Below are 114,603 nucleotides of genomic sequence, written 5' to 3'. Positions count from 1 at the left end.
TCACCTCCGGCGCCACCAAGCCGGCCGAGACGATCAGCCTGGCGCCGTCCTCGATCGTCATGTCGAGCAGCACGATGTCGGATTTAAGCACATACATCAGGAAGCCGGTGGTCGGGTTCGGCGTGCACGGCATGAACACGGCGACCAGCGGATCGCCTTCCTGGTCGAGCTTCTGGTTGATCTCTGTTTCCTTCTCGCTGGCGACGAAAACCAGCGACCAGACGCCCTTGCGCGGATATTCGACCAGCCCGACCTGCCGGAACATGTCGCCCTTGTTCGACAGCACGGTCTGGAAGATCTGCTTCAGCGAACCGTAGATGCCGCGCACCAACGGCATGCGGCCAAGCAGGCGCTCGCCGAAATTGACGATGGCGCGGCCAACGATGTTGGCGGTCATGAAACCGATCAGCGTGATCAGGATCAGAGCGACGATCAGCCCGAAACCCGGAACCGGGAACGGCAGGTAGGTGTCCGGGCTGTAGCGCGCGGGAATATAGGGCTTTACCCAGGAATCGACCCAGCCGATGAAGGACCAGGCGATGTAGGCGGTGATCGCCAGCGGCGCGCAGACGATGAAGCCGGTCAGGAAATAATTCCGCAGCCGGGTCATGCCTGAAGTTCTGGGAGCATCGGACATGATTCACACCGCGGCGCAGATTTGCAGCGCGACATTAATGAACCGGAAGGCGCTTTGGAATTGCGAAGTTTTTAAACGACGCCCTATTCCACCGTCACCGATTTTGCCAGATTGCGCGGCTGGTCGACGTCGGTGCCCATGAACACGGCGGTGAAATAGGCGAGCATCTGGATCGGCAGCGCATAGATGATCGGCGAGATGATTTCCGGCACGTCGGGCAGGATGATCGTCTCCATCGTCTTGACGCTGGATTGTGCCGCGCCCTTGCTGTCGGTGATCAGGATGATCTTGCCGCCGCGCGCCGCCACTTCCTGCATGTTCGACACGGTCTTTTCGAAGATGCGGTCATGCGGGGCGATGACGATCACCGGCATGTTCTCGTCGATCAGCGCGATCGGCCCGTGCTTCAGCTCGCCCGCGGCATAGCCCTCGGCGTGAATATAGGAAATCTCCTTGAGCTTCAGCGCGCCTTCCATGGCCAGCGGAAAATTGGTGTCGCGGCCGAGATAGAGCACATCGGTGTAGCGTGACAGTTCGCGCGCGATCTGCTCGATCTGCGCGTCGAGCTTGAGCACCTGGTTGGCATAGCGCGGCGCCTCGGACAGCTCACGCACCAGCTTCTTTTCCTGCTCCCGTGAAATCGTTCCACGCGCGGCACCAGCCCGCACGGCAAGCGAGGCCAGCACCGACAGCTGGCAGGTGAAGGCCTTGGTCGAGGCGACGCCGATCTCCGGCCCGGCCAGTGTCGGCAGGATGACATCGGATTCGCGCGCCATCGTCGATTCGCGCACATTGACGACCGCGCCGATCTTCATGCCGGCCTTGCGGCAATAGCGCAGCGAGGCCAGCGTGTCGGCGGTCTCGCCCGATTGCGAGATGAAGAAGGCGGCGTCGTTCTTCGACAGCGGCATTTCGCGGTAGCGGAATTCCGAGGCGACATCGATGTCGACCGGCAACCGCGCATAGCGTTCGAACCAGTATTTGCTGATCAGGCCGGCCAGATAGGCGGTGCCGCAGGCCGAAATCGCCAGCCGGTCGATCTTGGCAAAGTCAAAAGGCAGGTCGAGCGGCTTCGAGACACCGCCGACGAAATCCACATAATGCGCCAGCGTGTGCGAGATCACTTCGGGCTGCTCATGGATTTCCTTTTCCATGAAATGACGCCGGTTGCCCTTGTCGACCATGAAGGACGTGCTGAGCGACTGCTGGCGCTTGCGGTCGACCTTGTTGCCCTCCATGTCGAAGATGGCGATCTCGTTGCGGCGCACCACCGCCCAGTCGCCGTCCTCCAGATAGGTGATCGTATTGGTGAACGGGGCAAGGGCGATGGCGTCGGAGCCCAGAAACATCTCGCCATCGCCATGGCCGACGGCCAGTGGCGGACCGTTGCGCGCGCCGACAATCAGGTCCTCATCGCCTTTGAACATGATGGCCAGCGCAAAGGCACCTTCCAGCCGCTTCAGCGCCTGGTGCGCGGCCTCGACCGGCTTCAGGCCCTTGGCCAACTCGCGCGCCACCAGATGGGCGACGACCTCGGTGTCGGTCTGCGACGAGAACGTATAGCCGTCGCGCATCAGTTCATCGCGCAATTCGGCGAAATTCTCGATAATGCCGTTGTGGACGATGGCGACGCCGTCGGAAAAATGCGGATGCGCATTGGTTTCGTTCGGCACGCCATGCGTTGCCCAGCGCGTGTGGCCGATGCCGATCGTGCCGGCGAGCGGTTCGTCCTTCAGCCGGCGCTCGAGATTGATCAGCTTGCCTTCGGCGCGGCGGCGTCCGAGCTGGCCATGCTCGACGGTGGCGACACCGGCCGAATCGTAGCCGCGATATTCCAGCCGTTTCAACGCGTCGACGATGAGCGGCGCCACCGGCGAGTGACCTACAATTCCAACGATACCGCACATTGCCGTTTGCCCCCCATTGGCCGCGGAAACCCGGCGCTATTTAGGGACGGCCGGGCTGCCGCGAAAGTCACATTGCGTTTCGTCGCGTATCAGCCGCAACGGTTCTTGCACAGATGCACCATGACACGGCGCTCTTGCAATCCGGTTACCGCGATCGCTCGGTTTCTTCGGGCCTATCCTATCTGCCTCGGTGGTTCCTGAAATCCGTCAAAGACATGACGCGGTCATGGACGAACAAATGGCATGGCTGCGCCTTCAACAATGCCGTTGCCGTCGAAGCCGAGTTGTCACGACTATCCCTGGGCTAGCCTTCCTGGGCTAGGCTTTTTTCCGGGCGGCCGCGGCCGAGGCAAATCGCTCGCGGAGCTCCTTGCCCTTGCCGGCCAGCGTCCTCTGGCGGGCGCGGCCGAAGGCCAGCGCGTCTTCGGGCACGCTTTCGGTGATGACGCTGCCCGAGGCGATGTAGCCGCCCTTGCCGACGGTGACCGGCGCCACCAGCGAGGAGTTCGAACCGATGAAGGCCCCTTCGCCGATATCGGTGAAGAACTTCGAATAGCCGTCATAATTGCAGGTGATGGTGCCGGCGCCGATATTGGCCCCGGCGCCGATGCGGGCATCGCCGATATAGGTCAGGTGATTGACCTTGGCGCCCTCCTCGATAACAGCCTGTTTGACCTCGCAGAAATTGCCGACCTTGGCCTTTTGCTTCAGGTCGGCGCCGGGCCGCAGCCGGGCGAACGGACCGACATCGCAATTCGAGGCGATGGTGGCACCTTCGATATGGCTGAAGGCATGGATCTTCGCGCCCTCGGCGATCTTCACTCCCGGCCCGAACCAGACATTGGGTTCGACGATCGTATCGGCGCCGATTTCGGTGTCATGCGAGAAGAACACGGTTTCCGGAGCGATCAATGTGACGCCCGACAGCATCGCCTCGCGCCGCCGGCGCGTCTGCCAGATGCCTTCGGCCCTGGCGAGTTCAGCACGGTTGTTGATGCCGAGTGCGTTTTCGAAGCTGGCTTCCGTGGCACTGACATCGAGGCCTTGCCCGATGGCGATCTCGACAACGTCGGTAAGATAATACTCGCCCTTGGCGTTCTTATGGCCGACTTGGTCGAGCAGCTTCAGCGCGTGCTTGCCGGCGATCGCCATCAACCCGCTATTGCAGAAGGTGATTTTCTTCTCTTCGTCCGTACAGTCCTTTTCCTCGCGGATGGCTGCGAGCTTGCCGGCCTTTTCGATCAAGCGGCCATAGCCTGATGGATTTGACGTACGGAAGCCGACCACGACCACGGCAGCACCCTTGGCCAGGTTTAGCCGCGCGGCGATCAGCGCCTCCGGATCGATCAGCGACGTGTCACCGAACATCACGAGAATATCGTCGTAACCCCTTGATATCGCATCGCGAGCGGCCAGCACGGCATGCGCGGTACCGAGACGTTTCTCCTGCACGAAGCTCTCCGCCTTCGGCGCGAATTTCTGCGCCGCCTTGCGCATTTCCTCCGCCCCGTGGCCGATCACCAGCGCCTGATCGCCCGCCCCGGCAGCCTCGGCCGCCTTCACGACATGGGCAACCATCGGCAGGCCAGCGATTTTATGCAAGACCTTCGGCAACGCACTCTTCATACGCGTCCCTTCACCGGCGGCAAGGATGACGGACAGGCAGGATCTCTGGCTCATGGAAGGACAACCGTATGAAAGGGATCAGGAATTGGGACTATCTAGCATTGGCGCCATGCTGCGCCAATGCGGTTAAATTCCGGTGAGACGGTAGAGCAACTGACTTTTAATCAGTAGGTCTAAAGGCCAATCCAACGCGCTGGCAAGGACCTGCTGGGCGACCTAGCCCAACTGCCCCAGCACCGGGAAATTCTCCAGCAGCCAATAAGATGCAGCCTGGACGCCGCCGGTGAGGAAAAACACGCCCGCGACGACCAGCAGCGCGCCGATGGCCTTTTCGACGCGGCCGAGATGGACGCGGAACTTGCCGAGGAAGCGCATGAAGGCGCCGGAAAACAGCGCTGCGATCAGGAACGGGATGCCGAGGCCGAGCGAATAGGCGGCGAGCAGAGCCGCGCCCTCGCCCACCGTCTCGCGGCCGCCGGCCAGCGTCAGGATCGGCCCCAGCACCGGGCCGATACAAGGCGTCCAGCCGAAGGCGAAGGCCAGTCCCATGACATAGGCGGCGATCATGCTGGCCGGTTTTCCCTGTGACTGGAAGCGCGCCTCGCGCGACAAAAGCGGGATGCGCAATATGCCGAGGAAATTCAATCCCATCAGGATGATGAGCACGCCGGCGGCCATCGCCAGCGGTTCCTGCCAGACACGCAGCCAATAGCCGATGGTCGAGGCGCCCGCGCCAAGCGAGACGAAGACGGTGGAAAAGCCGAGCACGAAGGCGATCGAGGAGAAAAGCAGCGCGCCTCGCGTGCCTTCGCGCGCCGTGAGGCCGGTCTCGCCACGGAAATCGTCGACCGAGACGCCGGCCATATAGCAGAGATAGGGCGGCACCAGCGGCAATACGCAAGGCGACAGGAACGAGATCGCTCCCGCGCCGATCGCGCTGACATAGCCGATGTCCAGTGCCACTTCAGTCTCCCTGTGTTTGCGCCGCCTGTATTTCCGCCGCTTGTGTTTGCGCTGCCATATAGCCGCGACCGCGTCGGTCCGCCAGTCACCATCGCGTGGCAAGTCGTCGCCGTGCCCTGAAGACCTGGCCAACAGAATTGCGGGAAGAATGCACCGGCATGTTGCGTTGACTGGCGAGAGGCGCGCGATTCCCCACGCGCTTCTGTGAACCACCCGAGGAGATTCCCATGAGAACGATCGCAGTCGGGCTGGCGGTGCTTTTGCTCGCCACCGCCGCGTCCCATGCCGCCGAAGCCTGGAAGGAAGCCGACGTCGGCGGCGCCAAGATCTATACCGACGCCAACGGCATGACGCTTTACACCTACGACAAGGACGAGAAGGGCAAGTCGAACTGCTACGACAAATGCGCCACCAATTGGCCACCGCTCAAGGCGGAAGCCGACGCCAAGGCCGAGGGCGAATGGACAGTCGTCGAGCGCACCGACGGCAGCAAGATGTGGGCCTATGACGGCAAGCCGGTCTATACGTTCATCAAGGACGAAAAGGCCGGCGATGTGGCCGGCGACGGCGTCGGCGGCGTCTGGCACGTCGTCAAGGCCGACTAGAGGCCTCAATGCGGCTTCCCGCCCGCCGGCGGGACATGCCGGTCGCCGGGCATCACCATGCAGCCGGCGGCCGGCTTCTGTTTGTGGACCGTGTCGCCCGTTCCCCGGCGCGGCATTCCGGCCGGTTCTCCCTCGACTCGCTGGAAATTCCGGGCCGTTTCGGCGACCGGGGCGGCGCCATCGCCACCAGCCGGAATTCTGTGATTTCCATCATACACTCTAAGAGTGTATTACCGCGGGCATCCCCGCATTTTGAGCGCTTGCCCTTGACCGGATGCAAAAGCGCGGCCATGTGAGCGACAAATTATGCGAGATTTCGTCGCGCGCAGCGGAATTCTTCTGCCGCATCACAACTGATATGAGACCTCATGGACGTCGTCGTCGTCGAATCGCCGGCCAAGGCGAAGACAATCAACAAGTACCTCGGCAAGAACTACAAGGTTCTGGCCTCGTTCGGCCATGTCCGCGATCTTCCGGCCAAGGATGGCTCGGTGCGCCCGGATGAGGACTTCGCCATGTCCTGGGCCGTCGACACCGCCTCGGGCAAGCGCCTGGCCGACATCGCCAAGGCGGTCAAGGACGCCGACGGCCTGATTCTGGCCACCGACCCGGACCGCGAGGGCGAGGCCATCTCCTGGCATGTTCTGGAGGTGCTGAAGCAAAAACGCGCGCTCAAGGACAAGACGGTCAGCCGTGTCGTCTTCAACGCCATCACCAAATCGTCGGTGCTGGAGGCGATGGCCAATCCGCGCCAGATCGACGCGCCGCTGGTCGATGCCTATCTGGCCCGCCGCGCGCTCGACTATCTCGTCGGCTTCACCCTGTCGCCCGTTCTGTGGCGCAAGCTGCCGGGCGCCCGCTCGGCCGGGCGCGTCCAGTCCGTGGCGCTGCGTCTGGTCAGCGATCGCGAATCGGAGATCGAGCGCTTCATCCGCGAGGAATACTGGCAGATATCAGCCATTCTCGGCACGCCGCGCAAGGAAAGCTTTGAGGCGCGGCTGACCGCCTTCGAGCGCAAGAAACTGCAAAAGCTCGACATTTCGAGCAAGGCGCAGGCCGACGACATCAAGGCGATGCTCGAGGGCGCTGTTTTCAAGGCGCTATCGGTCGAAGCCAAGCCGACCAAGCGCAATCCGGGCCCGCCCTTCACCACCTCGACGCTGCAGCAGGCCGCCTCCTCGCGCCTCGGCTTTTCGGCCACCCGCACAATGCAGGTGGCACAACGGCTCTATGAAGGCATGGACATCGGCGGCGAGACTGCAGGCCTGATCACCTATATGCGAACCGACGGCGTGCAGATGGCGCCGGAGGCGATTGACGCCGCACGCGATGCGATCGCCAAGGAATTCGGCCCCAAATACCTGCCCGAAAAGCCGCGTCTTTACACGACCAAGGCCAAGAACGCCCAGGAAGCGCACGAAGCCATCCGCCCGACCGATTTCATGCGCACGCCGGCTTCGGTCCGGCAATATCTCGATGCCGACCAGGCGCGGCTCTACGAGATGATCTGGAAACGCGCCATCGCCAGCCAGATGCAACCGGCCGAGATCGAGCGCACCACGGTCGAAATCGAGGCGGTCAACGGCGCCCGCACCGCCGAACTCCGTGCCGTCGGCTCCGTCGTTCGCTTCGACGGCTTCATTGCCGCCTATACCGAGCAGAAGGACGAGGATTCCGAAGACGAGGAAAACCGCCGCCTGCCCGAGATCCGCGCCGGCGAACAACTCGACCGCGAGGCGATCAACGCTACCCAGCACACGACCGAGCCGCCGCCGCGCTATTCCGAGGCGTCGCTGATCAAGAAGCTGGAAGAGCTCGGCATCGGCCGTCCCTCGACCTATACGGCGATCCTGAAGACGCTCGAGGATCGCGACTACGTCACCATTGACAAGCGCAGGCTGGTGCCGCAGGCCAAGGGCCGGCTGCTGTCGGCCTTCCTCGAAAGCTTCTTCGAGCGCTATGTCGAGTATGACTTCACAGCGTCGCTCGAGGAAAAGCTCGACGAGATTTCCGACGGCAAGCTCGCCTGGAAGGACGTGCTGCGCGATTTCTGGAAGGATTTTTCCGGCGCTGTCGCCGACATCAAGGAGCTGCGCGTCACCGACGTCCTCGATGCCTTGAACGAGGAACTGGCGCCGCTGGTGTTTCCCGCGCGGGAGGATGGCTCCAACCCCCGCATCTGCCCGAAATGCGGCACCGGCAACCTCTCACTGAAGCTCGGCAAGTTCGGCGCGTTCGTTGGCTGCTCGAACTATCCCGAATGCTCGTTTACCCGTCAGCTTGGCGATGCCGCCAATCCCAATGGCGAGAATGGCAATGGCGAGGACGGCACCAAGGTGCTCGGCAAGGATCCGTATACGGCCGAGGAAATCACGCTGCGCAGCGGCCGTTTCGGCCCTTATATCCAGCGCGGCGACGGCAAGGAAGCCAAGCGCTCCAGCCTACCCAAGGGTTGGACGGTCGATTCGATCGATCACGAAAAGGCGCTTGCCCTGCTAGCGCTGCCGCGCGACGTCGGCAAGCATCCGGAATCCGGCAAGATGATCTCCGCTGGTCTGGGGCGCTACGGCCCCTTCGTGCTGCATGACGGCACCTATGCCAATCTCGAAGGCATCGAGGAGGTGTTCTCGATCGGTCTGAACCGCGCTGTGTCGGTGATCGCCGAGAAGCAGTTGAAAGGCCCGGGCGGCCGTAACGGTGGCACTCCCGCCGCCTTGAAAGACCTTGGCGACCATCCTGACGGCGGCGGCAAGATCGTTGTGCGCGACGGCAAATACGGGCCCTACGTGAACTTCGGCAAGGTCAATGCCACGTTGCCGAAGGGCAAGGATCCGCAGTCGGTGACCATCGAGGATGCGCTGGCGCTGATTGCCGAGAAGGAAGCCAAGGGCGGCGGCAAGAAGCCATTCCGCCGCGCGGCCGCATCGGCTGGCAAGCCAGCAGCGGCCAAGAAGACGGCCGCCAAGAAACCGGCCGCCAGGAAAAAAGGATAGGACGGCGTGGCGCGCGGGATCTCTGGACGAAGCCACGGCGACCCGCGCACCGCCGACACACGGGCCAAGGTCAAGGACGACTACCGGCCGTCGCGCGATGAGATCCTGCGCTACATCGCCGAAAATCCGGATCGTTCAGGTAAACGCGACATCGCCAAGGCCTTTGCGCTGCGCGGCGAGGACCGCATCTGGCTGAAGGACATGCTTCGCGACCTGCAGGACGAGGGCCTGCTGACCAGGGAGCGCAAGCGGCTCGCCCGCGTCGGCGCCCTGCCCCATGTCGCCGTACTCGACATCTTTGGCCGCGACGGCGACGGCGCGCTGTTGGCGCGTCCGACCGAAGCCGTGGGTAGCGGCGAGCCTCCCGTCGTTGCCATCCGCTTGTCGCGCGGCGGTCCGGCCCCAGGCATCGGCGACCGTATATTGGCCAAGACCTTCCCGAGCGACGATGCGAGTGCCGTACCGGGTGGCCCTGCCTATACCGGGCGGGTGATGAAGATCTTCGAAAAGCGCACCGAGGCCGTTCTCGGCGTCTTTCGCGTGCTGAAGGACGGTACTTTCCGCATCGAGCCGGTGGAACGGCGCCAGCCCGAACTGGTCGTCGACAAGGAATTCCAGAACGGCGCCAAGAATGGCGACCTGGTCGAAGTCGAGCCGGCGCGAGCCTCCCGCTATGGCCTGCCCCGCGCCAAGGTGCTGACGGTGCTGGGTTCGCTGACCAGTGAGAAGGCGGTCTCGATGATCGCCATCCATGCGCACGACATTCCGCACATCTTTCCGGCCGATGTCATCGCCGAGGCCGAAGCGGTGAAGCCGGCAACGCTCGCCGGGCGCGAAGACTGGCGCGACCTGCCGCTGGTCACCATCGATCCGGCCGACGCCAAGGACCATGACGACGCGGTGTTCGCCATATCGGACCCCGACGAGAAGAACCCCGGCGGCGTGGTCGCCACCGTGGCGATTGCCGATGTCGCCGCCTATATCCGCTATGGCACGGCGCTCGACCGCGAGGCGCTCAGGCGCGGCAATTCGGTCTATTTCCCGGATCGAGTCGTGCCGATGCTGCCCGAGCGCATCTCTAACGATCTGTGTTCGCTGCGCGAAGGCCAGGACCGCCCGGCACTGGCCGTGCGCATGACTTTTTCCGCCGATGGCCACAAGCTCAGGCATTCCTTCCACCGCGTCATGATGAAATCGGTGGCCAAGCTCGCCTATCCGCAGGCGCAGGCCGCGATCGACGGCGCGCCGGACGACAAGACCGGCCCGATCCTCGACACCGTGCTGAAGCCGCTATGGGATGCCTACGCCATTCTCAAGCGTGGCCGCGATACACGCCAACCGCTGGAACTTGACCTGCCGGAGCGCAAGATCCTGCTGAAGGAGGACGGCACTGTCGACCGCGTCGTCGTGCCGGAGCGGCTCGACGCCCACAGGCTGATCGAAGAATTCATGATCCAGGCCAATGTCGCGGCCGCCGAAACGCTGGAGGCGAAGCGGCAGGCGCTGGTCTACCGCATCCACGACGCGCCCTCGCTCGCCAAACAGGAATCGCTGCGCGAGTTCCTGCAGACTCTCGGTCTGTCGCTGGCGCGCGGCGCGCAGATGCGGCCAGCCCAGTTCAACGGCATTCTGGAGCGCGTCAGCGGCGCCGACAATGAAGGGCTGGTCAACGAAGTGGTGCTGCGCTCGCAAAGCCAGGCCGAATACTCGCCCAAGAATATCGGCCATTTCGGCCTCAACCTGAAACGCTATGCGCATTTCACCTCGCCGATCCGCCGCTATGCCGACCTGATCGTGCATCGCGGGCTGGTTGCCGCGCTCGGCTTCGGTCAGGGCGGGCTGACGCAGAATGAGGCAGAACGGCTGGAAGAGGTTTCGGTGCTGATTTCCGGTACCGAGCGCCGCGCCATGGCTGCCGAGCGCGACACGGTCGACCGGCTGATCGCCGCCTACCTCGCCGAGCGCGTCGGCGACCGTTTCGACGCGCGCATCTCAGGCGTCACCAAATCGGGACTATTTGTCCAATTGCCGCAGTTTGGCGCGGATGGTTTCATCCCGGTGTCAAGTCTGGACGGCGATTACTATATATACGATGAAACTGCCCGATCGCTTTTCGGAGAACGTACCGGCAAGGGCTATCAGCTTGCCGACCGCGTCGAGGTTCGCCTGATCGAGGTGGCGCCCATGGCAGGCGCGATGCGTTTCGAGATGCTGACCGACCCAAAGCCGCTGCCCGGCTCCAAAAGGTCGTTTCACAAGGCCAAGGGCCGCGCCCGGGCGTCGCAATCGCGTCCAGGTCCGCGCGGCAGGAGACGATAATGGCAAATGAACTGGGAATGGAACCGCAGGTTTTCGGCGGCGAACATCACTCGGGCCGGGCCGCCCGGCCGCTGTGGACGGCGATGAAGCGGGGCCTGCTCGGCCGCTGCCCGCATTGCGGCGAGGGCAAGCTGTTTCGCGCCTTCACCAAGACCGTCGACAAATGCGACGTCTGTGGCGAAGAGCTGCATCACCACCGCGCTGACGACCTGCCCGCCTATCTGGTGATCGTCATCGTTGGCCACATCGTGCTCGGCGCCTTCATGGGTGTCGAGGCGACCTCTACCCTCTCCACCTGGCAACATATCGCCATCTGGGTGCCGCTGACCATTCTTCTGGCGGTCGCGCTGCTGCAGCCGGTCAAGGGCGCTGTCATCGGCCTGCAATGGGCGCTCTATATGCACGGCTTCGGTGGCGAAGAGGACAGGATCGAATCTCATCCCGAGGCTTGAAACAAAGACTGGCGCAATCGGCGATGGCTGAACGCCACTTTCGCATGGCAGTAGATTCCGCTAGGTCGTGCGCATGGATGGTATGACCAAGGCGCACATCGACAAGGTTGAGCGGAGTGCGGCTGTACTTGGCACAAGGCCAATTCGTCCGCGTGATGCCGCGACGCTGATCCTGCTCGACCGCAAAGGCGACGATCTCGTGGTGCTGATGGGCCGGCGTCACGCCCGTCACGCCTTCATGCCGGGGAAGTTCGTCTTTCCTGGTGGCCGTACCGATCCGGCCGACAGCCATATTCCCGTCGCCACCGCCCTTCACCCCAAGGACGAAGCTGGCCTCATTGCCGGCCTCGGCCGCACGAGCTCGGCTCGCGCCCGCGCCATCGCGCTTTCGGCGATCCGCGAGACCTATGAGGAGGCTGGCCTGCTTATCGGCCAGAAAGGCGCCTTGGTGACGACGAGGCGCGACTGGCAGGGCTTTGTCGAGCACGGCGTTAGACCGTCGCTGGACGCACTGCGCTTCATTGCACGCGCCATCACGCCGCCGAACCGGGTGCGCCGCTTCGACACGCGCTTTTTCAGCGCCTGGCGCAGCGATGTCGCCGTGGAGCTGCCTGATGGCGGCCCGACCAACGAGCTGGAGGAACTGGTCTGGCTGCCGCTTGCCAAAGCCAGGGAGGCCGATGTTCCAGACATCACGCGGACGGTGCTGGAGGAACTGGAGCGTCGGCTCGCCGATGACCCGCTCCTGCTTCCTGGCGGTTCCGTGCCGTTCTACCGGTCTGTCCGCAATCGCTTTGTCCGCGAAATTCTGTAGCATAGAGCATCCACATCCCATGACGGTCGATACCCAGCAAAAGGGCGAGGAACGCGTACACTGGTTGCCGATGGTCGCGGCGATCTCGTCGATCAGCGTCGTCGGCATCGCCATCGGCCTCGGCATGCCGCTGCTCAGCGTGATCCTGGAATCGCGTGGCCATTCGGCGTCGATGATCGGCCTCAACACCGCGGTCGCCGGCCTGGCCTCGATCGCCGGCGCGCCGCTTGCCACCCCGCTTGCCATGCGGTTCGGCGTCGCCTGGACCATGATTGCCATGATTGCCGCCGGTGCGCTGGCTTTCATCGGCTTTCATTTCGCGCCGGATTTCTGGATGTGGTTTCCGTTGCGCATCGTGCTGCATATCGCCTTGACGGTGCTGTTCATCCTCTCGGAATTCTGGATCAGCACATCGGCGCCGCCGCACCGGCGTGGTCTTGTGCTCGGCATTTACGCCACCGTCCTGTCGCTCGGCTTTGCCGCCGGACCATGGCTGTTCGCCCATCTCGGCAGCTCCGGTTTCAGGCCCTTCGGCGTCATCATCGGCCTGGTGACGCTGGCCGCCATACCGGTACTCGCCGCACGCAACGAGAGCCCGACGATCGTCTCCGACGGCGAAACCAGCAATTTCCTGCGCTACATCTGGCTGGTGCCGACGGCGACTGCGGCCGTGCTGGTGTTCGGCGCCGTCGAAACCGGCGGCTTTGCGCTGTTCCCGATCTACGGCAGCCGCATCGGCTATTCCGAAGCCGATGCCGCGCTTCTCCTGACCATGATCGGTCTCGGCAATGTGTTGCTGCAGATTCCCATCGGCATGATCAGCGACCGCGTCAGCGACCGGCGCTATCTGCTGCTCTGCTGCGCCACCGTCGGGCTCGCCGGCACCATCTTCATGCCGTTCTTCGCTCAGAACTGGCATCTGATGGCCGCACTTCTGTTCGTCTGGGGCGGCGTGGTCGCGGCCATGTACACAATCGGCCTTGCCCATCTCGGCTCGCAGCTTTCCGGCCACGAACTGGCGTCAGCCAATGCCGCCTTCGTGCTCTGCTACGGCGTCGGCATGGTGCTTGGTCCGCAAGCGATCGGCATCGGCATGGATGCGTTCGGCCCGTCCGGCTTCGGCTGGTCGCTCGGCCTGTTCTTCGCCGCCTATATCGCTCTGGTCGCCTTCAGGCTCATCCGGAAGATCCTGTAGCGCGACCCCGTCGCCAATCCCTTCTTCGCGGCATCCTGCGACAGGCTGCTGACATCACCGTGTCAGTAGCACCCCTGCTATATCAACGCTCCAAACCACCCTCAGCAGGGAGACATCAGATGATCGACAGTGGTTTTGAAACGAAATCGGTGCGGATGGAATTGCTGCTGCTTGTCAGCTTTCAGGCGCCTGCCGCCGACGTCGAGCGCCTCATGGAAGCGGTGACCGCGATCACCCCGCTCGGCATGGGCAATTATGACAGCAACGCCTTCCAGTCGGCGGGCGGCATCGAGCGCTACCGGCCACTCGAAGGTGCGGCCGCCGGCGCCGAGACGGTCTTGCGGGAGCGGCCGGGCACCGTCGAAGTATCGTTCGAACTGCCCGACGACCAGCGGCTGGCCGAGCGCGTCGTCGAGGCGATCTATCAGGCGCACTCCTATCAGGAACCGGGTGATCCGCATCCAGCCATTGCTCGCCAGCCGGTCCAAGGGCCTCGACGACCGTTCCAACCCGAACCGCTGGTGGAACACGACAGGAGACTGGAAGAAAGCAGCGGTTTCGATCAGGGAAGACGCCTGAACCGCATAACATATGCGCTTCGGATGTGGCTGAGACCCGGACACAGGCTTGACTTTCCGGGCATGTTCTTTACATGTCGCGCCAAGTTTCCCGCGTCCGGGGCGTTTCCCCGTGCTTCAGCGGCCAACCCCACGAACATTAATGGACTGATATCATGGCAAAAGCCGCAAACATCAAGATCAAGCTTCTGTCGACCGCCGACACCGGTTTCTTCTACGTGACCAGCAAGAACAGCCGCACCAAGACGGACAAGCTGTCGTTCCGCAAATACGATCCGGTCGCCAAGAAGCACGTCGAGTTCAAGGAAACCAAGATCAAGTAATCGGGTTTTCTTCCGCACACCGAAGCGCCGCCTCATGGGCGGCGTTTTCGTTTGTGGGCCGGGAAAATTGCGCCACAGCCTATCCGATGCGGTTTCCGCTTGCTGGATCGAAGAGGTGCAGTGCCGCAGGCCCGGCGGACAGCCGCACCCTGTCGCCCGGCCTGACAGTGCTGCGCCCCATGACGAAGACGCAGACCTGCTGGCCGGCCATCTGGACATAGAACTGGGTCGACAGACCGAGCGGCTCGACCACCTCGACCTCGGCCTCGAGCGCTCCGCCTTCGGCTAGCTGGATATGCTCCGGCCGCAGCCCGACGGTGATTGCGTCACCGTCCTGCAACGGCAGGCCATCCGGCAATCTGAGCTTCTGACCGTCGGCCAGCATCGCGTCGGCCTTGCCGCCCTTGGCAACCGTCGCCGGCAGGAAATTCATCCCGGGTGAACCGATGAAGCCGGCGACGAAGATGTTGGACGGCCGGTCGTAGAGTTCCAAGGGATGGCCGACCTGCTGCACGAAGCCGTCATGCATGACGACGATGCGGTCGGCCATGGTCATCGCCTCGATCTGGTCGTGGGTGACATAGACCGAGGTTGTCTTGAGCTGCTGGTGCAGCGCCTTGATCTCGGCGCGCATATGGACGCGCAATTTGGCGTCGAGGTTCGACAGCGGCTCGTCGAAGAGAAAGACCTTGGGATCACGCACGATGGCGCGGCCCATGGCGACACGCTGGCGCTGGCCGCCCGACAGCTGGCGCGGCAGGCGTTGCAGGAAGCTGTCGAGACCGAGGCGCTTGGCGGCCGCACCGACCCTGGTGTCGATCGTCGTCTTCTCAGCCTTCTTCAGGAGCAGGCTGAAGCCCATGTTCGACGAAACGTCCATGTGCGGGTAGAGCGCGTAGGACTGGAACACCATGGCGATGTCGCGGTCCTTCGGCGCGACATCGTTGACCAGCCGCTCGCCAATGCGGATCTCGCCGCCGGAGACATCTTCCAGCCCGGCGATCATCCGCAAAAGGGTCGACTTGCCGCAACCGGACGGGCCGACCAGCACGACGAACTCGCCATCGGCGATCTCGAGGTCGACGCCGTGCAGGATGCGCAGCGAACCATAGTCCTTCTCGACATGTTGCAGCGTGACGGAAGCCATCGATTATCCTTTGACCGCGCCGGCGGTAAGACCGGTGACGAGATAGCGTTGCAGGAAGGCAAAGAAGACGCAGACCGGGATCAGCGCCAGGATAGAGGCCGCCATCATCTGCCCCCAGTCGACGGCAAACTTGCCGATGAAGGTGAGCAGGCCGACGGCGAAGGTCTTTTGAGCGTCGCTGGAGATCAGCATCAGCGCGAACAAAAGCTCGCTCCAGGCAGCGGTGAAGACGAAGCCCAGCGTCGCGCCCATACCGGGTAGCGTCAGCGGCACGATCACCTTGCGCATCGCCTGCGCGCGCGTGCAGCCGTCGATCATCGCCGCCTCCTCAAGGTCCCTTGGGATGCCGTCGAAGAAGGACTGCATCAGGAAGGTGGCGAAAGCGGTGTTGAAGGCGGTGTAGATGATGATCAGCCCGACCAGGCTGTTGGTCAGGCCGAGATCTCCCATGATGCGGTAGATCGGCGGAATGACCATGACCAGAGGAAAGGTCTGGGTGAGCAGAAGCAGGATCGCCAGCGTCGCCTTGCCGCGGAAGGTGAAGCGCGACATGGCATAGCCGGCGAGCGTGGCAATGATTGTGACAAAGGCTGCCGTCGACACCGAGACGATGACGCTGTTCAGGAAATAGCGTGGGAAATCCGAGGCTTCGAGCACGGTGGCGAAATTCTGGAACGTCGTCCGCGACGGCCACAAGGTGATTCCCTCAGAATAGAGCAGCCGCTCCGGCGTCACCGAGATTTTCAGCGTCCAGAAGATCGGGAACAGCGCAAAGATCATGTAGGCGGCGATGGCGCTATAGAGGCCGATGCCGCCGACGATGCGCGAGGAAGTGGAGCGTCCGGCGATCATCAGACGTGCCTCACCAGCGTGCGGCGGATGGCGATCAGCGCCACCGCATAGGCAATAAGCAGGACCAGCAGCAGCACTGCCACGGCAGAAGCGTACCCCTTGTCCAACGACTTGAAGGCGCTGACATAGATGTAGACCGGCACCGTGCTGGTCGAGCCGGCCGGTCCGCCTTCGGTCATGACGAAGATCAGGTCTGCGAACGTGGCGATCCAGATCGTGCGCAGCATGACGGTGATGACGATGGTGGGCGCCAGGAAGGGGAGCGTCACCTTGGTGAAGCGCTGCCACGGCGAGGCGCCGTCGATGGCCGCCGCCTCATGCAATTCAGACGGAATCGACTTCAGCGCCGCCAGCAGCGTGATGGCGAAGAATGGAATGCCGAACCAGATGTTGGCGACGATCGGCCCCCACATGGCGGTGGCCGGATCGGACAGGATATTGGTCGGCTCGGCCTTGAGGCCCAGTGCATAGAGCCAGTGCGGCAGCGGTCCGATGATCGGGTTGAACAGCCAGGCCCAGGTGAGGCCTGACAGGAACGACGGCACCGCCCAGGGCAGGAACACCACTGCCTGCACGATCTTGCGGCCGATGAACGGCTTGTCGAGAAGCAGTGCCAGGCCAAGGCCGAGGAAGAACTGGAAGAACAGGCTGGCGACCGTCCACCACAACGTATTGACCAGCGCCTGACCCAGCACCTGGTCGGAGAGCATAGTCTCGTACTGGCCGAGGCCGACATATTCCGACTTGAAGGCGGAGAATTTGCGGAAGGAATAGCTGATGCCGATTATCAGCGGCACCAGCAGCACCACGACCAGAAGCACGATCGCCGGGCTGAGATAAAGCCAGGGTTCGATCGCGGCATGGGATAGCCGCTTCTTTCGCGGCCTGCCGGCGGATCGTATTTCGGACACGGCGTAAGTCATGCGGTGCTCGCGGTGGAGGGTGGGCGCCGGCGTCGGCGACAGCGTCCTTCTCCCCATTCACGGGGAGAAGATGGCGGTCCACCCTCCGCAGCTGCAGCGGAGGACGGCCAGATGAGGGGCGGCGCGAACTTGCCAAAGTATGGCGCCGCCCCTCATCGGGTCCTTCGGACCACCTTCTCCCCGTGAACGGGAGAAGGAAAAAGGCGACCTACTTCTTATTCTTGGCCATCCAGTCCTGCTGTTCCTTGGTCAGGAACGCGGCCCATTGATCGGCGACCTCCTTGGCCGTCTTCTGGCCGAGCAGCACTTCCTGGAAGTTCTTGATCGCCACCTGGTCGACGAAATTGCCGAGGTTCTCCAGATGCGTCGGCGGCGTGACCATTTCATATTTGGAGCCGTCGCTCAGCTCCGTGAACCAGCCCTTGAACTGCTCGGTCTTGAAATGGGCATCCTGGTCGGCGCCGTTGTGGATCGGGACGACACCGACTTCCTTGGCCCATTCCAGATTGTTCTTCGGCGACAAAAGCGTCGCCATCAGCTTCCAGGCATCGTCCTTGTGCTGGGAATTGGCGAACATCGCCCAGCCGGCATAACCCAGCGTCGGATAGGACTTGCCGCTCGGCCCGACCGGCAATGGCGCCACGGCGAAATCGTCGGCGCTCATCTTGTCGGCGATGCCGAGCAGCGCGTCCGGATCCTGGTTCAGCATGGCGCAAGTGCCGGAATAGAAGCCGGTGACGGTTTCGTTGAAGCCCCAGCTCACTGCATCCTTCGGCGCCAGGCCGTTCTTGTACATGTCGGCCAGCATCTGCAGGCCCTTGACCGAGCCCTCGTCATTGATGGTCGAGGTGCCGTCTTCGTTGAAGTAGCCGCCCTTGCCGGCGGCGATGTTCATGAACATGTGCATGCCATTGAAGGCGCCGGGGCCACCGCGCAGGCAATAGCCATATTTGCCCGGAAGCGCCGAAATCTTCTTGGAATCCTCGACGAATTCATCGAGCGTCGCCGGAGGACCGTCGAGGCCGGCCTCCTTGAACAATTTCTTGTTCCAGAACAGCGCGTTCACATAATAGCCGTAAGGGATCATGAACTGGGTGTTGTTGACGGTGGAGCCGAACTGCTTGGCGCGGTCGCCCAGCGTCTTGGCGTCGTCCCACTTGGCCATGTACGGCCCGAGATCCTCGAGCTGCGCATTGGTGGCGTAAAGGCCCATCCAGCGTTCCGGCATCTCGACGATGTCCGGCGTGTCACCGGCCTGCACCATGGTCAGGAACTTCTCGAACGCCTGCCCCCAGGGCAGCGAGACCAGCTCGACCTTGACGCCCGGATTGGCCGCCTCGAACTCGGCGATCTGCTTCTTCAAGAATTCGGTGCGCGGCGGGCTGGTGATGACCTCGACCATCTTGAGGGTGGTGTCGGCCAGGGCGCCGCTTGCGGAAATCGCCAGTCCGGTGACGGCGGCAAGCATGAATGTCAGTCTTTTCATGTTCGGTACTCCCATTTTGAACGGCTCCGTTTATTTTTTTGCTCTGTCGAAGGCCTGGACGATGTCGGCCCAGAGGTCCTCGACGCTTTCCAATCCGACGTTGAAGCGGATGGTTCGGGGGCTGACGCCGAAGCGCGCCATCGAATTCAGGCCCGGTGTCTGCTCGAGCGAGGCTTTGGCCGGCACGACCAGGCTCTCATGACCGCCCCAGCTGACACCGATGCGGAAGAACTTCAGCGCATCGACAAAAGCCGGGATATCGACATCCTCCGTCACCTCGAAGGAGAACAGCCCGGCATAACCGGCAAGCGTCGCCTTGCCCGGGTGGTTGGAATAGGCAGGGTGGTTGACGCGCTCGACCTGCCCATGCGCCTTCAGCCGCTCGGCCAGCGTCAGTCCGCTCTTCATGTGATGCGGCAGCCTGAGCGGCAGCGTGCGCAGACCGCGCAGCAAGAGCCACGCCTCGAAAGGCGAAAGCTTGCCGCCGAGCGAAGAATAGGTCTGTTCGTTGATGCGGCCGATATGCGCCGCGGAACCCGCCACCACGCCGGCGACGGTGTCGCTGTGGCCGCCAAGATATTTCGAGGCCGAATGCAGGACGAGGTCGACGCCGTGCAGGATCGGCTTCTGGAACACGGGTGTCGCCCAGGAATTGTCGATGGTGGTGACGATGCCCTGCTCCCTGGCCAGCCGCGCCAGATGCGCGATATCCTGCAGCTCGAACATCATCGAGGTCGGGCTTTCCAGATAGAGCAGCCTGGCGCCGGGAAGAGCCGCCGCGACAGCATCCGGATCGGAACCGTCGACATAGTCGACCTTGATGTTGAGGCGCGGGAACAGCCGTTCGAACAGCCGATAGGCGTCGCCATAGCAGTTGCGCACGGCAACGATGCGCTCGCCGGCGCCGACGAAGGCGAGCACGGTGGCGCTGATCGCCGCCATGCCGCTGGAAAAACCGCGCGCGGCTTCGGCGCCTTCAAGGGCCGCGACGCGCGCCTCGAATTCCATGACCGTCGGATTGTCGCCGCGCGAATAGATCGGCTGCTTCCTTCGGCCGGCGAACGTGTCGGCCATCTCGGCATAGTTGGCGAAAGTGAACAGCGAGGTCTGGTAGATCGGCGGCACTACCGCGCCGCCGGGGAATGGTTCGTCATGCGCCAGAAGCGTTGCCGCCTCGGCGAGGTAGTCCCGGTCGACTATACCCGGGTCGAAACTGGTGGGGTGCTCGTTCATTTCAGGTCCGAAAGTTTGAGATTGGCCGCGCCGCGCTTCAGATCGTCCTCGACGGTGGCGATCAGCTTCAGCGCCTCGGCCCGGGCGCCGTCCGGGTCGTGCGCGGCAATGCGTTCGTAGATGGTGCGATGGTAGGGAAAGCTGGCATGGCCGAAGTTACGTACGCCGAGCGGGTGCTCCCAGAAGCGGTGGAAGAGTTCGTGCATGGCGGCGATGATCTGCTCGAACAGCGGGTTGCCGGAGGCGCGGTAGACGGCCTGGTGGAATTCCCAGTCTTCCTCCGCCGACATGCCGGCGCGGCTATGAAAAGCCTCTTCCATGATGTCGAGCTTGCGTTCGATCTCGGCGATCTCGGCCTTGCCGGCGCGGATGGCGCAAAGGGCTGCGGCCTCGGCCTCCAGTGCGCGGCGGATTTCGAGCGTGCGCATCAGGCCGGTGAAATCATTGCCGCCGGCGAGTGTCAGCGGCATGTGCAACATGTCGGGTGAAACAGCCGCTTTGAGATAGGTGCCGCTCCCCTGCCGCCGCTCGACGAGACCGAGCCCCTCCCAGCGCGTCAGCGCCTCGCGCACGGTGTTGCGGCTGACCTTGAGGCGCTCGGCGAGAATCCGTTCGGTCGGCAGTCTCTGACCTGGACACAGCGCTTCCTGCATGACGAAGCCGGCGAGCGCCTTCAGCACGGCATCGTCGCGAGCAGTCGTCTGTATCGGCGGAAGGCTGAACTCGGTCACGTCAAGGATTGCCCGAAGTGGTCCAATGGTCCAACCAATTTCTGCATGGAAGGACAGCCATGTCAATCGGCGTCAGACGACGCCGAGGCCTACGTCAAATCCGGAGCAACGCCGGGATTCACGCCAGAGCGGCTTATTCTCAAAGCTGGCTTTTGCCATGCTCACGACAAAAAACCCATGGTGTTCCGGGGTTTGGCACAGAATCCTGATGTCATTAGGAAAGGGGGCCGGTCGGCGTTTGGCAGCGGTACGAGGAGGCCACTATGTGCCAGCGCCGGCCGGCCGACCCCACGGACCCAGGAGATGCGGCGGACCTGAGAATCATGGGGTATTCTTCGGATCGATCCGGCGAACTACCCTCGCGCCGGCTCCTTCATTGGCCTGCACATTTGCGCAACACCTCAGGAAAATCAACCATTTCTTAACCAAGCAACGGGAATGCTTGCGTTAAGGTAAATGCGTAACCCTGCCGCACCGACTGGATAATCGAACGTCGGCGCTATGCTGCCTTGGCGACGACGCGGTTGCGGCCGCCGCTCTTGGCTTCGTAGAGCGCCAGATCGGCGCGCTTCATCAATCCCGCCACTGTGTCCACGCCCTTCAGCACCGACGATACGCCGACGCTGACGGTGACCTCGATCGTCTCGCCCTCAGAACCGACGGCAAACGGCATCTGCGCGATTTCGGCGCGAATCCGCTCCGCAACCCTTTCGGCGACCACGCCATCCGTATCCGGCATCACCACCACGAACTCCTCGCCGCCGAAACGGCAGGCGAGATCGATGCCGCGCACATTCTTGCGCAGCCGCCGCGCGAATTCGCGCAGCACGTCGTCGCCGCCGTCATGGCCGTGCGCGTCGTTGATGGCCTTGAAGCGATCGAGATCGGTGATCATCACCGACAACGGCCGCCGCCGCGCCACGGCGCGGTCGAACAGCGTCTGCAGATGGCTGTCGAGGTAACGGCGGTTGTGCAGCCCGGTCAACCCGTCGGTCACCGCCATCTCGATGGTCTGGGTGACGCTGGCGCGGAGCTGGTCGTTGTAGCGCTTGCGGCGGATCTGCGTGCGCAGCCGCGCGGTCAGTTCCTGCTGGTCTATCGGCCGCATCAGATAGTCGTTAATGCCGAGTTCGAGGCCGCGCACGAGGCGTCCCTCCTCACCCTGCTCCGCCAGAAGGATGATCGGCAGGAAGCGGGTGCGATCGAGCGAGCGCAATTGCGAACACAGTCTCAGCGGATCGAAATCGGAGAAGGCCGTCGAGATCATCACACATTCGTAAGGCGTCTCGGCGGCCTGGAAGAAGCCGGCATGCGGATCGGTGGCAATGTCGAGATCGGCGCTGGCGCGCAGCATTCTCTGAATGCGCTCGAAGGAAGATTGACGCTCATCGATCAAGAGAACCTTCGGCATCGTGTCTTCGGTGGCGAAATTGCGGCTCAGAAGCTCCTCGATGCCGATGTTGCGGGTGGTCGAGGCGCGCAGGCGCAATTCGTCGGTCAGCGTCTTCAGCCTGACCAGGCTCTTGACGCGCGTCATCAGTTGCAGATCGTTGACCGGCTTGGTCAGAAAATCGTCGGCGCCGGCGTCGAGCCCGCGCACCCGGTCCGAAACCTGGTCGAGCGCGGTAATCATGACGATCGGGATATGCGATGTCGCCGGATCGCTCTTCAGCCGCCGGCAGACCTCGAACCCGTCCATGTCGGGCATCATCACGTCGAGCAGCACGACATCGACCTTGCCGTTTTCGCAGGTTTCGATCGCGTCCGGCCCATTGGTGGCGGTCAGCACCTCGAAATATTCGGCGAGCAGCCGGACCTCGAGCAGCCTCACATTGGCAGGGATGTCGTCGACGACGAGGATCCGTGCAGTCATCTCATAAGGCTCCGGCTCGGCTGAAAGGGCGCATCAGGCATCGCCCAGGTAGGATTTGATGGTTTCTATGAAACGCGGCACCGAAATCGGCTTCGAAATATAAGCCTCGCAGCCGCCCTGACGAATACGCTCCTCGTCGCCCTTCATCGCGAAGGCGGTGACCGCTATGACCGGGATGACATGGAGGTCGTCGTCCTCCTTCAGCCATTTGGTCACTTCCAGCCCCGACACTTCTGGCAGCTGAATGTCCATCAGGATCAGGTCCGGCCGGTGCTTTCGCGCCAGGTCCAGCGCCTCCAGACCGTTGCGCGTGCGCACCGTTTCGTAGCCGCTCGCTTCAATGAGGTCCCGAAAGAGCTTCATATTGAGCTCATTGTCCTCGACGATCATGACCTTCTTTGGCATCAGTTTCCCGTTCCGGCTCGGCCTTCCGCTCGAAGGCTGCCGTCATGCGCCCCTGCCGGCACGCACCAAACCCTGCGTCACAATACGGCAATAAGATTGACGAAACGCAAACCGGCAGCCGCAAAAGCCGTTCGGATTCCACTTCGAACACCACATTGAAGAGCTTGCCGCAGGCGACACTTGCGATTACTGCGAAAAGAGACTCATTCCACCCTAGAGAAGGTAGCGATGGCAAACGCAGCGTCAATGCGTGAGGAGGCCGAAACCATAGCCGTGAAGGCATTGGGCTTCGTCGCCGCGGACCCGGAGCTTCTGCCGCGCTTCCTAGCAATAACCGGCATCGGGGCGCATTCGATCCGCCAGGCAGCAGGCGAGCCGGGATTCCTGGCTGGCGTGTTGCAATTCATTCTCGCCCACGAGCCGACGCTGATGCGATTTGCCGAGGAAACCGGCACGCCACCGGCCGCCGTCGGCAAGGCGCTGCGGGCTTTGCCGCTGGGCGACGATAATCACGAGCATTCCATATGAGCGACGATCCCGAAACCGCGCGGCAGATCGAGGAACTTGCCGCCGATGACCGGCCGCTGCTGGTGCTCGATGTCGACGACGTCGTGCTCGAATTCATCCGGCCTTTTCCGCATTTTCTCAAATCACGCGGCTTCGGCCTGACGCTCGCTTCGTTCCGCCTCACCGGCAACATCGCCGAAACGGCGAGCGGCCGTCTGATCGAACAGCCCGAGGTGACGACACTTCTGGGCGAGTTCTTCGACGCGCAGGCCGATTGGCAAAGCATCACCGACGGTGCCGAGGATGCTCTTGCAGCGCTTGGCGATAGCGCCGAGATCGTCCTGCTGACCGCCATGCCGCACAAGCACCGCGCGGTGCGCCGCGCCCATCTTGACGCGCTTGGGCTGCCCTATCCGCTTCTGACCACCGAGATGGCCAAAGGACCGGCGGTGGCCAAATTGCGCGGCAAGAAGGATCGACCGGTCGCCTTCGTCGATGACCAGCCGTCCAACCTTGTGTCGGTGCGGAGCTCGGTCGCCGACGCGCATCTCTTCCATCTGATGGCCGACAATTCGCTGCGCGCCTTCCTGCCGCCGGTGCCGGATGGCATCACAGTCGTCGAGGACTGGCACGACGCCACGCCGAAGATCGCAATGGCGCTTGGATTTTGATCAAGCGCCTAAGGCTGGAGCTTCGCTCCGCCGTTGTCGCCCTTGGTAGCATCACTTGGGTCAGTAAGGGGATCGTCTAGGACGGCATCGGCCGGCTTCAGCATAGCGCCGTTCACCGTGACCGAGCCGTCGGCCTTGGCGTTGATGACCCATTCCATACGGCCATTCGGCAGCGTCTTCCCAAATCCTTTGACCGCGAGCGCGAAGGGGAAAACTTGTGCCGCTTGCTGGTCGCTTTTGGCCGCCGTCTGCAGGGTCTGCACGATTTTGTCGTAGCCCGCGATATCGACGATCATGCGCGCTTGCGGTTTCTTGCCGGGGAACGTCATCTCGCCTTCCATCGCAACCTCGATGTTGCCGTTCTTCACCGTGCTGTGCGCGAGGACGACTTTCGGATTGTTGGCCATGAAATCGGCGATCAAGGCCTCGCCAAATTCATCTGAAAGCGGAGGATTCTTATTGAGATCAAAGGCTTCAATCGCCTTTCTTAGCATGCTGTCCAAGTCGAGATTGGCGCCGCCAAAGCTCAATTCGATGTCGGCAGGCAACAGCGCGGCGCTCCAGCTGGGCAGAAGGTGCTGAGGGACGGTCAAGCCGGTCGCCTCAATCCGACAATCGATCTTCCCGTTGTCAGAGATTCCGTCGAGGCCGGTGGTCGCGCTCAAATCCGCAAGCTCGAAATTGCCCGCAGGACTCTCCACGCTGATGCCATCAAAGCGATAGGAATATTCCAATCGCTCCCACAAGGGCAATGCGCTCGTCAGCAGCGACTTCAGCTCAGCCTGATTTGTCCTTAGTGAAGATTCGTCCTGATTGACGACGGCAAAACCGAGAAGATCGAGGAAAGCCTTCGTACGCACGCCACTCCCGGTAATCTCGGTCGACATCCTCGGTGACTTCATTGTGACTGGTACTTTCAGCCCCGTCTCGCCTTCGTCGGCGATGGCCGTTTCGACGAAATCAGCAATCGTTTGCGTCATGGCAATATCGACGCCGCCGTCCTCGGATTTGCTAGCGTTCAAGGTCGACGTACCGGCGCCAATTCTTAGGTCCATAGGCTCCTTGGGATCCCTGGATGTCACCTGCATTCCGGCCATCGAGCCGGCTCCGCTAGTGAACGCCGCCAGTCCCGGATCGTAGATGCCACTGAACGCGGAGCCGGAAACGGAGAAACGCACCCCGCGTGGTCCCTCGACATCGACGAAGGCGTTGGGTGCTAAATCTGACGACACGCTCCAGCTTCCGTCACTGCGCGGTTTGACCAGCATCGCAAAGGGGACGAGATTGAATGTCAGAGGATCCTTGCTGGGATTTGCCCTAAGGACTGCGTCGAAGTCGAAGGCTATCCGATAGGCATCGCCGTCGGCCGAGATCTTCAGAATGCCGCTGTCGAGCACCTTCTTGCCAATGTAACGCGACAGATCATTCGACAGCTGCTTCGCACCCCTGCCGTCGACGGTCTGGCCCCAGGCTGGCCCGCAAAATGCAAGAACTAAGACAAATGGCAAAACACGCTTCATTTGAACCCTCATCCAAAAAGCAAAAGTCATTTCGTTCATCGGTAGAAAGACACCCTCACAGCTGCAAGACAACGACCTAAAGCACCAGCCGCATCAGCGGCCTGCCCGCCTTGCGTTCCACAAGCCGTTCGAAGCCGGCCTTCTCGAAAACCCGCGATGAGCCGACGAACAGGCCGATCGAGCGCGAGTCTTTCGACAGGTCCATCGGGCAGGCTTCGACCAGCCGCGCGCCGTTCCGGCGGGCAAACGCGATGCCACCTTCGACAAGGCGGTGACTGAGACCCCTGCCCCGCGCCTTGGTCCGGATGAAGAAACAGGAGATCGCCCAGACACCCGGATCGGAAGCGTCGGCGGGATCGACAGGTGCTGAACCCCTGCCCTTGTTGTTCCATTCAGGCACGTCGGCGCGCGGACCGATCTGCATCCAGCCGACCGCCTCGCCATCCTCGAATGCCAGCACGCCAGGAGGCGGTCCGGCCTCGATCCGCGCCTTGATGTGGTCCTTGTTGCGCTCCTTGTCGCTCGCGCGGCGCACTGCCGGCGCCAGCCGGAAATGCGTGCACCAGCAGCCGTAACAGGCGCCCTGCTTGCCGAAAAGATCCTCGAAATCCGCCCAAAGCTCGGGCGCCAGGGGCGCGATGGTCGTATTCATGAACTCTCTCCCGGCCAGCCGCCTTGTCGCGGCCTCCGTCCTGACGTACCATTGCGTTTGTTCTCTTTATGTTCGCATCGATGGCGGCCCCTGTCAACAATCCCGATCACGGTTTTTGCCGCGACTGCCTGACCTTCCAGCGCGGCGAGGCACGACGCTGCGAACGCTGCGGCAGCCCGCGGCTTGCCCGCCATCCCGAGCTCTACAAGCTGCATCTTGCCCATATCGACTGTGACGCGTTTTACGCGGCCATCGAAAAGCGCGACAACCCGGCGCTGAAGGACCGACCGTTGATCATCGGCGGCGGCAAGCGCGGCGTCGTCTCCACCGCCTGCTATATCGCCCGCATTCACGGCGTGCGCTCGGCCATGCCGATGTTCAAGGCGCTCGAAGCCTGTCCGGAAGCGGTGGTCATGCCGCCGGACATGGAGAAATATGCCCGTGTCGGCCGCGAAGTGCGCGCCCTGATGCAGGCGCTGACGCCGCTGGTCGAGCCGATCTCCATTGATGAGGCATTTTTGGACCTTGCCGGCACCGAGCGTTTGCATGGGCTGCCGCCGGCGGTGGTGCTGGCGCGCTTTGCTCTTGGCGTCGAGAAGGAAATCGGCATCACCGTGTCATCGGGCCTTTCCTACTGCAAGTTCCTGGCCAAGGTGGCGTCGGATTTTCGCAAGCCGCGCGGCTTCTCGGTGATCGGCGAGGCCGAGGCGCCAGGCTTTCTGGCCGGGCAGCCGGTAACGCTGATCTGGGGCGTGGGAAAGGCCTTCGAGGCCGCGCTCGAGCGGGACGGCATCCGCACCATCGGCCAGTTGCAGCGCATGGAGCGTGGCGACCTGATGCGTCGTTATGGCGTGATGGGCGACCGGCTCTACCGGCTTTCGCGCGGCGAGGACGACCGCCGCGTCCACCCCGACCAGGATGCGAAAAGCGTATCGGCGGAAACCACTTTCGATACCGATATCGCTTCGCTGGACGAATTGGTCTCGGTGCTGAGGGCGCTGTCGGAAAAGGTCGCGGCGCGGCTGCGGAAATCCGGCATTGCCGGGCGCACCGTCGTGCTGAAGCTGAAGACCCAGGATTTCAAGACCCGCACGCGCAACCGCCAGCTCGGCGACCCAACCCGGCTGGCCGACCGGATCTTCTCGACCGGTCTCGATCTGTTACGCCGCGAAGCGGACGGGACGAAATACCGGCTGCTCGGCATCGGCGTCAGCGACCTCTCCGACGACGAAAAGGCCGATCCGCCCGACCTGGTCGACGTCCAGTCGCGCAAACGCGCCATGGCCGAAGGCGCCATCGACACGCTGCGCGACAAGTTCGGCAAGAAGGCCGTGGAAACAGGCTATACCTTCGGCAAAGGCCGCAATGCCCATCCGCCCGAGCCGATCGAGGACTGACACCGGCCGGCAGCGACTCCATCCGCGATCAAGTGCGTCTGAGATCGATCCGGCTGGTCACCACGGTCTTGCCGGTTTTCGGGTCGACGTCGGTAACGGTGAGCCGCATCCCGTCCTCGCCGTTCTTCTCGACAGTGAGCCGGGCCTTGCGATCGCCGTTGACCTCCTTCGCCCAGCTTATGCCGAGATTGATGGCGTCGCCGGATCGGCTGCCGTTGAGCTGCGCCGGCCCGGTGCGGGACCCGACATAGACACCGGTGTATTTCGCCCCGCTCGACTTCAGATCCGCGCTGATGGCGCGGGTCACCACGACAAGCCCGCGGCATTTGCCGTCCAGCGACAGCGAGGTCGATGTCGCGTCGGAATTGAAGGTGCAGGAAACATTCACCGTCGGTGCTTCGGTCGTGACCTTGACAATACCTTTGCCGGCAAAATTCCCCTGGAACGAACGGAGGAAATCCGCGTCTTCGCCATGAGCTGCACCCGCCGCGGCCGTCAGGCAACCGGCAAGTAAAAATCGCGCGAACAAATTCATCAAAGCTCTCCCCGTGCTGGTCAGAGACAAGGAACTCCAAGGAAGTCAGGAATACCGGGAATCAACGCTTGCCGCCGTGGCAGGTTCCACTTTCAACATGACTGTTTTGCAACGCACCGCTTCTGGCCCAGTCGAATGCATCGCCTAGCGGTTGCAGGGAAAGCCCGGGATTGCGACATAGCGCGCATGGCACCCTCACCCTCGATCCCCAAGGCCGCGTTCTGGATGGCGCTGTCGGTCGCCTCGTTCCTGGCGATGTCGGTCGCCGGCCGCGCCACAACCGCCGAGCTCAACGTCTTCCAGGTGCTGGAGCTGCGCTCGGTGATCGGCCTTCTCATCCTGCTGCCGCTGGTGATGGCATCAGGCGGTTTTGCAGCGATGCGCACCAAGCGACCCGTCGCCCATATCGCACGCAACGTCATCCACTATACAGGCCAGGCAGCATGGCTTTACGCGCTGACGCTGATTCCGCTGGGTGTGCTGATCTCCATCGAATTCACGACGCCGATCTGGACGGCCATTCTGGCGGTCGGTTTCCTCGGCGAAAGGCTCTCCCGGCCAAGACTTGCGGCGATCGTCCTCGGGCTGATCGGCGTGGTGATCATCGTGCGTCCAGGCATCGGCGCCGTTAATCCGGGATATGTTGTCGTGCTGGGCGCCGCTGTCTGCTTCGGCATCTCGGTGGTCCTGGTCAAATCGCTGACGAAGACTGACAGCGTCGTGCGCATCATCTTCTGGATGCTGGTCATCCAGTCGGTCATCGGCCTCGTCCCGGCACTCTACCAGTGGCGCAACCCGCCGCTCGAACTTTGGCCGTGGATCGTGATGATCGCCTTCACCGGCATGTCGTCGCACTTCTGCATGGCCCGGGCGCTCGGCTATGCCGACGCCACGGTCATCTCGCCGATGGATTTCCTACGCGTGCCGCTGTCGGCGCTGATCGGCTGGCTGCTCTATCACGAGCAGATCGACGCCTTCACCGCCGGTGGCGCCTTGCTGATCCTGATGGGCAATCTGCTCAACCTGCAACGCAGAGCCACGAAACCCGCGGAGATCGCGGTATCATAGTGCCTTGGGCCTTAATCGCCGTCGTCGGGTATCTTGAGAAGATGCCCGCAGGCTTTGCAGTGCACCGCGTCGGGCTCATGTCGCTGCAGCCCGCATTGCGGACAAGGAAAAAAGACCTTGGCGGGACGGAAAAGCGCCTGCGCCAGCCTGACGAACAGCGATATGCCGATGATCATGGTGGCGATCGCGGTGAGCTTGCCTGCTATTCCCGGCAGGACGATGTCGCCGAACCCGGTCGTGGTCACCGTGGCAACGGTGAAATAGAGCGCGTCGATATAACCTTCGAGACCAGCCTGGGTGCGGAAGAAGAAGGTGTAGACGAAGCCGGTGATGACAAGCAGGAAGGTCAGGAGATTGATGACTGCGTGGCTCGCCTCGCGCCATCGCCTGAGGCCGCGCATCTCCAAATGCCGCCACAACCTGCCGCTGCGAGACAGCGACCACAGTCTGAGGATACGCAGGAAACCGAGATTGGCCAGTGCCGTGGGCATCAGCAGCGTCAGCAGGATGAAGACATCGATCCACGACGCCGGCTGCCTGATCAGGCGCAGCATGTCGTTGGAGGCCAACAGCCGGGCAGCCATGTCGGCGGCGACAAGCGCCGCCACTGTATAATCGAGCCAGAGGAAAGAGGACGACTGCTGAATGACCGGCGTGGCGATGAAGAAGCCGATGATGGCCACGTCGATGATGATGGCCCCAAGCTGAAACCGAAAAGCCGCGGGCGTGCGCCCGTGATAGAGCTTGCGCAATATGTCGCGCAGCCGTGCCAAGGCCGAACGATCCTGCAATTCGTCCTTCTCTGCCGCTCTCATGGTGACTGCGATAGCGTTCGCGGCGGCGATCGTCCAGTATTGCCTGCGCGGCCAGCCCCGGTCAGCTACACAAGCTCCACTTCCACCACGCCCTGCACCGCGCGCATGGCGGATGCGATTTGCGGCGAAACGCGATACCCGCCTGGCAAGGCGATCTCGACCTCGCCCTCTGCCTCGCCTTTAAGGACAATAATGCTGACCTGACTGTCGCCACGTTGTTTGAGCTGCGACTGAATGATTGGCGCTGGCCCGTCATCCCTGACAAAGATGCGCAGGGCCTTCTGGACGCGGCTTGCCTCGTCTTCCAGCGACTGCACGGTCTGGATGCGAAGGTTGACGCCTTCCGGCCGGTCCTCGGCCGAAACGGTGATCACCACCGAACGGCCAGGCTCCAGCAGATCGCGGTATTGCGCCAGGCCCTCGGAGAACAGCACCGCCTCATACTGGCCCGAATTGTCTGAGAACTGCACGACGCCCATCTTGTTGCCGGTGCGCGTCTTGCGTTCCTGCTTGGTGGTGACGGTGCCGGCAAGCCGGCCGGCCGCAGCCCCCCGTTTGACGGCGGCGGAGAACTCGCCCCAGTTCTGCACCCGCATCTTCTGCAATGCCGCCTTGTACTCGTCGAGTGGGTGCGCCGAGAGATAGAAGCCGACCACCTGGAATTCGCGGTGCAGGCGGTCGGCGGCAAGCCATGGCTCGGTCGGGGGCAGATTGAGGGCTTGCGACTGCGCGCCGAGCGAGGCGCCAAAAATGTCGGCCTGACCCGAAACCGCGTTCTGCTGCGCCAGCGAAGCCAGCCCCATCATCCGCTCGACGCCGGCCATCATCGCGGCGCGGTCGTGACCGAAGCAATCCAGCGCACCGGCCATGATCAGGCTTTCGAAGACGCGCTTGCCGACGATCTTGGGATCGACCCTTTCGCAGAAATCGGCGAGGCTCTTGAACGGCCTTTCGCCGCGCACGGCGACGATGTGTTCGACCGCCGCATCGCCGACGCCCTTGAGTGCCGCCAGCGAATAGAAGATCTTGTTCTCGCCGACCTCGAAGGCGCGAAAGCTCGTCATCACCGACGGCGCCACCACCTCGATGCCGAGACGCAGCGCATCCTGGCGGAAATCGGCAAGCTTGTCGGTGTTGCCCATGTCGAGCGTCATCGACGCGGCCAGGAACTCGACCGGATAATGCGCCTTGAGATAGGCCGTCTGGTAGGAGACCACCGCATAGGCGGCGGCATGCGACTTGTTGAAGCCGTAGTCGGCGAATTTGGCCAGAAGGTCGAAGATGAAGTCGGCCTGCGGCTTGCCGACGCCGCGCTCGACCGCGCCCGAGACGAACCGCTCGCGCTGCTTGTCCATCTCGGCGCGGATCTTCTTGCCCATGGCGCGGCGTAGAAGATCGGCTTCGCCGAGCGAATAGCCGGCAAGCTCCTGCGCGATCTGCATGACCTGTTCCTGGTAGACGATGACGCCTTGCGTCTCCTTCACCAGATGGTCGATCTTCGGGTGGATCGAGGCCATCTCCTCCTCGCCATGCTTTCTGGCGTTATAGGTCGGGATGTTCTCCATCGGGCCTGGACGATAGAGAGCGACCAGCGCGATGATGTCCTCGATGCAGTCGGGCCGCATGCCGATCAGCGCCTTGCGCATGCCGGCACTTTCCACCTGGAACACGCCGACCACCTCGCCGCGCGACAGCATGGCATAGGTGTCGGGGTCGTCGAGCGGAATGCGGGCAAGGTCGATTTCGATGCCGCGGCGGCGGATCAGCTTGACCGCGGTCTCCAGCACCGTCAGCGTCTTCAGGCCGAGGAAGTCGAACTTCACCAGCCCGGCCTGCTCGACATATTTCATGTTGAACTGGGTGACCGGCATGTCCGAGCGCGGATCGCGGTACATCGGCACCAGTTCCGACAAAGGTCTATCGCCGATGACGATGCCGGCGGCGTGGGTCGAGGCGTGGCGGTAGAGGCCTTCCAGCTTCTGCGCCATGTCGAGCAGCGTCTGGACGATCGGCTCCTTCTCTGCCTCTTCGGCGAAGCGCGGCTCGTTGGCGATGGCGTCGGCGAGCTTGACCGGATTGGCCGGGTTCGACGGCACCATCTTGGAGAGCTTGTCGACCTGGCCGTAAGGCATCTGCAGCACGCGGCCGACGTCGCGCAGCACCGCGCGGGCTTGCAGCGTACCGAAAGTGATGATCTGGCCGACCTGGTCGCGGCCGTATTTCTGCTGGACGTAGCGGATGACCTCCTCGCGCCGGTCCTGGCAGAAATCGATGTCGAAGTCGGGCATCGACACGCGGTCGGGATTGAGGAAACGCTCGAACAGCAGGGAGAAGCGCAGCGGGTCGATGTCGGTGATGGTCGTGGAATAGGCGACCAGCGAGCCGGCGCCCGAACCGCGGCCGGGCCCGACCGGAATGCCTTGCGCCTTGGCCCACTTGATGAAATCGGCAACGATCAGGAAATAGCCGGGGAACTTCATCTTCGTGATAATGCCGAGCTCGAAATCGAGCCGTTCGCGATATTGCTCCACCGTATAGCCCGGCGTGGGGCCGTGCGCGGCGAGCCGCGCTTCCAGCCCCTCATGCGCCTGGCGGGCCAGTTCCTCGGCTTCCGCCTTTACCGCGGCGTCATTGTCGGCAACATCGCCGCCGGTGAAACGCGGCAGGATCGGATTGCGGGTTTTCGGATAATAGGAACAACGCAGCGCAATCTCGACAGTGTTGTCGATGGCTTCCGGCAGATCGGCAAACAGCCGTGCCATCTCGGCCTGGCTTCTCAGGAAATTGTCGGGCGAGAGGCGACGGCGGTTGTCGACGGCGACGACCGAGCCCTCCGCAATGGCAATCAGCGCATCGTGCGCCTCATAGTCTTCCCGCGAGGAAAAAAACGCCTCGTTGGTGGCGACGAGCGGCAGGTGGTGGCTGTAGGCCAGATCGACCGTCGACTTCTCGATTGTGCGATCGTAGCCGGAAACCCGATCCAGCTCGACATAGAGCCGGTCGCCGAACAGCGCCTTGAGCGTGAGCAGCCGCTGCTCTGCAAGATCGCGGCGGTCTTCCTTCAAGGCAGTGCCGATCGGGCCGCGCGGCCCGCCGCTGAGGCAGATCAACCCGTCGGAGTGGCCTTGCATCATCCCGGTCGTCAGGTGCACAGCCTCGCCGGGCGGCGTTTCGAGATAGACCCGGCTGACCAGTCTGACCAGATTGCTGTAGCCGGCCTCGGTCGCCGCGATCAAAACCACCGGCCGCATGTCCGGGCCTTGCCGCCTGCGGTCGCGCTGGCTGTCGTTCGCTTCGCCGGAAAAGGCGAGAGCGGTCTGGCAGCCGATGATCGGCTGGATGCCCTCCTTCACCGCCTTCTGGGCGAATTCCAGCGCCCCGAACAAATTGTTGGTGTCGGTCACGGCGATCGCCGGGCACTCGTCCTTGACCGCGTGAGCGACAACCGTGCCGAGCTGCAGGGCGCCTTCGAGCAGCGAATAGGCAGAATGCACGCGCAGATGGATGAACGGCCGCGCCGCCACCTCCGGCCTCGATGCCTTTACGGCTGCTTCACGCAACAGCGGGTCGCGTGGAAGTCTGTCATCCGCCATGGTTTTCCGTGCTGTCCGAGGGACTCAATCGGTAAAGATGTATTGTCCGGGACCGGACGATGCCAGTCCAGTACAAACGACCGCTGACCACAGGCTTCCGGCGGCCTGTGCGGCTCCCCTCACGCGAACTCCATGATTACCGCATCGACGGCAAGGCTGTCGCCCGGCCTGGCGTTGAGTTTCGACACGGTGAGGTCGCGCTCGGCGTGCAGCACGTTTTCCATCTTCATCGCCTCGACCACGGCCAGCGTCTCGCCGGCCTTGACCTCCTGACCCTCGGCGACGGCGATCGACACGACGAGGCCGGGCATCGGGCAGAGCAGCATCCTGGAGGTGTCCGGCGGCACTTTTGCCGGCATCAGCCTTTCGAGTTCAGCCGTGCGCGGCAGCATGGCGTGCGCCGTCACCGACATGCCTTTCCAGGCAATACGCAACCCGTTTGGCACCGGCCTGATCTGCGCCGCTATCCTGCGGTCGCCGACCGTGCCGCGCCAGATGAGGTCGCCGGGCCGCCAGTCGGACACCACCGTCAGTGCCCTGCCACCGTCGATCGCCAGATCGATTTCCACCGGGATGGAGATCATGCCTTCCAGAATCGAAGCCGAAAGATAGTCGTCGCCGATCTTCACCACCCAGTCCCGCTTGAGAATGCCGGAATGCGGCGCCAGCCGTCCGCCCAGCCGGTCGAGCCGGTCGCGGCGCAGCAGCTCGATCGCGGTGGCGATCGACGCCAGCACCGCCTTCTCCTCGCTATCGGGTACGATCGGCGCGAAGCCGTCAGGATATTCCTCAGCGATAAAAGCGGTCGATATCCGGCCTTCGCGCCAGCGCGGATGCTGCATCAAAGCGGCCAGAAACGGTATGTTGTGCTCGATACCGTCAACGACAAAGCTGTCGAGTGCCTCCGACATGGCGTCTATTGCCGCGATCCTCGTCGGCGCCCAGGTGCACAGCTTGGCGACCATCGGATCGTAGAACATCGAAATCTCGGAGCCTTCGGTGACGCCGGTGTCATTGCGGATAACGACATCGCCGAACTTTCCCTCGTCCGGCGGCCGGTATCTGGTCAGCCGGCCGATCGAGGGCAGGAAATTGCGATAGGGATCCTCGGCATAGAGACGGCTTTCCACCGCCCAGCCGTTCAGCTTCACGTCGCTCTGCTTGAGGGCAAGCTTTTCGCCTGCCGCCACGCGGATCATCTGCTCGACCAGATCGATGCCGGTGACGAGCTCCGTCACCGGATGCTCGACCTGCAATCGCGTATTCATTTCAAGGAAATAGAAGTTCTTTTCGCTATCGACGATGAACTCCACGGTGCCGGCGCTCTGGTAGTCGACCGCCTTGGCCAGCGCCACCGATTGTTCGCCCATGGCTTTCCGGGTTTTGGCGTCGAGAAAAGGCGACGGCGCTTCCTCGGCGACCTTCTGGTTGCGGCGCTGGATCGAGCATTCGCGCTCGCCAAGGTAAAGCGCATTGCCATGCGCGTCGGCCAGCACCTGGATTTCGATGTGGCGCGGATCGACCACGAACTTTTCGATGAACACACGATCGTCGCCGAACGAACTCTTGGCTTCCGACCGCGCGCGATCGAACCCGTCGCGCACCTCTGCCTTGCTCCAGGCGATGCGCATGCCCTTGCCGCCGCCGCCGGCCGAGGCCTTGATCATCACGGGATAACCGATCTCGCCGGCGATCTTTTCCGCATGGTCGGCATTTTCGATAACGCCGAGCCAGCCGGGCACGGTCGAGACCTCCGCGGCATTGGCGAATTTCTTCGATTCGATCTTGTCGCCCATCGCCTTGATCGCCTTGGGCTTCGGACCGATGAAGACGATGCCTTCAGCCTCCAGCGCCTCGCAAAAGGAGGCGCGCTCCGAAAGAAACCCGTAGCCGGGATGCACGGCCTGCGCGCCCGTCGCCTTGCAGGCGTCGATGATCTTCTCCGGCACCAGATAGCTCTGCGCCGCGGGCGATGGTCCGATATGCACCGCTTCGTCGGCCATCTCGACATGCACGGCGTCGCGATCGGCATCCGAATAGACCGCCACGGTGGCGATCCCCATCTTGCGCGCCGTCTTGATAACGCGGCAGGCAATCTCGCCACGGTTGGCGATCAGGATTTTCGTGAACATGCGGGCGTTATTCCCCTCCGGTCGGCTGTTCCTTTTATGGGCTCTGCTTGTGCGGTCAAGCCGGCCATGCAATTCACCGCCTTTCAATCGATTTGCGAATCCAATTCGTTGCCGTGGCCCGGTCCGCCATCAGCTTCCCATTGATCGCATCACCAAAACCTGAAAGCTTGAACGCAAAATCGCCTTGGAGGATTTGCCTGATGAAAACCCGCGCCGCTGTCGCTGTCGCCGCCGGAAAGCCGCTGGAGATCATGGAGGTCGACCTCGACGGTCCTCGCGACGGCGAGGTGCTGGTCGAGATCAAGGCGACCGGCATCTGCCACACCGACGAGTTCACGCTCTCAGGCGCCGATCCAGAGGGCCTGTTTCCGGCCATCCTCGGCCATGAGGGCGCCGGCGTCGTCGTCGATGTCGGCAAGGGCGTCACGTCGGTCAAGAAGGGCGACCACGTCATCCCGCTCTATACACCTGAGTGCCGGCAGTGCCCGTCCTGCCTGTCGAGAAAGACTAATCTGTGCACGGCCATTCGTGCCACACAGGGGCAAGGGTTGATGCCCGACGGCTCCTCGCGCTTCTCGATCGGCAAGGACAAGCTGTTCCACTATATGGGCTGCTCGACCTTCTCCAACTTCACCGTGCTGCCCGAGATCGCGCTGGCCAAGGTCAATCCCGACGCGCCCTTCGACAAGATCTGCTACATCGGCTGCGGGGTGACCACCGGCATCGGCGCCGTCATCAACACGGCCAAGGTCGAGATCGGCGCGACCGCCGTCGTCTTCGGCCTCGGCGGCATCGGACTCAACGTCATTCAAGGGCTGAAGCTCGCTGGCGCCGATATGATCATCGGCGTCGACTTGAACAACGACAAGAAAGCCTGGGGCGAGAAATTCGGCATGACGCATTTCGTCAATCCGAAAGAGATCGAGGGCGATATCGTGCCCCACCTCGTCAACATGACCAAGCGCGGCGCCGACCAGATCGGTGGCGCCGACTACACCTTCGACTGCACGGGCAACACGAAAGTCATGCGCCAAGCCCTTGAATCGTCTCACCGTGGCTGGGGCAAGTCGGTCGTCATCGGTGTCGCCGGCGCCGGTCAGGAAATCTCGACACGCCCCTTCCAGCTGGTCACCGGGCGCACCTGGATGGGCACCGCCTTCGGCGGCGCGCGCGGCCGCACCGACGTGCCGAAAATCGTCGACTGGTACATGGACGGCAAGATCCAGATCGATCCGATGATCACCCATACGCTGAAGCTCGAGGACATCAACAAGGGTTTTGACCTCATGCACGAGGGCAAGTCGATCAGGAGCGTCGTGGTTTACTAGGGTAAAGCCACACGCCGTCGGCCAAACGGCCTGCGACCTCTGTGGTTCATGACAAGGGAGGAGAAAACATGCCGGAGAAATTGCATCCGAAAATCGACAATGGTCTGCCCAGGGAAAGCGCAAGCTTTGCCGGCGGCACGCTGGTCTGCGCCTGCACGAGCAATCCGGTCAAGGTCAAGGTGAAGGGTCAAATCGCCCATAACCATGCCTGCGGCTGCACCAAATGCTGGAAACCCGATGGCGCGATATTCTCGGTCGTTGCCGTGGCGGGCACGGGCGACGTGACCGTGACCGAGAATGGCGACAAGCTGAAGGTGGTTGATCCGAGCGCCCTGATCCAACGCCATGCCTGCACCGGTTGCGGCGTTCACATGCACGGACCGGTCGAGCGCGACCATCCTTTCAAGGGGCTCTCCTTCATTCATCCCGAGCGTTTCGAGGAGGATGGCTGGTCGCCGCCGGGCTTCACCGCCTTCGTCTCGTCGATCATCGAATCCGGTGTCGATCCTAGCCGCATGGATGGCATCCGTTCGCAATTGAAGACGATCGGGCTCGAACCCTATGATTGCCTCAATCCTGGCCTGATGGATTATATCGCCACCTGGACGGCGAAGAAATCCGGGGCACTACCGGCCTAGAATGGACTACGAGAAGGGCCGATCGCTTGAATCGACCCTTCTCACCATCGCATGCATATCAGGCACTCTTTATGGATGCTGAAACTACCAAGAATTGGAAATTGAACCTCCGCTACGGGAGAGCGAAAACCGCGTTCCGTCACTTCACCGTTCTAGCCGAGGGCGAAGTCGTATCTCCCAACGAGGACTTTGAAACGGAATTAGGGCCGTCTTTCTTCGGAATGAAAGTCTGGGCTTCAGGCTCAGATCAAGCGATAGATATGGCACGGGCTATCGGCCAACATGTTGGTTTCGCATCTATAGGAACAATTTACGTCTATGACACAGACCCCACCGAGCCGCCTGGCACCGAGCCGCGCGGCTATGATTTGAAATTCACACCGTATGAACGCGACTAGTCCTGACCAGGGACGAAGCCCCCAGATTCTGGTCGACGCCGATGCCTGCCCGGTCAAGGCGGAGGTCGAAAAGGTCGCCGAGCGCCATGGCGTCATCGTAACCTTCGTCTCCAATGGCGGCCTGCGCCCGTCGCGCGATCCGATGATCCGCAATGTCGTAGTGTCGAAAGGCGCTGACGCCGCCGACGACTGGATCGTCGACAACGCCAGGCCCAACGACATCGTGGTGACGGCCGACATCCCGCTCGCCGCCCGCACGGTGGCGCTTGGCGCCCATGTGCTCGGCCCGACCGGACGCCCGTTCACGCCGGAGACGATCGGCATGGCGGTGGCGATGCGCGACCTCAAGCAGCATCTGCGCGAGACCGGCGAAAGCAAGGGCTATAACGCGAGCTTCGCGCCGCAGGACCGTTCGCGCTTTCTCGGCGAACTCGATCGCATCTTGCGACGGGCGTTGAAATCCGTCACACCGGACTAAGAAACCATCTGCACGCTAGGCCATGGCCGCCGAAACGCCCTTCAACAAACCCATGCACCGGCATATGCAGTTCGCGGTGTCGGCCTGCATCGGGGTGGTGGCGCTGGCCATCGCGTTGGCGTTGCGCGCGCCCCTCGCCTATTCGATCGGCGCCAATGCGTTCTTTGCCGCCTACATCATCCTCGTCGTCGCCCAGATGCCGCTGCTCACCGGCCGCTATCTGAGCAAGAATGCGCGTGCCACCGACCAGCCGGTGCTGGTCATCTTCGCCGTCACGCTTGTCGTCGTCGGTGTCGCCACCATCTCCCTGTTTCAATTGATCAATCGAAAGGACAGCGCGGCTGCCTTCGAACTGACCTTCGCCCTGCTGTCGATCCCGCTCGGATGGTTCACCATCCATGCGATGGCGGCGCTTCATTATGCGCATGTCTACTGGATGGACGGCGACACGATCGATACCCAAACCAAGCAGAAAAACCCGGTCGGAGGCTTCGACTTCCCTGGCGGCAAGCGGCCGGAAGGCTGGGACTTTTTATACTTCTCGTCGATCATCGGCATGACCGCGCAGACCGCAGACGTAAACATAACGACCTCGCACATGCGCCGCGTCGTGCTTGTCCATTCGATCTTGTCCTTCTTCTTCAACACGATCATCGTCGCGGCCGCCGTCAACCTCGCCGTGAGCCTCGGCGGTCCGTAATAATTCCGTGCCTGTAATAATTCCGTGATCGGGTGAAACATCGCTTTAGTTGGTAGCGTATTGGGAGGAGAACGAAGAGCAAGGCCACACCAAGATCGCAGGGCGAAAAAAGATGGAATCTGTTGCCAGAAGCCAACCCACCGCCGAGGCGGACACTGTCCCGTCGAAGGACGCGACGCTGATCTACCGGCAGTCGCGCTGGACGCGGCTAACGCATTGGCTCTGGGCGATCTCGCTGTTCTTCATGCTGCTTTCCGGGCTGCAGATCTTCAACGCCCGCCCGCAGCTCTATATCGGCAAGGAGTCGGGATTCGGCTACAACAACACCGTCTTCGCCATCGGCGCCGAGAACACCGCCACCGGCCCGCGCGGCTACACCGAAATCCTGGGCAAGCGTTTCAACACGACCGGCGTTCTCGGCTGGTCGGGGCCGGCCGGGCAGGAAACGTCCCGCGCCTTTCCGTCATGGGCGACAATCCCGTCCTATTACGACCTCGGCACCGCCCGCGTCGTGCATTTCTTCTTCGCCTGGATACTGTCGACGACGCTGATCGTGTGGCTGATCGCCAGCGTGATCAACGGCCACCTGCGCCGCGATCTCGCCCCGCGCATCGACGATCTCAAGCGCCTGCCGCGAGACATCATCGATCATGCGAAGCTCAAATTCCACCACACCCGCGAATACAACACGTTGCAGAAGATGGCCTATGGCGGCGTGCTGTTCGTGCTTTTGCCGCTGATGATCATCACCGGTCTCGCCATGTCGCCGAGCATGAATTCGGTGCTGCCGTTCCTCAACGAGGTCCTGGGCGGGCGGCAGACGGCGCGCACCATCCATTTCATCGTGATGGTGCTGCTCGTCGCCTTCTTCATCATCCATATGCTGATGATCCTCGCCGCCGGCCCGATCAACGAACTGCGCTCCATCATCACCGGCTGGTACCGAACCGATCCGCCGGCGGATGACGGAAAACCATCCGAGAGGAGTGCCTGACATGCCAAAATTCCAGATCAGCCCCAAACTGCAGATGAGCAGAAGAAGATTCCTGACCTCGGCCAGCCTCGGCCTGTCCGGCATCATGCTGTCGGGCTGCGACGCCTTCGACAGCCACCTCGGCGTCGGCGACGGCCTGCGCAGCTTCCTCGAAGGCGCCAACGACCTGACGTACCGCGCACAGCGGTTGCTTGCCGGTCGCGACGCGCTGGCGCCGGAATTCACCGAAGCCGATATCCGCCAGCCGCAGCGCCCAAATGGCATCACTGCACCCGACGACGATGTCTACAAGGGCCTGCTCGCCAATGATTTCGCCGATTGGCGGCTTGAAGTTTCAGGCCTTGTCGAAAAGCCGCTGTCGCTCAGCCGCGAACAGCTTCAGAACATGCCGAGCCGCACGCAGATCACCCGCCATGACTGCGTCGAAGGCTGGAGTTGTATCGCCAAATGGACCGGCACGCCGCTGTCGCTGGTTCTCGACCAGGCGGTGGTCAAGCCGCAGGCGCGCTATGTCATGTTCCACTGCCTCGACACGATCGACCGCAGCCTGTCGGGCGACATCAAATATTATGGCACGATCGACCTGATCGACGCCCGCCATCCGCAAACGATCCTGGCCTATGGCCTGAACGGCAAACCGTTGCCCGTCGAGAACGGTGCGCCGCTGCGCGTCCGCGTCGAACGCCAACTCGGCTACAAGATGCCGAAATATCTTACCAAGATCGAATTGGTCGACGGCTTCGCCAATGTCGGCGGCGGTCGCGGTGGCTATTGGGAAGACAATGGCTACGACTGGTACGGCGGCATTTGATGGCTGCTCGGGCAGGACACGTCAGGCGTTCAGCATACAATTCCTGGCGACGCCATCATTCGTCCGAATCCTCGAAAGTGGTTTGACCGGGCTCAGGTGGCCCGGCCCGCGTGTCGTCCGGATTATCCACCATGCAGCCGACGCCGTGGCATCCCTGATAGTTGCCGTGAGTATCGAAATTGGGATTACCGTCCCTGTCGAACTGCGGCGTCGGATCGATCCACTGATCGTTACGGCGCGGCTTCGGCCTCGGATAGTAGTTATCCGAACGGTGGCCGTGCTTGTCGTTGTTGTCAAGGATCGCGCCGACGATGCCTCCGACAATGATCGCAGCTGCCGCATCGCCTGGAGATGGCTTGCGACCGGAGCCTGCAACCGCGAATTCGGCCGAGCATCCATTGTCGACCCAGACGCCGCCGCGGTCATAACCCCAGCTCTTGCCATACTGGCAACGTGCCTTCGAAAGCCGTGACGTCAACTGCACACCGCGACGCGTATCGACGCCACAGTAGGAATAACGGTAGTTCGCGCTGGAGCAGACGATGCGGTTTGCCCCTGCCGCCCGCGCCGCGTCCGGTAACAAGGAGAGCTTCGCCGGATTGCCCAGGGCACAGGCCAGGAACACCATCGAACCGGTAATCGCTATCCGTACCGACATCGCAAGTCTCCATCAGGGTTCGCTATCGACAGAATGGCACCTTTGTGTAAATCTGACAACCGGACGGACTACAGCGAGGTTATATTCATGCGCGCTAAGATGATCGCCGCAACTATACTTGCCATTTCCGCCTGGTTGACGCTGGCGGCGCCATCTGCCTGGGCGGACGACAGCCTCAAGCGCGTTATCGACCAGAAGACACTGACTGTCGGTGTGGCGCTCAATCCGCCATGGATCCTCAAGAAAGCCGACGGAAAATTCGCTGGCTACGATGTGGATCTGACCAACGCGCTCGCTTCCGACCTTGGCGTCGACCTGAAACTGGTCGAAGTGCCCTGGAATGACCTCAAGACACGGCTGCTCAAGGGCGATTTCGACATGATTGCGGCAGGCTATGCCAGCACGCCGGAACGCGCCCGCGACGTGGTATTCTCCGACAAGACCGGCACCGCCGACATCCGCATGGTGGCGACGATCGCCAGTCTTGGCAAAAAGCCGGGAAAGGCATTGCGGGCGCCGGGATACAAGATTGCGGTACTCTCCAACTCCACGGATGAAGCCGCTGCGAAGGAAGCCTTCCCCAAGGCGACCATCCTCACCTTCGACAATACGGCCGATGTCTTTGCCGCGATCATCGGCGGCGAGGCGCAGGCCATGGTCGCCACCTCGCCGACGCCGCAGATGGCCGCCAGGCTTTACGATGCGAAACTGAAGATGGTCGGCGGGCCGCTGTTGCGGACGCCGGAGGCTTTTGCCTTGCGGCCGGACGATGTCCGTCTCATCCAGTACGTCAACAACTGGATCGGCGCGCGCACCGCCGACGGCACCATAGGCAGCGTGCGCCGCTACTGGTTCGACAGCTTCAAATGGATGTCGCGCTTGGACACCGGCAAGCCGGAGCCGGCCAAACAATAGAGCGCGATGTCAGCGCTTCAGGCGACCTTGTCGATCAGCGGCTTCAGCGCCGGATGGATTTCCGGCGAGGCGTGCTTGATCAGCGTCAGCAACGCCCGCTCGTTCTCCTGCAGCGGCCGGTCGCCGATGTGTTCGGCCAGCCACTTCGCCTCGCCGGCGTCGATCGTCTCAGCGCGGCGAGCCAGTGCCTCGGCTGCCTTGTTCTTCGATTCCCAATCGGCCTCGATATCGCCCGGCGCGCGGTAGGCTTCCAGAATACCGGCAAGCCCGCCTGACACCATGCGGTTGAAGAAACCGCCAATGTCCGGGTCTGCCTGCTCGAAAAAAGCGTCCCGGCGCAGCGCCACATCGCGCATCGGCGCTTCGTAACCGGCCGAGCACATGACGAAATTGGTGATCGCCTTGACGAACAGATCGTTCCAGGATGGATCGTTGCTGGTCGCGGCCGTCCGCTGGTTGATCCTGAATAGCACCTCCGCCTCGGCGCGGGTCATGGCAATGTTGCCGTCGCCGCCATAGGCGTAGAGGATGCGGCGCAGAAGCTCGACTTCCGCCTTGGCAATCCTGCCGGGCACCAGTTGGCCGCCGTGCATGAGCGGCCCCTTGCCGTCGACGACGGCATGGGCGACCTGCTCCAGCGCATAGGCGCAAAGCCTGTTTGGCGAGGACTTCGCCTTCTCCAGCACACGCACCAGCAGTTCGAGCTCGGTGCGGCTGTCGACCATGCCATCGCGCGAAATCGTCCGGACCAGCCAATCGGCGTTGTCTTGCGAGACATAGCCCGCCGGTTTTTCCTGATGGACGATGTAATCGGTGACGGCCTCGACGAAGAAGTCAGGCCATTCCGCGCATTTGTCCCTGGCCGTCGCATCGAGCGCAAACAGCGCCTCGGCCTCGCCGCGGCTCACCACGCCATCGCCGAACACCTCGCGGCGCAGCATCACCACATCTTCCGCCGTGATGCGATTTTTCGACGTCAGCCCGGCCACTGGCGTGCTCATGATCAGTTCGCCCATCTTTTTCGCCCCCGTCTGCTGCCGGCAATGCCGGTTCCAAGCACCATGGCGACCCCTATATCAGCAGTGTCTTGAGAAACCGCCAAACGGCGTGGTTAGCGAAGACTTGTCGGCCAATGCCCGTCGGCCCAAGACTGTGCAGCGGTTTTGGTAAACGACATGGATCAAACAATGGTCCAAAGCGCAGCGCCTGAATTCGTTCAGTGCGACGCGCATTAGATGTCGCTGGCAGGTGACAAGGTGTCGTTGACGGGCTATGGATGACGAGTCGAGGGCTCATGGTTTTGAGTCCTACCTGTTTGCGGGAGAGAGCAGCGAGAGCTGCCGCCGAAGGGGAAATCGCCCGAAATCTCTCAGGCAAAAGAACCGTAGACGGGAAAGACACTCTGGAAAGTCGGGGCTTGCCCCCGCGCCGAAGGTGTAAGCGCTGCCGACAGAGTTACGGGGCGCGAGTCTCTCAGGCTTCAGACAGAGGGGCACGGACTGGTCGCCATCAGCGGCCGATTGCGTGCGACTCTGGAGATGACATGACGGGCGACGACACCAAACACCTTCCCCTCGAAGATTTGCATGCCGCCGCCGGCGCGCGCTTTGGCGCGTTCGCCGGCTGGTCGATGCCGCTGACCTATCCGGCCGGCGTGATGAAGGAACACCTTCATACCCGCGAGCAGGCCGGCCTGTTCGACATCTCGCACATGAAGCTGTTCGAGGTCAGCGGTCCGGGCGCCGCCGCACTCCTCAACCGCGCCTGCCCGCTGGATGCCGGCGCGCTCGATATCTCCCAGTCCAAATATACCTTCTTCCTCAATGAGGCCGCCGGCGTCATCGACGACCTTATCGTCACCCGGCTTGGCGGCGAGCGCTTCATGGTCGTGGCCAATGCCGGCAACGCCGCCGTCGACGAGAAGCACTTGCGCGGGCTGGCTGAGGATTTCGAGGCAAAGGTCGACGCACTCGACCGCGTCTTCCTGGCCATCCAGGGCCCCGAAGCATGGGCGGCCCTTGCCCGCGCCGGCATCGAGACCGGATCGCTGCTGTTCATGCATGGCATCGAACCCAGGCAAAACTGGTTCATGAGCCGCTCCGGCTATACCGGCGAAGACGGTTTCGAGATCGGCCTGCCGGAGGCGGATGCACGCGATCTCGTCGCCAGACTGCTCGAAGACGAGCGCGTGCTGTGGATCGGCCTTGCCGCCCGCGACAGCTTGCGGCTGGAAGCCGGGCTATGCCTGCACGGCCAGGACATCACGCCGGAGATCGACCCGGCCAGCGCCGGGCTGATGTGGGCGATCCCCAAGGACATCCGCGCCGCCGGGCCGTTCATCGGCGCCGATGCCTTGCGCGCAATCATTGAGCGCGGCCCGGCGCAAAAACGCGTCGGCCTGAAGCCGGAAGGCCGCCAGCCGGTGCGAGCGGGTGCGACCCTGTTCGACGCCGACGGCAATCCCGCCGGCCATGTCACCTCGGGCGGCTTCGGCCCCTCGGCCGGCCACCCGGTCGCCATGGGCTATGTCCAGACGGCGCTGGCCAAGCCCGGCGCCAGGCTTTTCGCCGATGTACGCGGGACGAAAATCCCGATCGATATCAATCCCCTGCCCTTCACATCTCATCGCTACCGCAAAGGATAAGTCCTATGGCAAAGACCTATTTCACCGAAGACCACGAATGGCTCCGCGTCGAAGGCGGCATCGCCACTGTCGGCATCACCGATTACGCGCAGGAGCAACTCGGCGATCTCGTTTTCGTCGAATTGCCGGAGGCGGGAAGAAAGCTGACCAAGGGCGAGACGGCCGTCGTGGTCGAATCGGTCAAAGCCGCATCCGACGTCTATGCGCCGGTCGATGGCGAGATCACTGAGGCCAACGGCGCGCTGTCGTCGGACCCGTCCCTGGTCAACTCGGCGGCAACAGGCGACGGCTGGCTGTGGAAGATGAAGCTCGCCAATGAAAGCCAACTCGAGAGCCTCCTCGATGAGGCCGGCTACCAGGCTCACATCGGTTGATATCAGGACATTGAACATGACCGTAGCAGCACCCTATCCCTTCTCGGCCCGCCACATCGGCCCCGGCCTCAACGATATCAGAGCCATGCTCGCCACCATCGGCGTTCCCTCCGTCGAGACGCTGATCAGCCAGGCCGTGCCGAGATCGATCCGTCTCGACCAGCCGCTCGCCTTGCCAGCTCCGGCCAGCGAAGCGGAAGCGCTGGCCGAGCTCTCGGCAATGATGGCCAAAAATACCGTGTTGAAGAGCTTTATCGGCGCCGGCTACCACGGCGTCCACGTGCCGCCGGTCATCCAGCGCAATCTGTTCGAGAACCCGGCCTGGTATACGGCCTACACGCCCTACCAGGCCGAGATCAGCCAGGGCCGGCTTGAGATGCTGTTCAACTTCCAGACCCTGGTTGCCGAGCTGACCGGACTTCCGGTGGCATCGGCGTCGCTGCTCGACGAGGCGACGGCGGTGGCCGAGGCCGTCGGCATTGCGCTGCGCCACCATCGCGACAAGCGCACCAAGGTAGCGCTTGCCGGCACCCCGCATCCGCAGACGCTGGACGTCGTGCGCACCCGCGCCGAACCGCTCGGCACCGAGGTCGACGGCGAGACGATCGACGACAATACCGCCGCGCTGCTCGTCTCCTGGCCTGACACGTTTGGTGTCTATGGGGACCACAAGGCGGCGATCGAAAAGGCTCGTGCCAGCGGCGCGCTCGTCGTCTTCATCGCCGATCCGCTCGCTCTCACGCTGACCGACACGCCGGCAAAACTCGGCGCCGACATCGCCGTCGGTCCGATGCAGCGCTTTGGCGTGCCGATGGGCTTTGGCGGTCCGCACGCCGCCTATTGCGCCGTCTCCGACAAACTGACGCGGCTGATGCCCGGCCGTCTCGTCGGCCAGTCGACCGACAGCAAGGGCCGCCCCGGCTACCGCCTCGCTTTGCAGACGCGCGAACAGCATATCCGCCGCGACAAGGCGACCTCCAACATTTGCACCGCGCAGGCGCTGCTCGCCAACATGGCGACGGCCTATGCGATCTGGCACGGCCCCGCCGGCCTGCAGGCGATTGCGGGCCGCATCCACGCACTGGCCAACCGCCTGGCAGCCGGCCTCAAGGCCTCAGGCGTTTCGGTGCTTGGCGCGAGCCGCTTTGACACCGTGACGGTGGAAGCACAAGGCAAGGCCAAGGCGATCGCCACCGCCGCCGAAAAGACCGGCCGGCTGCTGCGCGTCATCGACGCCGATCATATCGGCATCAGCTTCGACGAGACCTCGACCGAGGCCGATCTGGACGCGATTGCAGCGCTGTTCGGCGCCAAGGTTGACGCCGCCGGCGCCGGCACCCTGCCCGGCAAGCCACGCGGCAAGGAGTTTCTCAGCCAGCCGGTCTTCCACGAAAACCACTCGGAAACCGAGATGATGCGCTTCCTGCGCCGGCTGGCCGACAAGGACCTGGCGCTTGACCGCGCCATGATCCCGCTGGGATCCTGCACCATGAAGCTCAACGCCGCCGCCGAGATGATGCCGGTAAGCTGGCCAAGCGTCGCCAATCTGCATCCGTTCGCGCCGGCCAGCCATTCGGCGGGCTACCGCGCCATGGTCGGCGAACTGGAAGGCTGGCTGTCGGAGATTACCGGTTTCGACGCGGTCAGCCTGCAGCCCAATGCCGGCAGCCAGGGAGAGTATGCCGGATTGCTCGCCATCCGCGCCTATCATCGCTCGCGCGGCGAAGGCCATCGCACCGTCTGCCTGATCCCCTCCTCCGCACATGGCACCAATCCGGCAAGCGCGGCGATGGCCGGCATGAGCGTCGTCGTCGTGCGCTGCCTGGAGGACGGCAATATCGACATGGACGATATGAGGGCCAAGGCCAACGAGCATTCCAGGAATCTCGCGGCGCTGATGTTCACCTATCCCTCGACGCATGGCGTCTTCGAGGAAGGCGCGCGCCATCTCTGCGCCCTCATCCATGAGCATGGTGGACAGGTCTATTTCGATGGCGCCAACCTCAACGCCATGGTCGGCCTGGCTCGTCCCGGCGACATCGGCGCCGATGTCTGCCACATGAACCTGCACAAGACCTTTTGCATTCCGCATGGCGGCGGTGGCCCCGGCATCGGCCCGATCGGCGTCAAGTCGCATCTGAAGCCCTATCTGCCCGGCCACGTTACCGAAGGCTCGGCCCATGCCGTGTCGGCGGCACCCTTCGGCAGCGCTTCCATCCTGCCGATCACCTGGATGTACATCCGCATGATGGGCGCGTCCGGCCTGAAGCAGGCTACCGAGACCGCCATCATCTCGGCCAACTATGTGGCGACACGGCTCGCGCCGCACTTCCCGCTCCTCTACAAGGGCAGGCACGATCGCATCGCTCATGAATGCATCCTCGACACGCGCGTGCTCAAGGAGAACTCCGGCATCAGCGTCGACGATATCGCCAAGCGCCTGATCGACTACGGCTTTCATGCGCCGACCATGTCGTTTCCGGTCGCCGGCACGCTGATGGTCGAGCCGACCGAATCCGAGCCCAAGCAGGAACTCGACCGTTTCTGCGAGGCGATGATTGCGATATCGGGTGAGGCGTCCAAGGTGGCGAAGGGCGAATGGCCCTTGGCCGACAATCCGCTGGTCAACGCGCCCCACACCGCCGCCGAGGCGCTGGCTGGCGAGTGGACCCATCCCTATTCGCGGCTCGAGGCGGCCTACCCAGCCGGCAACGCCGATACATCGGCAAAATACTGGCCGCCGGTGTCGCGCATCGACAATGTCGCCGGCGACCGCAATCTCGTCTGCTCCTGCCCGCCACTGTCGGAATATCTGGGCGCGGCGGAGTAATCCCGGCGGAATAATGAGGCAGAAGGCAGGGGCCGGCCCAACCTGGTCGGCCCTGCTGGCCTTGTTCTGGGCAATGACGCGATTTCACCACCAGTCTCGATGACGCGCATGCTGCCACCGACGCATTTCCGCCGCTTGGTTGTCGAATGGTTTTGCGGTAAGAGGAGCCATCCTCGAACGTAACAGGAACCTCCGTCGCCTGCCCGCGAAAAGCGTGGCAGTATCGGCAGGTGATTCGCAGCATCGCAATCCAGGACCAGCATGGACGACAGCAACGATCTTTTCGGCAATATGGACAAGCAGCCGCAGCCGGTTCGCACACCGGCGCGCCCGGCGGACCCGCTGGTGCAGGCCACCAGGCGTGCTGCCGCGACCAAGGATGGCAGCGAGGGCTATAGTGCCGCCGACATCGAGGTTCTGGAAGGGCTGGAGCCGGTACGGCGCCGCCCCGGCATGTATATTGGCGGCACCGACGACAAGGCGATGCACCATCTGTTCGCCGAAGTCATCGACAATTCGATGGACGAGGCGGTCGCCGGCCACGCGACCTTCATCGATGTCGAACTCTCCGCCGACGGCTATCTCACAGTTACGGACAATGGCCGCGGCATACCGGTCGATCCACACCCGAAATTCAAGAAACCGGCGCTCGAAGTCATCATGACGACGCTGCATTCGGGTGGCAAGTTCGATTCGAAGGTCTACGAAACGTCGGGCGGCTTGCACGGCGTCGGCGTTTCCGTGGTTAACGCGCTGTCGGACCATCTCGAGGTCGAAGTCGCGCGGGGACGCCAGCTTTATCGGCAAAAATTCTCGCGCGGCATTCCGGTCACCGGCCTGGAGCATCTCGGCGAGGTGCACAACCGCCGCGGCACCAAAATCCGTTTCCATCCGGACGAACAGATCTTCGGCAAGGGCGCCGCCTTCGAGCCGGCGCGGCTCTATCGCATGACGCGCTCGAAGGCCTATCTGTTCGGTGGCGTCGAGATCCGCTGGACCTGCGATCCGTTGCTGATCAAGGAAAAAGATCCGACGCCGGCCAAGGCCGAGTTCCACTTTCCGGGCGGCCTCAAGGACTATCTGAAAGCCTCGCTCGGCGATGAATTCCAGGTCACCCGCGAAGTCTTTGCCGGCAAGAGCGACAGGCAAGGCGGCCATGGCTCGCTCGAATGGGCGGTGACCTGGTTCGGCGGCGACGGCTTCCTCAACTCCTACTGCAACACCATCCCCACCGGCGAAGGCGGCACCCACGAGGCCGGCTTCCGCAACGTGCTGACGCGGGGCTTGCGTTCCTACGCCGATCTCGTCGGCAACAAGCGCGCTTCGATCGTTACGTCGGAGGACGTCATGATCTCGGCGGCCGGCATGCTGTCGGTGTTCATCCGCGAGCCGGAATTCGTCGGCCAGACCAAGGACAGGCTGGCGACGATCGAGGCAATTCGGATCGTCGAGACCGCCATCCGCGACCCCTTCGACCATTGGCTGGCCGATAATCCGCAGGAAGCCTCGAAACTGCTCGAATGGGTGATCGCGCGCGCCGACGAGCGGGTACGCCGACGCCAGGAAAAGGAAGTGTCGCGCAAGAGCGCGGTGCGCAAATTGCGGTTGCCCGGCAAGCTCGCCGACTGCACCCAGAATGCCGCTGCCGGCGCCGAGCTCTTCATCGTCGAGGGCGATTCGGCCGGCGGCTCGGCGAAACAGGCGCGCGACCGCGCCAGCCAGGCCGTGTTGCCGCTGCGCGGCAAGATCCTCAACGTCGCCAGCGCCGGCAACGACAAGCTCGCCGCCAACCAGCAGATTTCAGACCTGATCCAGGCATTGGGCTGTGGCACGCGTTCAAAGTACCGCGACGAGGATCTGCGCTACGACCGGGTCATCATCATGACCGACGCCGATGTCGATGGCGCCCACATCGCTTCTCTGCTGATCACCTTCTTCTATCAGGAGATGCCCGATCTGGTTCGCGGCGGCCATCTCTATCTTGCGGTGCCACCGCTTTACTCGATCCGGCAAGGCGGCAAGGTCGCCTATGCCCGCGACGATGCGCACAAGGACGAGCTTCTGCGCACCGAATTCACCGGACGCGGCAAGGTCGAAATCGGCCGCTTCAAGGGGCTGGGCGAAATGATGGCGGCCCAGCTCAAGGAAACGACCATGGACCAGAGGAAGCGCACGCTGCTCAGGGTCGATGTGATCGACGCTGAGGCCGCGACCAAGGATGCGATCGACGCGCTGATGGGCACCAGGCCGGAAGCCCGTTTCCGCTTCATCCAGGAACGCGCCGAATTCGCAGCGACAGAAGTGCTGGACATCTGAAATAGCCGCTTCCATTCAAATGCGGAGATGAGCATGTGACCTGGGACTGGCTGCGCAGCGATCTCGCCGCAAGGCTCGCCAGCCTCACGCGGCCGACCCGGTCGGACTGGATTTTCGCCCTGCGCACGTATCGGCCGGGTTGATCGCGCTTCTTTGCGCGCGCTCAAGCTCGACCATCCGCAATGGGCAATGATGACGGTCTTCATCGTCGCCCAGCCAGTCGCCGGCATGGTGCTGGCAAAGGGCTTTTACCGGCTGCTCGGCACGCTTGCCGGCGGTCTGGTGGCGATCGGCGTCACCACCCTTTTTGGCGACAATCCCTGGCTGCTGGTCACGATCCTGGCGATCTGGATTGGCCTTTGCACGCTGGTTTCGTCGCTGCTGCGCAATCCGGAAGCCTATGGCGCGGCTCTTGCCGGCTATACCGCGATGATCATCGGCCTGCCGGCTTTCGGACAGCCCCGCCTTGTCGTCGATCTCGCCGTGGCGCGTTGCGCGGAAATCGTGCTCGGCATCGTCTGCGCCGCGCTGACCAGCCGATTGATCCTGCCGAAACTGGCGGCTTGCGCGCTCCAGCTTCCCGTTCCGCTCGTGAGCGGCAGCAGCCGGCGCGGACGGCGACGATTGCCGTCGCAAGGCAATATGCGACAGGTATCGCCGAGCGCGGCGACACGGCCGAGATGCCGCAGGTTGCGGCCTCGTTGCGCATCATCGCCGCGGCGCTTGAGGATTTTCCCGATTTTTTTGCGAACGAGCGCCTCTAGTCATTGCCAGCTTCATTCCCCGCGAGGCGGCTTTCGCATTGGCGCGACCAGTTGGGCCGGCTTTGTTTCATCGGCAAGATCTACTCCGAAGTGTCTCGCGACGCGCAAGATAAGGTTGGCGACGTCGTCGATGGCTTGCTGAAGTTTTGCCTTGTCGGGGGTACGAGGTATCTGGCCCGAAGGTAATGTGTAGCGAAAAGTGGTCGCGTAAGCCTCCAGCCAAACGACCGACTTCAATGCGGCTTTCTCCGCATGATCATCCGGAAATCGCCTTACAATTTTGTCGAGCTGATGTGCATCGTGACGCTCGATGTGAATGGCCTCCGAAGTCGCCAGCGCCCGGATAACCTGCTCGATCCCCTGTTCGCCCAAATAGGCGGCATTACGGGATCCGGTTTCAGCCAGAAGACGCGCATCCCTGATGCACCCATTCGCCAACCGAAGCGCGCTGGCAATGGTCTGGTGGTCAGACATCCAGTCGACGCCCGTCCCGAGCAACGTCATATGCGATCGTATTCCGTGAATCCCAACTTGCAGCCAATTCGCTCGACGTGGTGGAGAGAATTGTAGCGGGAATTCCGACTTCGTTCTGAATCATCCAGCCGACGAGAGGGTCGAGCAGTTCCGGTTTGGCGTCGTCAGGCAAGGCAACGAGAATATCCCAGTCGCTGTCAGGTCGATTGTCACCCCGCGCCCGGCTGCCGAATAGCCATATGGAATCGGGATTCAAGCGAACCTTGATCTCGTCGATCAACGGCTTGATTTCGGCCGGAACCCGGAGGCGCTTTGATGCAAAATGGCGCATGCCCAAACATAATAGTAATTTTTCGCGCTCACAACACAGCGGAATCGCGACCGACCCAGCTATCCCATTGAACTTGGCGTTAGGCCGCCGCGATCGCCAGCGCATGGCCGCGCGCGTTTTCGCGCAGTGCGTCGAGATGGATCGACTTCACCAACCCGGCAAGATCGCCTTGCGCCGACTGCCCGCCGAGTTCCTTCAGCATCAGCCAGCTGACCTCCTGCACGCCGGCGATGCGCTTGCCATTGGCAACCTCGCGCCAGACCTTCAGCGCGCGCAGGATAATGGCGTGGATTGCCGCGGCAAGTCCTGCGCTGCGAAACAGCGCCTGCAAAGCCACATCATGCCCACCGGCCAGCAGCGCCCTCACCCGTTGTTCGGACTGCTGGCTGAGCGCAACCAGCGCCGAGCCGAAGAAATCGACCTTGCCATGCGCGATGGTGCGAATGAGGAAGCTTGCCGTCAGGTCGCCACGCAGGCGCAGGTGCTCGATCAGGGCTGCGTGCTCTTCCTGGCGCGTGCCTTCGATCAGCGTCACCGAAGCCCTGACGCAGGCGTCGCGCATGACGCGTTCAGCTCTTGCCGAGCCCATCAGCGCCAGCACCAACGGCGACCCCTTGAGGGTTTCACCAAGTTTTATCAGCAGCATATGCCGGCAGTCGGCCGGTAGCCGTGCATCCGATATCAGCGCTTCGCGCATCTGAGGCAAATGACCATGCCGCTCGACCATGCGGCGAAAGCTGAGCGAAGCGATGTCGGCGCCGCTATTGGCGAGCAGCGTGGCGCAGGCTTCCGGTTCGCCGATCTCGGCGACTGCCGCCGCCACCGCCATCGAGACGACAGGCCGGTCGGCGATCAATTTCTGCGTCGCCTTCTGGCCGCTCGCGACCCGGTCGATCAAATCGGCATCGGTGAGCAGCGGCGAACGCGCCAGCACCAGGCTGGCCACTTCCGGCTGGTCGGACGCCAGCGCGCTGATGATCTGCAGCGGCGCGTGGTGGCTCATCGACAGCGCCTCGGCAATCGCCAATCGCACCTTCGACGAGGCGTCGTCGAGCAGCAACGTCAGCGCGGCCTCGGCGGCGCAACGATCCTCGAAAGGCAGATCGGAATTGATATAGGCGCGGGCCAGCGCGCTGGCTGCCGCAGCGCGTTCCGAGACCCGCGCGGTGTCAATCCATTTCAGGAAATGCGAAACAACCATGCCGTCCGCTGCGCCCCCAGCCCGAGTCCGTTCCCGCCCTTGGGTAGACCGTAGGCAGAAATGGTTTACGAACGGTTCACCATGTTTGTTAACTGGCTTGCGAGCTTGGTTTGCAGCGCCTATCAACCCCTGAGCAGTGGAGGAGATAGACACATGGCCGGCCTTTATCTGGAAGAATTCGTCGTCGGCCGTGTCTTCCAGCACACGCTGCGCAAGACCGTCACCGAAAGCGACAACATGCTGTTTTCGGTGATGACGCTGAATCCACAGCCGCTGCATATCGATTTCGACTTCGCCGCCAAGAGCGAATGGGGCAAGCCGCTGGTCAATTCGCTGTTCACGCTGGGCTTGATGATCGGCATTTCGGTGAACGACATCACTGTCGGCACCACCATTGCCAATCTCGGCATGAAGGAGACGGTGTTTCCACATCCGGTCTTCCATGGCGACACCATCCGCGTCGAGACCACCGTGATCTCGGCGCGGGAATCGAAATCGAAGCCGGACCGCGGCATCGTCGAGTTCGAACACCGCGCCTACAACCAGAATGACGTGCTCGTCGCTAAGTGCCTGAGGCAGGCGATGATGATGAAGAAGGCGGCCTGAACCATGCGTTCGCTGCTCTTCGTTCCCGGCGATTCGGAAAAGAAGCTGGAGAAGGGGTTTGGCGCTGGCGCCGACGCGGTCATCGTCGACCTCGAGGATTCCGTGGCGTCCGGGAACAAGCCGGCGGCGCGCGACATCGCGGCGCGCTTCATTGCCGCCCATCGGCATCAGGCCACGGCGGCGATCTATGTCCGGGTCAACGATCTGTCGAGCGGGCTGACCGACGACGATCTCGCGGCACTTGTTCCGGCCAAACCCGACGGCATCATGCTGCCGAAGTCGAACGGCGGTGAGGATGTCCAGCAGCTTTCGGCAAAACTGAGGGTGCACGAAGCCGAAAGCGGCCTGCCGGACGGCGCGATAAGAATTCTGCCGATCATCACAGAAACGGCGGCAGGCGTGCTGGCGGCCGCGACCTACGCCAAGGTCAGCGCGCGGCTTGCCGGCATCACCTGGGGGGCGGAGGATCTGTCGGCGGCGATCGGTGCCCGCACGGCGCGCGACGACAATGGCCGCTACACCGATCTGTTCCGCTTTGCCCGAACCATGACCACCCTTGCCGCGGGTGCGGCGGAGGTCGCCGCGATCGACACGGTCTTCCCCGGTTTTCGCGACATGGCCGCCTTGGAGGCCGAATGCGCCGAGGCCGAGCGCGACGGTTTCACCGGCAAGATGGCGATCCATCCGGCGCAGGTGCCGGTCATCAACGCCGCCTTCACGCCATCGACTGAGGCCGTTCAGCATTCCGCTGCCCTGGTTGCCGCATTTGAGGCGGCGGGAAACCCCGGTGTCGTCGGCATCGATGGCAAGATGTACGACCGGCCACATCTTCGGCTCGCCGAACGGCTTCTGGCACGAGCCAGGGCGGCTGGCGTTTTGGCCTGATCCTTTCCCTCCAGCGCTATTCTTTTCCCCACCGGGGCCGGCGCATCGAGAAGATCTCGTTGACGCTCGAATAGTCCATATAGCCGAGACGGCCGACATTGCCCGCCTTGACGATATCGAACCTGCCGTCGTTCAGGAAAGCGTCGTCGATATGGACGCCGACGACTTCGCCGGCAACCACCACGGCGCCTGTCGATGTTCCGTCCAGCGCTTTCGGGCGAAGGATCTCGGTCACCCGGCATTCGAGCGCCGCGGGCGCTGCCGCCACGCGCGGCGGCGCGACAAGGCGCGACGGCGCCATGGCCAGATCGGCATAGCCGAATTCGCTGATGCCGCGCGGCGCGTCGACAGCCGTCCGGTTCATTTTCTCCGCCAACTCGCGACTGACCAGATTGGCGACGAACTCGCCCGTTTCCTCGGCAAAGGTGGCGCTGTCCTTCTCGCCTTCGGACGAGAACCAGACAAGGAAGGGCCGGGTCGAAAAGGCGTTGAAGAAGGAATAGGGCGCGAGATTGATCCTGCCTTGCCTATCCACTGTCGAGATCCAGCCGATCGGGCGCGGCGCCACGATCGCCTTGGACGGATCATCCGGCAGCCCGTGCCCTTTCGACGGCTCGTAGAACATCTCTATTCCACCCAGGGTCCCTGATAGTCGGCATAGAGTTTCGCCGCATCCGGGCGCGGCCGCTCCGGCGCTGGCCCTTGATAGGAGCCGATATGGACAAAGCCGACAACGAGCTCATGCGGCGCCAGCCCCAGCAACGCCCTGCCCTCGGGCACGTCTGAATACCAGTTGCTGATCATATTGGTGCCGTAGCCCAGCGCATTGGCCGATATCATCAGGTTCATCGCCGCCATGCCGCCGGACAGGAACATTTCCCATTGCGGGATTTTCGGGTTCTCCTTCGGGCTCGACACCACGCCGATCACCAGCGGCGCGCGCGAAAAGCGCGCCAGTTCCTGGTTGCGGCGGCCTTCGGGCAGCGGCCCCTCGCGCTGTTCGGCAAGGGCCGCCAGTTTCTTGCCGATCTCGATGCGGGCCTCGCCCCGGTAGAGGATGAAGCGCCAGGGTTCCAGCCGGCCATGATCCGGCACCCGTGTAGCAGCGGCAATCATTGTCGCGATGTCGGCCTCGCTGGGCGCCGGCTCCTTCAACTCCGGAATCGGCGCGGAGTTTCGGGTCAGCAGAAAGTCGATGATCGGCGACGCCATGGGTGCAAGTCTCCTGGAATTTGAGCTGAAGCACGCCATCGCGACATCGGGCGGCTTGGGCAGTGGCGCGGACGCGCCGGATGAAAGAATCCTTTAGACCGAAACATGGCCCAGCAGAAGCGATCCGGACTCTTAAGCCTTGAAATTGCCACCGCCTTGGGCTTCAACGCAAGGCATGTTTGAGGGGATGCTGCGTCTTTTCCTGGTCTGGCTCGGTGTGGCCCTGTTCATGGTGCCGGCTGCATCCGCCATCGCGCAGGATGCGGACGGCATTGGCAATCTGAAGCTTCCCGGGATTTCCAGCTACGCGAGGCCGAAAAGCGAGACATCGCTGGCTTTGGGAAGCAGCGGCGCGATCACGCTGTCGGCGCAACTGACCGACAAGGGCGCCGACATCACGCGCGGCATCGTCTGGCGTGTCTTCAAGCCTGAAACAGCAAGCGACGGCAAGCTGCCGATGGTCGCTTCCGCCCATGGCGGCACCGCCGTGTTTCAGCTCGAGCCCGGCAGCTATCTGGTCCATGCCTCCTATGGTCGGGCCGGCGCCACCAAGCGCATCACCGTCGGCAAGGACGCCAAGCGCGAGAGCCTGGTGCTTGATGCCGGCGGCCTCAAGCTCGACGCCGTGCTGTCGGGCGGAGCGCGCATCCCGCCGAAAAAGCTGCGCTTTTCGATTTACGAGGACCATGCCGAAGCCAATGGCGACCGTGCGCTGATCATCCCCGACGTCGAGCCGAACAGCGTCGTGCGGCTCAACGCCGGCGTCTACCATGTCGTTTCGACCTATGGCGCTGTGAATGCGGTCATTCGCTCCGACATCCGCGTCGAGGCCGGCAAGCTGACCGAAGCGACCGTCGAGCATCGCGCGGCAGAGATGACGATGAAGCTGGTGCGCGAGGCCGGCGGCGAGGCGATCGCCGACACCTCATGGTCGCTGCTCAATGAATCCGGCGACCCTATCAAGGAAACCGTCGGCGCCTTTGCCTCGATGGTGTTGGCCGAGGGCGACTACACCATCATCGCCAAGAATCGCGACCGTATCTACCAGAAGGATTTTACGGTCGTGGCCGGACAGAACAAGGAAATCGAGGTCCTGGCCTCGGATGCCTCGGCGATCGATCCCGAGGAAGGCGCGGACTGAGGCGATTCCGCTTTTCGTTGAATCGCAAAGTTGCAACTCAGGCCGCGAGCTTCGTCCGCCCCGGCAGGAACGGAAGCTTCTTCCGCCGCGCTTCGACCGGCGCCAGATCGAACACGCCGCGATAGAGACGGTCGAGCAGCATCTTGCGGTCGCGCAGAGGCTCCAGCTCTTCCCAAGTCAGCGCGTCGCCGACGCGCACGTCGATCGACTTGCCGGAGAGGCGCGCGAATTCACGGATGAGCAGCGACGTGCGCAGCGTCAGCGAGGCCTTGCCGACGAACTTCGCCACGCGGCCGTCACGCTCGGCCATGTTCATCGGGCCGCTAACCAGATGGAACAGCCGACCGTTCTGACCGGAAAAATGCATCGGAATGACCGAGGCCCTGGCATCCTGGACGAGACGGGCCGGAAACATCTTCCATGGCAGGTCGCGCGCCCGGCCGAACCCCTTCGGCGCGGTGGCGACGCCGCCGGCTGGAAAGACGACGATGGTAACGCCCTCTTTCAGCAGCCGCACCGCCTCATGGCGCACCGCCATATTGTTCTTGAGCGCATCCTTGGTTTCGGAAAAGTCGATCGGCAGCGAATAGGGCTCCATCTCGCTGATCTTGAGCAGATCCTTGTGGATCATGACACGAAACGGGCGCCTAAGCTGCTCGGCCAGCGAGAGCACGGCTATGCCGTCGCCGATGCCAAACGGATGGTTGGCGACGATCACCAACGGCGTGTCGGGCAGCCTAGCCGGCGGCCACTGATCGGCGGTCCGCACCCGGACGTCGATCAGTTCCAGCATGCGGCTGAACACGCGCTCGCCGGTTGGCACCACGTGACGGCGCCAGAAATCGTAGAGCGCAGCATAGCGGTCGCGCCCGGACAGGCCTTCGATCGAATGGATGAACCAGCGCGTCAATGCCGGCTGATGCGGGCTGGCATAGGAAAGTTCGGGAAACGGTCTTTCGCGCGGTCTCAGCTTCAGCATTGCGGCTTTTTAAACTCACGCCGTGACAGGGATGTGAAAATGGCGGTGGATCGCTCCACCGCCATTTCGTTGTGACTGTGAGGAGATCAGGCCGCGCGGCGTCTGCGGTCGGGCGTGACCGCCTCATCGGAAAGCAGCTTCACGGCTTCGACGAGACCAAGCGATTCCTGATCGCGCGAACCCAGGCGGCGGATGTTGACCGTCGCTTCCTCGGCCTCGCGCTTGCCGCAGACGAGGATGACAGGGACTTTGGCCAGGCTGTGCTCGCGGACCTTGTAGTTGATTTTCTCGTTGCGCAGATCGGCTTCCGCCTGGAGACCCGCCGCCTTCAGCTGCGCAACGACCTTTTGGGCGTAGTCATCGGCATCGGAGGTGATCGTCGCCACCACAACCTGCAATGGCGCGAACCACAGCGGGAAATGACCGGAATAGTTCTCGATCAGGATGCCGAGGAAGCGCTCCATCGAGCCGCAGATGGCGCGGTGCACCATGACGGGCTGTTTCTTCTCCGAATCCGAACCGATGTAGAAGGCGCCGAACCGTTCCGGCAGGTTGAAGTCGACCTGCGTGGTGCCGCATTGCCATTCGCGGCCGATAGCATCCTTCAGCACATATTCGAATTTAGGGCCGTAGAAGGCGCCCTCGCCCGGATTGATAGAAGTCTTGATGCGATTGCCGGACTGTGTGCGGATCGTCTCCAGCACACTGCCCATGATCGCCTCGGCATGATCCCATGCCTCGTCGGTGCCGACTCGCTTGTCCGGGCGCGTCGACAATTTCACGCTGATCTCGTCGAACCCGAAATCGGCATAGGTCGACAGGATCAGATCGTTGATGCGCAGGCATTCCGAGGCCAGTTGCTCTTCGGTGCAGAAGATATGCGCGTCGTCCTGCGTGAAGCCGCGCACGCGCATCAGCCCATGCAGCGCGCCGGACGGCTCGTAGCGATGCACATTGCCGAATTCCGCAAGCTTTACCGGCAGATCGCGGTAGGATTTCAACCCGTGCTTGAATATCTGCACGTGGCCCGGGCAGTTCATCGGTTTCAGCGCGAAGACCCGGTCGTCGTCGGTATCGTCGCCAGCGACGGTCACCTTGAACATGGCGTCGCGGTACCAGCCCCAGTGGCCCGACGTCTCCCACAGGCTCTTGTCCAGGACCTGCGGCGCGTTAACCTCCTGATAGCCCTGCTCGTCAAGCCGGCGGCGCATGTAGTTGACCAGGTTCTGGAACATCTTCCAGCCCTTGGCGTGCCAGAAGACGACGCCCGGCCCCTCTTCCTGGAAGTGGAACAGGTCCATCTCGCGGCCAAGCTTCCTGTGGTCGCGCTTCTCGGCTTCCTCCAGCATCGTCTGATAGGCATCGAGCTGCGCCTGGTCGGCCCAGGCCGTGCCGTAGATGCGCGTCAGCATCGGGTTGTTGCTGTCGCCGCGCCAATAGGCGCCAGCCACCTTCATCAGCTTGAAGGCGTTGCCAATCTGCCCGGTAGAGGCCATATGCGGGCCGCGGCAGAGGTCGAACCAGTCGCCTTGGGCATAGATCTTGAGATCCTGGTCTTCGGGAATGGCGTCGATCAGCTCCAGCTTGTAGCGCTCGCCCTTGTCGGCGAACACCTTCTTCGCCTTGTCACGAGACCAGATTTCCTTGGTGAACGGCTTGTTGCGCTGGATGATCTCGCGCATCTTCTTCTCGATCACCGGGAAATCGTCAGGCGTGAACGGTTCGTTGCGGGCAAAGTCGTAGTAGAACCCGTTCTCGATCACCGGCCCGATGGTCACCTGCGTTCCCGGCCAAAGTTCCTGCACGGCTTCGGCCAACACATGCGCAGCGTCGTGGCGGATGAGTTCAAGCGCGCGCGAATCCTCGCGGGTGATGATCTCGACCTTGCCGGACTTGCCGAGCGGGTCACCGAGATCGCGCATGACGCCGTCGATCGAATAGGCGACGGCCTTCTTGGCCAGCGACTTCGAGATCGATTCCGCCAGGCCGGCGCCGGTCATCGCCGCGTCATAGTCGCGGACGGAGCCATCGGGAAATGTCAGGGAAACGGAATTCAGCACGTTCTTCTCCTATCCAGTCCCGCAAACGAGCGCGGGTGGTGAAATGCATGTCGCCCAAAAGTGCAAAGCGGTTTTGGGGTAACGACATGCATAAGGTAAATGCCGGATGCGTCCGGTGGCGGCAGCCTTTTAGGGGTAGATTCCGACGCCGTAAAGCGCCCGTTCCGCCTATTTGATGAAGCCAGGCAGCTCTTTCAAGAACGCTGCGCGCGTCGCTAGGCCCTTCGGCATGTCGGTCCGCTTCGTATCAACGAGGAGCCGGGCAAACACGATCCGGCGGTCGTCCTTCTCAGCCCAGCCGACGAACCAGCCAAGCGAGCGTCTGTCCGCGCCACCACTACCGAGCCTGGTGCTCCCGGTCTTGCCCTGCACGGTCCAGCCGTCCGTCTGGAAGCTCGGAATGATCGCTTTGGCCATCTGATGCGCCCTGACCGAAACCGGCATTTTGCCGGCAAGCAGCCGGCGCAGGAAAGCGATCTGCTCGACAGGCGATATTTCGAGCGAGGAATTCACCCAGGAATTTGTGAGGCTGTCATTCTTGCCGGCGTTGCCGGAGACATCCATGTTGCCATAGCCGAACTTCGTCACATATCCGGCAAAGCGCTCGGCTCCGAGCCGGCGCGTGATTTCACGGGAATACCAGAGGACGGAATCGCGCTCCCAGATCGTGGGGTCGACGGTTTTCCGGTCCCGCTTCACCGCCTTGAACTCGGGCTTGTAGTCCCAGCTTGGCGTGTGCTCGGCGCTCAGAATGCCGGAGTCATAGCCAATGAGGGCTAACGGCACTTTGAAGGTCGACGCCGGGCTGAAGCGCTGGTCGCAAACGCCGTCCCGGTAGAGCGTCTCGCCGCTCACCGCATCCTGGATCAGCGTGCATTCGACGTCGCCGAGCGGCGCCGACTGCGCCCGCATCGGGAAACCAAGAAACCAGGCCAGAAGAAAAAGAACGATCGCAAAAACGAAGGGACGGCGGTCTATCTGGCGCATGCAAAGCTCTTTCCTGGCGGGGACACCAGAAACGGCTTAGCGAGGCGACTTGTCTCGATTTTGTCTCAAATTCGCAGTCTTTGTGCAGGCTGATGTTAACCCTACCAGATCGTAAAAGCCCGGCCGGCGCTGAAATCCTGGGGATGCAGTCAGACCCCGGATTCGCCGGGCTTCCTACCGATCTGCCAATACCGCCAGGGCATGAACCAGCGATAGCGATCGGCCAGTGCCTCCGGCACGCGATCGATGCCATGCGTGCCGAACGGCCCGCAGCGCAGCACCCGGAAAAGTCCCATCCAGCTGCCGGCCCACAGGCCGTGGCGGGCGATCGCCTCATGCGCGTATTCGGAGCAGGTTGGCAGGTGCCGGCACGAATTGCCGACAAAACCCGACAGCGTCAGTTGATAGAGCCGAACCAGCGACGTGCCGAGGACACGGCCCGGCGTCTTGCGCCACGGACCGGGCCAGTTGCGCCCGCGCCGTGCGGCCAATGCAGCATGTGCGTGCTGATGCTCGTTGCTCATCGCGATCCGGATCGTCTTCCTGTCGTCGATAGATGTGGACATTGGCCGGGGAAAGCAATGTCTCTTCGGCTCCTCGACGGCATTCAACGATGGCGCGGATACGCGCGGCCCGTCGGATGGGTCCGCTGAGGCGAACCTGTTTCGGTTCGCCAATTTCCACCGGACTCCATACGCGTCGGTCTTGGCGGCTGGTACTGAAACGTCACGATCCGCATCACGTCGCCGAAGATATCCAGAAATTCGCCCATGGCCGTATCTCCTTTGACGCCGATTAGACCGCTGCTGGCCTTCGTCCTCAAACGAGTATAATTTCCGCCTCAGATAACTCTGGGTTATGCGAATGAAGCGTGGGCGGCTTCCACTGACGGCATTGAGAAGTTTCGAGGCCGCCGGCCGGCACCTGAGCTTCAGCCGCGCCGCCGAGGAGCTGTTTGTCTCGCAGGCAGCAATCAGTCGCCAGATAAGGGAACTGGAGACGCTCATCGGCAAGCCGCTGTTCGAGCGACTTCATCGCAAGGTCGAGTTGACGGAAGCGGGGCAAACCCTCCTTGCTCAACTGACCGCCAGTTTCGATGATATCGACCGTCGGCTGTCGCAAATTGTCAGCAAGCCAACCCAGAGCCAATTAACGGTCAGTGTCGAACCGTCCTTTGCCGGCGAGTTCCTGGTACAGCGTCTCAACTCGTTTCGGGAACGGCATCCCGATATCGACATTTCGATCGATGCGGAATCCCGGCTTATCGAATTCCGCGGACACGAAGCAGAGATCGCAATTCGCTATGGAGCGAGCGCCCGGTCCTGGCCACGCACTGAAGCGCGGCATTTGGTCGACGTTCTGGTGACGCCAGTCCTGACTTCCGCATTGCTCGCGTCTGGCGCCCCGCTGACATCTCCTGCCGACCTGCGCCACTATACGTTGCTCCATGACTACAATCGCGACGGCTGGGCGAGGTGGTTTCAGGCGGTAGATCTTCCAGATCTCGCGCTTCAGAGAGGACCATTGTTTACGGATGCAGCCCTTGCCATGCAGGCCGCGAAGCTCGGGCATGGCGTCGCGTTGGGTGATCGCATCCTGAACGGCGCCGATCTTCGAGCCGGTCTCCTGATCCGTCCATTTGAGATGGAAGTGCCTTATGGCTCGTATTGGCTTGTCGCTGCTGATTTCCAACGCCTCAGCCAGCCAGCAAAGACTTTTGCAGACTGGCTTTTCGAGGAACTCCGCGCATGGCCGACCGAAACGGAACCTGATTAGGCCGCCTGTTCCGCCCGCTTCTTCTCGATCTGGCCGATAGCGTCGACCACGGCATCGAAGGTCAGCATGGTCGAGGCGTGGCGCGCCTTGTAATCGCGCACGGGTTCCAGATATCTGAGGTCGGCGAAACGGCCTTGCGGCGGCGCGCCGTTCTCCTTCAGCATCTTCAGCATCGTCTCGCGAACGCCGCGCAATTCATCCGCGCTGGCGCCGACGACATGCTCCGCCATGATCGAGGAGGACGCCTGGCCGAGCGCACAGGCCTTCACGTCATGCGCGAAATCGGTGACGATACCGTCAGCCATCTTCAGATCGACGGTCACCGTCGAGCCGCACAGTTTGGAATGCGCTCGCGCCGTCGCATCGGGATGTTCGAGCCGGCCGATCCGCGCGATGTTTCCGGCAAAACCCAGAATTTTCGCATTGTAGACGTCGTCGATCATATTTTTCCAATCTGTCGCCGCCAAGCGAACAGCGATTGCCGCTGATGTGTCTTTCATTCGCTCGGCACGACCATATATAATGCTGGCAGTCGGGCATCGACAAGGCAACCAAGGGCCATGTCTTTGCTCAAATCAGTTCACGCCGCTTGCGAGCTGGAAACCGGGCGATTTTCCAAGCACGAAAGGTCGTGGTCCGTTCAACTCGTTCCTCCCGGGAGAGGAACTACGGGAGACGCCTTTAATGGATGCCGTCATCAAGAAGCTCATGCCCCAGTCCGCCTATATGGAAAAGCCGGTTACCGACCGGCCGAGCGAAGCCGAGGTCGAGGCTGCGGTGCACACGCTTTTGCGCTGGACCGGCGACAACCCGGACCGCGAGGGCCTGATCGACACCCCGAAGCGCGTCACCAAGGCGTTCCGCGAAATGTTCAACGGCTATGACATGTGCCCGGCCGATGAGCTCGGCCGCACCTTCGAGGAAGTCGCCGGCTATGACGACCTCGTCATTGTCAAGGACATCACCTTCCACTCGCATTGCGAACATCACATGGTGCCGATCATCGGCAAGGCGCATGTCGGCTATCTGCCGGACGGCAAGGTTGTCGGCCTGTCCAAGATCGCGCGCGTCGTCGATATCTTCGCGCATCGCCTGCAGACGCAGGAAGCGATGACCGCGCAGATCGCCGGCGTCATCCAGGACGTGCTCAATCCGCGCGGCGTCGCCGTCATGCTCGAGGCCGAGCATATGTGCATGGCCATGCGCGGCATCCGCAAGCAGGGTTCCACCACGCTGACCTCGACCTTCACCGGCATCTTCAAGGATACGCCCGAGGAGCAGGTCCGATTCGTCACCATGGTGCGCGGCGGCGCCTGATCAGCGCCCGCCGGTTGTACAAAACAAGGACCGGCGATGTCGGCAGTGGAATTCCCGCAAGCTCCATCTGACAAGAAGGCACTGGAGGAAGGCGCGGTCTTTTCGCCGCGCTTCGATGCCCATGGCCTCGTCACCGTCGTCGTCACCGATGCCGAAGACGGCATGCTGCTGATGGTCGCGCACATGAACGCCGAGGCGCTGGCGCTGACGCTCGAAACCGGCATCGCTCATTACTGGTCGCGCTCGCGCAAGGCGCTGTGGAAGAAGGGCGAAACCTCCGGCAATGTCCAGAATGTCGTCGAGATGCTCACGGATTGTGACCAGGACGCGATATGGTTGCGCGTCAAAGTGTTGGGCCACGACGCAACTTGTCACACTGGCCGGCGTTCCTGCTTTTATCGGACGGTGGGGTTGATCGACGGCAAGGGGACGCTTGCCAGCGACGGCAGCAAGCCGCTGTTCGATGCGGAAAAAACGTATCGAAAGCCCAAATGAACCATCCATATGAACCATTCGCTGCCTTGCCGTCACGTATATTCATGATTTCGATACGGCCCGCCTCTATATTAGCAGTGGGACAAGGGAGATTGTGATGCTCGAATGGGCGTCATTGCGCAACAGACCGGATGTCAGGGAAGCCAACGGTCCCTCCTCGTCCGGCGGAGCATCCGAAACGAAGCCCGCCAGGAGAACCGGCATTTCATTGGCGTTGGGCGGCGGCTGCGCGCGCGGCTGGGCCCATATCGGCGTGTTGCGCGCGCTCGACGAGGCTGGCATCGAAGTGTCGATGATCGCCGGCACGTCGATCGGCGCGCTGGTCGGCGGCTGCTATCTCTCAGGCAAGCTGGACGCGCTGGAAGAATTCGCCCGAAGCCTGACCAGACGGCGCATCTTTGGTCTCCTCGATCTCAATCTGCGCGGCAGCGGCCTGTTCGGCGGCATGAAGCTCGATGCAAGGCTGCGCGAGCACATTGCCGGGGTTCGTTTCGAGGATTTGCCGAAGCCATTCGTCTGCGTCACCTCGGAGATCCGCACCGGCCATGAAATCTGGCTGTCGAGCGGTTCGCTGACCACGGCCATGCGCGCTTCCTACGCCTTGCCCGGCGTGTTCGAACCGGTCAATTGCAACGGGCGCGTTCTGGTCGACGGCGCGCTGGTCAATCCGGTGCCGGTCTCGGTCTGCCGTGCCTATGAGCAGCCGCTCGTCGTCGCGGTCAATCTTCACTACGATCTGTTCGGCCGCGCCGCCGTCATCAAGCACAGTGCCGGCGAACTGGTCGTCGAGAAGGATGCGCCGGGAGCCGGCCAGGTCGACAGCGGGTACCAGTCCCGGCTCGGCATCACCGGCGTCATGGTCGAAGCCTTCAACATCATCCAGGACCGCATTTCGCGCGCGCGGCTTGCCGGTGATCCGCCCGACATGTCGCTGCAGCCTAAGCTCAGCCATATCGGCCTGACCGAATTCCACCGCGCCGACGAGGCGATCCGCATCGGCTATCAGACGACGATGAGTCAAATCGAGGAACTGACCAGGCTGCAGACCGTTCTGGCCTAAAACCGGGATCCCGGACCGCAGGTCCGCGCGAGCGAAAAGCGGGCGCCGGTTTTCGGAAAGATCACGTTCAGGCAAAACACTCAGGCACGCGCGGCATCGATGATGCGGAACTGCACCGTGCGGTTGCCGTTCCAGTGATTGCCCGACAGCGAACCGGCGACATGCACCGTCTTGCCCCTGTTCTTGAACAGGAATTCGCCGAGTGCGGTATCGACGGCGCGAAAGGCGATCGCCTGGATGCGGCCGCCGCTTTCCGACTGCAATTCGGCGCGGATGTGATTGGTGCCGACCGCTCGTGCATCGACCAGCCGGTGGCGCGGCAGCGCAAAGACCGGCGCGACATGCCCTGCTCCGTACGGACCCGCCTTCTCCAGCGCGTCGAGCAGGTCGAGCGTCGCGCCCTCGGCGGACAGGGCACCGTCGATGGCCAGGCTTTCCTCGCCCTGCAGCCGGAACACGTCCGCCGCCGCGCGTTCCTCGAAGAACGCCCTGAGCACGCCGAGTTTTGCCCGCTCCACGGTGATGCCGGCGGCCATGCCGTGACCACCGCCCTTGACGATCAGCCCGGCGTCGGCCGCCTCGCGGACCAACCGTCCCAGGTCGAAGCCCGACACCGAGCGGCCCGAACCCGTGCCGACGCCATTGGCGTTGAAGGCGATGGCGAAGGCGGGCCGGCGCGCATGGTCCTTGAGCCGTGAGGCAAGCAGGCCGACGATGCCGGGATGCCAATTGGAGCTGGCGGTGACGACAATGGCCGGGCCGCTGCCGCCGGCAAGCTCGGCATCGGCCTCGACGCGCGCCGCCGCCAGCATCTCCTGCTCCATCAACTGCCGCTCCTGATTGAGCCGGTCGAGCGTCTCGGCGATGGCGCCGGCCTCGACCGGATCGTCGGTCGCCAGCAGACGGCTGCCAAGTGCTGCATCGCCGATGCGCCCACCGGCATTGATGCGCGGGCCGATCAGATAGGCAAGGTGGAAGGTGCTGACCGGCTCGCCGATGCGCGAGACCCGCGCCAGCGCCGCCAGCCCCTCGTTGCGCTGCTGGCGCGCCATCTGCAGCCCCTTGACCACGAAGGCGCGGTTGACCCCGGTGAGCGGCACCACATCGCAAACGGTGGCCAGCGCCACGAGATCGAGCAAGGCAAGCAGGTCCGGCGGCGCCGCGTCCGGTAGCAGGCCGCGCAGGACCCTCGCCGTCTGCACCAGGGTGAGGAAGACGACACCCGCCGCACAAAGATGGCCCTGGCCCGAAAGATCGTCCTCGCGATTGGGATTGACGACCGCATTTGCCGCCGGCAATGGCCCGCCGACCTGATGGTGATCGAGCACCACGACATCGGCGCCGGCCTGCCTCGCCGCATCGATGGAGACGGCGCTGTTGGTGCCGCAATCGACGGTGACGATCAGCGTCGCGCCGCGCGATACGAGCTCGCGCATGGCTTCCGGATTGGGACCGTAACCCTCGAAGATGCGGTCCGGTATGTAGATCTCCGACGGCACCGAGAAATGCGAGAGGAACCGCTTGAGCAGCGCCGACGAGGCCGCGCCGTCGACATCGTAGTCGCCGAAGACCGCCACCTTCTCCCTGGCCATGATGGCGCCGGCGATGCGCGCGGCGGCCTTGTCCATGTCGGTCAGCGAAGCCGGGTCCGGCAAAAGGTCGCGGATGGTCGGATCGAGGAACCGCTCGGTCTGCTCGGCACTCACGCCGCGCCCGGCAAGAACGCGCGCGACGATGTCAGGCACGCCGTGGCCTTGCGCTATGGCGAGCGCGGTCATGTCCTGCCGTTCGGTCAACCGGTGCTCCCAGGAGACACCAGTGGCCGACTGCCTGACATCGAGGAAAATACGTCTTTCGCCCGTCACGCGGCGCGCCGTCTGCAAATTGTCATTTCTCACAATATGCGACGGCTCTCACAATATGCGACGGCTAAATCTGGCGAATCAGAACTTTTCCAGATCCTGGTGGCGCGCCTTGATCTCGCGCACGGTGCGCGACGACGAGCGCAGCACGATCGTGTGCGTAGTGATGGAATTGCGGCCGAACTTGACGCCGGCCAGCATGTTGCCGTCGGTCACACCGGTGGCCGCGAACAGCACGTCGCCGCGCGCCATGTCCTGCGTGCGATAGACCCGCTTTGGATCGGAGATGCCCATCTTCGCCGCGCGCGCCACTTTTTCCGGCGTGTCGAGGATCAGCCTCCCCTGCATCTGGCCGCCGGTGCAGCGCAGAGCAGCAGCCGCCAGCACACCCTCCGGCGCGCCGCCGGTCCCGAGATAGATGTCGATGCCGGTCTCGTCCGGGTCGGTGGTGTGGATGACGCCGGCGACATCGCCATCGCCGATCAGCCGGATCGCGGCGCCCGTGGCGCGCACTGCCTCGATCAACTTGCCATGGCGCGGCCGGTCGAGGATGCAAGCGGTGATCTCCGATACCGGCACACCCTTGGCCTTGGCCAGGCTGGCGATGTTTTCGGCCGGCGAGGCGTCGATATCGACGACACCGTCAGCGTAGCCCGGGCCGATGGCAATCTTGTCCATGTAGACATCGGGCGCGAACAGCAGACTGCCCTTTTCCGCGATCGCGATGACGGCCAGCGCATTGGGCAGGTTCTTGGCGCAGATCGTCGTGCCTTCCAGCGGATCGAGCGCGATATCGACCGCCGGGCCTTTGCCGGAGCCGACTTCCTCGCCGATATACAGCATCGGCGCCTCGTCGCGCTCGCCCTCGCCGATCACCACCGTGCCCTTGATGGAAAGACGATTGAGTTCCTGGCGCATGGCATCGACCGCGACCTGGTCGGCGGCCATTTCGTCGCCGCGTCCGCGCAATCGGGCGGCCGCGACCGCGGCGCGTTCGGTGACACGCACCAGTTCCATGGTGAGTATCCGGTCAAGACCGGCGACGATGCTCTGGGCCACATTCATCGGTGGAAAATCCTCGTTGGCACATTGCCTCCCGCCAGAAGCGGCGCTCCTTGTGTCAAAGCTCCATGACAACAGCAAGACCTGGCCGGGTCTTTTTTGAAAAAGCAACGATATCAATCGATTAAAGAAGAAGGGTAGATTTCTACCCCGCCCGCTCGATGCGGATCACCTGCGGCTTGTCGGTCAGATGGCCGTCCTTGGTGATGCCGTCGACGGCCTTGCGCACCGCAGCCTCGGTCGTCTCATGGGTGACGAGGATGACCGTCTTCTGGGCTTCGGTTTCCGGACCGGCGGCGTGCTGCACGATCGATTCCAGCGAAATGTCGTTGTCGGCCATGCGCTTGGCTATCGCGGCGAAGACGCCGATACGGTCATGCACGGTCAGCCGGATGAAATAGCCGCCGGCATGGCTGCGCATCTGTGCCTTCTTGTAGGGCTTCAACTCCTTCGTCGGCCGGCCGAACACCGGACCGTGCTGGAAACCCGGCCGGCTCTTGGCGATGTCGGCAATGTCGCCGATGACAGCCGAGGCGGTGGCGTTGCCGCCGGCGCCGGGACCGGAGAGCAGGAGTTCACCCAGAATATCGGTTTCGATCGCGACGGCATTGGTGACGCCATGCACCTGCGCGATGACCGAGGCCGTCGGCACCATGGTCGGATGCACGCGCTGTTCGATGCCGCTTTCCGTGCGCTGGGCGACGCCGAGCAATTTTATCCGGTAGCCGAGATCGGCGGCCGCGCGGATGTCGGCCTGGCTGATGTTGGAGATGCCTTCCATGTAGATGTCGTTGGCGGCGATCCTCGTGCCAAAGGCGAGGCTGGTCAGGATCGACAGCTTGTGCGCGGTATCGTGTCCTTCGATGTCGAAGGTCGGATCGGCCTCGGCATAACCCAGCCGTTGCGCATCCTTCAGGCAGGCGTCGAAGGACAGGCCCTCGGCCTCCATGCGGGTCAGGATATAGTTGCAGGTGCCGTTGAGGATGCCGAAGACGCGCGTGATCGAATTGCCGGCCATCGCCTCGCGCATCGTCTTGATGACCGGAATGCCGCCTGCCACCGCCGCCTCATAGTTGAGCAGCACGCCTTTCCTCTCGGCGATCTCGGCAAGCGCCACGCCGTGCTTGGCGAGCAGCGCCTTGTTGGCGGTGACGACGTGCCGGCCGGATTCAAGCGCCCCTTTCACCGACGATCGCGCAGTTCCCTCGTCGCCGCCGATCAACTCGACGAAGACATCGATATCGGCGGTCTGCGCCATCTTCGTCGCGTCGTCGAACCATTTGGCCGCGCCGAGGTCGACGCCGCGGTCACGCTTTGGATCGCGGGCCGAAACGGCCGACACGACGATGTCGCGTCCGCACTGGCGCGTCAGTTCCGCCGCCTTGTCGCGCAGCACGCGCGCCACCGACGCGCCGACGGTGCCGAGGCCGGCAATTCCAACACGCAACGCTTCAGCCATGTCCGGCGACGCCCCTCAAGATTCGGTTCGATAATGTCAGGCAAACTCAGCGATGCGCGGCGAGCGGCACCACATTGTTCGGCTGCTTGGCGCTGGACGCCAGGAAGCGCTTGATGTTGCGCGCCGCCTGGCGGATCCGGTGCTCGTTTTCGACCAGCGCGATGCGCACATGATCGTCGCCATGCTCGCCGAACCCGACACCCGGCGCCACCGCCACATCGGCGTGTTCGATCAGAAGCTTGGAGAATTCAAGCGACCCGAGATGACGAAACGGTTCGGGTATCGGCGCCCAGGCGAACATCGACGCCGCCGGTGCCGGAATGGTCCAGCCGGCACGGCTGAAGGCGTCGACCATGACGTCGCGGCGCTTGTGATAGATGTCGCGCACCTCGGCGATGTCGGCGCCGTCGCCGTTCAACGCATGTGCCGCGGCCACCTGGATCGGCGTGAAGGCGCCGTAGTCGAGATAGGATTTTACACGCGTCAGCGCCGAGATCAGCCGTTCGTTGCCGACCGCGAATCCCATGCGCCAGCCGGGCATGGAGAAGGTCTTCGACATCGAGGTAAACTCGACCGCCACATCGATCGCGCCCGGCACCTGCAGCACCGAGGGCGGCGGATTTCCGTCGAAATAGATCTCCGAATAGGCAAGGTCCGACAGGATGATGATGTCGTTCTTCCTGGCGAAGGCGACAACGTCCTTGTAGAAATCGAGCGAGGCGACCAGCGCTGTCGGGTTCGACGGATAATTGAGGATCAGCGCCAGCGGCTTAGGGATCGAATGGCGTATGCCGCGTTCGAGCGCCGGAATGAAGCCGTCATCCGGCTCGACCTGCAGCGAGCGGATGACGCCGCCCGACATGATGAAGCCGAAAGCGTGAATCGGATAGGTCGGATTGGGGCACAGGATCACGTCGCCGGGAGCGGTGATCGCCTGCGCCATATTGGCGAAGCCTTCCTTCGAGCCCAGCGTCGCCACCACCTGCGTGTCCGGGTCGAGCTTCACACCGAAACGGCGGGCATAGTAATTGGCCTGGGCGCGACGCAGGCCCGGAATGCCGCGCGACGACGAATAACGATGCGTGCGCGGATCGCGCACGACCTCGCACAATTTGTCGACGATCGCCTTCGGCGTCGGCAGGTCCGGATTGCCCATGCCAAGGTCAACGATGTCGGCGCCACGCGAGCGGGCGCTGGCCTTCAGCCGGTTGACCTGCTCGAAAACATAAGGCGGAAGCCGGCGAACCTTGTGAAATTCTTCCATGGCAGTTCCAGACGTTGGCAAAGACCGTTTTCGGTGGCGCGATATAGGCTTATTTGCAGTCAGGGTCGAGAGCAGGGTCGCAATTGGCTCCGATCTGCTTCAGCGTATCTGGCCCATGCTGCTTTGCCAGCGCGTTCAGCGTCGCCGGATTCGTCACCTTGGCCGCGCCACCCTTCGAGCCCTGCCCCTGCTCGTCAGCCTTCAACTGGGCGAGCTTGGCGTTCTTTTCCGCTTCGGTGAATTGCTCGGCCGCCACCTGAGGCGGAACGTTGAGGTTCGGATAGGTGCCGGTGTCCTTCGGCCCTTCGGCGGTCGCAACCGGCGTGGCGCCGTCGATATTGGTGCTCGAACACCCTGCGATCGCCAGCAAGACGACCGCTACGCCCGTGCGGCAAAAACGACCGATGCCGGAAAAAACAGTTTCGCCAATATTAATTGTCATATTGTTTCCTTGGCATCCGGGGTAGAGCGCGTTGGACCCTGCCGGATGTCCCATGATAATATGTCAAGAAAACGCTTCGGGAGGAACCCCGCGCACCATGTCCAAAACACCCGATTCGGGCAAAGCGGAAGATGACGAGCCTTCGACCGTTGAGCAATATCTGGTGAAGGACCCGGAACGCTTCGCCTTGAACATGGCGCGCATGATCGAGCAGGCCGGCAAGGCAGCCTCCGCCTGGGCCGAGCCGCGCGAAAAGGGCGATGTGCGCGATCATGTCGCCGAGCCGGTCGTCGACATGGTGAAAACCTTCTCCAAGCTCAGCGAATACTGGCTTTCCGACCCGCAGCGGGCGCTCGAAGCGCAGACGCGGCTGTTTTCCGGCTACATGACCGTCTGGGCCAATGCCATCCAGCGCATCAGCGCCGACGGCCAGGATACCGACGACGCGGTCAAGCCCGAGCGTGGCGACAAGCGTTTCCAGGATCCGGAGTGGGGCCGCAACGCTTTTTTCGATTTTTTGAAGCAGGCCTATCTCGTCACCTCGCGCTGGGCGGCCGAGCTGGTCGATCACGCCGATGGCCTGGACGAGCACACCCGCCACAAGGCCAGCTTCTACGTCAAGCAGGTGTCCAACGCCATCTCGCCGTCGAATTTCATCCTGACCAATCCGGAACTGTTTCGCGAGACCATCGCCTCAAACGGTGAAAACCTGGTGCGCGGCATGAAGATGCTGGCCGAGGACATCGCCGCCGGCAAGGGCGACCTGAAGCTCAGGCAGGCCGATTACTCGCCTTTCGAGATCGGCAAGAACCTCGCCACCACACCCGGCAAGGTGGTGGGTCGCAGCGATGTCGCCGAAATCCTGCAATACGATCCGGCGACCGAAACCGTACTAAAGCGGCCGCTGCTGATCTGTCCGCCATGGATCAACAAATTCTACATTCTCGATCTCAACCCGCAAAAGTCCTTCATCCGCTGGGCGGTCGAGCAGGGCCACACCGTCTTCGTCATCTCCTGGATCAACCCGGACGAGCGCCACGGCACCAAGAGCTGGGAAGCCTATATCAGGGAAGGCCTGCAATACGGCCTCGACACCATCGAAAAGGCCACCGGCGAGAGAGAGGTCAACGCCATCGGCTATTGCGTCGGCGGCACGCTGCTGGCGGCAGCGCTGGCGCTGATGGCGCAGGAAGGAGACGACCGCATCAAATCGGCAACCTTCTTCACCACGCAGGTCGACTTCACCCATGCCGGCGACCTGAAAGTGTTCGTCGACGAGGAGCAGGTCGCGGCTGTCGAGAAGTCGATGAGCGAGAAAGGCTATCTCGACGGCACCAAGATGGCGACTGCTTTCAACATGCTGCGCTCGGGCGACCTGATCTGGCCCTATGTCGTCAACAACTACATGCGCGGCAAGGATCCCCTGCCCTTCGATCTGCTCTACTGGAACGCCGATTCGACCCGCATGGGCGCCGCCAACCATTCGTTCTACCTGCGCAATTGCTATCTCGAGAACAATCTGTCGCAAGGCATGATGGAACTGGCGGGCCGCATGATATCGCTCGGTGACATCACTATCCCCGTCTACAACCTCGCCTCGAAGGAAGACCATATCGCGCCGGCGCTCTCGGTGTTCCTCGGCTCGAAGTATTTCGGTGGCGAGGTCGAGTATGTCATGGCCGGCTCCGGCCACATCGCCGGCGTGGTCAACCCGCCGGCAGCGCAGAAATATCACTACTGGACCGGCGGCAAGCCAATCGGTGACTTCGACCAGTGGGTAGCCAAGGCCACCGACCATCCCGGCTCCTGGTGGCCGCACTGGCAACGCTGGATCGAGACCAGGGACAACACCAGAGTTCCGGCCCGCAAACCTGGCAAGCATATGAAAACCTTGGGCGATGCCCCTGGGACCTATGTCAGGGTGCGTGTGTAACCTTCTGTAATGTGTGGTGAGTTGACGTGCCGCCAAAAGAGGTCGAAATGGTGTCGTCAACCCTCAAGCGGCCCCGATTCAGCTCTTGCCGTCGAATTACTTTCAGGCTTGCGGATTTGACACAGATCTCGTTTCCGGTCGGGGGAACAAGGAGCATTCCGGCGAGACATCGAGACGTCGCGCCAATGACGTACCGGTCGGACATCGAGGGGGAATTTTGTTTTGAAATCAGTAGGATCGCGCCTCGCGAAGGGAGAAAGCCGCGCTATTGTGGCAGCGCTTTTTTCCGTGCTTCTGGCGTCCTGCACCTCCGCCGGTGATCCTGATTTGTCCGTTGGTATGCCGGGCTATAACGCGACATCAGCCGATATCAGCACCGCTTCCGGCGCCAACCAGATCGCCGCCGTCGATTCGTCGTCGCAGGTGACGACTTCACAAATGACGACGGCGTCAGAGGGCGATGCGGCCCTTCCCGAACAAGTCGCCTATGTGCCGGTGACCAGGCCGGGGGCCAAATCCGATGCCGGTTTCCCGGTTGCCATTCCCGCTGATGCCGAGACGATTGCAGGCCACACGCCGAAACCGCTGGAGCAATCCGGGCAGACGGCTGAACAGGCTGGCACGGCAGTGCAGAAAACACAAACGGCCGATGCGGCAGCCACCACACCGAAGCCGGAAGGTGCGGCTCCGGTCATGAACAATCCAGTCTATGTGACCGCCGGCGAACCGCAGGCGCAAGCGCCGAAGAAAAGCTTCCTTGCCTCATTCTTCAGCGCCACGCCCGCTTCGGCCGCGCCAGCGCCGGTCAATGCCAGGTCGGGAGATCAGGCCGCTGTCAGGCAGGTCGCCACCGCACAGTTCAAGGCCACGGCGCCGACGCCGGCAAAGGCGGCCGTGACGCTGGCCTCGGCCACCGCGGCCGAAAAGCCGGTGCAGCTGGCTTCGACCGACACCAGCAATTACACCAGCGATGCACTGCCCGGCGTGCGCCAGACGGCGTTGTTCGAGATCAAGCGCAAGTCCGGCCTCGACGACGAGAGCGATGTCGACCTCAACGAGGACGAAGGCTCGGGCGGCTCCTATCAGGTGGCGTCCGCCGCCGGTCTTGCCCGGCTGGCGCCCAACGGTCTCCTGAAGCAGAACGAGAGCGTGGACGTCGCCTGCCTGAAGCCGTCGCTGGTCCGGGTGCTGAAGACGATCGAGGGCCACTACGGCAGGAAGATGGTCGTCAGCTCTGGCTATCGCGACCCGGCCCGCAACCGCCGTGCCAATGGCGCCAAGAATTCGCTGCACATGTATTGCGCCGCCGCCGACATCCAGGTTCCAGGCGTTTCGAAATGGGATCTGGCGAACTATATCCGCACCATGCCCGGCCGTGGCGGCGTCGGCACCTACTGCCATACTGAATCCGTTCACGTCGACGTCGGCCCGGAGCGCGACTGGAACTGGCGCTGCCGCCGGCGCGGCTAGTTCTTTTCCGGTTTAGAGAAATCCGAGGGAGCCGTTCGGGTAGACAAACATGCGGTGCGGCGCGGAACCGTGCTAACGCCGCGAAACCGGCGGTTTGCTGCCACCGAAAAAAGTTGTCGCAGGCGGTGGCAGACGGGTTGCCGGTTTCAAACAACGCAACTATAAACCGCTCACATCTGAGCGCGCCCATCGTCTAGCGGTCAGGACACCGCCCTTTCACGGCGGTAACAGGGGTTCGATTCCCCTTGGGCGTACCAGACAGATCAAGCACTTAGCTGACTTTCAGGCCGATGCGTCGAATATGCATCGAACAAGAGCCAGTGAATGAGCGCGGACGCGCACTTGGGTGCCGGCCTATTCGTGATGGGCAACATAGACGCCAGAATTGCCGAATTAGCCCGGAAGCGGTGGAGCAGTCGCTGCTGCAGCGGCACCGGGACGTCATGTTCGACTTGATTTGACATGGGCGGCTAAGATCGGCGGCGCGATCGGCGCGTTGCTCGGCCGCGCGTTGATAGTCAGGTCTCAGACGCCGCTTTCCTTCTTGATGGCTGAAGCACATCCGCCAGATTCAACGAACTGATCAAAACACTGAAGCACCTGTCGGGCGCCCTGCCCTGCGGATGGCACGGATGTGTCTGCCCTCATCGCGCCTAGACAGCCTCACCAGCGCGCGGTCGGCTTGCCTGCTGCCGGCCGCGTGATAATTGCTTCAATGGCTAGCGCGAGGTGAATTACCGATACCAGCAGGATCGCACCACCGACCAGCAAGTCGTGCATTATGAAAGCTCCTGTTGCGGTGTGTCGAAGGACGAGCGCTTAAGATTGCAGAGCAAGCATTTGCGGCGATCGCTGTGCTGCGATCATCCATCGGTTGAATGAGACCGCGCATCATTTTTCTGATCCCGGATGGCACTGACAAGCCCTACCGCGCCGGATCGCTTGGTACCGGCAAGATGCGGCGTTCATCGGCTTCACTGCCCCGCCAATTTCCGTCGTTAACCGTGGTCTCCTGAAGCAGAAACCGTTCATTACAATAAATGTCGACGACAATCGGAAGCTATGAGAACCCTGCAACCATGGACGATGCTAATTCGAAGACCGTTGGCCTCTATAGGTGCCCAGGCATTCCGCCATTTGTTTGCGTACTGGAGGGGTCCAGATGTACCTTCCTCTCCCAGGAGGACTACCGCGCGCACAGACACAAGCCTGACTTCGAAGTACTGCCTTGGGAAGCGGAGTTCAGGGCCGCGAGAAATCGCTAATCCGGCTTAGGAGAGTTCAGTCTATACGCTTATGACAAACTCAATGACTGCAACCCAAGCCGCCGCGCAAAAGCCCAAGCCGACAACTAGACCGAGTAGCATCCAACCGTGGGGCCAAGGTTCGGGCGGCTTGTAAGCGTCGTTGCGTGCGAGCATCTCCCAGTAAGAGCCGAGGGCGCATTTGACGTCAAGCAGAAAGCAACAACACGGAACTACGCGCTGCCCGCGCGTCGGACCAGCGAGGGGTCCATCCCCTGCTAGCCGCATAGCACATAATTCTCTTCTCCGCTCGGCATCGGCCTCGGGATCAGTCGGCGATCCTGCCTTCGCGATTTACCACGAGGCGCATCAGCGGGGGCGCACTTGTCAGATGCGCCCTCGTCGCCATCCGCCGTTCTTCGACCGACCTGAGGTAGCCGCTTGATCGCGGCCTTCCGCTCGCCATCGCCAAACCCTTGTCCAGGACATCCTGAAGATTTGGCGTGTAGTAGGCGGTTTCTTCCAGACCGCTGAAGAAGTTTATGCGGTGAACTCCCCCCTTCTTGCTCATGACAATGCCGGCTTTTCGGAGCACTTCCTGAACCGCCTTGTACGTCAAGGTCATGGTTACCTCCTGGTTAAGACAAGCCAGCATGGCCCTCTCTTGTAACCGTTTGGTGGCGGTGATTGTCGAAAGTGCAACAGGAATGCTGTGGCCAGCCTCCGCAACGAGAAACGCGCCGTGCCGAAGAATTTAGGCGCTGTCATAATTCATTCGCATGTTTCGCTCGAATCGGCTTGAGCCCATGTTTTCACCAGCCGGCGAGAGCCTCCCCCATGGCCGCTGGTCAGGCCCAGCGGCCTACCGCTGCCAGTAATCTACCAAGCCGCTGGGCCGCCGCACTTTCCCAGGAATGCCTTGGAGACCAACCAGCACGCCCCAAGATGCCCTTAAGTTTTCCACCGCTAATATTAGCCCATCCGATTTTTTTTACGCGCCATTTACGAGACTCAATTAGCTTCCGCTCATGGAACGTCGGCACGCCATCCGAAGGATCAAGGACGGACTTTGGGAAGTCTACGACATAGACGACGAAATGGTTGTCTTCGTGGGCGACGTGCCTCTGACCAATTTGCAGGATGAGGAGGCACTCGACGCCTTGGAGTTGCTGAAGGATGGTTTCCTGCTTCCGAGAAGCCGGGGGGCTTCATCGCGCCGATCCTGAGCGCGCTTGCCAAGCGGAAGAGTTTGCAATGGGCGCATTCTAGACGATGCGCCTGCTAACTGCCTCGGCCAAACGCCGTGCCTCTGCGCAATCAACATTTCCTGCTTCTGGCTGCTGCAATCGCAGCCTGCTGCTGCCGCAACCGCTCGATCTTCGCGCCTTCGCGAGCAGCGACGGTGGAGGCGACGCGCCGGCCGCCCCATAGCCAGGTCGGGATATTTGCATGCGCAACCTTGCCCCGGGTGATCGCCGTCTGCGAGATCTCGCTGGCGACGGTGCCCATTGCCACGTTGAGTTCGACGCAACTCATCGTGTCGTATTTCGCGGCATCGACCGACGCGCGCAAAGGCGATGCGCAGCCTGTCATGAGGCTGCAGAGCAGAAGCACGATGGCGGGAATCACCTTCATCTTCGCCGGGACTCCATGGAGGTCACCACTCATTCGATTGCTCCGCCGCTATCGCAGGAGCAGTCTTTGTCGTCCGCAAGAGGCTGTCACGTTTCGCCTCCTCCAACAATCCTTCGACCGCCAGCAGCAGACTGCCTCGTCATGGCGCCGGCTGTGACCAGCGCTGCAAGGCCGCATGGCCGACGTCAGTAAGCGCATAGACGCCGCGCTCGGCCCTGGCGAACCATCCATAGACATTGTGAAGCAGGATATTGGCGGCGCGAGGCGAGATGGCTTTCAGATCGCGCGGGCGCTTGGGACCGTCCACCATCGCGGCGGCGCAGGCCAGCGCATCCTGCCGGTAAGCGGTCATGATCGGTGTGCGGGAGCCGCCGCCGACCACAGGGTCGCCGCGCCGGCGCCGGTGCTCTTCCATCAGGCGCGACCTTCGCCTTGGATCTCGCCGCGGCGGCGGAGCGGCCGGACTGAGCAGCAGTTCGACATTGCCGGAGGAGCCGACCGCCAGAAGGCCGAAACCGAGCCGGCGGCAGAGCGCGCGAAACCGGCGATCGTGCTCGCGGCCCTTGCCCCGACTGGACATGCGCGCGGCGAGCCAGACCTCGTCGCACGCCGCGGCACGATCGATGCCTTGAAGGACGAGCTCGAGGTTGAACTGCAGTTTCAATTCGCAGATGACGACCACCGGTGGCTCACCGTCGCGCAGACCGACGACATCGCAGCCGCCAATCTCGCCTTTGACAGTGAATTCCAGGCTCTCAAGAAACCGCTTCACCGGGGTGTAAAGAGACGTCTCCTGCATCCTGGATGCCATAGCCGATTCGGGCCGCGCTCGCACAGAGTGTGCCTTTACCGCACGACCCGGGCGGAACAGACGGGGGCTCCGAATTCAACCTTGTAGAATTCCTTCCAAAAATTGACATCAGGGGCAGAATTTGTAATTTCTCTATCATCGACTGAAGCGGAAAGGGAGAGGTCCGGTGTCGATCCGCGAAGAGTTGGCGCATACCAGCCTGGTCCTCACATCCGCCGAAGCCAAGATCGTGCAGGTGCTTCTTGCCGATTATCCGATGTCCGGCCTCGGCACCGCCACCCGCCTGGCAAAGGCAGCGGGCGTCAGCGATCCGACGGTCATGCGCCTCATGGTCAAGCTTGGCTATGGCGGCTTCGCCGCCTTCCAGGGCAAGCTTCTGGCGGAAATCGAATCCCGGCTGCACTCGCCGTTGCTGATGATGGAGGCCAAGCGTCCGGCCAATTCGAGCGACGGCACGGTCAACGACTATTTTCACTCGGTTTCCGACAGCCTTGAGCGGACGCGCACTGCCGTTGCCTCCCAAAGCTATGGCCGGGCCGCAAAGATGCTGCTCGACTGCAAGGGCCAGGTCGTGCTGCTCGGCGGGCGCTTCAGCCGCCACATCGCCTCGATGCTGGCCGGCTATCTCGTGCAGTTCCGTCCCGGTGTGCACGATGTCGGCTCGCTGGCGCCGACGGATTTTGATCTCTTGATCGATCTCGGCAAGCGCGACCTGCTCGTCGTCTTCGACTACCGCCGCTACCAGTCCGACGTGGTCAACTTCGCCCGCCAAGCGCGCCAGCGCGGCATGAGCGTCCTGCTCTTCACCGATCCCTGGCTCTCACCGATCTCCGAACATGCCGACCTGACATTAATCGCCGCGATCGAGGCCAATTCGCCCTTCGACACGCTGGCCACGGCCGTCGTCCAGATGGAAACCGTATTCGCCCACGCGCTGGAGAGTGAAGGCCTGACGGTGCGCAAGCGCATCGAGGACATCGAAAGAATCCGTCGCGCCAATGGCGTGACGCTCGACGCATCGGATTTTGCCGGCGCCGGCCCCAAGAAGACCGTCGACGGCGATCCAGGGAAGTGGGCGGCGCCGTTTGTGAGAGGCAAGCACAAGTCGACGTGACAGGGGCCGATGGTCGGCCCGGCAGTCCCTGCGATCAAAGACAATTACCAACGCCACCGAGGCGGCAGCACGAAAGGACATCGACATGCTGGACAGGGATGCGGCCATTGCCGCTGCGCAAGCCGAAATCGACAAGGATCGAGACTGGGTGATCGGGCTGACCAGCGATATGGTTCAAATCCCTTCGGTGAATCCCAAATTCGAGACGAAACAGGGCCTGAACCGGGAGGCCGACGTGCAGGCGCTGCTGGAGCCGATCCTCAAGGCGGACGGCTTTGCGACCGAGCAATGGGATGTCTTGCCGGGTCGGCCCAATCTCGCCGGCGAATGGGCGGGCGATGAGGCGCGCAGCCTGATCCTGTGTGGCCACATCGACGTGGTGCCGGTCGGCGAAATGAAGAACTGGTCGGTCGACCCGTTTGGCGCCGCCATCACCAACGGGCGTCTCTACGGCCGCGGCGCGGTTGACATGAAGGGCGGCGTCGCCGCCTGCATCGCTGCCGCGCATGCCATCCGCAAGGCCGGCATCACGCTGCAGGGCCGACTGGCGATCCACAGCGTGGTCGACGAGGAGGCCGGCGGCTTCGGCGCCATGGACGCGGTTGCGAAGGGCAAGCTCGCCAAGGCGGTGCTGGTCGCCGAACCGACCTGGGGCGACGTCCTGCCGGTCGAGGGCGGGCTCGAATGGGCGCGGGTGACGATCCGCGGCCGCAACGCGCATTCGGCGCTGCGCTACAATGAAATCTATCCGCAGCGCCACGGTAAGGACCGGCTGGAACCTGGCGTCAATGCCATCGAACTGGCTGCCCGCTTCATAACGGCTGTACGCCAATACGAACTCGACCGCACGCGGGCCAGATCGCATCCGCTGCTGCCGCTTGGCATGAACACCATCAACATCGGCGTGATGTATGGCGGCACCGGGCTTGGCGAGGATGGCCTGCCGACGGTGATGACCAATCCGGCGATCATCCCCGATGTCGCCGTGCTCGACCTCGACATGAAGTTCCTGCCCGACGAAAACTCAGCCGACTACCGTCGCGATTTCGAGACCTTCGTGCATCATTTCGCCGCCGCCGACGCCTGGCTGCGCGACAATCCGCCGACCATCAAGTGGGAGCTGGGCGGCCTCTATTTCCCGCCGATGAACACCTCGCCGGATCATCCGCTGGTCAGGTCGCTGGTCGCCAACAAGGCGCGTATCGGCAAGACGCCCGAGGTGAAAGGTTTCATCGCGGTGTGCGACGCCGCGCACTATGCCGGCGCCGGCGTCGACGGCGTCATCTTCGGTCCGTCCGGCGACGGCTTCCATGGCGCCGACGAATATGTCGAGGTCGACTCGGTGGTGGAAACCGCCAAGGTCATCGCCGCTTCCGTCATCGACTGGTGCGGCGTTCGCTAACTTGAGGTGTCGTCAGGCCGGGCTTGACGCGCTCGGCTACCCATGTCCAGGCGGCGCGGATCATGCCGACCAGGCCGCTTGGATAGACCAGCATGATGACGATGATGAGCAGCGCCGTGATCATCGGCCGCCACGCGCCGAAATCGGCCATCGCCTCGGAAAAGACGGTCAGCACGAAGGACGCGATGATGGCGCCGTAGATCGTGCTCGTTCCGCCCAGCAGCACCATCGACAGGATGATGGTCGCCAGACTCATGCCGAACACGTCGATCGAGGCGTTGCGCTGGTAGGCGGCGTAGAAGGCGCCGGCGATCCCGGTGAAGAAGGCGCTCGCCGCCAGCGTCACCATGCGCTGCCTGACCAGCGAGACACCGCGGCTGATGGCATATTCCTCATTGTCGCGCAGCGCCATGATGCTGGCGCCGGCGCGCGAGCGCACGAACAGGCGCAGGAACAGCGTGCTCGCCACCAGCAGCGCCAGCGCGATGTAGAAATAGGCGAGCTTGCCGTCGCGGATCATGTTGTGGTCGAAGACGTAGAGGCCCGGCACCCGCACCAACCCTTGCGTGCCGCCCGTCAGGTCGGACTGGCTGATGATGACCTGCATGACCAGCTGGGCGAAGCCGAACGTGACCAGGATGATATAGATGCCCTTCAGCCGCAGGATCGGAATGGTTACCAGCACGGCCGCCAGCGTCGCGATCACGCCGCTTGATAACAGCGCGATCCACGGATCGACACCGGCCACCTTGGCCAGCAGGCTGTAGGCATAGACGCCGATGCCGAACAGCGCGAGATGGCCGAAATTGAAGACGCCGCCATAGCCGAGGCTGAGATCCCAGTTCGAGGCGACGACGGCATAGATGAAGATCATGATCAGCACGTGCCGGCTGTAGCTGTCGCCGAAAACGAGCGGCAGCAGGGCGAGCACAAGGAAGCCAGCCACGAAGCCTATCGCCTCGCGGTTCCAGGCGACGCGGCCAGGCGCGGACGGGATGGCGATGTCGAGCAGCGTCATGCCAGCCCCCGGGAACGGCCGGCGAAGATACCCTCAGGGCGCACCATGAGCGTTCCGATGAGCACCAGGAAAAGCAGTGCCGGTGTCCAGTAGAGGCCGAAATAGTAATTGCTCGCCGCCTCGAAGAACCCGATCAGATAGGCAGCGAAGATCGGTCCCGAAATGCTTGAAATACCACCGAAAACCACGACGATCAGTGCCTTGAGCAACGGGTCGGCGCCCATCGACGGGTTCATGAAGCGGTAGCCGCCCATGAAGATCCCGGCAAGCCCCGCCAGCGACGCGGCGATGGCGAAGGCAAGCCCGTAAAGCGCCGTGACATTGAGGCCGACGAGCTGGCTGGCATCCTCGTTCTGCGCCACCGCCCTCAGCGCCAGTCCGAGCCGCGTGCGGTTGAGGAACGACCACAGGGCGGCCAGAATGAGCGGCGTGATGACGATGATGGCGATCTGGTGCAGCGACACGCCGACGCCGGCGATGGTGGTGTTGCCCTCGATGAGGCTCGGCAGTTGCTTGGAGCGCGGGCCCCAGACCGTCAGTGCCCCGTTCTCGATCAGCGAGCCCGCCGCCAGCGTGGTGATGACCACGACCAGCACGATGTTGGGACGGCCGATCAGCGGCCGCACCACCGAAGCCTGCAGGATCCAGCCGGCGCCCGCCATGACGATGACGGCGAGCGGGAAGGCGATCACCACCGGCAGGCCGAAGGCGACCAACTGCCAGGCGAAATAGGCGCCCAGCATCATGAACACGCCATGGCTGAAATTGAACACGCCAATCGTCGTCCAGACCAGCGCCAGCCCTACCGCCATCATGGCGTAGAGCGAGCCCTGGAACAGGCCGCCGAAGAAGATGTCCGAAAAGACGCTCATGTCCTGTCCATTCCCGCTTTCAATGTCCGAAATACATGGCCATGACTTCACCGTGCTCGAGGCTCTCGCCCGGCCGGATCTCGGTCTTGACCGCTCCGTGATCGACAAGAAAGAGCTGCCGGCTGAGCTCGAGGAGGAACTCGATGTCCTGTTCGACGACGACCAGCGGCACGCCCCCCTTCGATATGTCCATGACGGCGGCGCAGAGTTCGTCCTTGATTTTCGGCGCCAGTCCAAGGGTCGGCTCGTCAAGGATCAGCAGGCGCGGATGGCTCATCAGCGCCGTGCCGATCGACACCATCTGGCGCTCGCCGCCGGAAAGCGTGCGCACCCTTTGCCGCCAGCGCTCGGCAAGCTTGGGGAACAGCTTCACCACCTTTTCGCGGTTCTCGGCCTCGTGCGGCCGTGCCCGTGGCGAATAGGCGCCAAGCGCCATGCAGTCGCCGATCGTCAGATCCGGGAACAGCTTGTTGCCTTGCGGCACATGGATCAGGCCAGTGGCTACGATGGCGCGCGCACTCAAGCCGGTAATGTCCTTGCCGTCGAAGGCGACACGGCCGGATTTCGGCGCGACCAGGCCGGAAATGGTCCGGAGCAGCGTCGTCTTGCCGTGACCGTTCGGGCCGAACAGCCCGACATTGCCGAAGCGGCCGGCTTCCAGCGTCATGTCGTGCAGGACGGTCACGCGGCCATAACCTGATGTCACCGCCTCGACGCTCAGGATCGGGTTTGCGCTCACGCCGCCGACCTCCTCGTGCCGAGATAGGCTTCCACCACGCGCGGATCGGCGATCACGCTCTTGGGTTCGCCCGCGGCCAGCACCCGGCCCTGGTTCAGCACCAGAAGATGCTGCGACAGGCTCATCAGGAAGGTCAGCACATGTTCGATCAGCACCACGGTGATGCCGCGCTCGGCCGTCCGCCGGATCAACCCGATCGAGATTTCGATCTCCGGCTTGGTCAGGCTCGATGCCGGCTCGTCGAGCAGAAGCATGCGCGGTTCCGTGGCGATGGCCGTTGCCAGCATCAGGCATTTGCGGTCGAACACCGACAATTCGCCAGCGAGGCGCCCGAAGGCCGGGCTCGAAAGGCCGACGAACTCCAGCGCCTCGACGGCGCGGCTCCGCGCCTCGGCCGCCCCTCGCCCGGGTTTGCCATAGCCGGCGCCGATCAGCGCGTTCTCGAACACGGTCAGCCCGTCGAAGCTGGTCTCACGCTGGAACGTCCTGAGAAGGCCGAGCCGTGCAATGGCATTGCCGGACCGCCCCTGGATGTCTGTGCCGTCGAACCGTATCCGGCCTTTGTCGGGGCCGAACGGTATGCCGGTGATGACATTAAACAGCGTGCTCTTGCCACTACCGTTCGGTCCGGCGATGCCGAATATCTCCCCCGCCTCGACGGCGAAGGAAACTTGGTCGACCGCCTTCAGCGATCCGAACGCCTTCGATACGCCCTCGACTTCGAGCAGCGGCATGCCGCTATTTCATCCAGGGCTGCGCCTGGAACTCGCCGGTCGCGTATTTGGCCGGCGAGATCAGCGTGCGCTTGCCGTCCCATATCTGGAAGAAGGTGATCGGGATGTAGTCGTCGCCCTGCATGGCAAGGTGCGTCGCCGGATCGAACTTCAGGCGGCCTTCGGCAACCTGTTTGTCGGTCTCGGACAGCGCTTTCATGATAGCAGCGTGGTCCTTTGGGTCGCCGGCCTTTTTCACTGCATCGAAGTAGACCTGGACTATCTCGTAGAGGCCGACGCCATAGGTGCCGCTTTCCACGCCATATTTGGCCTTGAACTTGCCAGCCACCTCGTCGGCGCGCGGGTTCTTCGGCGTCGTCAACGCGCCGCCGAGCAAATTGTAGATGACCCCGTTCGACTTCTCCTTGGTCAGCTCGACGAATTCCGGAACGCTCGGCGCATATTGCAGGAACACGAGGCTCTTGGTCGGCTGCTCCAGGAACTGGTTGAGGAACGAGGCCGAATTGCCGGGCAGATAGTCGGTGTTGATGACCACGTCCGGCACGTCCTCGCGCACCTTGGCCAGGATCGAACGCCAGTCGGTCACTTCGCCGAAGGGCACGAGTTCGTCAACGGTGATGGTCCAGCCCTTTTCCTTGAAGGTCTTCTTCATGCCTTCTGAGATGGTCTTCGAATAGGCATTGTCGGACGAGATGATCGCAACCTTCTTGGTGGGCAGCGCGATCTTGCCCTCGGCCGCCAGCTTCTCGACGAAACTGGTGACATCGGTGTTGTAGGCATCGAAAGACGGCGTCAGCGACCAGCAGCAGGCGTATTTTTCCGGATCGGGCGCGATGATGTCCTTGGTCTGCTGCGACGTTGCCGCGAGCACGTAAGGCATCTCCGCCTCGGCCATGTTGTCGATCTCGAAATTGGTCAGGCTGGCATAGCCGGTCAGCATGAAATGCACGTCCTGGTCGCCGAGCAGGCGCTCGACCGCGCTGGTGACGTTCGCCGCCGACTGATCCTTCACGTCGCCCACGACCAGTTCGAACGTATGGCCGTCAATGCCGCCCGCGCTATTTGCCTCATCGATCGCCATCTGCGCGCCGCGCTGGAATTCCTGTCCGTCGGCCGCCGCCGGGCCGGTCAGCGGCGCCAGCAGGCCGATCTTCACCACATCGGCCAGCGCCGGCGCAGCGCTCAGCATCACGCCCAGCGCGGTTCCAAGCAGGATGTGCCTGAAATGGCGTTTCATCGACATTGTTTTCATTGTCCCTGTTCCCCTGTTTGTCCTGGCGATGGTTGGATGATTGACAAATAATGCACAGGCAGGCCAATTTGAAAAGATATTTTCATAGGCAGGCAAGCAGATTTGCCTGCTCGTTAAACGCGCGGAACCGTGTGATGCATTTCCAGGCAGTTCGTGGGAATGCAGCGGGCAAGCGAAAGCAGACAGTGGAGACAGGGATGGCGACTACGGTCAGGACGATCGAGACAAGTCACGGCACGATCGCCGTGCGCGAGAGTGGCGGCACCGGCATGCCGGTGCTGATGATCCACGGCAATTCGTCGTCGGGCGCCGTCTTCCGCAATCAGTTCGATGGCAGGATCGGCGCGACCTACCATCTGATCGCAGCCGATCTTCCTGGACACGGCGAGTCCGGCAATGCGGTCGACCCGGAGCGCAGCTACTCCATGCCTGGCTATGCCGACGCAATGACCGAGGTCATGAACGGGCTCGGCATCGAAAAGGCAGCGGTCTTCGGCTGGTCGCTGGGCGGCCATATCGGGCTGGAGATGATCGAGCGCTATCCCGGCATGCTCGGCCTGATGATCACCGGCACGCCGCCGGTCGCCGCCGCCGATCTAGGCAAGGGTTTCAAGACCAGCCCGCATATGAACCTTGCGGGCCAGGAGATCTTCACCGAGGCGGATATCGATGCCTATGCGCACTCGACCTGCGGCGAGCCTTATGACCAGTTGCTCCGCGATGCCGTTGCGCGCACCGATGGTCGTGCCCGCGCGCTGATGCTCGGCAAGTTCGCCGCCGGCTTTGGCAATGATCAGAGCCAGATAATCCTGGGCAAGACACCGCCGATCGCCGTACTCAACGGCGCCGACGAACCGTTCGTCGACACCGATTTCGTCGACACGATCCCGTTCTCAAACCTGTGGGAAGGCAAGAAGCACCTGATCGGCAAATCGGGCCATGCGCCGTTCTGGGATTCGCCCGACCGGTTCGACCCGATCTTCGACCGCTTCCTGAAAAGCCTGGAACCCGGCTGGCGCTAGGCTCTAAGCCCCCTCGCCTCGCTAACCCGTTTGCTCCGAACCATCATGTCTCGGGCCAGCAGGCGGCTCACCCGGCAGAACGTCATGAACGCCCGACAGGCATCCTCGGTCTTGACCAGGTCGACCGTCGCGCCGAAGCAGGCATTGAACGCAGCCTGATAGACCGGGCCTTGCCGGCGGACCGGCCAGTCCTGCAGGAAATCCAGCGCCTGTTCGACGCTGTAGATTTCCTCTACCGGCAGGCCAGGCGCAGTCGTGATGCGCACCGGCACCTCGAATTGCAATCTGTCCATTCGTTTCTCTCCCGAACGGCATTGCCGCGGCCACGCCGTTCGTCACGGAAAAAGTTGCTTTGATCAGCTTTTCGCCCAAAAATGTGTCGTCAGTGCGGACGCCGACCCAGTGAAGCTCGTACGGAAGGTCTATTGGTTCGCCAGGTCGGTTTCCGCCTCATAGGCCATGCGAACGGCCATGATGATGACATATAGGGACGGCACGGCAAAATGCCGCCGAGGACCAGCGCCGCGGTCCGGCCATGCCGAGCGTCTCGGCGATCGCCCAATAAACGGTTCCGATGCAGATAAGCGCCTGCACGGCGAGGAACAAAGCGGCCGAGGCCGCGCGCGTCAGCGTTTTGACTGTCTTGACACGTTGCATTGAAAGAGCTCCGGAAATGAAGCGGACGGCCGGCAGCCGCCGCACGGCTAGCGACGCGAAAAACATGAGTGGGCGGATTGGGCGCGGTCCGAGACCGCTCAGCTCAGAGGGAAGGCGGCGCGCGGGGCTGGTTGGCACTCGCCTGCGGCGCAGGTACGAATGCATACACGGCCGACGCCTGGACGGGCGAAACCTGATTGAGCAGGAAGAAGGCAGATTCCGACGCAAGCGCGCCCGGATTGCCGCTCACGAATTTGACCGGTAGCAGCCGGCTGGAGCGAATCTCGAGAGGCTGCGCCTTGCCGCGCAGCGGCGCGACCGCGTCGTCCTGGCGCGCCCCGATGCCATCAGGAGGCGAAATCTCCGAACTCTGTCACCGCCCTATCGTGTCCAACCGAAAAAGGAAAGCATCGCACCAAAGGCTGTCGCCGGCGAAGGCGCAATATGGGCCACAACGCACGAATCTCGCGAACGTTCGCCCTTAGCCGGCAGTTCGTCCTTGAACCTTGCGCCGTCCGGTGCCAAATCTGGTGGGATTTTTCTCGCGCGGGCTTATTTCGAGAGCCCACCTACCCGGCAAACGGACAAAATGGTCACCTATCTCGACGCCGCCACGGCACCGCTCAGAAACACCGGCCAGATCCGCCTCTACGGCGAGGAAGGTTTTGCCGGCATGCGCAGGGCCTGCGACCTCACAGCGCGCTGCCTCGACGAACTGGTGCCGATGGTCGCGCCCGGCGTGACCACCGAAGCCATAGACCGTTTCGTCTTCGAGTTCGGCATGGACCACGGCGCGTTGCCTGCGACGCTCAATTATCGCGGCTATACCAAGTCGTCCTGCACCTCGATCAATCATGTCGTCTGCCACGGTATTCCCGACAACAAGCCGTTGAAGGAGGGCGACATCGTCAACATCGACGTCACCTATATCCTCGACGGCTGGCATGGCGATTCCTCGCGCATGTATCCGGTGGGCAGCATCAAGCGCGCCGCCGAACGCCTGCTCGAGGTCACCCATGAATGCCTGATGCGCGGCATCGCCGCAATCAGGCCCGGCGCTCGCACCGGAGCCATCGGCGCCGCCATCCAGACCTATGCCGAGGGTGAGCGCTGCTCGGTGGTGCGCGATTTCTGCGGCCATGGCGTCGGCCAGCTTTTCCACGATGCGCCCAACATCCTGCACTATGGCAGCGCCAGTGAGGGCGTCGAGATGCGGCCGGGCATGATCTTCACCGTCGAACCGATGATCAATCTCGGCCGGCCGCATGTGAAAGTGCTGTCGGACGGCTGGACGGCGGTGACGCGCGACCGCTCGCTGTCGGCGCAATACGAGCACACGATCGGCGTCACCGACACCGGATGCGAGATCTTCACGCTGTCGCCAAAAAACCTCGACCGTCCCGGCCTGCCGGCATAGTATTCACCTGGCGCCGGATTTTCCGGTCAAGGGATGTGGGCGGTTTATGGGGACAAAGAGCGACGACGAGCGGAATTTCTTCTCCGAAATGCAGATCGAGCCTCCAGCGAAAATCACCGCGACAGAGGAAAAACCGCACTATCTCGGTCACCGCGACCGCTTGCGCCAACGGTTCGCCGCCGCGGGTCCCAGCGCCCTTCCCGACTATGAATTGCTCGAGCTCCTGCTCTTTCGGCTTATCCCGCGCGCCGACACCAAGCCCGTTGCCAAGGCGCTGCTGGCGCGCTTCGGCACGCTGGCCGAGGTGCTTGGCGCGCCTGCCGCGCGGCTCGAGGAGGTCAAGGGCATCGGCCCGGCGGTGGCGCTTGACCTGAAGATCGTCGCCGCGACGGCCCAGCGCATGGCGCGCGGCGAGATCATCGGCCGCGAACTGCTGTCCACCTGGGCACAACTTCTCGAATATTGCCGCTCGGCCATGGCCTTCGAGGACCGCGAACAATTCCGCATCCTGTTCCTCGACAAGAAGAACACGCTGATCGCCGACGAGGTGCAGCAGGTCGGCACCGTCGACCACACGCCGGTCTATCCGCGCGAGGTGGTCAAGCGCGCACTCGAACTCTCCGCCACGGCGATCATCTTGGTGCACAACCATCCGTCAGGCGACCCGACACCCTCGCGGGCCGATATCGAGATGACAAAGCAGATCATCGAGACGGCCAAACCGCTCGGCATTTCCGTGCACGATCACCTCATCATCGGCAAGAAGGGCCATGCCAGCATGAAGGGCTTGCTGCTGATTTGAAGGCTGGTGTGACCGCCCTGAAGTCAATTGCCAAATGCATCGGCACATAAGTATTTGATGGATATAGCGATTTTGGTCATAGAGTTTTGATCCATAAATATCCCGCTCGACACCTGCGATCATTGTGGTTCACGACGGGTCACGCTTCGATCCAATTTCCAGCTGAAATCAGGGATTTGCGAATCTAACTTTGGCCGGCCCAGCTGTGGTGCGACGGGTGATAGAAGCAAATGTAGCTAGCGTCCTGCGAGGGCGTTGTTGGGGGCAAGACATGCACCCTTCCCGCCTCACAATGCAGCGCCGATCTCGCGCCTCTGCACCCCTTTGACGAATCTGCTGGACGTCGGAGATATCGGCAAATCGCCGCTCGCTGAAGGAATCATCGTCCCGGGAACGACCCTACTGGCCTGCGATCGGGATGAGTCGCCCGGTAGCAATCGTTCAGGCCTTGCGGTCCGCACTAGTGCCGGCGTACCGACCCGGGAATGGCGGCGAGCAACTGTTTGGTGTAGTCGTGCTGCGGATTGAGGAAGATGTCGCGGGTCGGTCCCATTTCGACGATTTCGCCGAACCTCATCACCGCGATGTCGTCGCAGACCTGCGCGGCGACGTGCAGGTCGTGCGTGATGAACAGCATCGCGAGGTTGAGCCGCCGCTTCAGCTCGTCAAGCAGCTTCAGGACCTGCGCCTGCACGGTGACGTCGAGAGCCGAGACTGCCTCGTCGGCAACCAGCACGTCGGGTTCCAACGCCAATGCGCGGGCAATGCCGATGCGCTGGCGCTGGCCGCCGGAAAACTCGTGCGGCAGGCGATCCGCCGAGCGCGCGTCGAGTCCGACGAGTCCGAGCAGCGCGCGCGCATTGTCGAGCGCTTCGTGCCGCGCCACGCCGCGCGCGATCGGCCCGTCGGCAATGCTCAAGCCCACCTTGCGGCGCGGATTGAGGGACGAGAAAGGATCCTGGAACACCATCTGGATGCGGCTGCGCTGCTGCCTTAGCTCTTCGCCGCGCAAGGCGCGGTAATCCTGACCGCCGAGTTCTATGCCGCCGGAATCCGGTTCGTTGATGCGCGTGACCAGCCGCGCCACGGTCGATTTTCCCGAACCCGACTCGCCCACCAGCCCGAGCGTGCGGCCGCGCCTGATCTCGAAACTCACATCCTTCACCGCACGCACGCTGCGGACCGCACCGAACATGCCGGCCTTGGAGCGGTACGACTTGTTGAGATTGGTGACCGCAAGGGCGACCGGCTGTTCCGGATCGTCCGGCCGGATCGCCGGCGTGCCGGACGGCACTGCCGCGAGCAGTGCCCTTGTGTAGGGATGCTGCGGGTTGCTGAGCACCTCCCGCGCCGCTCCCTGTTCGACGACGATGCCCTTCTCGAGCACCAGCACCCGGTCGGCAATGTCGGACACCACGCCGAAATCGTGGGTGATAAAGATCACCGCCATGTTCCGCCGCCGCTGAATCTCGCGCATCAGCTTGAGGATCTGCGCTTGCGTCGTGACGTCGAGCGCCGTGGTCGGTTCGTCGGCGATCAGCAGCGCCGGTTCGAGCGCCAGCGCCATGGCGATCATGGCGCGCTGCCGCTGGCCGCCCGACAGCTGGTGAGGATAGGCCTTGATCGCTTGTTCGGGATCCGGGAGTTGCACCTCACGCGCCAGGTTGAGCGCCCGCGCGCGGCGCTCGGCCGGCGAAAGCAGGTCGTGCGCCTCGAAAACTTCCATGATCTGGTTCTCGATGCGCATCGACGGGTTGAGCGCGGTCATCGGCTCCTGGAAGATCATACCGACGCGGCGTCCCCGCAACGTGCGCAGCGTTGCCGCGTCCACGCTGATCAGGTCGATGCCTTCGAACAGCGCGGCGCCGCGCTCCACGCTGATGGCGCGTGGCAGCAGGCCCATCAGGGTCTGTGCACAGAGCGACTTGCCGGAACCCGATTCGCCGACGATGCACAGGATCTCGCCGGCCGGCAGGTCGAAGCTCAGGTCGGCCAGGGCATAGTCCCGGTCGGCCCCGCGCGGCAGCCGCAGCGCCAGGTGCTGCACTGATACGGTCAATGTCATTTCGGGAGCGGTCGTCTCCATCGTCAGTATCCCAGAGCGATGCCGTCCTTGCGGTGGTCGGAGGCGCCCCACAGGACGCCGCGGTCATGGTCGATCCAGATCGCCTGGCAGCCGCCGAGCGGCTCGTCGGCCCAGCGCGTGCGGTGGCCGCGCGCTTCCAGGCCGGCCCGGACGGCCTCCGGAATGGTCGTCTCGAGGCTGATCGCGCCGTCGGTGAAGAAGCTGCGCGGCTGGTCCGACGCGGCCTGGATGTCGAGCCCGCGGTCGAGCACCTGCGACAGGATATGGGCATGGCCGGTCGCCTGGTACTGGCCGCCCATGACGCCGAGGGAACAGACAGTGCGGCCGTCCTTGCAGACCAGCGCCGGGATGATCGTATGGAACGGCCGCTTGGCCGGCGCGATGGCGTTCGGATGCCCCGGCGCGAGCGAGAACCCGGTGCCGCGGTTCTGCATCAGCACGCCTGCCTTCCTTGCGTAGATGCCGCTGCCGAAGGCGAAGAACAGCGAGTTGATCAGCGAAACCGCGTTGCCGTCGCGGTCGACGACGCTGACATAGACCGTGTCGCGGTGGATCGGCATGTCGGGGCTTGCGGCCTGCGAGGCGTTGTCGAGGGAGATGCGTGACAGCAGCGTCTTAATGTTGGCGTCGGACAGCACCTCCTCGACGCTGACGGTCATGGCGGCGGGATCGGCGATCAGAGCATCGCGCTGTCGATAGGCCTCCTTGGTGGCTTCGGCCAGCAGGTGTATGCGGTCGACCTCGCTCAGCGCCGGGTCGGCGAGATCGAAGCCGTCGAGCAGCCGGGCCATGATCAACGCCGCCAGCCCCTGGCCGTTGGGCGGGCATTCCATCAGTACGTGATCCCGGTAGCCGGCCGAGATCGGCTCGGTCGCCTCGCAGGCGAACGAGGCGAAATCGTCGGCGCTGTGCAGCCCGCCCAGCGCTTTAAGCGTTGCCACCATGTCGTCGGCCACGTCTCCCTCATAGAAGGCGGTGCGGCCCTCCTTGGCGATCCTGCGCAGCGTTCTGCCGAGCGTCGGGTTGCTCAGCCGGTCGCCGGTCACCGGTGACTGTCCGCCCGGCAGGAATTGCGCGGCGGCGTCGGCATGCGCGGCGACGCGGCTGGCGTAGCGCTGCCAGTCATGCGCCACGCGCGGCGGGATCGTGAAGCCGTTTTCGGCGGCCTCAATCGCCGGCGCCAGGATGCGGTCGAGCCCCAGCCGCCCATGTTCACTGTTCAGCTTGCACCAGGTGTCGACGGCGCCCGGAACCGTCACCGCATGCACGGAATCGTCCGGGATCGCCGTCCAGCCCTTCACCAGGTAGGCGTCCAGGGTCGCGGCCCGTGGCGACCGGCCGGATCCGTTGTAGGACACCATCCGGCCGCCGGCCGGCGCGTAGAGCGCGAAGCAGTCGCCGCCGATGCCGGTCATGTGCGGGTCGATCACGCATTGCAGCGCGACCGCGGCGATCGCCGCGTCGACGGCCGTGCCGCCGGCCTTAAGGATTTCGACCGCGGCCAGGGTCGCCTGCGGGTGCGAGGTTGCAGCCATGCCGTTCTCGGCGAGGGCCACCGATTTGCCGGGCACCATGAAATCGCGGTCATGCATGAGGTTTCTCGATCGTTGGGATGTTGGGGCTCATTCCACCGCCTCCACTAGGTCGACACCCGGCAGGAGATCGTAGCCTGCGGTCTGGAACAGGCTTTCATGCAGCAGGTCGAGGCTGGTCGCAATGGTGCCGTAGAGCGCGGCGCGGCTGCCCAGCCGGCTGATCGTGCACTCGGGGGGCGTCGGCATGCAGAGCGGCAGGAAATGCCGCACGCGGTCGAGCAGTTCGGTTCGCGCGCCGATGCTGCCGCCGAGCACCACGCGTTCAGGGTCGACGATGGCCGCTACAGCCAGTATCGCTTCGGCCAGCGTGCGGGCCACCTCATCGAGCGTGGCGCCGGCGATGCGGTCACCGCCTTCGATGCGGTCGATGATCTGGCGCACGGTCAGGCCCGGCTGGCCACCCGCACCTTCGTAGCGGTCACGGATCGCGGCGCTGCCGATCATCGTTTCGAGAACGCCGGAATGGAAGGTGCGGGCATCGTAGCCGCTTGCCCCCACCGGCAGGGTCGCGATCTCGCCCGCCGCGCCGCGCGCGCCGCGCAGGATACGCCGCTCGTTGATGATACCCATGCCCACCCCCGTGCCGAGCGCGATGAACACGAAATTATCGATGCCCTTGCCTTCGCCCATCCACAGCTCGCCCTTGGCGGCCATGTTGACGTCGTTGCCGACCGCCACGTCGAAGCTCACCATGGCTTCCAGGTCCTCGGCGAAAAAGGAGCCTTCCAGGCCGGCGATGTTGGGCACCATGAACAGCCGCTTCGAACGCAGGTCGAAGGCGCCGGGGATGCCGACGCTGCCGACCAGCACCCGGCCTGCCGGCAGGCCGGCGCGGCTGGCCAGCGTTCCATTGATGCGCGCCAGCTGTTCGATGACGTGCTGTCCGCCCCTTGCGTCCGTCGGCTCGACCAGTTCCGAGACGATCCTGCCGCGCATGTCCGCCAGCGCCGCCTGGATTTTGGTTCCGCCGACATCCGCCCCGAAGACCAGCGCGCGGTCGGCGCGCGCCTCGTATGTCGCCGCGCTCCGCCCAACCGCGCCTTGCGTCCTGCCGGCCATCTGCACCCAGCCGCCGTCCTCGAGGTCGCGGAATACCTCCGACATCGTCTGCTTGGACAGTCCAGTCAGCCTGGCGAGCTCGGCGCGCGACACCGCGCCCCCGTCGAGCAGGATGCGGACGACGGTGCGGAGCGTGATCTGCCGGGGCGTCGCGAGAGAGGATAGGTCGGTCATGAAAAGTCGGGTTTCAATTAGTCAATGTAACGCACAAATGAACCAACAAATCTTTCCGCGTCAACCCGGAAGGTCGCAAATATGCTGCGTATGCCGGCGATTTCGAAGCGCTGAACTTCCGGCCCTCTTTAATTCGTTCGCAAACTTTACAAAAGAATTCGAGTGTGTTTCGCTGGCTGCCAAGGTGGAGACGTTGCGTGGCGCATTTCGTAAACCAACAGAGGGAAAACCAACATGACGGTATCGATGAAGCTGACGGTCCTGGCGGGCCTGATGGCGATCTCCATGGCATCGGCAAGCGCTCAGACGCTGCGCGTCGGCCTGCAGGACGACCCCGATACGATGGATCCGGCGACCGGCGGCACTTATTCGGGCCGCATCGTGTTCGACGCGCTGTGCGACAAGCTGCTCGACATAAACGAAAAGCTTGAGATCGTGCCGCAACTGGCGACCGCGTGGTCGTGGAATGACAGCAACACCGAATTGACGTTGAAGTTGCGCGAAGGCGTGACCTTCCATGACGGCAAGCCGTTCGACGCCGAAGCCGTCAAGGCCAATATCGAACGCATGCAGACATTTAAGGAATCCAAGCGCCGATCCGAACTGTCCCCCATCAAGCAGGTCGAGGTCGTCGATCCCATGACGGTGGTGCTGAAGCTCGAAACGCCGTTTGCGCCGCTGCTCTCGGTCCTCACCGATCGCGCCGGGATGATGGTGTCGCCGTCAGCAGCGACCTCGACTGACGAATTCGCCGCCAATCCCATGTGTTCCGGTCCCTACCAGTTCGAGAGCCGCAGCGCCCGCGACAAGATCAGCCTCAAGAAGTATCCCGGCTACTGGAACGCCGGCGAGATCGGCTACGACGCGATCGAATACCAGATCATTCCCGATTCCACCGTGCGACTGTCGCGCATCCAGGCCGGCGACCTCGACGTCGCCGAGCGCATCGCGCCGACCGATCTCGAAGCGATCCGTTCCAATTCCGACCTTGCGCTCTACACTTCGGCCGGCCTCGCTGTTTCGCACCTCTTCATCAATGTCCGCCGTGAAGCCAAGGGCGTGCTGGCCGACAAGCCCGAACTGCGCAAGGCGCTTGAACTGTCGCTCGACCGCAACGCCATCAACAAGGTTGCCTTCAACGGCGAATTCACCGCCGACAACCAGATGATCCCCCCCTCCAGCGTCTACCACAGCACCAGGCACCCAATGCCGGAGCGGGACGTCGATGCGGCCAGGAAGCTTATCGAGGAGTCCGGCGTCTCGAACCCGACCGTCGAGATCACCTACGAGAACTCGCTGACCGACGGCCGCGTTGCGCAGATCATTCAGTCGATGGCGCAGGAGGCCGGCTTCACCGTCAATCTGCTTCCGCTTGAGACGTCGTCGGCCATCGAGCGCTACCTTGCCGGCAATTTCGAACTCTACATCGGCAACTGGAGCGGCCGCGCGGATCCGGACCCGACACTCTACACCTTCTTCGGCACGGGCGGCTCCCAGAACCTGAACGGCTATTCGTCGCCAAAACTGGACGAGGTGCTGATAGCGGCCCGCAAGGAACTCGATACCGACGCCCGCAAGGCTCTCTACGAACAGGCAGCCGACATCTATCTGAACGATCGCCCGACCATTCCCCTGTACCACCCGACGTGGTTCTATGGCGCCCGGGCCTCGGTCAAGGGGATCTCGATCTATCCGGACGGCATCCTGCGCGTCACCGGCGTCAAGCCGGGGTCCAACTAAACCGGCCGCCGCGCCCGATCGCCCGATCGGGTGCGGCCCCGACAACAGCGGGGCCCTCCAGACCGATATGCTCAACTTCACCCTGCGGCGCATCCTGATCTCGGTCCCGACGCTCCTGCTCGTTTCGGTCATGGTTTTCGGTCTCTTGAAGCTGTTGCCGGGCGATCCCGCCCTGGCGCTCGCCGGCCAGGAACCCGATCCTGCGGTGATCGAATTCCTGCGCACCAAATACGGCCTCGACCGACCCCTGCCGGTGCAGTACGCCAAGTGGCTCGGCAGCGTCCTGCAGGGCGATTTCGGCCTGTCCATCCGCACCCGGCTGCCGATCGGAGAGATGATCGTGCAGAAACTGCCTGTCACCCTGCAGCTGTCGCTCCAGGCCATGCTCATCGCTCTTCTCATCGGCATTCCGGCGGGCGTCTTCGCCGCGATCCGGCGCGGCACCCCGGTCGACTATATCGTCAGCCTCATCGGGCTCGGCGGCCTGTCGATCCCGAGCTTCTGGCTCGGCATCATGCTGATCCTCCTGTTCGCCGTGTCGCTCGGCTGGCTTCCGAGCGGCGGCTATGTAGGTTTCTTCGAGTCGCCGCTCGATAATCTGCGCTACACCCTGATGCCGAGCCTCGTGCTTGGCACCGCGGCGGCGGCCATCGTCATGCGCCATACACGCAGTTCGATGATCGCCGTTCTCAAGCAGGACTACGTGCGCACCGCACGCGCAAAGGGCCTGCGCGAACGCATCGTGGTTACCCGCCATGCCTTGCGCAACGGCCTGATACCGGTGGTCACGACCAGCACGCTGCACCTCGGCGAACTCCTGTCGGGCGCCGTGCTGACCGAACAGGTGTTCGGGATTCCCGGTTTCGGCAAGATGATCGTCGACGGTGTCTTCAGCCGCGACTATGCCGTGGTCCAAGCCGTGGTCATGTGCTCGGCGCTGATCTTCCTGCTGCTCAGCCTGATCGCCGACATCGCCTATGTCATCCTGAGCCCGAGGCTGCGCTCGTGAGCGGGCAGGCCTCCCCGAGGCCAGCCGCGCGCGGCGGGACGCGTCGCTCCGGCGTGCGGCGCGCTTTGTCGCATCCGAGCACCATGATCGGCGGCACGCTGGTCGCCTTCTTTGTGCTGGTGGCGATTTTCGCCCCTCTCATCGCGCCCTTCGACCCCAACGCGTCGGACTGGCTTGGGGTCAGGCAGGCGCCCTCGGCCCTGCACTGGTTCGGAACTGACGATCTCGGGCGCGACGTGCTCTCGCGCGTCATCTTCGGCTCCCGCGCCTCTCTGGCGGCCGGCATCGTCGCCGTCACCATCGCCATCTCCATCGGCGTGCCGCTCGGTCTGGTCGCCGGCTATTTCGGCGGCGTCGGCGACGCGGTGATATCGCGCTTCACCGACGCTCTCCTGGCGGTGCCGTTCCTGGTCCTGGCCATCGCGCTGGCGGCGTTTCTCGGGCCAAGCCTGCAGAACGCGATGATCGCCATCGGCATCTCGGCCATGCCGGTCTTCATCAGGCTGACGCGCGGCCAGGTGCTGTCGATCAAGAACGAGGACTACATCACGGCGGTGCGGGCGCTTGGCGTGCGCGACCGCAACATCATCCTGGCGCATGTTCTGCCCAACGTGCTGGCGCCAATCGTCGTTCAGGTCACCATCACCATGGCGGTCGCCGTCCTCGCCGAAGCCAGCCTTGCCTTTCTAGGCCTTGGCCAGCGCCCGCCGGCGCCGTCCTGGGGCAGCATGCTCGACATCGCCCGGCAGTTCCTGACCGAGGCGCCGTGGATGGCGGTCTGGCCGGGACTGGCGATCATCGCCATCGTGCTCGGCTTTAACCTCCTGGGCGACGGCCTGAACGACACGCTCACGCCGCAGTCCGAGGATAGCTAACGTCGGCGAGATGACCTCCAGTGCGCGCACCGCAAATCGGTTGCTGGCAGCTGTGTGTTGGGCCCTCGCTCCTCAAGACCGGCAAAGCAATCCGGGTTACGAGCTGGATCGCTGGGACAAATCGACTCTCGTTATCTGCTACGGGTGGTCACTCGATAAACGCTCCGTTTAACGGCCCCAACTCTCCAGATCTTGCACACAAGTGTTTGATAAATATTTGATTCTGGTAGTAGCATTTTGATGCACAACCATCCGTCAGGCGACCCAGCACCCTCGCGCGCCGATATCGAGATGACAAAGCAGATCATCGAGACGGCCAAACCGCTCGGCATTTCCGTGCACGATCACCTCATCATCGGCAAGAAGGCCATGCCAGTATGAAGCGCCTGCAGCTGATTTGAAGGCTGGTCTCTGTAGCGCCGGTCAAGCCGCATCCTGCGAGGGCGCCGGTTTGCGCTGGCGTGCGTGCCTTAGCCTTTCACGGATACCATCGGCAACGGAAGCGAGCGTGCCCTGCGCCGTGCGCGTGCCGAGGACGGATTGCAGGGTAACGGCCTGCGTCGCGAACTTGTTTTTGAAGGCCTCTGCGCCGCAGAGGAAATCGACCATGCCCAAGCCGTGATCGATCGACCACTGAATGTAGTCTATGATCAGAACTATGCCCGGCGACGCGCGGCTGAAATCCGGATCGAAGGTGGTCACGAACGCCATCATGACCTGGCGCTGGATGAAGTTGATGGAGACCGCGACCATGACGCCATCGCATTCAAGTACGAAAATGCGCAGCACGCCGGCACGCGCCAGCACGTCGACCAGTGCGGCGAGTACCGGCGTTCCCTCTTCGTAAAGTTGGGATTCACGCGAGTGCTGCACCAGCCATCTGCGCTTCAGCACCGAGAGCCGGTCCAGTACCGGCTGCAGCGGTTCGTCGGGCGCAAGCAGCCGAAATTTCACTTTTCCGGTTTCTTCCAATGTCTTGATGCCGCGCCGATAGTTCTGGCGTGTCTTCTTGGACTGATCCTCGAACCATGCCGCTCCGGTCTTCCACGGCCCGGCGACGCGATAACTGACTTCCTCCCTGTGGTTGGGACGAAGCCTGATGCCGCTGGAAGCGCCCGCGGCGAAGATCTTGCGGGCCGCCGCATCCGGCAAGAGACGATTGAGAAAGGCGAGATCGAACCCTCCGGCGTCGCAGAGCCGGGCCCATAGGTCCTGCAGGGCCGACAATGAGCATTCCGGAGCAACCAGAATATCTCCATAATCGGTATAGCTGCTGGCCGCCCATTCAAGAAACCGCAAGCCCTTGCGCTTGCCGATCGCCAGCGGAATAACGGCAACCAGCCTGTCACCGTTCCAGACCAGGCCGATGCGCAGCGCGCGCTGGTCACGGTCCGCCACCGTGCTCCACCACGCCGAAACCCAGGCATGGCTCTGAAAGATCAGACCGTCGGTGCGATGCCAAAGCTGCATCCACTGGGCCTCGACCGCAGCCAGGCGATCCGCCGAGCGGACGATTTCCAGGCGCTCCGTGCCCACGGCATCGATCGAAACAAAGGTGTTCATGATGGTGAACTGTCCTGTGGCTGGGCGACTACATTAGGCCGCCTGTGGAACAGCCGGATGACGTGCCTCCCCATCTTCTTGAGCGGCAGGATGTAGAGCCCGAACAGCGATTGATAATCGCGCACATCGCGATCTATCAGGCCAAATCTCATATCTTCATTCGGATCCGGGACAAACTGCGTTCCGAAGAGACGATCCCAGAACGAGAAAAGCAGGCCGAAATTCTTGTCGTAATGGCGGGGATCGATGCTGTGATGCACCTGGTGCCAATGCGGACACAAGATGATTTTGTTCAGCGGGCCGAAGGAAATCTTGAGATGCGTATGGCGGACGAAGTCCATCATCAGGATGTTGCGGATGACGTAGACATTGACGCCGAAGATGGCGATCTCCACCGGATCGAGCGCGATCAGGCTCCAGATGCCGAAGCAGATTCCCGGAATGACGCCGTCCCACATACGGTTCATCAGATCGTCCAGCGGATGAACCCGGTCCTTGGTGATCCCCACCATCACCTCGGCCGAATGATGCACCTTGTGCAATTCCCACAGGAACGGGAAGCGGTGCTGGGCGACATGGTAGAGATAGTATGAGATATCATAGGCTATCAGCATGGTTGCGGTGAAGATGACGATTGTCACCGGCCCGGCCGGGCCGCCGATGAGCGGCGCCTGGATGCCGAAAAGCCAGCCGATTGCCTCATGTGTCGCATAGCCCACCGCGGTAACGAAGGTAACGCCGGCAGGGATGAGCAGGAAAGGCATAATCGCCCTTTTCGTGACCCAAAATAGGACATCCGCTCGCGCCGACGGATGCAGGATGACCTCCGCCGGGAAGGCGAAATCGAAAAAGTCCCTGAAGGATTTATGTTCGACGGTTCGCCAGTAAGCGATCACCGCGCTCCCCAGCGCCGTAAAAAAAAGCAGACCGAGGGTCAACAGATTGATATTGGAGAGCTTTTCGACAATCGCTCTGACAAATTCAGAAAACATCGGTGCGGTGGCCCTGGGTCCGTGAGATGGCGATCCGGCGAACTGCGCAGCAAGAAAAGTGCCAACCCACCGCATGTTGCCTGCAACCAGGCGGCTTCTGCGGATGCGACGGGCAAAAGCATGCCGGATTATTTGCGCCAGACTTAGCAGATCAACCCTAACAAAACCGCTAAATGTCCAAACGTAATTAATATCGAATGCGGCTGGACACCCGTCAGCCGGCCCTGCGTCGGACGCCGGTCCTACCGTTGCGAGGGGGCGATCGCGGCGAGGTGTATCTGGATGCCGTCCTCTCCCACTTCGCCATGCCAGGCGAGGCGTTCTGCCGGCTGCCTGGCGCCGAAACGTGGTGAGACCCAGCCGCCCTGCCCCGGCGCCTCGCCGCCGGCGCGGATGTCGACCGCCGCGTCCGGAAAGCGGATCGCCAGCAGCGGCTCCTCGCCGCGCAACACCGTGACCGTGTTTTCGTCCGGGTTGGCGCGGAGGCCGGCGGCGAGCTGGAAGACGATTTCAGCCATGCGCCGGCCGCCAAGCAGCTGGTCGGTGACCAGGATGCCGTCCGCCTGTTGCGCAACGGTGCGCTGATGCACGACGCCGAAGCGGCTCTTGTATCCGTCATGCCGGGCACGCAGCTCCCAGTGCGGTCTCCGCTCGCTCTGCGCCAATGTCGCGACCGCCTTGTGCGACCAGTTGAACGCGCCGGTCATGATGCTTTGGCTTTTGCCGTCTATGTTCAGCGTGTTGTGCGCCGGCGTGGACCGGAACCAGTCGCGCCAGCCACCGCCCGAACCGTAAAGCCAGGTGCCGGGATCGACCAGCACCGGCTCGCCATCGATGCACAGTGTGAGCGACAGCGCATCGGCATGGCCGTGGGCCGCTATCGAGAGGTAGCCAAGCGGGCCGTGGTCGAATGTCAGCTCGACATTGCGACCATTCATCTCTCCGCGCCAGATGGAGAGCCCGCCTTGCACGAATGTTTGCAACCCTTGCGCCGCCGGCGCCAGCGCCGTCGGCGCTCCAAAAAAGAGCGAACGAAAATCGTTGGGCTCTGGCACAATACCCGGCATCTCCAGCAAGCCATGGATGGCGGCTGCGACGGATCGGACATACCCCGGCTCGTCTCCCAGTGTCAGGACACGGCCTTCATCGTCATCGCCAAAGCCAATGGCATTCCGTGGCAGCCAAGCCACGAAATCGGCGAACGCCGCCAGACGCGCTTCCGCTGCCGGTGGAAACGGCGTCCCTGCCTGTCGTGCTGCGGCAGTGCACAGCGAGATGAGTTCAGCCGTGAAGGCTGCGTAAGTCGGGGTCTGCTCGGCGCCGGCGCCATCGGCAAGAATTTGCTTGTGCACCTCGGCCAGCAGAGCGTTGCGGGCAGCGGCGGATTCGGTCCCGAACGCCAGGCTGATCAGATACTGGCCGGCCAGTTCCGCGACGAAATGGTTGTTGGCGGAGGAAAACCGGGAGGGAAACCGCGGCAGCCAATAGGCGCTTGCCGCCAGTATTTCACCGGCGCGCTGCCGCGTCGCAGCACCCAGCCGGTCGCCGATGAGATCCAGTGTGACGATCAGGCTGATGGCCCGCAACGCCACTTCGATGCCGGAGGCCCAGCCAATCCCGCGGAACGGCGGGTTGGCGGAATGCCAACTGTCGATCGCCGCTTCGATGGCCGCCCGGTCCTGATCGTCGCCGGCGAGGAGAAGGTGGGCGGCCAGCGGCGGCAACTGTTGCAGCCGGTTGATCTCCCAGACGTATTTTACGTCGCCACGGTCGCCGCGATGGCGAAAATCGATATCGAAAGTGTGGCTCTCGGGGCCTGGCCAAAGCTTGCCGGTCACCGGATCGAGACGCCAAAGCTCTGGCGCAAACAGTTGATCGCGATTGCGCCTTGGCCATGTCTGCCCAAGTGCGGAGAATTCGCCGCCAAGCGTATTCTGCGCCGCCGCCGCTATGGCTTGCCGCTGCGCCGGTGTTGCGGCCAGAACGGCATCGCGCAGTCCGCGCAGCACCTGGTGCAACGGGGGTGAAGGATACCGCTCCCAGCCGTCGTCACGGCGCCGCGAAACGATCCTTCGGCGCTGCTCGTCCAGCCTGTGCAACACCTCGGCCGGCCCCATGCTGCGTAGTCGGTTGATGTACCAGCCGATCCTCATACGCGTTCCGCCAAGGTTTGGATCCTCGTATACCATGCTGCCGAAAAGCCGCGCCGCGGCAATCCTCTTTTCCGCATCTGCGGTTAATATCTCGACCCATGATGCGGGGAGTGGCGATGAAAAGAGTGGTGTGCGTTCTGGCCTGGCTGCTCGCCATGGCAGTAGCGGCCGGGGCGGCGCCGATTCGCCTCGAGCGCGGCGTTGGCGTGCATGAATGGCTCAACTGGTCGCCGGTAGGTAAAGATGGATCCTACAGCTGGCCGCCCTACCGCAGTGAGCAGGAATGGCTGGCGGGACACAGGCCGTTGACCGATTGGCCGGGCGGCGACGAATTTGCGCGCATTCGGTCGATGGGCTTCGACTTCATCCGGCTGAGCGTCGACCCCGGTCCTCTGCTTGCCAGCGAGGGCGCCAGGCGACAGCAGGCGCTCGAGATACTTGCCGCCGCGGTCGAGCGGGTGACGTCGGCCGGCCTCAAGGTGGTTTTCGACCTGCATGGCGTCACTCAGGTTCCGGCCTATAGCATGGAGATGATCTATGGCGGCGCCGACAGCGAGGGTGTCGCCCACTATCGTGACATGGTCGTGGCGGTTGCTACCATGCTGGTCAAGATCGGCGCGGACAAGGTCGCCCTCGAACCGTATAACGAACCGGCATATTACCCCTGTGATTCCAGCGGAAGCGATGACTGGCAGCGGATCATGGCCGGCACGGTCCACGACATTCGCATGGTCAGCAGCGAACTCACCATCGTTGCGACCGGAGCCTGTGGCGGCAGCATTGCCGGATTGGTCAACCTCACTCCCAGCTTTGACGATCCCAACCTCTACTACAGCTTCCATATGTACGAGCCGCACAGTTTCACGCACCAGCGGCCTGACGAGGCAAACGCCTTTGCCTCGGGCCTTCCGTGGCCGGCCAACCGCAGTACGCCCGAAGTGGTGAGCGAATTGCTCAAGATCCGCATGGAGGCGGCCGGCTTGAGTACCGTCGAGCAGCTGATGAACATGGCCACGGCCCAACAAGCCATCGGCCGATATTTCGCGCAGGACTGGGGCCAGGGCCAGCTCGAGGCGAGCTTCCGCCAGGCGCTCGATTGGGCCCGGGGACATGGCATTCCGGGCCGGCGGCTCTTCATGGGTGAATTCGGCGTCATCCTGATGTCCGCGGACGGTCGCATGGGCGCCCCCGATGCCGACCGTCTGCGCTATCTCTCGGCGGTGCGCCGGGAGGCCGAACGCTTCGCGATCCCGTGGTCCGTCTGGGAATTCTCCAATCCCTATGGAATGACCCTCATCCTGCCCGATGGGCCGGCGGTGCCGGACCCGGAGATGCTGCAGGCGCTGGGCCTGCCGTAACCTCGCTTCGCGGTTCAACTTTGGCTTCAATCCCCTGGCGGTTCCTAACGATCCGGCCTGTCCGCCACCAAGTGTTTAATACATTCGGTGTTAATGGCGTCGTGAATACGCGTATCCGGGGGAGAGACGATGTGTGGAATTGCCGGTTGGATCGGGCGGAGAGTGAAGAATCCGCAAGACCGCGCTGCCAGAATGTCAAACGCGTTGCGGCATCGCGGTCCCGATGCTGAAGGCATCGAGCTCCTGGACTTGGACAACGGCGAAGATCAATTGGCATTGGTGCATCGCCGCCTGGCGATTATTGACCTGAACGCCGATTCAAATCAGCCCATGCAGATCGAGGACGGCCGCCTCAGAATCATCTTCAACGGTGAAATCTACAACTACATCGAGCTGCGCCAGGAGCTGATCGGCCTCGGCCATCGTTTTCGAACGCGCTCCGACACCGAGGTGCTGCTCAGGGCCTATGATCAGTGGCGCCTGTCCATGTTTGATCGATTGAGCGGCATGTTTGCTTTTGCGATCTGGGATGCTCAAAGGCAGGAATTGATCCTCGGCCGGGATCCCTTCGGCAAAAAGCCGCTTTACCTCATGCAAAGCGAGAAATTGCTGTCGTTTGCCTCTGAGATCAATGCGTTATTGTCGTCGCAGCCGGATGCACAGCAACTCGATCTGGGCGCTGTGCACGACTATCTGAAGTGGCGTTACGTGCCCGGACCGCGCACGCTTTTCAAACAAATCCGCAAACTCAACCCCGGAAGCTATGCTGTATGGTCGCGAGGCACAGTGACGGAAACGCGCTACTATACGCCTCCAGATCAAACGGATCTGACCGAGGATATCGACGAAAAAACCGCCAGACGAAAATTTCTGGAACTGCTCGATCATTCCGTCGAGATCAGAATGCGCAGCGATGCACCCTTTGGTGCCTTTCTCTCCGGAGGGCTCGACTCTTCGGCAATCGTCGCCCTGATGACCAGGCACAGCGACAAGCCCATTCGTACATTCTCGGTCGGGTTCAGCGAACCGGCTTATAGTGAGCTCCCATTCGCCCGACGCGTCGCCGATCACTTCAAGACTGATCATTGCGAGTTGGTCATTCAAGCGGACGACCTGATTGACCACCTGCCCCAGTTGAGTCGCCATCTGGGGGCGCCTGTTTCACAAAGTTCGGACATTCCAATTTACCTGATGTCGGAGCGGGCCTCGCAGGACGTCAAGATGGTGCTCACTGGGGAAGGAGCAGACGAGATTCTGGGCGGCTATCCCAAACATCGCGCGGAGTCGCTGGCTGGACTCTATCGGTCACTTGTTCCGGCGCTGCTGCACGACAATCTCCTCGCCCCCTTGATACGCGCCATGCCTGGCGCGTCGGCCAAATTCGATACATTTGCGCGAAGCGCGGGCGAAAGGGATTTTGCCGCCCGGATGATCTCCTGGTTTGGAGCTTTGACAGCACGCGAGCACCATCGCCTTGTCGGCGCGTCCGCCAATTGCCGCAAGGAACGCAACGACTTCCCGTTCTCCTCGAGCGCGCAGGCGTCCCATCTTCGCCGCGTGCTGTTTTTCGATCAGACGTCGTGGTTGCCCGACAATCTGCTGGAACGAGGCGACCGGATGATGATGGCCGGTTCAATCGAAGGAAGAATGCCGTTCCTCGACCGCGATCTGGTTGCCTTTGTCAGCTCGTTGCCCGATCGCTACAGACTGGGCCGGCGGCACAGCAAGCAGATCTTGCGCGACAGCATGGCCGACATGCTTCCCGAGGGAATTCTCCATCGCCGCAAAATCGGCTTCAAGGTCCCTGTCGCCGAATGGTTTCGCGGGTCGATGAGGAACTACGTGCACGACCATCTCTGCTCCTCTCATTCCGTTATCCGCAGCTATTTGAGCGCCAAGGAGCTGGACCGGATTGTCTCGGAGCACGTCAAGGGCGCCGCGGACCACGAAAAGCTGATATGGGCGCTGTTGAACTTGGAGATATTCCACCGCGAATTCACGCTTGGAGCGCCGCAGTGACGCCATACGGTCAGCGTCAGCGCTTGACCGATTGGATGGCCTTCGACGCGGCCGACCTCCAGACATCGCAGATCGCGTTGACAAATGGTGCGAGATCGAGCCGCTCCCGATGCACCGCCATGGCGCCGGCGCCCAGGCGCTCGCGCAACGTCTTGTCCTCGACCAGCCGTGTCAGCGCCTCGGTCAACGCCGCGACGTCGCCGGGCGGCACCAGCAGACCGGATTGCTCGTTGGTGACGATATCCTCCACGGCGCCGACAGGCGTCGTCACCACCGCGAGGCCGGCGGCCATCCCTTCGATGACCGAGACCGGCAGGTTTTCGGCAAAGGAGGGCAGCACCAGAATATCGGCCGAAGCGATCAGCGATGCGACCTCATTGGGCCCGACCCAGCCGGGAAAGGCAACGCGCTCGGCAAGGCCCAGTTCGGCCGATCTCGTTCGTGCCGTCTCGACTTCACCATCGCCGGCGATCGTGGCGCGCCAGCCGTTGATGGCCTTCATGCGGTGCAGCGCATCGCACAATTGCGGCACGCCCTTGCGATCGCCGATACGGCCCAGGAACAGGATGTGAACGCTGTCTCCGCCGCCGACATGCGCCAGGAATGGAACTTCAGTGGCATTGGGCACGATCACGATGTTGTCGGCAGCGCCTGGCGCGCGGCTTGCGATGAAGTCGCGCCAGATACGGCCCAGAACCACGACGCGGCTGGCGTGCTCGAACATCTGCCGGATGCGGTGGCTGATAAAGCTGCGGTCTTCATGCCAGAACGTCTGGTACTCCGCTCCATGCAGATGCAGCACATAGGGAATGCCGAGCAGCCGCGCGCATTTGGCAATCACCAGTTTGCGGTAGGTGCTGCCATATCCCGACAGGTTGATGTGGACGACATCGGCATGTCCGGCGATGCGTGCGGCCAGCATCCGCAAGCAAAAGCCGGTCATATAGAAGACCGACAAAGCGACCGGGCCCGAACCGCGGCTGGGAAGGAAACGGGCGTCGATATCGGGGCTCGCCTGCCGTTTGAGCCCGTGATTGAGCGTGGCCATGATGCGGTCGATGCCGCCCTGCCCCGAAACGCCCGAGGGCGTCGCGACCAGGACATGTACTTTTCGATTGTGAATGAGACGCTGGAGCATGACGGTGTTTCGGATAGCACAAGCCGCGTAACTGGAAAGCTAAGGTTCCCTATAAGGTTTACGACAAATCTCCTGTCTCAAACTGAATCTGTTCACCCTTCGCCGTCATCGCGCTGGCTTTTCCGCCGGTCGACAGTTAATCGAAGCTGAATTACCCAGGGACAAACCCCCTTTGCTGCTCCGCTCCACGCTCATCTATGCTCCGGCGATCCTGCTGACGCGTATCTCCGCGCTGCTCTTGCTGGTCATCGTGACGCGTCTGATCGACCAGACCGAATACGGCCTGCTGACCCTGGTGGTGACCGTCGGCGAAATGACCGACATTGCCGTCACCAACTGGCTGCGCATCGCCTTGCTCAGGCTTGGCGGCAAGGGCGATGTCAGCCGCGGCAGCCTGATGCTGGCCGGACGGGTGCTGCTTGCCTCCACGGCGCTGGCGCTGATTGTATCCGTGGTCGCCTCGGCATTGATCGTGCCGGAGCGCTGGGTCGAGTTCTCCATCGCCGTCGGCAGCTATCTGATCGCCGGCGCCGTCGGCCGCTTCGCATTGACGGTGCTGCAGATGCAGCAGCGTCATTCGGTCTATTCGATGCTGGAATTCCTGCGCGCCGTTCTGCAACTCGCGCTGCCGATCGGCGCTATCATGTTGTTCCAGGATTCCTTTCTGACGGTTTCGCTTGGCACGAGCCTCGGCGTTCTGATCGCCGGTATCGTGGCGGGCATCATGACGTCCCGGCGCGTCGTTGCCGGTCCGCCACGCTTCACCCAGAAGGAGTTCTTCGCCCTCGGCGTGCCCCTGGTCATCATGGCGCTGGTGGGCTTCGGCCTCAACAGCGCGGAGCGCTTGTTCCTCAAGGTCTATTACGACGCCGGCGCCGTGGCCATCTTCGCCGCGGCCTATGCGTTGGCCCGCCAGCCGATCGATATGGTCGCCAATGCCATCAACATGGGGGCCTTCCCCGAGGTGGTCAGCCGGTTCGACGAGGAAGGGCCCGCGGCTTCGGGCCGGCTGCTGTCGCAGTTGATGGCTTTGATGGTCCGCCTTTGCCTGCCGATTGCAGCAATGCTGATCGCGCTCAGCAACGACATCACGCAGCTCATGCTGCCCGCCCAGTATCACGGCCGCTTCGGCCTGCTCTTTCCGATCATTGCCTTCAGCGTGCTGTGCGCCAACCTCGCGAGCTTCGTCTACGGCGTCGTGGTGCACGCGCACAAACGGCCGTGGCTGCTGATCGTCGCCAACGCTTTCGGCTCGGTAGCGACCATCGGGCTGTCATTGCTGTTGATCCCGCGGATGGCGGAGGTCGGCGCCGCTTTGGCGCTGGCGGGCGGATCGCTGGTGGGCCTCATAGCCTGCATCATCATCAGTGAGCGGCTCACGCCAGTGCCGGTGCCGTGGCGCGACATCGGCGTCTCAGTCGTCATCTCGTTTGCCACCGGGTTGGCCGCGAGCATTGCCAGCGCTTTGCTCACTGATGCGCCGACCATCTTCCCGCTTGTCGCGGGCGGCACCGCCGGCGCGGTGGTTTTCTTTGGGCTGACCTGGTTGTTCCACCCTGCGGCCACGATGCAATTCGTCGGCAAGCTCCGGGCGCGGCTACGGACCGCATAGGACTCGCCAGCGCCAGGGCGTTTCGATTTCGAGGCCAATCCGCAACCCGAAGCGGAATTTACAGATTGACGTTTCGGTGCCGCAGGCGGTTCCAAAATTCCTGGAACAGCAGCCCCGCATAGGCAGTGTTGGTATCGTAGTAGCGGCGCCACAAGCGTCGCGGCTCCTGCGCAACGCGAAACAGCCACTCCAGACCGGCCGCCTGGATCAGTTTCGGCGCCCGCGCGACCTTGCCGCCATAGACATCGAAACTGCCGCCCACGCCCATGACGAAGCTCGGAGCGAGTTCGTCGCGATAGCGCTTGAGAAAGCGCTCCTTGCGCGGCGTCGGCATCGCCACCAACAGGCAGTCGGCGCCCGAGGCATTGATCGCCTCGACGATCGCGGCCTCGTCTTCCGGCTTGAAATAGCCATTGCGCATGCCGGCGACAACGAGGCTCGGATGGTCCTTGGCAAGTCGCCTCGCAACCGCGTCGAGAACGTGCTGTTCGGCGCCCAGGAGGTAAGGCCTATAGCCACGCTGCGCACAGAGGCCGAGCAGATTGATCATGATGTCGACACCGGCGACCCGCTCCGGAAACTCGACACCGCAAAGACGCGCGCCCCAAAGCACGCCGATACCGTCCACGTTGATCACATCGGCCGTCGCAACATCCTCTTGCAATTCGGCATTCTTGCGCATGTTCACGAGCTTGGCGACATTCACCACCACATGATGCAGCGGCCGCCGCAGGGTCATCGCCTCATCGGCGATTGCCAGCGTCTCGGCCATGGTTAGCGCATGGAGCGGCGCGCCAAGGAACTCCCGGCGCCGTGACGCCAACAGGGAATGCTGCGCCCATGCGGAGTCGTGCGCGTTCATGCTGCCTCGTCCCTGCTTGCCGGGAGTGCCTGGCGTTCGACCTGTGCTTTCTTCCCCTCGATGCGGGCGTCGGGCTTGCGTGCCTTGCGCCAGGTCCACAGACCCCTTGTGTCGACGAGCTTCTTGTCCTTGAGCGCTTCGGGGTCGACAAAATTGAACTGCCGATGATCGACCAGAAGGACGACGATGTCGCATTTGTCGATGGCGGACAGTGCGTCGGTAAAGACGATACCCCTGCCCTCCAGCTCATGCGGCAGCCCATGGGCGTTGGGTTCAGCCGCCACGATCTTCAAATTGGGGATATCGGACAGAAGCTTCACCACTTCGACAGCCGGGCTCTCGCGCATATCGTCGATGTTGGGTTTGAAGCTCAGCCCCAGACAAGCGATCGTCTGCTTGCGGGAAGGGTCGAGCAAAGCCTGGATGTCCCTGACCACCGACATGGGACGTTCGGAATTGATCCGGCGTGCCGAGGCTATCAGCCGCGTACTGTTGGGCGCGGCGTCGATGATAAAATAGGGATCGACCGCAATACAGTGACCGCCGACGCCCGGGCTCGGCTGGAGGATGTTGACGCGCGGATGCCGGTTGGCGAGATCGATCACTTCCCAGACGTTGAGCGACAGATCCTGACATACTGCCGCAAGCTCATTGGCAAAGGCGATATTGACGTCGCGAAATGCGTTCTCGGTCAGCTTCACCAGTTCAGCGCTTTCGGCCTGGGTCATGAACAGGTCGCCAGCAACGAAGGTTGAATAAAGGGCCGCGGTCCGTTCCGACGATTTGCGGGACAGTCCACCGATCGAGCGATCGTTGTTGATCAGCTCGGTCAGCACCTTTCCCGGCAACACGCGCTCGGGCGAATAGGCGACCAGGACATCGGCCTCCTCGCCATGCGCGAGAGGAAACTTGAGATCGGGCCGCAACTCGGCAAGCAGCCCGGTCATGATGCGCGTCGTGCCGACCGGCGATGTCGATTCCAGCACCACAAGGTCTCCCCGCTTCAGCACCGGGGCGATGCTTCTTGCCGCCGCAAGCACGTAGCTCACATCCGGCCTGTGGTCTTCGGTCATCGGCGTCGGCACGGCGATGATGTAGGCATCCGCCGGCTGCGGCGTGTTGAATGCCTTGAGCTTGCCGTTGGCGACGACCTTCTGGATCAAGCCGTCGAGGTCCGGCTCGACGATATGGATTTCGCCGCGGTTGACCTTCTCGACCACCGCCTCGTTGACGTCGACGCCGATCACGTCGAGCCCGCGACTGGCGAAAATGGCGCAGGTCGGCAGGCCGATATAGCCCATGCCAATAACGGAAACGGTCTTGATCTCAGCCATGATGCAGCAATTCCTCAACGATCCGGATACTGGCCCGGCCATCGCCATATGGGTTGTGTCGTTCCGCCATGCCGCGATAGGCCGCCTGGTCATCGAGCAGGCGATTGGCGCTGGACAGGATTTTTTCGACATCGGTGCCGACGAGACGGGCGGTACCGGCCACGATCCCCTCGGGCCGCTCGGTGTTTTCGCGCATCACCAGCACCGGCTTGCCGAGCGAAGGCGCTTCTTCCTGCACGCCGCCGCTGTCTGTTAGCACCAGATAACTGTGCTTCTGCAGGTACAGGAACGGCAGATAGTCCTGCGGCTCGACCAGATAAATGTTCGGCACCCCTTCCAGCTCTGCGTTGACCACCGAGCGCACATTTGGATTTGGATGGACGGGGTAGACGATCTGCACGTCTCCGCGTGCCGCCAATCCTTTCAGCGCCGTGCAGATGCGCTGGATGCCGCCGTCGAAATTCTCGCGCCGGTGACCGGTAACCAGGATCATCTTCTTGGCGGGGTCGAGGAAGGGAAACCGGGCGGCGAGCTCGGTGCTCATAAGCCTGTCGGCGTCGATCGCACTGGAAAAATGCAGCAGCGTGTCGATCACCGTGTTGCCGGTCACGAAGATCGTGTTCGCAGGCTTTCCCTCAGCGATGAGGTTGTCGCGCGCCTGATCGGTCGGCGCGAAATGCCAGGTGGCGATGTTGCCGGCGATCTTGCGGTTCAGTTCCTCCGGAAAGGGAGAATTGATGTCGTGGCTGCGCAAGCCCGCCTCGACATGGGCGACCGGAATGCGCTTGTAGAAGGCAGCCAGGGCGGCGGTCATCGCCGTCGTCGTGTCGCCCTGTACCAGGACGATATCGGGCTTCGCCTTCTCCAGCACTTCGGCCATGCCCAGGAGCACGCGCGAGGTCACGTCGAACAGCGTCTGGCCTGGCTGCATGATGTTGAGGTCGTAGTGCACCGGCAGGCCTGTCAGCTCGATCACCTGGTCGACCATCTCGCGGTGCTGCGCGGTGATGCATGTTTCGGTGACGAAACCTGGATGGGCAAGCGCTGCACGCACCACCGGAAAGCATTTGAGCGCCTCCGGCCTCGTGCCGAATACGATCAGCAGTTTCTGCCTGGACGGCAGTTTTGGATGTGAGAGGACGTTCATTGCTGATCCTGGGCGGCTGCAAGATCCATAATAGCGGCAGAAAGCGGCGCCGTGGTGCCAAATCTTAATATATGATTAACAACCAAGACCCTCTTATTCTCCCGTGATAAGCCTTTTGAAAGTCTAGGCCGATAGGTAGTCTACGAGGGCAGTCTTGAAAAAGAACATATTCGATTGAGTAAGATTTTAATCATCGGCCACGCCGACGGATCTCGGCGCTGGGAAAATGAACTTCTGAGGCGATTGAAGGCGGCTGGCCACGTGGTTTCGATCGACCACGCGCCCGCGCCCGCGCCCGCCGCGCGCGGGCTGGACAAGGTGCTTGGTATCGAGAGCCGACGTTTCGGTCCCTCACTGGCAAGCCGCTCCGGGCCGTTGCCGTCTGGCGATCCAGGTCCCGCCGACCTCATAGTCGATCTCACCGCCACTGCCGCGGGACGAGGCACGCCGGTTCTGACGCTCGAATTTTGCGGCCACGGCACCCTTCCCGCGGGCGTGGCCGAGATGCTGGCGAGCGACCGATCGCCCGAACTTGCCGCTCGCCTCGATGGCGTCGCCGTCGCCAGGGGACGGCCCATGCTCAGCGATCGGCTCTGGCTGTCTCGCAGTTGCAACGACCTGCTCGCCGGGGCCATCTCGCTGGTTGCTCAAAGTGTGGCCCGCTTTTTTGCGGGCGAACTGGTGCCGATTGCCGACCCACCGGCGCCAACCCTGAAGAGCCGCGGTTTTTTCCGAAGCTATCTGCCCTTTTTTTGCAAGGGGTTGGCCGACCGCGTCGTGCAAAAAGTCAGACTTGGACGCCGCCCTTTCTATTGGCAGGTTGCCTATCGGCTGATCGACGGGCCAGGCGTAGCCGAAGCCGGACAACTCGACGGCACTCCGTTCACTGTGCTTGCCGATGACGGCCAGCGTTTCTACGCCGACCCGTTCGTCCTCGAGCGCGATGGCCGCCACTATCTGTTTGTCGAGGAATTTCCCTATGCCACGGGTCGCGGCGTGATTGCCGTGGCCGAACTTGGTGACGGCGGCACTTTCGACGTGCCGAGGGTGGTGCTGGAAGAAGCGCACCATCTGTCGTATCCGCAGGTATTCGCCCACGCTGGCGAAATTTTCATGATCCCCGAAAGCAGCGCGGCGCGCGAAGTTGTGCTCTACCGTGCCGCGCAATTTCCAGATCGCTGGGTACGCGACACCGTGCTGATCGCGGACAGGAGTTTCAATGATGCCACGCTGCTCGAATCCGATGGGCGCTTCTGGCTGCTGGGGACGGAGTGGTTCGGTCACGGCAGCGCGTCGGATACGATGGCCGTTTATTGCGCGCCCTCGCTGCGCGGGCCGTGGACAGCCCATGC

The 114,603-nt window shown here is 62.8% G+C and carries 101 protein-coding genes, 1 tRNA gene, 3 pseudogenes and 1 riboswitch (2 of these 106 only partly in view); of the genes and pseudogenes, 48 read left to right on the top strand and 57 right to left on the bottom strand.

All coding sequences use genetic code 11. The features are described 5' to 3' along the window. The 4 genes from AC0L2H_RS12860 to AC0L2H_RS12845 form a co-directional block, all read right to left on the bottom strand. Window positions 1–637: the 5' portion of a DUF502 domain-containing protein gene (locus AC0L2H_RS12860; RefSeq protein ID WP_473590571.1), read on the bottom strand. Its footprint begins 122 nt before the window's first position; the window shows 637 of its 759 coding nt (coding positions 1–637); it begins with the start codon at window positions 635–637; the stop codon falls past the left edge of the window. Window positions 638–720: 83 nt separating this feature from the next. Further along, window positions 721–2,544, bottom strand: a complete 1,824-nt coding sequence (gene glmS, locus AC0L2H_RS12855) for a glutamine--fructose-6-phosphate transaminase (isomerizing) (RefSeq protein ID WP_473590570.1) — start codon at window positions 2,542–2,544, stop codon at window positions 721–723. Window positions 2,545–2,862: 318 nt separating this feature from the next. Continuing rightward, window positions 2,863–4,224, bottom strand: coding sequence for a bifunctional UDP-N-acetylglucosamine diphosphorylase/glucosamine-1-phosphate N-acetyltransferase GlmU (gene glmU, locus AC0L2H_RS12850; RefSeq protein WP_473590569.1), 1,362 nt, complete (start codon window positions 4,222–4,224; stop codon window positions 2,863–2,865). A 162-nt stretch (window positions 4,225–4,386) separates the two neighbouring features. Then, window positions 4,387–5,133 carry a cytochrome c biogenesis CcdA family protein gene (locus AC0L2H_RS12845; protein WP_473590568.1) on the bottom strand — a complete coding sequence of 249 codons (747 nt, stop codon included), beginning with the start codon at window positions 5,131–5,133 and terminating at the stop codon, window positions 4,387–4,389. A 227-nt stretch (window positions 5,134–5,360) separates the two neighbouring features. Between AC0L2H_RS12845 and AC0L2H_RS12840 the strand changes: the two genes are divergently transcribed. From AC0L2H_RS12840 to rpmG, 8 genes and pseudogenes are all read left to right on the top strand, one after another. After that, complete coding sequence (locus tag AC0L2H_RS12840) at window positions 5,361–5,738, top strand: COG4315 family predicted lipoprotein (RefSeq protein WP_473590567.1); 378 nt, start codon at window positions 5,361–5,363, stop codon at window positions 5,736–5,738. 368 nt (window positions 5,739–6,106) lie between these two features. Further along, window positions 6,107–8,731, top strand: a complete 2,625-nt coding sequence (topA, locus tag AC0L2H_RS12835; RefSeq protein WP_473590566.1) for a type I DNA topoisomerase — start codon at window positions 6,107–6,109, stop codon at window positions 8,729–8,731. Between the two features lie 6 nt (window positions 8,732–8,737). Beyond that, window positions 8,738–11,050, top strand: a complete 2,313-nt coding sequence (gene rnr, locus AC0L2H_RS12830; protein WP_473590565.1) for a ribonuclease R — start codon at window positions 8,738–8,740, stop codon at window positions 11,048–11,050. After that, entirely contained in the window at window positions 11,050–11,502 is a 453-nt protein-coding gene (locus AC0L2H_RS12825) for a DUF983 domain-containing protein (protein ID WP_473590564.1), read from the top strand. Before rnr ends, AC0L2H_RS12825 begins: the two co-directional genes overlap by 1 nt. Window positions 11,503–11,575: 73 nt before the next feature. Then, window positions 11,576–12,316, top strand: coding sequence for an NUDIX hydrolase (locus AC0L2H_RS12820; RefSeq protein WP_473590563.1), 741 nt, complete (start codon window positions 11,576–11,578; stop codon window positions 12,314–12,316). A 19-nt stretch (window positions 12,317–12,335) separates the two neighbouring features. After that, window positions 12,336–13,511, top strand: a complete 1,176-nt coding sequence (locus tag AC0L2H_RS12815) for an MFS transporter (protein ID WP_473590562.1) — start codon at window positions 12,336–12,338, stop codon at window positions 13,509–13,511. Window positions 13,512–13,630: 119 nt separating this feature from the next. Beyond that, window positions 13,631–14,090: pseudogene (locus AC0L2H_RS12810) on the top strand (YqfO family protein). Window positions 14,091–14,244: 154 nt separating this feature from the next. Beyond that, on the top strand, window positions 14,245–14,412 hold the full coding sequence (gene rpmG, locus AC0L2H_RS12805; RefSeq protein ID WP_006201775.1) for a 50S ribosomal protein L33: 168 nt from the start codon (window positions 14,245–14,247) through the stop codon (window positions 14,410–14,412). Window positions 14,413–14,491: 79 nt separating this feature from the next. On the opposite strand, the gene AC0L2H_RS12800 is transcribed toward rpmG, so the two are convergent. The 8 genes from AC0L2H_RS12800 to AC0L2H_RS12765 form a co-directional block, all read right to left on the bottom strand. After that, a complete protein-coding gene (locus AC0L2H_RS12800; protein WP_473590561.1) occupies window positions 14,492–15,559 on the bottom strand; it encodes an ABC transporter ATP-binding protein in 1,068 nt (355 codons plus the stop codon). A gap of 3 nt (window positions 15,560–15,562) precedes the next feature. Then, complete coding sequence (locus AC0L2H_RS12795) at window positions 15,563–16,411, bottom strand: carbohydrate ABC transporter permease (protein ID WP_473590560.1); 849 nt, start codon at window positions 16,409–16,411, stop codon at window positions 15,563–15,565. Continuing rightward, window positions 16,411–17,334, bottom strand: a complete 924-nt coding sequence (locus tag AC0L2H_RS12790) for a carbohydrate ABC transporter permease (protein ID WP_473590559.1) — start codon at window positions 17,332–17,334, stop codon at window positions 16,411–16,413. Before AC0L2H_RS12790 ends, AC0L2H_RS12795 begins: the two co-directional genes overlap by 1 nt. Window positions 17,335–17,542: 208 nt before the next feature. Then, window positions 17,543–18,820 carry an ABC transporter substrate-binding protein gene (locus AC0L2H_RS12785; RefSeq protein WP_473590558.1) on the bottom strand — a complete coding sequence of 426 codons (1,278 nt, stop codon included), beginning with the start codon at window positions 18,818–18,820 and terminating at the stop codon, window positions 17,543–17,545. A gap of 30 nt (window positions 18,821–18,850) precedes the next feature. After that, on the bottom strand, window positions 18,851–20,053 hold the full coding sequence (locus AC0L2H_RS12780) for a PLP-dependent transferase (protein WP_473590557.1): 1,203 nt from the start codon (window positions 20,051–20,053) through the stop codon (window positions 18,851–18,853). Beyond that, window positions 20,050–20,784, bottom strand: coding sequence for a FadR/GntR family transcriptional regulator (locus tag AC0L2H_RS12775; RefSeq protein WP_473590556.1), 735 nt, complete (start codon window positions 20,782–20,784; stop codon window positions 20,050–20,052). The genes AC0L2H_RS12780 and AC0L2H_RS12775 overlap by 4 nt, the downstream gene beginning before the upstream one ends. Before the next feature lie 499 nt (window positions 20,785–21,283). Then, window positions 21,284–22,657: a PleD family two-component system response regulator gene (locus AC0L2H_RS12770; RefSeq protein WP_473590555.1), complete on the bottom strand. Its 1,374-nt coding sequence runs from the start codon at window positions 22,655–22,657 to the stop codon at window positions 21,284–21,286. Window positions 22,658–22,690: 33 nt separating this feature from the next. After that, on the bottom strand, window positions 22,691–23,062 hold the full coding sequence (locus AC0L2H_RS12765; protein WP_010909712.1) for a response regulator: 372 nt from the start codon (window positions 23,060–23,062) through the stop codon (window positions 22,691–22,693). Between the two features lie 228 nt (window positions 23,063–23,290). Here AC0L2H_RS12765 and AC0L2H_RS12760 point away from each other — a divergent pair, with 228 nt between their 5' ends. Next, the gene (locus tag AC0L2H_RS12760) at window positions 23,291–23,590 is read left to right on the top strand and encodes a DUF3572 domain-containing protein (RefSeq protein ID WP_473590554.1); all 300 of its coding nucleotides are present in this window, start codon (window positions 23,291–23,293) and stop codon (window positions 23,588–23,590) included. Then, complete coding sequence (locus AC0L2H_RS12755) at window positions 23,587–24,240, top strand: hypothetical protein (RefSeq protein ID WP_473590553.1); 654 nt, start codon at window positions 23,587–23,589, stop codon at window positions 24,238–24,240. Before AC0L2H_RS12760 ends, AC0L2H_RS12755 begins: the two co-directional genes overlap by 4 nt. An 8-nt stretch (window positions 24,241–24,248) precedes the next feature. On the opposite strand, the gene AC0L2H_RS12750 is transcribed toward AC0L2H_RS12755, so the two are convergent. Beyond that, on the bottom strand, window positions 24,249–25,799 hold the full coding sequence (locus tag AC0L2H_RS12750; protein ID WP_473590552.1) for a hypothetical protein: 1,551 nt from the start codon (window positions 25,797–25,799) through the stop codon (window positions 24,249–24,251). 37 nt (window positions 25,800–25,836) lie between these two features. Next, complete coding sequence (locus AC0L2H_RS12745) at window positions 25,837–26,412, bottom strand: GNAT family N-acetyltransferase (RefSeq protein ID WP_473590551.1); 576 nt, start codon at window positions 26,410–26,412, stop codon at window positions 25,837–25,839. Between the two features lie 68 nt (window positions 26,413–26,480). Here AC0L2H_RS12745 and AC0L2H_RS12740 point away from each other — a divergent pair, with 68 nt between their 5' ends. Further along, entirely contained in the window at window positions 26,481–27,809 is a 1,329-nt protein-coding gene (locus AC0L2H_RS12740; RefSeq protein WP_473590550.1) for a DNA polymerase IV, read from the top strand. Between the two features lie 28 nt (window positions 27,810–27,837). On the opposite strand, the gene AC0L2H_RS12735 is transcribed toward AC0L2H_RS12740, so the two are convergent. Next, window positions 27,838–28,344: a hypothetical protein gene (locus AC0L2H_RS12735; protein ID WP_473590549.1), complete on the bottom strand. Its 507-nt coding sequence runs from the start codon at window positions 28,342–28,344 to the stop codon at window positions 27,838–27,840. A 186-nt stretch (window positions 28,345–28,530) separates the two neighbouring features. Here AC0L2H_RS12735 and AC0L2H_RS12730 point away from each other — a divergent pair, with 186 nt between their 5' ends. Beyond that, window positions 28,531–29,412 (top strand): DMT family transporter, encoded by an 882-nt coding sequence (locus AC0L2H_RS12730; protein WP_473590548.1) that lies wholly within the window; start codon window positions 28,531–28,533, stop codon window positions 29,410–29,412. Between the two features lie 11 nt (window positions 29,413–29,423). Here AC0L2H_RS12730 and AC0L2H_RS12725 read toward each other — a convergent pair whose 3' ends face one another. From AC0L2H_RS12725 to AC0L2H_RS12715, 3 genes are all read right to left on the bottom strand, one after another. Then, the gene (locus AC0L2H_RS12725) at window positions 29,424–30,227 is read right to left on the bottom strand and encodes a potassium channel family protein (RefSeq protein WP_473590547.1); all 804 of its coding nucleotides are present in this window, start codon (window positions 30,225–30,227) and stop codon (window positions 29,424–29,426) included. 65 nt (window positions 30,228–30,292) lie between these two features. Beyond that, the gene (gene dnaE, locus AC0L2H_RS12720; protein ID WP_473590546.1) at window positions 30,293–33,820 is read right to left on the bottom strand and encodes a DNA polymerase III subunit alpha; all 3,528 of its coding nucleotides are present in this window, start codon (window positions 33,818–33,820) and stop codon (window positions 30,293–30,295) included. A gap of 119 nt (window positions 33,821–33,939) precedes the next feature. After that, window positions 33,940–35,952, bottom strand: coding sequence for an acetyl-CoA carboxylase biotin carboxylase subunit (locus AC0L2H_RS12715; RefSeq protein ID WP_473590545.1), 2,013 nt, complete (start codon window positions 35,950–35,952; stop codon window positions 33,940–33,942). A 200-nt stretch (window positions 35,953–36,152) separates the two neighbouring features. Here AC0L2H_RS12715 and AC0L2H_RS12710 point away from each other — a divergent pair, with 200 nt between their 5' ends. The 7 genes from AC0L2H_RS12710 (at window position 36,153) to AC0L2H_RS12680 (ending at window position 41,299) form a co-directional block, all read left to right on the top strand. After that, complete coding sequence (locus AC0L2H_RS12710) at window positions 36,153–37,280, top strand: S-(hydroxymethyl)glutathione dehydrogenase/class III alcohol dehydrogenase (RefSeq protein WP_473590544.1); 1,128 nt, start codon at window positions 36,153–36,155, stop codon at window positions 37,278–37,280. 68 nt (window positions 37,281–37,348) lie between these two features. Further along, complete coding sequence (gene gfa, locus AC0L2H_RS12705; protein ID WP_473590543.1) at window positions 37,349–37,918, top strand: S-(hydroxymethyl)glutathione synthase; 570 nt, start codon at window positions 37,349–37,351, stop codon at window positions 37,916–37,918. 71 nt (window positions 37,919–37,989) lie between these two features. Beyond that, on the top strand, window positions 37,990–38,316 hold the full coding sequence (locus AC0L2H_RS12700; RefSeq protein ID WP_473590542.1) for a hypothetical protein: 327 nt from the start codon (window positions 37,990–37,992) through the stop codon (window positions 38,314–38,316). After that, complete coding sequence (locus AC0L2H_RS12695) at window positions 38,303–38,794, top strand: YaiI/YqxD family protein (protein WP_473590541.1); 492 nt, start codon at window positions 38,303–38,305, stop codon at window positions 38,792–38,794. The genes AC0L2H_RS12700 and AC0L2H_RS12695 overlap by 14 nt, the downstream gene beginning before the upstream one ends. 22 nt (window positions 38,795–38,816) lie before the next feature. After that, complete coding sequence (locus AC0L2H_RS12690) at window positions 38,817–39,494, top strand: DUF1345 domain-containing protein (protein ID WP_473590540.1); 678 nt, start codon at window positions 38,817–38,819, stop codon at window positions 39,492–39,494. Window positions 39,495–39,606: 112 nt separating this feature from the next. After that, window positions 39,607–40,488 (top strand): cytochrome b/b6 domain-containing protein, encoded by an 882-nt coding sequence (locus AC0L2H_RS12685; protein ID WP_473590539.1) that lies wholly within the window; start codon window positions 39,607–39,609, stop codon window positions 40,486–40,488. Between the two features lies 1 nt (window position 40,489). Beyond that, window positions 40,490–41,299, top strand: a complete 810-nt coding sequence (locus tag AC0L2H_RS12680) for a molybdopterin-binding protein (protein WP_473590538.1) — start codon at window positions 40,490–40,492, stop codon at window positions 41,297–41,299. A 55-nt stretch (window positions 41,300–41,354) separates the two neighbouring features. Here AC0L2H_RS12680 and AC0L2H_RS12675 read toward each other — a convergent pair whose 3' ends face one another. After that, window positions 41,355–41,957 carry a DUF3011 domain-containing protein gene (locus AC0L2H_RS12675; protein WP_473590537.1) on the bottom strand — a complete coding sequence of 201 codons (603 nt, stop codon included), beginning with the start codon at window positions 41,955–41,957 and terminating at the stop codon, window positions 41,355–41,357. Between the two features lie 87 nt (window positions 41,958–42,044). On the opposite strand from AC0L2H_RS12675, the gene AC0L2H_RS12670 reads away from it, so the two are divergent. Beyond that, entirely contained in the window at window positions 42,045–42,872 is an 828-nt protein-coding gene (locus AC0L2H_RS12670; RefSeq protein WP_473590536.1) for a transporter substrate-binding domain-containing protein, read from the top strand. A gap of 17 nt (window positions 42,873–42,889) precedes the next feature. On the opposite strand, the gene AC0L2H_RS12665 is transcribed toward AC0L2H_RS12670, so the two are convergent. Beyond that, window positions 42,890–43,888: a hypothetical protein gene (locus tag AC0L2H_RS12665; RefSeq protein WP_473590535.1), complete on the bottom strand. Its 999-nt coding sequence runs from the start codon at window positions 43,886–43,888 to the stop codon at window positions 42,890–42,892. Window positions 43,889–44,180: 292 nt separating this feature from the next. Beyond that, window positions 44,181–44,267, top strand: a riboswitch (glycine riboswitch). Between the two features lie 148 nt (window positions 44,268–44,415). Between AC0L2H_RS12665 and gcvT the strand changes: the two genes are divergently transcribed. The 5 genes and pseudogenes from gcvT to AC0L2H_RS12640 all read left to right on the top strand — a co-directional run. After that, window positions 44,416–45,516 carry a glycine cleavage system aminomethyltransferase GcvT gene (gene gcvT / locus AC0L2H_RS12660; protein WP_473590534.1) on the top strand — a complete coding sequence of 367 codons (1,101 nt, stop codon included), beginning with the start codon at window positions 44,416–44,418 and terminating at the stop codon, window positions 45,514–45,516. 5 nt (window positions 45,517–45,521) lie between these two features. Next, window positions 45,522–45,890, top strand: a complete 369-nt coding sequence (gene gcvH / locus AC0L2H_RS12655; RefSeq protein WP_473590533.1) for a glycine cleavage system protein GcvH — start codon at window positions 45,522–45,524, stop codon at window positions 45,888–45,890. A 16-nt stretch (window positions 45,891–45,906) separates the two neighbouring features. Then, a complete protein-coding gene (gcvP, locus tag AC0L2H_RS12650; RefSeq protein ID WP_473590532.1) occupies window positions 45,907–48,720 on the top strand; it encodes an aminomethyl-transferring glycine dehydrogenase in 2,814 nt (937 codons plus the stop codon). 261 nt (window positions 48,721–48,981) lie between these two features. Beyond that, the gene (parE, locus tag AC0L2H_RS12645; RefSeq protein WP_473590531.1) at window positions 48,982–51,036 is read left to right on the top strand and encodes a DNA topoisomerase IV subunit B; all 2,055 of its coding nucleotides are present in this window, start codon (window positions 48,982–48,984) and stop codon (window positions 51,034–51,036) included. A gap of 35 nt (window positions 51,037–51,071) precedes the next feature. Then, a pseudogene (locus tag AC0L2H_RS12640) lies at window positions 51,072–51,609 on the top strand (FUSC family protein); the annotation flags it as partial. A gap of 203 nt (window positions 51,610–51,812) precedes the next feature. On the opposite strand, the gene AC0L2H_RS12635 reads toward AC0L2H_RS12640, so the two are convergent. The 3 genes from AC0L2H_RS12635 to AC0L2H_RS12625 form a co-directional block, all read right to left on the bottom strand. Continuing rightward, a complete protein-coding gene (locus AC0L2H_RS12635) occupies window positions 51,813–52,274 on the bottom strand; it encodes a hypothetical protein (protein ID WP_473590729.1) in 462 nt (153 codons plus the stop codon). Then, a complete protein-coding gene (locus tag AC0L2H_RS12630) occupies window positions 52,267–52,554 on the bottom strand; it encodes a nucleotidyltransferase family protein (protein WP_473590530.1) in 288 nt (95 codons plus the stop codon). The genes AC0L2H_RS12635 and AC0L2H_RS12630 overlap by 8 nt, the downstream gene beginning before the upstream one ends. 130 nt (window positions 52,555–52,684) lie before the next feature. Beyond that, on the bottom strand, window positions 52,685–53,806 hold the full coding sequence (locus AC0L2H_RS12625; protein WP_473590529.1) for a DUF2336 domain-containing protein: 1,122 nt from the start codon (window positions 53,804–53,806) through the stop codon (window positions 52,685–52,687). A 153-nt stretch (window positions 53,807–53,959) separates the two neighbouring features. Between AC0L2H_RS12625 and AC0L2H_RS12620 the strand changes: the two genes are divergently transcribed. Then, window positions 53,960–54,412: a MaoC family dehydratase gene (locus AC0L2H_RS12620; protein ID WP_473590528.1), complete on the top strand. Its 453-nt coding sequence runs from the start codon at window positions 53,960–53,962 to the stop codon at window positions 54,410–54,412. Between the two features lie 3 nt (window positions 54,413–54,415). Continuing rightward, a complete protein-coding gene (locus AC0L2H_RS12615) occupies window positions 54,416–55,297 on the top strand; it encodes an HpcH/HpaI aldolase/citrate lyase family protein (RefSeq protein ID WP_473590527.1) in 882 nt (293 codons plus the stop codon). Window positions 55,298–55,313: 16 nt separating this feature from the next. Here the strand turns inward: AC0L2H_RS12615 and AC0L2H_RS12610 are convergent, their stop codons facing one another. Beyond that, window positions 55,314–55,922 carry a flavin reductase family protein gene (locus tag AC0L2H_RS12610; protein ID WP_473590526.1) on the bottom strand — a complete coding sequence of 203 codons (609 nt, stop codon included), beginning with the start codon at window positions 55,920–55,922 and terminating at the stop codon, window positions 55,314–55,316. A gap of 2 nt (window positions 55,923–55,924) precedes the next feature. Beyond that, window positions 55,925–56,509, bottom strand: a complete 585-nt coding sequence (locus AC0L2H_RS12605; protein ID WP_473590525.1) for a nitroreductase family protein — start codon at window positions 56,507–56,509, stop codon at window positions 55,925–55,927. A 175-nt stretch (window positions 56,510–56,684) separates the two neighbouring features. Here AC0L2H_RS12605 and AC0L2H_RS12600 point away from each other — a divergent pair, with 175 nt between their 5' ends. Further along, complete coding sequence (locus AC0L2H_RS12600) at window positions 56,685–57,650, top strand: hypothetical protein (RefSeq protein ID WP_473590524.1); 966 nt, start codon at window positions 56,685–56,687, stop codon at window positions 57,648–57,650. Window positions 57,651–57,687: 37 nt separating this feature from the next. On the opposite strand, the gene AC0L2H_RS12595 is transcribed toward AC0L2H_RS12600, so the two are convergent. The 5 genes from AC0L2H_RS12595 to AC0L2H_RS12575 all read right to left on the bottom strand — a co-directional run bounded on the left by AC0L2H_RS12595 (window position 57,688) and on the right by AC0L2H_RS12575 (window position 62,448). Beyond that, on the bottom strand, window positions 57,688–58,629 hold the full coding sequence (locus tag AC0L2H_RS12595) for a lysophospholipid acyltransferase family protein (RefSeq protein ID WP_473590523.1): 942 nt from the start codon (window positions 58,627–58,629) through the stop codon (window positions 57,688–57,690). Window positions 58,630–58,715: 86 nt separating this feature from the next. Then, window positions 58,716–60,689, bottom strand: coding sequence for a threonine--tRNA ligase (gene thrS / locus AC0L2H_RS12590; RefSeq protein ID WP_473590522.1), 1,974 nt, complete (start codon window positions 60,687–60,689; stop codon window positions 58,716–58,718). A gap of 168 nt (window positions 60,690–60,857) precedes the next feature. Continuing rightward, entirely contained in the window at window positions 60,858–61,676 is an 819-nt protein-coding gene (gene blaOXA / locus AC0L2H_RS12585; protein ID WP_473590521.1) for a class D beta-lactamase, read from the bottom strand. A 149-nt stretch (window positions 61,677–61,825) separates the two neighbouring features. Further along, window positions 61,826–62,200, bottom strand: coding sequence for a membrane protein insertion efficiency factor YidD (gene yidD / locus AC0L2H_RS12580; RefSeq protein ID WP_473590520.1), 375 nt, complete (start codon window positions 62,198–62,200; stop codon window positions 61,826–61,828). 83 nt (window positions 62,201–62,283) lie between these two features. Beyond that, the gene (locus AC0L2H_RS12575) at window positions 62,284–62,448 is read right to left on the bottom strand and encodes a hypothetical protein (RefSeq protein ID WP_473590519.1); all 165 of its coding nucleotides are present in this window, start codon (window positions 62,446–62,448) and stop codon (window positions 62,284–62,286) included. 92 nt (window positions 62,449–62,540) lie between these two features. On the opposite strand from AC0L2H_RS12575, the gene AC0L2H_RS12570 reads away from it, so the two are divergent. After that, on the top strand, window positions 62,541–63,452 hold the full coding sequence (locus AC0L2H_RS12570) for a LysR substrate-binding domain-containing protein (protein WP_473590518.1): 912 nt from the start codon (window positions 62,541–62,543) through the stop codon (window positions 63,450–63,452). Here AC0L2H_RS12570 and AC0L2H_RS12565 read toward each other — a convergent pair. Further along, window positions 63,449–63,895 carry an iron-sulfur cluster assembly scaffold protein gene (locus AC0L2H_RS12565; RefSeq protein WP_473590517.1) on the bottom strand — a complete coding sequence of 149 codons (447 nt, stop codon included), beginning with the start codon at window positions 63,893–63,895 and terminating at the stop codon, window positions 63,449–63,451. The genes AC0L2H_RS12570 and AC0L2H_RS12565 overlap by 4 nt on opposite strands. Window positions 63,896–64,136: 241 nt before the next feature. Here AC0L2H_RS12565 and folE point away from each other — a divergent pair, with 241 nt between their 5' ends. From folE to AC0L2H_RS12550, 3 genes are all read left to right on the top strand, one after another. Continuing rightward, window positions 64,137–64,769, top strand: a complete 633-nt coding sequence (folE, locus tag AC0L2H_RS12560) for a GTP cyclohydrolase I FolE (protein WP_107648015.1) — start codon at window positions 64,137–64,139, stop codon at window positions 64,767–64,769. Between the two features lie 36 nt (window positions 64,770–64,805). Further along, entirely contained in the window at window positions 64,806–65,264 is a 459-nt protein-coding gene (hisI, locus tag AC0L2H_RS12555; protein ID WP_473590516.1) for a phosphoribosyl-AMP cyclohydrolase, read from the top strand. A gap of 97 nt (window positions 65,265–65,361) precedes the next feature. Beyond that, window positions 65,362–66,324: a patatin family protein gene (locus tag AC0L2H_RS12550; protein WP_473590515.1), complete on the top strand. Its 963-nt coding sequence runs from the start codon at window positions 65,362–65,364 to the stop codon at window positions 66,322–66,324. Window positions 66,325–66,404: 80 nt separating this feature from the next. Here the strand turns inward: AC0L2H_RS12550 and recJ are convergent, their stop codons facing one another. The 5 genes from recJ to AC0L2H_RS12525 all read right to left on the bottom strand — a co-directional run bounded on the left by recJ (window position 66,405) and on the right by AC0L2H_RS12525 (window position 72,413). Continuing rightward, window positions 66,405–68,189 (bottom strand): single-stranded-DNA-specific exonuclease RecJ, encoded by a 1,785-nt coding sequence (gene recJ / locus AC0L2H_RS12545; RefSeq protein ID WP_473590514.1) that lies wholly within the window; start codon window positions 68,187–68,189, stop codon window positions 66,405–66,407. A 78-nt stretch (window positions 68,190–68,267) separates the two neighbouring features. After that, window positions 68,268–69,251, bottom strand: coding sequence for a class II fructose-bisphosphatase (gene glpX / locus AC0L2H_RS12540; RefSeq protein ID WP_473590513.1), 984 nt, complete (start codon window positions 69,249–69,251; stop codon window positions 68,268–68,270). 142 nt (window positions 69,252–69,393) lie between these two features. Then, on the bottom strand, window positions 69,394–70,707 hold the full coding sequence (locus tag AC0L2H_RS12535) for a homoserine dehydrogenase (protein WP_473590512.1): 1,314 nt from the start codon (window positions 70,705–70,707) through the stop codon (window positions 69,394–69,396). Between the two features lie 46 nt (window positions 70,708–70,753). Beyond that, window positions 70,754–71,971, bottom strand: coding sequence for an LL-diaminopimelate aminotransferase (locus tag AC0L2H_RS12530; protein ID WP_473590511.1), 1,218 nt, complete (start codon window positions 71,969–71,971; stop codon window positions 70,754–70,756). 49 nt (window positions 71,972–72,020) lie between these two features. Continuing rightward, window positions 72,021–72,413, bottom strand: coding sequence for a hypothetical protein (locus AC0L2H_RS12525; RefSeq protein ID WP_473590510.1), 393 nt, complete (start codon window positions 72,411–72,413; stop codon window positions 72,021–72,023). Window positions 72,414–72,510: 97 nt separating this feature from the next. Between AC0L2H_RS12525 and phaC the strand changes: the two genes are divergently transcribed. The 3 genes from phaC to AC0L2H_RS12510 all read left to right on the top strand — a co-directional run bounded on the left by phaC (window position 72,511) and on the right by AC0L2H_RS12510 (window position 76,073). Beyond that, window positions 72,511–74,346 (top strand): class I poly(R)-hydroxyalkanoic acid synthase, encoded by a 1,836-nt coding sequence (phaC, locus tag AC0L2H_RS12520; RefSeq protein WP_473590509.1) that lies wholly within the window; start codon window positions 72,511–72,513, stop codon window positions 74,344–74,346. 270 nt (window positions 74,347–74,616) lie between these two features. Further along, window positions 74,617–75,816, top strand: a complete 1,200-nt coding sequence (locus AC0L2H_RS12515) for a YcbK family protein (protein WP_473590508.1) — start codon at window positions 74,617–74,619, stop codon at window positions 75,814–75,816. 182 nt (window positions 75,817–75,998) lie between these two features. After that, a tRNA-Glu gene (locus AC0L2H_RS12510) sits at window positions 75,999–76,073 on the top strand. Window positions 76,074–77,388: 1,315 nt separating this feature from the next. Here AC0L2H_RS12510 and AC0L2H_RS12505 read toward each other — a convergent pair. The 3 genes from AC0L2H_RS12505 to AC0L2H_RS12495 form a co-directional block, all read right to left on the bottom strand. Beyond that, on the bottom strand, window positions 77,389–77,685 hold the full coding sequence (locus AC0L2H_RS12505; RefSeq protein WP_473590507.1) for a hypothetical protein: 297 nt from the start codon (window positions 77,683–77,685) through the stop codon (window positions 77,389–77,391). Between the two features lie 692 nt (window positions 77,686–78,377). Continuing rightward, window positions 78,378–78,695 carry a hypothetical protein gene (locus AC0L2H_RS12500; protein ID WP_473590721.1) on the bottom strand — a complete coding sequence of 106 codons (318 nt, stop codon included), beginning with the start codon at window positions 78,693–78,695 and terminating at the stop codon, window positions 78,378–78,380. A 139-nt stretch (window positions 78,696–78,834) separates the two neighbouring features. Continuing rightward, window positions 78,835–79,494 (bottom strand): DUF2161 domain-containing phosphodiesterase, encoded by a 660-nt coding sequence (locus AC0L2H_RS12495; RefSeq protein ID WP_473590506.1) that lies wholly within the window; start codon window positions 79,492–79,494, stop codon window positions 78,835–78,837. A 178-nt stretch (window positions 79,495–79,672) separates the two neighbouring features. Between AC0L2H_RS12495 and AC0L2H_RS12490 the strand changes: the two genes are divergently transcribed. Next, a complete protein-coding gene (locus AC0L2H_RS12490; protein ID WP_473590505.1) occupies window positions 79,673–80,620 on the top strand; it encodes a MurR/RpiR family transcriptional regulator in 948 nt (315 codons plus the stop codon). Between the two features lie 85 nt (window positions 80,621–80,705). After that, complete coding sequence (locus AC0L2H_RS12485; protein ID WP_473590504.1) at window positions 80,706–82,022, top strand: M20 family metallopeptidase; 1,317 nt, start codon at window positions 80,706–80,708, stop codon at window positions 82,020–82,022. On the opposite strand, the gene AC0L2H_RS12480 is transcribed toward AC0L2H_RS12485, so the two are convergent. The 5 genes from AC0L2H_RS12480 to AC0L2H_RS12460 are packed head-to-tail and all read right to left on the bottom strand — an operon-like array spanning window position 81,997 to window position 86,628. After that, the gene (locus AC0L2H_RS12480) at window positions 81,997–83,040 is read right to left on the bottom strand and encodes a branched-chain amino acid ABC transporter permease (protein ID WP_473590503.1); all 1,044 of its coding nucleotides are present in this window, start codon (window positions 83,038–83,040) and stop codon (window positions 81,997–81,999) included. The two genes, AC0L2H_RS12485 and AC0L2H_RS12480, sit on opposite strands and share 26 nt — an antisense overlap. Further along, the gene (locus tag AC0L2H_RS12475) at window positions 83,037–83,912 is read right to left on the bottom strand and encodes a branched-chain amino acid ABC transporter permease (RefSeq protein WP_473590502.1); all 876 of its coding nucleotides are present in this window, start codon (window positions 83,910–83,912) and stop codon (window positions 83,037–83,039) included. Before AC0L2H_RS12475 ends, AC0L2H_RS12480 begins: the two co-directional genes overlap by 4 nt. 19 nt (window positions 83,913–83,931) lie before the next feature. Then, a complete protein-coding gene (locus tag AC0L2H_RS12470) occupies window positions 83,932–84,651 on the bottom strand; it encodes an ABC transporter ATP-binding protein (RefSeq protein ID WP_473590501.1) in 720 nt (239 codons plus the stop codon). Then, window positions 84,648–85,385: an ABC transporter ATP-binding protein gene (locus AC0L2H_RS12465; protein WP_473590500.1), complete on the bottom strand. Its 738-nt coding sequence runs from the start codon at window positions 85,383–85,385 to the stop codon at window positions 84,648–84,650. The genes AC0L2H_RS12470 and AC0L2H_RS12465 overlap by 4 nt, the downstream gene beginning before the upstream one ends. Window positions 85,386–85,389: 4 nt before the next feature. Further along, window positions 85,390–86,628 (bottom strand): ABC transporter substrate-binding protein, encoded by a 1,239-nt coding sequence (locus AC0L2H_RS12460; protein WP_473590499.1) that lies wholly within the window; start codon window positions 86,626–86,628, stop codon window positions 85,390–85,392. A 206-nt stretch (window positions 86,629–86,834) separates the two neighbouring features. On the opposite strand from AC0L2H_RS12460, the gene AC0L2H_RS12455 reads away from it, so the two are divergent. Further along, complete coding sequence (locus tag AC0L2H_RS12455; protein WP_473590498.1) at window positions 86,835–87,659, top strand: alpha/beta fold hydrolase; 825 nt, start codon at window positions 86,835–86,837, stop codon at window positions 87,657–87,659. Here AC0L2H_RS12455 and AC0L2H_RS12450 read toward each other — a convergent pair. After that, complete coding sequence (locus AC0L2H_RS12450; RefSeq protein WP_473590497.1) at window positions 87,656–87,952, bottom strand: DUF982 domain-containing protein; 297 nt, start codon at window positions 87,950–87,952, stop codon at window positions 87,656–87,658. The genes AC0L2H_RS12455 and AC0L2H_RS12450 overlap by 4 nt on opposite strands. A gap of 157 nt (window positions 87,953–88,109) precedes the next feature. Continuing rightward, window positions 88,110–88,316, bottom strand: a complete 207-nt coding sequence (locus AC0L2H_RS12445) for a hypothetical protein (RefSeq protein ID WP_473590496.1) — start codon at window positions 88,314–88,316, stop codon at window positions 88,110–88,112. Between the two features lie 589 nt (window positions 88,317–88,905). On the opposite strand from AC0L2H_RS12445, the gene map reads away from it, so the two are divergent. Together map and radC are read left to right on the top strand one after the other, a co-directional pair. After that, entirely contained in the window at window positions 88,906–89,733 is an 828-nt protein-coding gene (gene map / locus AC0L2H_RS12440) for a type I methionyl aminopeptidase (protein ID WP_473590495.1), read from the top strand. Window positions 89,734–89,779: 46 nt separating this feature from the next. Continuing rightward, window positions 89,780–90,535: a RadC family protein gene (gene radC / locus AC0L2H_RS12435; RefSeq protein ID WP_473590494.1), complete on the top strand. Its 756-nt coding sequence runs from the start codon at window positions 89,780–89,782 to the stop codon at window positions 90,533–90,535. Window positions 90,536–90,995: 460 nt separating this feature from the next. On the opposite strand, the gene AC0L2H_RS12430 is transcribed toward radC, so the two are convergent. From AC0L2H_RS12430 to AC0L2H_RS12420, 3 genes are read right to left on the bottom strand one after another with little or no spacing between them, the layout of a single operon-like run. Beyond that, window positions 90,996–92,621: an ABC transporter ATP-binding protein gene (locus AC0L2H_RS12430; protein WP_473590493.1), complete on the bottom strand. Its 1,626-nt coding sequence runs from the start codon at window positions 92,619–92,621 to the stop codon at window positions 90,996–90,998. A 2-nt stretch (window positions 92,622–92,623) separates the two neighbouring features. Further along, the gene (ggt, locus tag AC0L2H_RS12425; RefSeq protein WP_473590492.1) at window positions 92,624–94,213 is read right to left on the bottom strand and encodes a gamma-glutamyltransferase; all 1,590 of its coding nucleotides are present in this window, start codon (window positions 94,211–94,213) and stop codon (window positions 92,624–92,626) included. 30 nt (window positions 94,214–94,243) lie between these two features. Continuing rightward, on the bottom strand, window positions 94,244–95,449 hold the full coding sequence (locus AC0L2H_RS12420) for an ROK family transcriptional regulator (RefSeq protein ID WP_473590491.1): 1,206 nt from the start codon (window positions 95,447–95,449) through the stop codon (window positions 94,244–94,246). Between the two features lie 234 nt (window positions 95,450–95,683). Here AC0L2H_RS12420 and AC0L2H_RS12415 point away from each other — a divergent pair, with 234 nt between their 5' ends. From AC0L2H_RS12415 to AC0L2H_RS12400, 4 genes and pseudogenes are all read left to right on the top strand, one after another. Then, entirely contained in the window at window positions 95,684–97,189 is a 1,506-nt protein-coding gene (locus tag AC0L2H_RS12415; protein ID WP_473590490.1) for an ABC transporter substrate-binding protein, read from the top strand. A 67-nt stretch (window positions 97,190–97,256) separates the two neighbouring features. Then, complete coding sequence (locus tag AC0L2H_RS12410; protein ID WP_473590489.1) at window positions 97,257–98,198, top strand: ABC transporter permease; 942 nt, start codon at window positions 97,257–97,259, stop codon at window positions 98,196–98,198. Beyond that, complete coding sequence (locus AC0L2H_RS12405; RefSeq protein ID WP_473590488.1) at window positions 98,195–99,073, top strand: ABC transporter permease; 879 nt, start codon at window positions 98,195–98,197, stop codon at window positions 99,071–99,073. The genes AC0L2H_RS12410 and AC0L2H_RS12405 overlap by 4 nt, the downstream gene beginning before the upstream one ends. Before the next feature lie 222 nt (window positions 99,074–99,295). After that, a pseudogene (locus AC0L2H_RS12400) lies at window positions 99,296–99,474 on the top strand (JAB domain-containing protein); the annotation flags it as partial. Window positions 99,475–99,496: 22 nt separating this feature from the next. On the opposite strand, the gene AC0L2H_RS12395 reads toward AC0L2H_RS12400, so the two are convergent. From AC0L2H_RS12395 to AC0L2H_RS12385, 3 genes are all read right to left on the bottom strand, one after another. Then, complete coding sequence (locus AC0L2H_RS12395) at window positions 99,497–100,636, bottom strand: GNAT family N-acetyltransferase (RefSeq protein WP_473590487.1); 1,140 nt, start codon at window positions 100,634–100,636, stop codon at window positions 99,497–99,499. Then, on the bottom strand, window positions 100,633–101,628 hold the full coding sequence (locus tag AC0L2H_RS12390) for a sterol desaturase family protein (protein WP_473590486.1): 996 nt from the start codon (window positions 101,626–101,628) through the stop codon (window positions 100,633–100,635). The genes AC0L2H_RS12395 and AC0L2H_RS12390 overlap by 4 nt, the downstream gene beginning before the upstream one ends. A gap of 242 nt (window positions 101,629–101,870) precedes the next feature. Then, a complete protein-coding gene (locus AC0L2H_RS12385; RefSeq protein WP_473590485.1) occupies window positions 101,871–103,781 on the bottom strand; it encodes a heparinase II/III family protein in 1,911 nt (636 codons plus the stop codon). A 116-nt stretch (window positions 103,782–103,897) separates the two neighbouring features. Between AC0L2H_RS12385 and AC0L2H_RS12380 the strand changes: the two genes are divergently transcribed. After that, on the top strand, window positions 103,898–105,139 hold the full coding sequence (locus AC0L2H_RS12380; RefSeq protein ID WP_473590484.1) for a glycoside hydrolase family 5 protein: 1,242 nt from the start codon (window positions 103,898–103,900) through the stop codon (window positions 105,137–105,139). Window positions 105,140–105,268: 129 nt separating this feature from the next. After that, window positions 105,269–107,158, top strand: coding sequence for an asparagine synthase (glutamine-hydrolyzing) (asnB, locus tag AC0L2H_RS12375; protein ID WP_473590483.1), 1,890 nt, complete (start codon window positions 105,269–105,271; stop codon window positions 107,156–107,158). Between the two features lie 16 nt (window positions 107,159–107,174). On the opposite strand, the gene AC0L2H_RS12370 is transcribed toward asnB, so the two are convergent. Then, window positions 107,175–108,296, bottom strand: a complete 1,122-nt coding sequence (locus AC0L2H_RS12370) for a glycosyltransferase family 4 protein (protein WP_473590482.1) — start codon at window positions 108,294–108,296, stop codon at window positions 107,175–107,177. Between the two features lie 172 nt (window positions 108,297–108,468). On the opposite strand from AC0L2H_RS12370, the gene AC0L2H_RS12365 reads away from it, so the two are divergent. Then, the gene (locus AC0L2H_RS12365; RefSeq protein ID WP_473590481.1) at window positions 108,469–109,908 is read left to right on the top strand and encodes a lipopolysaccharide biosynthesis protein; all 1,440 of its coding nucleotides are present in this window, start codon (window positions 108,469–108,471) and stop codon (window positions 109,906–109,908) included. Window positions 109,909–109,966: 58 nt separating this feature from the next. Here the strand turns inward: AC0L2H_RS12365 and AC0L2H_RS12360 are convergent, their stop codons facing one another. From AC0L2H_RS12360 to AC0L2H_RS12345, 4 genes are all read right to left on the bottom strand, one after another. Beyond that, the gene (locus AC0L2H_RS12360; protein ID WP_473590480.1) at window positions 109,967–110,770 is read right to left on the bottom strand and encodes a WecB/TagA/CpsF family glycosyltransferase; all 804 of its coding nucleotides are present in this window, start codon (window positions 110,768–110,770) and stop codon (window positions 109,967–109,969) included. Beyond that, on the bottom strand, window positions 110,767–112,104 hold the full coding sequence (gene wecC, locus AC0L2H_RS12355) for a UDP-N-acetyl-D-mannosamine dehydrogenase (protein ID WP_473590479.1): 1,338 nt from the start codon (window positions 112,102–112,104) through the stop codon (window positions 110,767–110,769). The genes AC0L2H_RS12360 and wecC overlap by 4 nt, the downstream gene beginning before the upstream one ends. Beyond that, window positions 112,097–113,251, bottom strand: a complete 1,155-nt coding sequence (wecB, locus tag AC0L2H_RS12350) for a non-hydrolyzing UDP-N-acetylglucosamine 2-epimerase (RefSeq protein WP_473590478.1) — start codon at window positions 113,249–113,251, stop codon at window positions 112,097–112,099. The genes wecC and wecB overlap by 8 nt, the downstream gene beginning before the upstream one ends. A 351-nt stretch (window positions 113,252–113,602) precedes the next feature. Continuing rightward, window positions 113,603–113,728, bottom strand: a complete 126-nt coding sequence (locus tag AC0L2H_RS12345) for a hypothetical protein (protein WP_473590477.1) — start codon at window positions 113,726–113,728, stop codon at window positions 113,603–113,605. Window positions 113,729–113,827: 99 nt separating this feature from the next. Between AC0L2H_RS12345 and AC0L2H_RS12340 the strand changes: the two genes are divergently transcribed. After that, window positions 113,828–114,603, top strand: the 5' portion of a protein-coding gene (locus AC0L2H_RS12340; RefSeq protein ID WP_473590476.1) for a glucosamine inositolphosphorylceramide transferase family protein. It continues 265 nt past the right edge of the window; the window shows 776 of its 1,041 coding nt (coding positions 1–776); the start codon lies at window positions 113,828–113,830; its stop codon lies off the right edge, out of view.

The sequence above is a fragment of the Mesorhizobium sp. WSM4871 genome, assembly GCF_055811295.1.
This window is presented reverse-complemented; position numbering and strand designations above follow the sequence as displayed.

Coding starts and splice junctions, on each gene's coding strand:
- glmS (WP_473590570.1), bottom strand. CDS start 2,544: ATGTGCGGTATCGTTGGAATTGTAGGTCACTCGCCGGTGGCGCCGCTC.
- glmU (WP_473590569.1), bottom strand. CDS start 4,224: ATGAGCCAGAGATCCTGCCTGTCCGTCATCCTTGCCGCCGGTGAAGGG.
- AC0L2H_RS12840 (WP_473590567.1), top strand. CDS start 5,361: ATGAGAACGATCGCAGTCGGGCTGGCGGTGCTTTTGCTCGCCACCGCC.
- topA (WP_473590566.1), top strand. CDS start 6,107: ATGGACGTCGTCGTCGTCGAATCGCCGGCCAAGGCGAAGACAATCAAC.
- AC0L2H_RS12825 (WP_473590564.1), top strand. CDS start 11,050: ATGGCAAATGAACTGGGAATGGAACCGCAGGTTTTCGGCGGCGAACAT.
- AC0L2H_RS12820 (WP_473590563.1), top strand. CDS start 11,576: ATGGATGGTATGACCAAGGCGCACATCGACAAGGTTGAGCGGAGTGCG.
- AC0L2H_RS12815 (WP_473590562.1), top strand. CDS start 12,336: ATGACGGTCGATACCCAGCAAAAGGGCGAGGAACGCGTACACTGGTTG.
- rpmG (WP_006201775.1), top strand. CDS start 14,245: ATGGCAAAAGCCGCAAACATCAAGATCAAGCTTCTGTCGACCGCCGAC.
- AC0L2H_RS12800 (WP_473590561.1), bottom strand. CDS start 15,559: ATGGCTTCCGTCACGCTGCAACATGTCGAGAAGGACTATGGTTCGCTG.
- AC0L2H_RS12795 (WP_473590560.1), bottom strand. CDS start 16,411: ATGATCGCCGGACGCTCCACTTCCTCGCGCATCGTCGGCGGCATCGGC.
- AC0L2H_RS12790 (WP_473590559.1), bottom strand. CDS start 17,334: ATGACTTACGCCGTGTCCGAAATACGATCCGCCGGCAGGCCGCGAAAG.
- AC0L2H_RS12785 (WP_473590558.1), bottom strand. CDS start 18,820: ATGAAAAGACTGACATTCATGCTTGCCGCCGTCACCGGACTGGCGATT.
- AC0L2H_RS12780 (WP_473590557.1), bottom strand. CDS start 20,053: ATGAACGAGCACCCCACCAGTTTCGACCCGGGTATAGTCGACCGGGAC.
- AC0L2H_RS12770 (WP_473590555.1), bottom strand. CDS start 22,657: ATGACTGCACGGATCCTCGTCGTCGACGACATCCCTGCCAATGTGAGG.
- AC0L2H_RS12765 (WP_010909712.1), bottom strand. CDS start 23,062: ATGCCAAAGAAGGTCATGATCGTCGAGGACAATGAGCTCAATATGAAG.
- AC0L2H_RS12760 (WP_473590554.1), top strand. CDS start 23,291: ATGGCAAACGCAGCGTCAATGCGTGAGGAGGCCGAAACCATAGCCGTG.
- AC0L2H_RS12755 (WP_473590553.1), top strand. CDS start 23,587: ATGAGCGACGATCCCGAAACCGCGCGGCAGATCGAGGAACTTGCCGCC.
- AC0L2H_RS12750 (WP_473590552.1), bottom strand. CDS start 25,799: ATGAACGAAATGACTTTTGCTTTTTGGATGAGGGTTCAAATGAAGCGT.
- AC0L2H_RS12745 (WP_473590551.1), bottom strand. CDS start 26,412: ATGAATACGACCATCGCGCCCCTGGCGCCCGAGCTTTGGGCGGATTTC.
- AC0L2H_RS12740 (WP_473590550.1), top strand. CDS start 26,481: ATGTTCGCATCGATGGCGGCCCCTGTCAACAATCCCGATCACGGTTTT.
- AC0L2H_RS12735 (WP_473590549.1), bottom strand. CDS start 28,344: ATGAATTTGTTCGCGCGATTTTTACTTGCCGGTTGCCTGACGGCCGCG.
- AC0L2H_RS12730 (WP_473590548.1), top strand. CDS start 28,531: ATGGCACCCTCACCCTCGATCCCCAAGGCCGCGTTCTGGATGGCGCTG.
- AC0L2H_RS12725 (WP_473590547.1), bottom strand. CDS start 30,227: ATGAGAGCGGCAGAGAAGGACGAATTGCAGGATCGTTCGGCCTTGGCA.
- dnaE (WP_473590546.1), bottom strand. CDS start 33,820: ATGGCGGATGACAGACTTCCACGCGACCCGCTGTTGCGTGAAGCAGCC.
- AC0L2H_RS12715 (WP_473590545.1), bottom strand. CDS start 35,952: ATGTTCACGAAAATCCTGATCGCCAACCGTGGCGAGATTGCCTGCCGC.
- AC0L2H_RS12710 (WP_473590544.1), top strand. CDS start 36,153: ATGAAAACCCGCGCCGCTGTCGCTGTCGCCGCCGGAAAGCCGCTGGAG.
- gfa (WP_473590543.1), top strand. CDS start 37,349: ATGCCGGAGAAATTGCATCCGAAAATCGACAATGGTCTGCCCAGGGAA.
- AC0L2H_RS12700 (WP_473590542.1), top strand. CDS start 37,990: ATGGATGCTGAAACTACCAAGAATTGGAAATTGAACCTCCGCTACGGG.
- AC0L2H_RS12695 (WP_473590541.1), top strand. CDS start 38,303: ATGAACGCGACTAGTCCTGACCAGGGACGAAGCCCCCAGATTCTGGTC.
- AC0L2H_RS12690 (WP_473590540.1), top strand. CDS start 38,817: ATGGCCGCCGAAACGCCCTTCAACAAACCCATGCACCGGCATATGCAG.
- AC0L2H_RS12685 (WP_473590539.1), top strand. CDS start 39,607: ATGGAATCTGTTGCCAGAAGCCAACCCACCGCCGAGGCGGACACTGTC.
- AC0L2H_RS12680 (WP_473590538.1), top strand. CDS start 40,490: ATGCCAAAATTCCAGATCAGCCCCAAACTGCAGATGAGCAGAAGAAGA.
- AC0L2H_RS12675 (WP_473590537.1), bottom strand. CDS start 41,957: ATGTCGGTACGGATAGCGATTACCGGTTCGATGGTGTTCCTGGCCTGT.
- AC0L2H_RS12670 (WP_473590536.1), top strand. CDS start 42,045: ATGCGCGCTAAGATGATCGCCGCAACTATACTTGCCATTTCCGCCTGG.
- AC0L2H_RS12665 (WP_473590535.1), bottom strand. CDS start 43,888: ATGGGCGAACTGATCATGAGCACGCCAGTGGCCGGGCTGACGTCGAAA.
- gcvT (WP_473590534.1), top strand. CDS start 44,416: ATGACGGGCGACGACACCAAACACCTTCCCCTCGAAGATTTGCATGCC.
- gcvH (WP_473590533.1), top strand. CDS start 45,522: ATGGCAAAGACCTATTTCACCGAAGACCACGAATGGCTCCGCGTCGAA.
- gcvP (WP_473590532.1), top strand. CDS start 45,907: ATGACCGTAGCAGCACCCTATCCCTTCTCGGCCCGCCACATCGGCCCC.
- parE (WP_473590531.1), top strand. CDS start 48,982: ATGGACGACAGCAACGATCTTTTCGGCAATATGGACAAGCAGCCGCAG.
- AC0L2H_RS12635 (WP_473590729.1), bottom strand. CDS start 52,274: ATGTCTGACCACCAGACCATTGCCAGCGCGCTTCGGTTGGCGAATGGG.
- AC0L2H_RS12625 (WP_473590529.1), bottom strand. CDS start 53,806: ATGGTTGTTTCGCATTTCCTGAAATGGATTGACACCGCGCGGGTCTCG.
- AC0L2H_RS12620 (WP_473590528.1), top strand. CDS start 53,960: ATGGCCGGCCTTTATCTGGAAGAATTCGTCGTCGGCCGTGTCTTCCAG.
- AC0L2H_RS12615 (WP_473590527.1), top strand. CDS start 54,416: ATGCGTTCGCTGCTCTTCGTTCCCGGCGATTCGGAAAAGAAGCTGGAG.
- AC0L2H_RS12610 (WP_473590526.1), bottom strand. CDS start 55,922: ATGTTCTACGAGCCGTCGAAAGGGCACGGGCTGCCGGATGATCCGTCC.
- AC0L2H_RS12605 (WP_473590525.1), bottom strand. CDS start 56,509: ATGGCGTCGCCGATCATCGACTTTCTGCTGACCCGAAACTCCGCGCCG.
- AC0L2H_RS12600 (WP_473590524.1), top strand. CDS start 56,685: ATGTTTGAGGGGATGCTGCGTCTTTTCCTGGTCTGGCTCGGTGTGGCC.
- AC0L2H_RS12595 (WP_473590523.1), bottom strand. CDS start 58,629: ATGCTGAAGCTGAGACCGCGCGAAAGACCGTTTCCCGAACTTTCCTAT.
- blaOXA (WP_473590521.1), bottom strand. CDS start 61,676: ATGCGCCAGATAGACCGCCGTCCCTTCGTTTTTGCGATCGTTCTTTTT.
- yidD (WP_473590520.1), bottom strand. CDS start 62,200: ATGAGCAACGAGCATCAGCACGCACATGCTGCATTGGCCGCACGGCGC.
- AC0L2H_RS12575 (WP_473590519.1), bottom strand. CDS start 62,448: ATGGGCGAATTTCTGGATATCTTCGGCGACGTGATGCGGATCGTGACG.
- AC0L2H_RS12570 (WP_473590518.1), top strand. CDS start 62,541: ATGAAGCGTGGGCGGCTTCCACTGACGGCATTGAGAAGTTTCGAGGCC.
- AC0L2H_RS12565 (WP_473590517.1), bottom strand. CDS start 63,895: ATGATCGACGACGTCTACAATGCGAAAATTCTGGGTTTTGCCGGAAAC.
- folE (WP_107648015.1), top strand. CDS start 64,137: ATGGATGCCGTCATCAAGAAGCTCATGCCCCAGTCCGCCTATATGGAA.
- hisI (WP_473590516.1), top strand. CDS start 64,806: ATGTCGGCAGTGGAATTCCCGCAAGCTCCATCTGACAAGAAGGCACTG.
- AC0L2H_RS12550 (WP_473590515.1), top strand. CDS start 65,362: ATGCTCGAATGGGCGTCATTGCGCAACAGACCGGATGTCAGGGAAGCC.
- glpX (WP_473590513.1), bottom strand. CDS start 69,251: ATGAATGTGGCCCAGAGCATCGTCGCCGGTCTTGACCGGATACTCACC.
- AC0L2H_RS12535 (WP_473590512.1), bottom strand. CDS start 70,707: ATGGCTGAAGCGTTGCGTGTTGGAATTGCCGGCCTCGGCACCGTCGGC.
- AC0L2H_RS12530 (WP_473590511.1), bottom strand. CDS start 71,971: ATGGAAGAATTTCACAAGGTTCGCCGGCTTCCGCCTTATGTTTTCGAG.
- AC0L2H_RS12525 (WP_473590510.1), bottom strand. CDS start 72,413: ATGACAATTAATATTGGCGAAACTGTTTTTTCCGGCATCGGTCGTTTT.
- phaC (WP_473590509.1), top strand. CDS start 72,511: ATGTCCAAAACACCCGATTCGGGCAAAGCGGAAGATGACGAGCCTTCG.
- AC0L2H_RS12505 (WP_473590507.1), bottom strand. CDS start 77,685: ATGACCTTGACGTACAAGGCGGTTCAGGAAGTGCTCCGAAAAGCCGGC.
- AC0L2H_RS12500 (WP_473590721.1), bottom strand. CDS start 78,695: ATGAAGGTGATTCCCGCCATCGTGCTTCTGCTCTGCAGCCTCATGACA.
- AC0L2H_RS12495 (WP_473590506.1), bottom strand. CDS start 79,494: ATGCAGGAGACGTCTCTTTACACCCCGGTGAAGCGGTTTCTTGAGAGC.
- AC0L2H_RS12485 (WP_473590504.1), top strand. CDS start 80,706: ATGCTGGACAGGGATGCGGCCATTGCCGCTGCGCAAGCCGAAATCGAC.
- AC0L2H_RS12480 (WP_473590503.1), bottom strand. CDS start 83,040: ATGACGCTGCTCGACATCGCCATCCCGTCCGCGCCTGGCCGCGTCGCC.
- AC0L2H_RS12475 (WP_473590502.1), bottom strand. CDS start 83,912: ATGAGCGTCTTTTCGGACATCTTCTTCGGCGGCCTGTTCCAGGGCTCG.
- AC0L2H_RS12465 (WP_473590500.1), bottom strand. CDS start 85,385: ATGCCGCTGCTCGAAGTCGAGGGCGTATCGAAGGCGTTCGGATCGCTG.
- AC0L2H_RS12460 (WP_473590499.1), bottom strand. CDS start 86,628: ATGTCGATGAAACGCCATTTCAGGCACATCCTGCTTGGAACCGCGCTG.
- AC0L2H_RS12455 (WP_473590498.1), top strand. CDS start 86,835: ATGGCGACTACGGTCAGGACGATCGAGACAAGTCACGGCACGATCGCC.
- AC0L2H_RS12450 (WP_473590497.1), bottom strand. CDS start 87,952: ATGGACAGATTGCAATTCGAGGTGCCGGTGCGCATCACGACTGCGCCT.
- AC0L2H_RS12445 (WP_473590496.1), bottom strand. CDS start 88,316: ATGCAACGTGTCAAGACAGTCAAAACGCTGACGCGCGCGGCCTCGGCC.
- map (WP_473590495.1), top strand. CDS start 88,906: ATGGTCACCTATCTCGACGCCGCCACGGCACCGCTCAGAAACACCGGC.
- radC (WP_473590494.1), top strand. CDS start 89,780: ATGGGGACAAAGAGCGACGACGAGCGGAATTTCTTCTCCGAAATGCAG.
- AC0L2H_RS12430 (WP_473590493.1), bottom strand. CDS start 92,621: ATGGAGACGACCGCTCCCGAAATGACATTGACCGTATCAGTGCAGCAC.
- ggt (WP_473590492.1), bottom strand. CDS start 94,213: ATGCATGACCGCGATTTCATGGTGCCCGGCAAATCGGTGGCCCTCGCC.
- AC0L2H_RS12420 (WP_473590491.1), bottom strand. CDS start 95,449: ATGACCGACCTATCCTCTCTCGCGACGCCCCGGCAGATCACGCTCCGC.
- AC0L2H_RS12415 (WP_473590490.1), top strand. CDS start 95,684: ATGACGGTATCGATGAAGCTGACGGTCCTGGCGGGCCTGATGGCGATC.
- AC0L2H_RS12410 (WP_473590489.1), top strand. CDS start 97,257: ATGCTCAACTTCACCCTGCGGCGCATCCTGATCTCGGTCCCGACGCTC.
- AC0L2H_RS12395 (WP_473590487.1), bottom strand. CDS start 100,636: ATGAACACCTTTGTTTCGATCGATGCCGTGGGCACGGAGCGCCTGGAA.
- AC0L2H_RS12390 (WP_473590486.1), bottom strand. CDS start 101,628: ATGTTTTCTGAATTTGTCAGAGCGATTGTCGAAAAGCTCTCCAATATC.
- AC0L2H_RS12385 (WP_473590485.1), bottom strand. CDS start 103,781: ATGAGGATCGGCTGGTACATCAACCGACTACGCAGCATGGGGCCGGCC.
- AC0L2H_RS12380 (WP_473590484.1), top strand. CDS start 103,898: ATGAAAAGAGTGGTGTGCGTTCTGGCCTGGCTGCTCGCCATGGCAGTA.
- asnB (WP_473590483.1), top strand. CDS start 105,269: ATGTGTGGAATTGCCGGTTGGATCGGGCGGAGAGTGAAGAATCCGCAA.
- AC0L2H_RS12370 (WP_473590482.1), bottom strand. CDS start 108,296: ATGCTCCAGCGTCTCATTCACAATCGAAAAGTACATGTCCTGGTCGCG.
- AC0L2H_RS12360 (WP_473590480.1), bottom strand. CDS start 110,770: ATGAACGCGCACGACTCCGCATGGGCGCAGCATTCCCTGTTGGCGTCA.
- wecC (WP_473590479.1), bottom strand. CDS start 112,104: ATGGCTGAGATCAAGACCGTTTCCGTTATTGGCATGGGCTATATCGGC.
- wecB (WP_473590478.1), bottom strand. CDS start 113,251: ATGAACGTCCTCTCACATCCAAAACTGCCGTCCAGGCAGAAACTGCTG.